Here is a 115343-nt window from a genome sequence, read left to right on the forward strand (position 1 = left end):
CTAAAACAGAATGTTTTTCAGAATCCGTAGGTGAAAGTGGCTTTTCTGACAGTAAAACTAAATACTCGGTAATTTTTTTATCTAAATTGTTAATAGCTCCTTCTAATTGAGTAGCCATGTTTGCGTGTTTTTTGTCTTGTGTATTTAAAAATTGATTTGCTTCTTTTAATCCATGTAATGAGAACTCAGCCATACGGATAATCTCTTTTTGAGCTTCAGTTAAAGCGATGGCTGGAGATTGTTCAATAAAGATTGGATTTAAATGTTGCGGTTTGAAATTAATAGCAGAATCTTCGCCGCGGATAATTTTTGTTACAATCCATGCTAATACTGCAATGAATGGGAACTGAATGATTGTATTTGTTACGTTAAATGTTCCGTGTGCAAATGCAATAGTCATTTCTGGATTCAAGTTTAATGATGTTTGGAAATATTGAATTAAACTTGTAAATGGTACTAATAAAATTGTAAAGATAATTGTACCGATAATATTAAAGATAACGTGAACTAATGCTGCACGTCTTGCTGCAATTGAAGTACCGATAGCTGCTAATACTGCTGTAATTGTCGTACCGATGTTATCACCGAATAATACAGGAAGAGATGCTTGTAAATCGATTGCACCTTGACCGAATAGTTCTTGTAAAATACCGATTGTTGCACTTGAGCTCTGTACAATTAAAGTGAAGACTGTACCGACAACAATTCCTAAAATTGGATTATCACTCATGCTAATCATTAAATCTTGGAATGACTCTAAAGAACGAAGAGGTTTCATACCTGCGCTCATTAATTCTAAACCGAAGAATAGCATACCAAAACCGAATACAACTTGACCTACAGAATGTACTTTTTTATTTTTAAAGAAGAATAGTAAGATTGCTCCAACTGCCATAACTGGGAGAGCATATTCTCCGATTTTAATTCCGATAATAAATGCAGTAACTGTCGTACCGATGTTTGCACCCATAATAACACCGATTGCTTGTCTTAATGTCATAAATCCAGCACTTACAAGTCCGACTGTTAAAGCGGTTGTTCCTGAACTTGATTGGATTAATACAGTAACTAACATACCTGCTAGTACACCCATAAGTGGGTTTGTTGTAAAACGATCTAGAATATCTCGAAGACGATCTCCAGCTGCTTGTTGCAGTCCATCGCCCATGTATTTAATCCCGAATAAGAAAATACCTAATCCACCAATGAACTGGAAGATCATATCTTGAACATTATATTCCACGCATTCCACTCCTTAAATTTCATGTACGATGTAATTATTAACTGAACCTTGAGGCACTGTAAACGGTTTGCTAGTAAAATTTACACTAATTTTACAAAGAGAAGAAAAGTTTACAATCCCTTAAAGAAACAGCTGTATTTTATTGGTTTTCATCTTGTGAAAATCTTAATTTTGTAAAGAAATCACACTTTTTAGAATAATAATGTTCAGTTGAATATCAAGGAAAGCGTCTGCGAGTTCATCGTATATTTTTTGATGAAAGTTAAAAAAATATGTAGGAAAATGCATGTAGTTTTATAACAGCAAAATGAGGGAAAATAATTTTTTAACACGATAAAAAAGCTACTGATTTATCCAGCAGCTTTTTCCGTGTTTTTATCGCTATGCTTTTGTTTTCTTATGCTTGTAATGTAAATGAAGAGAAAAGCAATAAGTAACAGAGAGGAGTAACGATATACAGTTGCATAGTTTGTAAAATGAGCAATAAATCCAAATATAATAGCTCCAGCGCCGATACCAAGGTCAAATGCGGAGAAGAATGTAGCCGTTGCTACGCCACGTCGATGCGGCGCTACGCGGTCAATCATCCATGCTTGTAGTGCAGGTTGGATCGCCCCAAAACCACTTCCGTAACATGCTGCAGCAATAATTAAGCTCGGAATTGTCGTCGTATACGACAATAAAATAATACCTGTAAACGTTATAATAACTCCCGGAATGATGACGAAAGTATGGCCTTTCGCATCATATAGCTTTCCAGAGAATGGACGAGTCACAGCAATTGCTAGTGCATTACATAAAAAGAAAAGGCTAATATCAGCTATGCCGACTTCTGTAGCAAATAGTGTTATAAAACTTCCGATTCCTCCGTACATTAATGTAATACATAATATTAATAATGAAGGAAGTAAAGCTTTACGCTCAATAAATCCATCGAGAAAAGAACTAGATGATTGTTGTGGAGGCTGTTTCGTTTTTTGGATTTGAAGTAGTTTCGTTAATATTAATGAAACAATTGTGCACGATAATGCACATAAAAAAAGAATTGTGAAGTTATATGTTTGCATAAGCCATAGTCCGATAAGTGGACCGAGGGCCATTGCGATTGTTCCAGAAAGACCAAAATATCCCATGCCTTCTCCGCGGCGAGCTGAGGGAATTAAATCAGAAACGACAGTTCCATATGTAGTCGTTGTAATACCGAAACCAGCTCCGTGTAAAATACGAACAGCAAGCAAGAGAAAGATTGTTGAGGCGAAAAGGTAACTGCCCATAGCGAGTAAACAAATAGCAGTACCGATCATTAAGATGATTTTTTTATTAAATTTTTGCAAGGCGTTCCCAGTTAGCGGTCTAACAAAAAGTGCCGCAACGGTAAACATGCCGACAACCAATCCGATATTGGAACTTGTGCCACCAATTTCTTTCACATAAACAGGTAAGGTTGGAATTAACATTTGAAACCCTAAAAACATACATAAGTTTGCAAAAATTAAAGCAACAAACTCTTTTGTCCATAACGGTTCTCGTTTTACGAGTATTGCTTCTCCCATATATTCATCCCCTATATAAAATTTTCTCTTTTCTTTCGAGTATATGTATTGGCCAATGAAACAGTCAAGGAAGGTGTCTTGAAAACGGATAACAATTTTTAAGATGAAAAACTGACAAATTTGTGTAAAAGCTACACAACTATGAAAAAAAGATGTAAAGTATAGATGTATAGACTTGTAGGTGTTAAGAATGATAGAAATTGTTTTTTCTTTAAAGAAAGCGGATTCAAAAGGGTAGTGAACAAGAAGGGGATATATACTTTTTCACTACATATATTTGAAAAGGTTTACAATATGATGAAGAAAGAGGCGTGTACATATGAGACGATTAGGTATTTCTATTTATCCAGAACATTCAACAGTAGAGAAAGATAAGGAGTATTTAACATTAGCAAGTAAATATGGATTTACACGTGTGTTCACATGTTTATTATCTGTGGATGGAGAAAAAGAGAAAATTATAGAAGAATTTAAAGAAACGATCTCTCATGCGAATGCATTAGGGTTCCAAGTATTAGTTGATATTAGTCCATCTGTTTTTGAACAATTAGGTATTTCGTATAATGATTTATCATTCTTCCATGAATTAGGTGCGTACGGTATTCGTTTAGATGTTGGTTTCTCAGGATTAGAAGAATCAATTATGACTTATAATCCGTATGGTTTGAAAATTGAGATTAATATGAGTAATGGTACGAAGTATGTAGATAACATTATGAGTCATAGACCAAATCGTGAAAATTTAATTGGTTGTCATAATTTTTATCCGCATCGTTATTCAGGGTTATCATACGATCATTTCATTAAATGCTCGAAACAATTTAAAGATTACGGTATGAGAACGGCTGCTTTTATTTCATCATTTGATGCAACATACGGACCTTGGCCAGTAACAGAAGGGTTATGTACATTAGAGCAGCATCGTGAATTACCGATGACAACACAGGCGAAGCATTTATTTGCGACGGAATTAATTGATGATGTTATTATTGCAAACGCATATGCGTCAGAAGAAGAATTACAAGCACTAGGTGCATTAAATAAAGAGAAACAAACATTTGATATAGAACTATATAATACAACGACAGAATTAGAAAGAATTATCGTATTAGACGAACCACATTTTTATCGCGGAGATGTATCTGAATATATGATTCGTTCTACACAAAGTCGTGTGAAATATAAAAAAGAAGAGTTTAAACCTCATAATACGCGTGAAATTAAGCGTGGAGATTTATTAATTGATAATGAACAATATGGCCAGTATAAAGGCGAATTACAAATTGCATTAAAAGATATGGTGAATACAGGAAAAACAAATGTAGTTGGTCGAATTATAGAAGAAGAAATTTTCTTATTAGATTATTTACAAGCTTGGGATAAATTCGGGTTCACATTAAAGAAATAGAGAGAATATAAAGGGGAAAAACTACTGATTTCAGCAGCTTTTCCCCATTTATATATAAAGAGCGAGAGGAAGAGCTATGACAAAGGTGCATCAGCGATTAATTTCTATTTTAGAGGAGTTTTTAGAAGAGAAATCGATGTTAAATCGAGCTTTTTTAGCGGGCCGTTTACATGTATCGACGAAGACGATTCAAAAGGATATAAAATTATTAAATGATATATTGGAAGAAAACGGAGCGAAAATCGAATCGCAAAGAGGGACTGGGTACGAATTAGAAATTATACAAATGAAGAAATTTGAAGAATTTTGTGTGAGTCTATTTCAAAAACAGACGGAAAAGATTCCAACTTCTTATGAAGAAAGAATAGCGTACATTCTGCAGCGTGTTTTAACGACAGAGGGATATGTGAAGCTTTCAGAATTAGCGGAAGAGATTTATGTGAGCAAATCAACGGTCAATTTAATTATGAAAGATGTTACAGATATATGTAGTCGCTATAAATTACAAATTGAGAAGAGACCGTATTATGGTATACGTATTGTTGGAAAGGAATTTAATATTCGTTCTTGTTTATCACAATATGGTTTACCGCGTTATGACCATACTCCGTTTCATGAGCAATTTGAGCAGACGGAGACGTATTTATCGCTACCTCATATATCACTCATTCGTTCAATTATATTAAAGTATATTGAAGGCGGAACAATATATTTATCTGATATAGAAATTGATAATTTAGTCATTCATATTGCAATCGCATTAAAGCGTTGTCAAAGTCAACATTATATGAAAGGACTGCATGCGGAGCAATCAGAACTTATAATAAAGAAAGAATATACAATTGCGAAGCAGATTTTAGGAGATTTAGAGAAAGAGTTAAAATTTTCATTTCCAGAAGAAGAAGTATTATATGTGACGATGCATTTATTAAGTACTGCTGTTACAACGAGAGATCGCTATGAAAATGTAGAAGAGCTATTAGGGAAAGATATATATGCATTTATGCAACATATTCTTTTTAAAGTAGCGGAAGAACGGAATCTTATTTTTTATTATGACGAAGAATTATTATTTGGATTTGGTATTCATTTAAAAACGTTATTAAATCGTTTGAAGTATAAGTTAAATACGAGAAATCCTCTTTTGGCAGAAGTGAAAAAGAATTATCCGTATGCTTTTGAAATTGCGGTTCTTGTTGGAGATATCATTGGTGAATATACGGGTGAATCGATCCCTGAAAGTGAAATTGGCTATATTGCAATTCACTTCGGCGGAGCGATGAGCCGTTTGCAGGAGCAAAATCAAAAGAAAAGATGCTTATTAGTTTGTGCGACTGGTCAAGGAAGTGCACAACTATTAAAATATAAAATTTTATCACAGTTCCGAGATAAATTAGAGATTGTAGGTATTACAGGCTATTATCAATTGAAAGTAGAAGATCTTTATAAAGAAAAAATAGATTGTATTATTAGTACGATTCATATACCGAGTGGCTTGCCTGTTCCAGTTATAAAAGTGAATTCAATATTTGATGATAAAGAGATTAAATCGATTGGTCAGCGGTTGTTTACGCATGTGAATACTAGTGTGCAGCCTTATATTAAGGAAGATTTAATCTTTTTAAATCATAGTGCTTCTACGAAAGAGGATGTTATTCAGTTTTTATGTGAGAAAGCTGCTGAGAAACATTATGTACAAGAAAACTTTTATGCTTCTGTTATGGAAAGAGAAAATACGTCTCCGACAGCGGTTGGGAATTCAGTTGCAATCCCGCATCCGATGCAGTTATTAAGTGAGGAAACTTTTTTGATGTTTTGCACACTTGAAAAGGCTGTTGATTGGGGAGATAAAAAAGTACAAGTAATTATTTTATTTAGTGTAAAGCGCAATAATAATGAAGATTTGCAAAGGCTTTATGATTTTTTATATGATATTATGTCTAGTCAAACTACGATAGAGAAACTTACTCAGACCGAGGTAATTGAAGATTTTCAAGAGATTTTATTATCATTTTGAAAAAGTATATAAAAACTTCCGTTACATAACGGAAGTTTTTTATGTTTAATTGTATGCGTTTTCATAATAAGATAAAAATATAGAAAACATATAGCTTGGGGGAATTTAAAATGGCTGATATGCAAACTCCATTTGCGTTAATTTTACATGGTGGCAATGCGAGAAGTGCAGCGCTTGAAGCAATCGCTTTTGCAAGACAAGGAGATTTTGAGAATGCCGGTGAAAAGATGAAACTTGCTAGTGAGGAAATTTCAGCAGCGCATCGTATTCAAACGGATTTAATTCAAGAAGAGGCAAGAGGAAATCATGCAGAAATCAGTTTACTGTTAGTGCACGCACAAGACCATTTAATGAATGCAATTACAGTGAAAGAACTAGCTGAAGAATTTATTACTCTTCATAAACGAGTGGAAGAGAAAGTGACAGTATAAGATGTATATTTTATTATGTTGTGCAGCAGGTATGTCAACGAGTATGGTCGTAAGAAAAATGCAAGAAGAGGCAAAGAAACAGGGGAAGAATTATAAAATTAAGGCGGTTGATTCAGAACTTGTGAAACTTGAAATTAAGGAAGCTGATGTCGTTTTAATTGGTCCACAAGTGAAATATTTATTTCCAGCTGTAGAGTTTCTTGCAAACTCATACAACATACCAGTTGCAATTATAGACCAACGAGATTATGGCATGTGTGATGGTTTGAAGGTGCTTAAGCAAGCAGAACAATTAGTTTTAACATAATTATATCTTTTTAAATATAAACATTATAATGTTATAAAGTTTATTTCATTCTTTTATAGTAGAGAGAAAGAGGAGGGCTATTGATGAATGGGTTTATGAGTTTTATGGAACAAAAGATTATGCCAACAACGCAAAAGATTGCAGGACAACGACATTTATTGGCAATTCGAAATGGGGTTATTTCTACATTACCGTTAACGATCGTCGGGTCATTTTTCGTTATCTTTTTAAATTTACCAATTGATGCATATATGGAATGGATTGCACCGTTTCGCCATATTTTAGATATTCCATTCCGATTTACAGTAGGACTAATGGCCTTATACGCAGCGTTTGGTGTAGGGGCTTCGCTCGCGAACTTTTATCAGCTCAATCAATTAAGTGCAGGGCTACTATCTGTACTCGCCTTTTTACTAGCATCAGTTGAACCAATTCAAATTACGAAAGCTGTACCAGGTGTTATTGATGCAGGTCGATATATTTCAGTAGGAACATTAAGTGCAACGTCTTTATTCGGCGCAATTGTTACAGCATTAATTGCAGTAGAAATTTATCATTTTATGATTAAGCATAATATTTCAATAAAATTACCAGACAGTGTACCACCAGCAGTTTCAAATTCGTTTGCAGCATTAATTCCAACTTTAGTCGTTATTCTTTTATTCTGGGGTATTCGTTACGGTTTAAAATTTGATGTAAATACAACAATCACATATTTAATCGCACCACTAAAATCAGTATTAGTAGGAAATAATTTATTCGGCGGTTTATTAACGGTATTCTTAATCGTGTTTTTCTGGTCATTCGGTATACATGGACCGGCAATTTTAGGACCAATTATTCGTCCGATGTGGGATTCAGCAATTCTTGAAAATATGGAAGTGTTCACGGCTACAGGAAATGCACATCAGTTACCAAACTTATTTACAGAGCAGTTCATTCAATGGTTCGTATGGATTGGCGGATCTGGCTCAACGTTAGCTTTAGTAATTATGTTTATGTTCTCTAAATCTAAGTTCCTAAAAGAGTTAGGTAGATTATCATTTGTGCCAGGCTTATTCAATATTAACGAACCAATTATTTTCGGGGCACCAATTGTAATGAACCCAATCTTAATTATTCCGTTCGTTATTACACCGTTAGTGACAACGACAGTATCATATTTCGCTGTTGTTTCAGGGATGATTCCGCTGATGATGGCGAAATTGCCATTTACGATGTTAGCACCAATTGCAGCGGTTATTAGTACGGACTGGACAATTATGGCTGGTGTACTTGTACTTATTAACTTTGTTATCTCATTCGTTATTTACTATCCGTTCTTCAAAATGTATGAGAAACAACAAGTAGCAGGAGAGGAGAAAGAAAAATGCTCGGAGCAATTATCATCTTAATTACATTCGTAGCGGGGCAGTGTATTGCGCATTATTCAAAATGGGTACAAAGTAAATCTTTATTAGTTTTACTATTCGTATCAATTTTATTTATCGGTTGTTCAATGGGTGCTTATGTAATGTTAGGATTACAATCACCATACGTAATTATTGTACCAACGATTTTATGTGCAACATGTTTATCTGCAAAATATAGATTTACGAGCATGGCATTAATACAACGTGTGAAGGAGATGCAAAAGCATGGAGCGTAAATTAGGAATTTCACTTTATCCAGAGCATTCAACGAAAGAACAAGATATGGCATACATTTCGGCAGCGGCACGCCACGGTTTTTCAAGAATATTCACATGTCTTTTATCTGTAAATCGTCCGAAAGAAGAAATTGTAGCTGAATTTAAAGAAATTATTAATCATGCAAAAGATCATAATATGGAAGTTATTTTAGATGTAGCTCCAGCGGTATTTGATCAACTTGGTATTAGCTATAGCGATCTATCATTCTTTGCAGAGTTAGGTGCAGATGGTATTCGTTTAGATTTAGGTTTTGACGGATTAACAGAAGCGAAAATGACAAATAACCCGTACGGCTTAAAAATTGAGCTGAACGTAAGTAACGATATTGCGTACTTAGAAAATATTCTTTCGCATCAGGCGAATAAACCAGCTTTAATTGGTTGCCATAACTTTTATCCGCAAAAATTCACTGGTCTTCCGTATGATTATTTCATTCGCTGTAGTGAACGCTTTAAAAAGCATGGTATTCGTAGTGCAGCCTTTATTACATCACATGCCGCAAACATCGGTCCATGGGATATTAACGACGGATTATGTACGTTAGAAGAGCATCGTAATTTACCAATTGAAGTACAAGCGAAGCATTTATGGGCAACAGGGCTAATCGATGATGTCATTATCGGAAATGCTTATGCGAGTGAGGAAGAGTTAGAGAAACTAGGAAACTTAAATCGCTACATGTTACAGCTAAAAGTGCACTTTGTAGACGAAGTGACTGAAGTAGAGAAGAGAGCTACGCTGCAAGAATTACACGTAAGACGCGGCGACATAACAGAGTATATGGTACGTTCTACAGAAGTACGTAAAAAGTACAAAGACTATGACTTCCCAGTGCGTGAAAGTGTGCTACAGGAAAGAGGGCAAGTTGTAATTGGTAATAACTCATTCGGAAAGTATAAAGGTGAACTGCAAATCATTCTAAAAGAAATGCCGATAGATGAACGGAAAAATATTGTCGGTACAATGGCGGAAGAGGAGTTGTTCTTACTAGATTATGTAGGGGCTTGGACGCAGTTTACTTGTGTGGAATAGGGAAGATAGGGGGCGTTCCAAATTTTGGACCGCCTTTTTAATATTAAAGTACTTTTAACGTCAAAATTTGTCGGTAAATCGATATCTCTTGTCGAATCGTTGATATATTATAAGTTACGATAGATATATTCGAAAAATCGTTGATATATTGTAGGTTACGATAGATATATTTGAAAAATCGTTGATATAATTTCATTTACTATGTCATTTTTCAGTAGTTTAATAGAGTAAAAAAAGAGCCAGCCTCAACGATGAGACTGACTCTTTTTTATAACTAGTTTAATACTTTAACTGTAACTGTTTTACGTCCCCAGCTACTTGATGTGCCTTTATCTGGCATTAAAACGTCGATTTTATTACCTTTAATAGCTCCACCAGTATCACCAGCGATTGCTACTCCGTAACCTTCAACCCATACTTTTGAACCTAATGGAATGACACTTGGATCAACTGCAATTAGTTTCATGTTTGGATTAGCTGTTAAGTTGTGGCCTAAAGCTGATTTTACTTGGTCGCCTGCTTTATAACCATTTTCAAGTGGATCTGCTGTATAAGCTGTTGCTACAACACGTAACTCACGAGAAGATGATGGTGCACTTGTTTCAGTTTCTTTTGCAGCAGGTTGTTGTGTAGCTGGTTTTTGAGCTTTAGCTGCTTCTTTAGCTTTAGCCGCTTCTTGAGCCTTAGCCGCTTGAGCTTCAGCATCTGCTTGAGCTTTAGCCGCTTCACGAGCTTTAGCTGCTTCTTGAGCCTTAGCCGCTGCTTGAGCTTCAGCATCTGCTTGAGCTTTAGCTGCTTCACGAGCTTTAGCCGCCTCTTGAGCTTTAGCTTCTGCTTGAGCTTCAGCATCTGCCTGAGCTTTAGCTGCTTCTTGAGCCTTAGCTGCTTCACGAGCTTTAGCCGCTTCTTGAGCTTTAACTTCTGCTTGAGCTTCAGCTGCTTCGCGAGCTTTAGTTGCTTCCACTGCTTTAGCTTTTGCTTGAGTTTCAGCTACTTCCTGAGCTTTAACAGCTTCACGAACTTTAGCTGTATCTTGAACTGTAGTTGTTTTTTCAGCTTTAACTACTGGTTGAACTTTAATTGGTGCTTTACCTGTTAAGTAAGGAACATGAACATAAGCTGTTTTTCCGTTATATTCAAATTGAATCCAATCATTTTGTACTTGGTGTGTTGTTTCGATTATATCATCTTTTTTCAACTTACCAAGAATCTCTGAGTCTGTGTTTGCACCAGCACGTACGTTTAATACGTTTGCTGTTACGTAGTAAGTGTCTTTTGTATAGTCAGCGCTTATGAAAGCTTCTTTACCGCTATTCAATTGAACTTTTGACCAACCATTTTCTGTATGTAAAACATTTACTTTATATCCATCTAATAATTTTCCTACAACTTTTGATTCAGTAGTTGGGTTTTCTCGTACGTTTAGTACGTCAGTCGTTACGATCGTTTCTGCTTTAGCAGATGTTGTGAAAATCCCAAGACCAAAAACCGCTGCTGTTGCTATACCCATAAATTTTTTCATAATAGCCTCCATTGCATTTGTTTTCGTTGACCTCATTATAGCAACCATTATTTTCTTATTTGCGAAAAACATATAATTACAAAGCTTTCGTAACGGGTCATTAATATTCTGTAACAATTCCATAAATATCCTGATAGCGCTTCCTTGTTGTTTTTTGGCGTATTAGGGCATGTAAAACACAAAATGAGTAGTATTTCAATTACTGTAACATTAATAATGTTACAGTAATGTTTCTTGCGGATATCTATAGTGTTACGAAAACAGCTTATTTTACTGTTTAAATGAAAAAATAGTTATGGGATAATAACCTTTTTAGATGTGAAAAGATATAAATGAGGTGAAATTTAATGAAATATCGATATAATTGTTACAAAATCAGTCGAAGCATGGAAAAAATTACGCCTTGATTTTCGTCTGTTACATAGTATTTTTGCAATAATAGGATTAGATAATAGCCTTAGTACCTATAAATAATGAAGAGTATTAGAATGATAGTTGTAACGTGAAACATATATAATAGAAGAAACTCGATTTAATAGGTAAATAAAAAACGTAGGAGTGTAAACTCCTACGTTTTTGTTTATTCATATCGTAAACATTCAATTGGATCAAGTTTTGCAGCTTTGTTAGCTGGTAATAGTCCGAATGCAATACCGATTAGCATTGAAATACCTACTGCAAGAAGTCCAAGTTCTTTTGAGACAACGAGTGGCCATCCAGCAAAGATTGAGACGATCCAAGCGAAGAAAATACCGAGCATGAATCCGATGAAACCACCAAGTCCTGTTAAAATACAAGATTCGATTAAGAATTGTGTTAATACTTTACCACGTGTTGCACCAAGTGCTTTACGAATACCAATCTCGCGCGTACGTTCTGTTACAGATACAAGCATAATGTTCATTACACCGATACCACCAACAAGTAAGGAGATAGCAGCAATACCACCGAATACCATTTTCATCATACCGATTGATTCGTCTAGTTGTTTCGTAAATTCACCTAAATCTTGTGCTTCGAATTTGTGCTCAAATTTAGGAGCTTTCATTTCGTTTAAGACAGAAACAGCTTGTTTTTCTACACTTTTACGTTCTGTCGGAGAGGTCATTGTTAATCTTACAGAGTCATACTCATTTACTCCTGAAATGACAGGCGCGTTTTCAAGTGACGTATAACCTTCAGGCATAGGCATTCCGAAGTCGTTTTTCGTTTCGTATACACCGACTATTTTATAAGGCTTTCCTTTTATATCTGTGTATTGGTTTGATTCCCAACCACTAAATAATTTGTTGAAAGCTTCTTCATTTAATATAACAGCAGGGATTGCTTGGTTTAGTTCACTGTCATTTAATTCACGACCGTGAACTAATTTTATTTTCGAATCTTTCATAAAGGCGCCTGTTCCACCTTTTAAATCAAGATTTACATCTTTTGAACCAGCAGCTGCTTTTACTTTCATACTTACGTCTGGATATACATCTTTAACGCCTGGTACAGTTTGCAGACGGTTTAGCATATCAGGTGTGATTTTGGCACTATCTGTTCCGTAATCAGGGTTGTTGTAGTAAATCGTTACTTCATTATCTTTTCCTTGGCCTAATTCTTTTTTAAACTTTGCGTTTGTACCATCACCCATTGAGATGATAGTAATAATGGCACTAATACCGATAATAATACCTAACATTGTTAAGATAGAACGCATCTTATGAGCAAAGATAGAGGAAAGGGCCATGCGTATATTTTCACTCGTATTCAAAATTAACCCCTCCAATCTTGGACGATATTTCCGTCACGAATTACAATTTGACGTGCTGCAGCTTCCCCGATTTCACGATCATGGGTAATCATAATAATTGTTGAGCCTTGTTTATTTAATTCGTAAAAGAGGTCCATAATTTGTGTGCTTGTTTTCGTATCAAGTGCTCCCGTCGGTTCATCGGCTAAAATGAATTTTGGGTTATTTACGATTGCACGTGCAACAGCGACACGCTGCTTTTGCCCACCGGACAATTCGTTCGGTAAGTGAGTAGCGCGATCAGCTAAGCCTACTTTTGTTAAAGCAGCTAACGAGCGCTCACGTCTTTCTTTTTTATCGACTCCAGCGTAAATAAGAGGTAGCTCTACATTTTGAAGTGCTGTAAGTCTAGGTAATAACATGAAGTTTTGGAATACGAATCCGATTTCTTTATTACGTACGTGTGCAAGTTCTGTTTCAGACATGTTTGAAATGTTTTGACCAGCTAGTTCGTACGTACCTGTCGTCGGTTTATCTAAGCAACCGATAATGTTCATTAATGTTGATTTACCAGAACCAGAAGGTCCCATAATCGAAGTGAATTCTCCTTGGTTCAGTGTTACATCAATCCCGTGTAATATTTGAACGGACTCTGCACCATTTTGGAAGGATTTCGTGATGCCTTTTAAGTTAATCACTGGGCGACAACCTCCATACCATCTTTTAAGTCTTTTTCAGGCTTAGAGATAATTTCCTCTCCTTTTTTCACTCCAGAAACTTTTGCTTCGCTATCAGTCTCGAATTCAACAGTAACTGCTTGTTCTTTCGCTTTACCGTCTTTTACAACGAAGACAACATTTTTGTCACCTTTTTTCACGATACTGCTTTTCGGAATAATTGTACCAGTTGCTTCGCCAGATTTACTTGTTACGTAAACGTGGAAGCCGTTTTGTAGTTCGTCACTATTATCTAATGTGACAGTGAATTGGTAATTAGAAACAGTTTTATTTTCATCCATGCTCTTTAAAGGTGTAGAACCGATTTCTGTTACTTTTCCTGTCCAAGTCTTACCAGCGACAGTTTTTGAGGAAACAGTTACTTCTTGCCCAACTTTCATACTAGCAAGCTCATATTCAGAAAGTTGACCTTTTACTTTAAATTGACCAGCGTGACGAAGAGTAATTCCGCTCATACCTGTTTTTTCGTCAGCAGTTTTTACGATATCATCAATTACGCCATCAGCAGGACTTGTTACAGAAAGATTGTTTGCTTTCTCTTTTGCTACTTTAATCATTTCATCAGCTTTTTCAACTTCAAACTTTTTCATTTCAATTTGTGATTCTAATTGCCCAACTTCGGCTTCTGATGCTTTTAATGCTTCAGCAGGAAGGCCTGCATTTTTATCTTTTTGTAATTTTTGTTTCGCTGCATCAATTTGTTTTTGGAGCAACGTTACTTCTTTTTGTGCGATTTTCTTTTGCATTTCTGCTTCTGTTACACCTTGTTTCGCAGTCGGATCATTGTATTTAAATAGAAGCTGACCCTTTTTCACTTCATCGCCTTTTTTCACAGCTAATTCATATGTTCCTTTTGTTGGATCGAATGAAATAGTTTCAATTCCGTTTGGAATAACTTCGCCACCAAATTTTTGCGCGTTTTGGATTTGTTTTTCAGTTACTTTATATCCGCTATATGCCATCGCTACATCTGAACCGCCCCCAGCAAATGCAAAGTATGATCCAGCTGCAATTCCGATTGCTACTACACTAGTAATTAACACTTTATTTTTCTTCTTCATCTATTTATCACCTTTTCGTTCGTTTTAGTATCTACATTAAGTATAGAAGAGGTGAAGAATCTGACAAATCGTTTTAGCTTACAATAACCTTACAGTTTTGTAAGGTATGAATATGTAAATGTAAGGTAGAGCTTGTCCAAGTGTAAGCAAATGAATTGACTCGTCGTTTCTTTCTTACAATAATATTGTATGAAGGAGAGGAGGAAGGAAGATGGAAGCTTATTTTAGTGCGCATCCATTAAAATCGTTTATTCCATACTCAAGGCAACATGCCATTATATTATTTATTATGTTGGTGGGGATATTTTTTCTGTATCAATACCAAGATGTATTACGTCAAAGTGAGTGGAATATAACGGTTCGATATGCAATTGCATTTTTATTTATAGGTAGTGAAATTGGGCTTCATATGTGGGAGTGGAAAGCGGGGATTTTTGAGCTAGCTACTTCATTACCGTTTGAATTATGTACGATTAGTTTATTATTAGCGTCGATTATGATCGTAACGAAAAGTTACCGCATATATGAGATTGTATTTTTCACGGGAATTATTGGTGCATCACAAGCAATTTTAACGCCAAACTTGCAGTATGCTTTTCCGCATTTTCGTTTCATTGAATATTTTATTGCGCATATATTGCTCATTTGGGCACCACTCTTTATGACTTGGGTGGAAGGATATCGTCCGACAGTACAATCTATTAAACGCACAATGATATTTTTAAACATATTGATTCCAATTGTTTCGTTTGTAAATTACAAAACAGGTGGTAATTATATGTTTTTAGCTCATAAGCCAGAAACAGCTTCATTACTTGATATGTTAGGGCCGCATCCTTACTATATTATTTCATTAGAAATAGCTGCGCTTATTGGATGTTTGGTTTTGTATATGCCGTTTGCGAAAAGAGAAAGGCATGCGCATAAGGAATCACTAGGATCATAGCCTAGTGATTTTTCGCTCTTAAAATATTTACAATTCAGAAAATTAAGAATAAAATTAAGGGGTAAATTATAGAGAGAGAAGGGCGAAAATGGTCAAAAAAGTATTTTTGAATGGAATGGAAGTGACGATTCAATTTCTTATTTCGATTTTGGGGATTATTATGTTAGGGGCTCTGCCGAAATTGTTTTATGGATTTAAGCTGGATGTATCAAAGTACATACAGAGTTTAAAAGAAGTGTTTGTGAACTTAATGGATATTTCCAATTTGCAATATGTGAGAGGTAAATTTTTATTTCCGCAGTTGTTCGTCCATTATAAAGAAACGATTATTATTTTTTTAGCTGCTTTTTTTATTTCATTATTTGTAGCATTTTGTATTGTTTATGTAATTATGAGTAGTTCACCGCGTATACAACATCGAATTAAATCATTTCTTATCTTCCTAGAATCCATTCCAGATATCCTTCTTATTTTAGTATCACAAATTTTAGTTGTATGGTTTTTTAAACAAACAGGTTTTTTACCTTTTCAAATTGCTTCAATTGGAGGCGAGTCGATTAGGGGGTTGCCAATATTGTGTTTGAGCATTCCGACTACGATTATGTTTGTAAAAATGGTCGTGCTTCGTTTTGAAAATGAACTAGAAAAAGATTATGTACTATTTGCTAAGGCGAAAGGGCTGGGGCGCTTTCATATTTTAAATCGCCATATTTTACGAAATGTGTTGCTTAGTACATTATTCTTTGCGAAAACGAATATCTTTTTTATGTTATCTAATTTATATATTATAGAATGGATTTTTAATACGGGTGGCATTTTTATGTTTTTGAAATCGTATTTCGGTATTAGAGTTGAGGTTTTCATAGTGAGTGTACTGCTTATATATATTCCGATTTTTATTTTATTTAAATTGTTTCATTATCTCATTCCGGCTGCGATGAAGGAGAGATTATAATATGTGGACGTATATAAAACGTGATAAAAGATTTTGGATAAGCATTGGTTTTCTTCTCCTATTAGTTCTTTTGAGCATCGGAAATACGTTATGGAATGATGGACATATTAGACAAGTTACATTGCAATATGATGCGGATGAAAATCCACAAGTGCCACCGTTTCCACCTTCATTACAATTTTTACTCGGGACAGACCGGAAAGGGTATGACCTGTTACATTTAGTCATTGAGGGCGCGAAGTGGACGATTGGTATATCTATTTTAATTGCGGCACTTAGAATGGTAATAGGTGTGTTTTTCGGTGTCGTACTCGGAACGTATATAAAAAGAGGATTTTCAAAAATTGAGGCTTTCTTTGATAGTTTTACAGTTATTCCGACAGTTATGATTGCGTATTTTTTTCTTCAATCTGCAAATGCATTTGGAAGCGGAGAGGAGACAACAACCTTTTTTGAAAGGGCTTCGTTTCAAGTGGTATTACTTGTACTGCTTGTAATGCCAGTTATTGCACTGTATGTGGCGAAGGAAGTTCGTAAATTGCGAACGGAAGAATTTGTTGATGCCGCGCGCATATTAGGTGGATCGAGAAGACATATTGTTATAAAACATATTTTTCCGCATCTCTATATGCCGTTTATACTCGTATTTCTTCAGCAGTTTACGCAGACTCTTACTATTTTACTGCACTTAGGATTACTTGAAGTGTTCTTTGGTGGGACTGTAATGTTTGGTGGACAAATAAAAGAGGTGGAATCTTATACGCATGAATGGTCAGGTTTAATTGGAGTATACTTTAGGTCATTAACAGTGAATCCGTGGATCCCTCTCGTTCCGATTACATTTTTTGGACTTACTATTTTTTCAGGAAATATGATTGTAAAAAGTATCGAAGAGGCGATGATGAAAGTAAGGTTAGGAGGAGAGCTAAAGAAGGATGTTGTAGAAGAGGAACAATCTGTTGTGCAGTCGAAAGAAGAGTTATTTACTTTTAAGCATACGATGTGAAAATAAAGAAAAGAAGCAAGCATGTATTTCATGCTTGCTTCTTTTCTTTATTTTGTAGAGACTTCGCCTTCCGCTTCTGCTTGCGGAATAAAGTATCCGATTATACCACCGATTATTGCTGGAATGATCCAGCCAATTCCTAGGTTATAAAAAGGAATTGTGTGTACGATATTAGCGATAAAACTTGGTATCAATTCCACATTATCAAGTGCATGAATACAGCTAATAATGAATGCTGCGAGCATTGCTCCGATGTAGACAGAAGGTTTACGTTTCGTATATTTATCAATAAATGATACGAAAATTAAAATGATTGTAATTGGATACAAAATGATTAATACAGGTAATGTGATTTTAATTAATAAGCTTAATCCTAAGTTTGAAATCACGAAGCTAAAAATACAAACGTATAGTACGAGCTTCTTATATGAAACGTTTGTTAGTACTGTTGCGAAATAGTTGGCGAACGCACTTACAACGCCGATTGCTGTTGTTAAACAAGCGAAGATAATGGCGATACTTAATAAAACATTACCGCTTGTCCCAAAGAATTGATACATAACAGTAGCTAATAGCTGCCCACCGTTTTCGAATTGTCCTAAGTTTCCGTTTGAAGCTCCAATATAACCGAGTAAGAAGTAAACAATTGTTAAGAATAGAGCAGCGATACTTCCGCAAATGATTGTATATTTTGCGATAGATTTCTTCTCTTGTATACCATTTTGACGAATTGCATTTACAACAATTGTTGATAGTACGAGAGCCCCAATTGCATCTAACGTTAAAAATCCTTCAAGAAATCCTTTGAAAAACGGGATGTCTTTATAGTCACCGATAGGTTCTGCAAACGTCCCTGGTGAAAGAATCGCTTTTGTTGCCATAATTGCAATAATTACAAGTAAAATTGGCGTTAATATTTTACCGATATGATCTACTAGCTTGGATGGATTTAATGATAAGAAGTAAACGACTGTGAAGAAAATCGCACTAAAAACTAACATAGAATACCATTGATCTGGGAAAAGTGGTGCAATCCCGATTTCATAAGATACAGATCCAGTTCGTGGAATAACAAATAGTGGGCCGATTGAAAGATAAATAATGATAGCGAATACTGCTGCGAATTTTGGATGAACACGGCTCGCTAAAGTGTTAAAACTACCACCAGCAAGGGCAACAGCAACGATAGCAAGTAAAGATAAACCGACGTCTGTAATAATAAACCCTGTAATGGAAACCCACATATTTTCTCCGGAAGAAAGACCAAGAAGGGGCGGGAAAATCATATTACCAGCACCGAAGAAAACTGCGAATAGTAATAAACTAATCGAAAGTATTTGCGCTGGTTTTAAAGTTGTATGCATATAAAGAAAATCCTCCTAATGAGTGTTTTTGTCGAAAATTCAAATAATTTGTCGAGTAACTGTTATTATTTTAAAGGTCTGATGACTAGAAAGCAATAGGGAATTTTGAAAATATTAAAAAATAATGCATTAAATCGAATAAATATACTATTTATATGTTTAATAGGAAGGATTTAACTTTTAACATAAAAAAACACATATCGCTAGGATACGTGTTTTAAAAAAATATTTTTTTATCGCGTTCTTCTTTTAAAATTTCAACTGCTTCTCGGAAACGTTGTGAATGGACAATTTCTCGTTCACGTAAGAAGCGTAGGCTGTCATTTATATCTGGATCATCTGATAAGTTAATGAGCCATTGATATGTTGCGCGTGCTTTTTCTTCAGCTGCAATATCCTCGTATAGATCGGCAATTGGATCACCTTTAGCCTGTATATAGGTTGCAGTAAATGGAACACCAGCAGCGTTATGGTAATGAAGAGCACTGTCATGATCAGCGTAATGAGGGTCAAGACCAGCAGCTTTCATTTGTTCAGGGGTCGCATCTTTCGTCAGCTTATAAACCATCGTAGCAATCATTTCAAGGTGAGCAAATTCTTCTGTACCAATATCAGTAAGTAGGCCAATGACTTTATCAGGAATTGTATAACGTTGATTTAAGTAACGTAGTGCAGCAGCTAATTCTCCATCTGCACCACCGTATTGCTCGATTAATAATTTTGCAAGTGCGGGATTACAAGTTCCCACTTTAACTGGGTATTGTAATTTCTTTTCATAAATCCACATAGTTTCTCTCCTTTATATTTGCCATGGCCAAGGACCTTTGCTCCATTCCCAAGGGGCATTAGAATAGCTGTTTCCAAACTGTTGGAGTGGTCCGTATTTTTCTTCCATCTTTTGTTTTAATACTCTCCGCTTATAGGAAAAGTCATTAAATTGATTAATCGCGGCGGTGTCATCTGGATGTGTATCTAAATAAAGAGTGAGTTCAACTAGTACAAAGTCTAATTCTTGAAGCTCCAGTAAAAGCTGATAGTATTCTTCTGGTAGCGATTGATTCACGTCAGTAGTCACCGCCCTTTTTTATAAGGATTTTCATAATAGTCATAAAAAACAGGCCATAAAGTCCCTTTTTGTAGTGCTTCTTTTGGTGTGAATTGAGGCAAGTTTGGCGGTTGAAAGCCTAAAAATAAATTAGGAGGAGTAGAATAATATTTTTTTCCGATAGGAGGACAAGGATCGAGAGGACTATGATAGGGCACGAATGATCTCATATATTTATTCATGAATAAACCTCCTTACATGTTCATTACTACGTATTGTATTCAGACATAATGAGCATTTATGACACATATAAAAAAGTAATAAGTACAGGGGGAATGAATGTGGAGAATGTAAAGAATTTAATCGTGTTAGAAGTAAAGAACTTAAAGGAAACTCTGTATTTTTATGAAGGGATTTTAGGAATCAAGCCTAGTTTAGAAAGACCCCAATTAGATGTAACAGGGGTTTGGTATGATACTGATTCAACGAGAATTAGTTTTGTAATGAATCGTAGTTTGGGTGGGCGTGAGAAGAGTGTTACGGATGCGGTTGATGTTCTAATGTTTTCAATTTCTAACATAGAGAATTTAAAGAAGAGGTTAGTGTTTTATAAAATTGCATATACAGAAAACAAAAGTGAGAAGAGTATTGTAGTACAAGACCCAGATGGATATAAACTTCAAGTGATAGAGAAGGATGAATAAACGGAGGCGATTTAGTGGAGAGGAATTTTGAAGAAAGTGCGTTGTTTGAGCATCAATTTTGGCTAAGGGTGCTTACTGATCATTCGCAATTTTTACTTGATGCATTAGCTCCGAAGGAAAAAGAAGATATAAAGAAGGCCACATATTTTCTTGAAACATTTACGAATCTTTTAAATAAAGTTCATAATGTGAATCTCATTGCATTTTCAAAAGAGGCAGAACGAGCCGCAAAGGAAATACGAACGTTTAAATTAAGTATTATACAGAAACAACTCGAGGGAAAAATCACTATTCATTTTACACCAACTTTCATCAATCATATGGTAAACGAAGTAGAAGAATATATAACGGTGTTAGAATTTTTAAAGAAAGGAGAAGTTCCGCCTGTTTTTCATGAATTACATTACCATCTCGTTTGGTTAACGGATGCGGCTGGTCATGCAGGCTCTATTTCTGGTGGATTAGATCTTGTTGAAAAAAGATTGAAAGAGAAAAGTGAAGAATTTACGAAGCACTTTGAACAATTTTACTTAAAGGCAGTTGAGATGACAGGTTATTTACGGACAGAGCTTCATCATTTTCCTGCATTAAAGAAGTTTACAAAAGATGTTTCACTTGAGTTAAAATTATTTTCGCATTTTCTCCATGAGGTTGAAGAGATGGAGTTATCGAATGAAATATTAAGTGCATTATCTGCTAGAATGGCGGATCATATGGCAAGAGAAGAATGTTATTACTTATTAAAATTAGCACAATCTTCTGGACTTGAGATGCCAAAATGTAATCCGCTTTAAAGAAAAAAGAGGTCAATTTTATTTGGCCTCTTTTTCTGTTTTATTGTCTCTTTTTATTTTTGCTTGTTCAATACTTGCCTGTAATGTCTCCATAATATTGATGATGTTTGGAGCAGGAGAGATGGTTTCGGTTTTTTCTTGTTGTTCAATTTTATTTTCGATTAACTCGGTAAGAGCTTCTTTATATTCATCTGTATATAACTCTTGTTCGAAAGGATTTGTAAGATGGTGGATTAAATTGATTGCTGCTGTGAGTTCTTGTTTTTGAATTGGATAATTTTCATTACTTGGTAAGTTAGGTGTATTTGTTATATCGCGAATTTCATTAGGGTAGTGAATAGTTTGTAATATAAGCCCATCTTCAAAGTTACGGATAATAGCTAAATGTTGTTTTTTTCTAATGGAAATATGGATAAGACCAAGTTTATTCGTACGTTCAAGAGCTTCTTTTAATAATAAATATGATTTTTCATGTCCTAGGGTAGGTCCTATAAAATAAGAGCGATCATAGAGAACAGAATCAATTTCGTTATTTTGGACAAAAGATATAATACGAATGGATCGTGGTTCATGAGCTTGTTGTAATTCAGCTAATTCTTTTTCATCCATAATAATATATTTATGAGGTGCGTATTCATAGGCTTTTACAATATCTTTATCATCAATTTCTTCATCCGTACAATCAGGAGCAAATTTTTTATATTTAATAGGTGTTAAGCATTCTTTATGAAGACTTAAAAATTTTATGTCGTTTTCTTCTACGGCACTATATAGTTTGATTCCTATATTTAATAGTCCAAGTGAAAGTGCACCTTTCCATACAGTATGCAAATGAAACATCTCCTTTCGTTCAAAAATGATTATGTATATTATGAGATAGTAAGAAATTTCCTATACGTTTTTTGTTTTTTACGAAAGGGATTGGGATATAAAATATATTGACAAGCCCTCTGAAATATTTTAATGTGAGTGTATAAAATTGTGTATAAAGGGGAGTAACTTATTACAGTAAAGTCGTCATTACAGGGAGAAACCCTCGGCTTTATTGGCAACGTTTCGTTGTTAGTGAGACCTTTACCAGCAATGGTAAAGGCCCCTTTCTGTCTTTTTGAGGACCCTTACCATATTTGGTAGGGTCCTTTTCGTATACAAAGAGAGGAGATATAAAAATGAAAAAACTTATTAGTAGATTAAGAGTTGTATTTCATGTTCGCCGATTTGTTCCATTCCTATTTGACTTTTTCACTTCAAAAGAGGTTTCAATAAAGAAGAAAATTTTATCTATAGCGTTTTTAGTTGGTTATGTTGCGATGCCGCTCGATTTAATTCCAGACTTCCTGCCGTTTATCGGTATTTTAGATGATATTGGAATTGTGTTATTTATTTTGAACCGAATTGTAAAAATGGCGCCAGTTCAATTACAAGAAAAGCATAACGTAAATGTAGGATAGGAGTTAAAAATATGGAGCAAATTATTTTAGATATAATCGAATTTTTAAAGCAGTTTTCTTATTTTGGAGTTGTGTTAGCATTAACGTTTGAATTTATTCCGGCAGAAGTAGTTTTGCCTATGGTTGGGTATTGGGTATACGAGGGTGATATGAATTTTTGGCTTGCTGTACTAGCCGGAACGCTTGGCGGAACGACAGGACCGTTAACGTTATACGCACTCGGTTATTACGGTGGTCGTCCGCTATTAATAAAATACGGAAAATACTTCTTTATTAAAGAAGAACAAATTCAAAAAGCAGATGATTTCTTTGAGAAATATGGACCAGTTGTAGCATTTGTTGGACGCTTTGTACCGGGAGTTAGAACGCTTATTTCTGTTCCATGCGGTATGGCGAAAATGAACATATGGAAATTCAGCATATATACATTTGTAGCAATGTTCCCGTTAACGACTTTGTATGTTTATTTTGGAATGAAATTAGGTCCGCATTGGGAAAAAGCAGCAGATGTTGTTGGGCAATATATGCTACCGATATTAGGGGGCGTTATTCTTATCGTTGCTAGTATCTTTGTCTATAAATATATGAAGAAAAGAAACAAAACGGAATCTATCTAGTCATTTGAATATTTTTTGAAAATAGATGAATAGTACAGGCAAAAGACTCTGAGGGACATACACATATAGGGAATATAAAAGAGAGAGGGGAAACAACTATGTCTTGTGAGTGCTCAGGGTCAGCATTAACTTGTTGTCCAGATAAAAATTATGTGCAAGATAAAGTGTGTAGTCCGTGGTCTGCTACTGTAGTTGCAACAGCAATTGATAATGTTCTCTATACAAATAATATTAACCAAAACGTAGTTGGTACTGGTTTTGTTAAATATGATGTTGGACCAGGCCCAATTACTGTAGAAGCGCTTGATTCTGCTGGGGGTACAATTGATACACAAACATTAAACCCAGGAACGAGTATTGCTTTTACGTATCGTCGCTTTGATAGTATACAAGTTGTGTTACCTGCAACACCTGCTGGAACGTATCAGGGAGAATTTTGTATTACAACACGTTATCCACTTTCATAGCAGAATAGGAGAGGATCGAAATGGGAATGAGAAGTTCCAGTTTGTCTTGTTGTTCTAATAAAACACTTGTGCAAGACCAAGTATGTACAGACTGGTCTATTACAGGTGCTGGTACTCAAATTGTATATACAAATAATATCACGCAAGAAGTATATGGTTCAGGTTACGTGAAATATGATGTAGGTGCGAACCCGATTACAGTTGATTTTTTAGTTGGTGCTACAGTAATTGATACAATTACTGTACAGCCGCAAAGTAGTGGTACTTTCACTGTACGATATTTTACGACTGTTCGAATTACTACGACAGGAACAACTGTTAATCAAGGAGAGTTTTGTATTACTGTACGTTATCCGATTTCATAAAAAAAGCATACCGTAAATGGTATGCTTTTTTATTGAGAAAGTAATGAAATTGGTATTCTATAAGCAACATGTAAATTCGCAACAGTACTTGCCTTCTAAATATAGTGAAGGATTACTTGTTATATTGATAATATTGACCGACTGTAGGTTTTTTCCTGTGTACGATATTGTATTACCAGGAAACACAGTGAAAATATTGGTTACTGTTCCAACGATTTGAATTGTAATTGCTTCGGTGCTGCTAGTACTATTGTAAACCGAGACAGTACCTGATATAAGTAGTATCCCATCACTTTGCCATAGTATCATTGATTGTGATGCATCTTTGGCAGAGGGGATGGTGTTATTAGTTATGAGGAAATTCCCTGCAAATTCATTTGTTACTCGCTCGCAATTTGGATTTGGAGGAGGGGGCGGTGGACAAGGGTCTGGACAAATAATAGATAAAGGAGCGAAACAGCCGATATTTTTTTTATTCTTCAATACAACCCCTCCTTTTAAGTTGTTTTTTACTACTATTAAATGTAAAAGCATGGCCGATGTGTTAAAAAAGAAGGAAATATTAAAAATTAAGATTGTCTAATAGGCTTAAACCTTAACTTATCATTAGCGTTATAGAAAAGATTATATGTGAATAGTCATAGGAAAAGAATGATCAGACTCTTTTAGACAAAAGGTGGTTGTATACAATAGTACGAGGAATGTTGGACTTAATTTCTAATTAACTGTATATTTACAAAAATCTAATAAAGTTCATTTGTTATTTAAACGACATTAACATGTATTAGATAAAATAGCCCTTGTAATGAATCAATTATTATGAGGAGGATTCACGTGGACAGAAATGCTTTAAGAAAAGTAAAAGGCCTTATTGGATTATTAATGGTTTTTGTATTAGCGTTCGTATCATTTCCGTGGAGTACATCAGTCAAGGCAGAAGAGAAAAAGCAAGAAAAGGCATCAAGTGAGAAGAAGATAGTTTTTCCAGTTGTAAGTGATGTGCATATTAAAAATAGTGGAACGGATGATACGTTTCGCTGGAAAAGAGCGATTGAACAGTTTAATACATTAGCACCGAAGCAAGATGCGTTCGTAATTGTGGGAGATTTTACTGATTCAGGATCGGTACAACAGTATGATCGTTTCATGCAAGTATATAATGAAAATGCAAATAAAGATGCGGTACGAATGAACTCCCTAGGGAATCATGATTATTGGAACGGCTTATCAGAAGCTGGAGCACAAAAGAGGTTTTTAGAAAAAACAGGTATGGAATCAATTTATTATCATAAAGTGGTAAAAGGTTATCACTTCCTTGTTATGTCTCCAGAGAATGGAACAACTCATGGATATTATTCAGACAAGCAAATTAATTGGTTAAAAGAAGAAATGGCGAAAGCGCAAAAAGATGATCCAACAAAACCAATTTTCGTATTTTTACATCAACATATTAAAGATACAGTGTACGGTAGTCATGAATGGGGAACACAAGATAGCGCAAAAATTAATACAGTATTAAAGGAATATCCACAAGTTATTACATTTTCGGGTCATTCGCATTATCCGTTAGACGATCCAAGATCGATTCATCAAAAAGACTTTACATCAGTTGGTACTTCTTCAGTAAGTTATATGGAAGTTGAAGGTGGTAAAGTACAAGGGAATATCCCGCCAGGAGCTAGTACGTTAAGCCAAGGTTTATTAGTAGAAGTAGATGATGAAGAAGTAACGATTAATCGTCGTGATTTCCATACGAATTCTTGGACAGGCGAGCCTTGGAAAATTAAATTACCAGCAAAGAAAGAAACATTTACACATGTAGAAGATCGTGATAAAGAAAAGCCTTACTTTGCTAAGGATGCAAAGCTTGCTGTATCAAATGTAACAGAAAATGCGGCAACAGTAACATTCCCGCAAGCATTGGACAACCTTCTTGTTCATTCTTATCGTGTACAAGCTAGAGATAAGCAAACGGGAGAAATAAAGAATAAATTGTTAGCATTCTCAGAGTTTTATCGTGATCCAGTGCCAAAAGACCTTACATTTACACTTGCAGGATTAGATGGCGGGAAAACATATACACTTGAAGTCGTTGCAATTGATTCATTTGGCAATGAAACCGCACAGCCGTTAACTGCGGAAATTACTACGAAAAAAGATAATATTGACCCGAATGTGAAAGTACCAAAAGCTGATGTTTTCGATGTAAACTTTGCAGATGGTACATTTAAAGACAATTCACCATTTGGTACAAAAGGTGATGTGAAAGGCAATGTGACTATTGAATATGATAAAGCATTGAAAAAGAATGTGATGAAGTTAAACGGACAATCTAATACATTTGGATACCTTCCATTTTCAGCAGCACAAAAAGAGAAAGTAGCAAATACATTTACGCTAGAAACGGTATTTTCAATGAATCAAATCCGTGGCCAAGGTATTTTGCAAAATACAGAGAGCGGCGGAATTGGATTTGAGTCTACAGGAAGTGGATATGTTGAATTATGGGCTCACATTGGTGGTAGCTATAAACGTGTTGGCGTTCAATTAGAAGCAAACAAAACATATCACTTAACAGGAACGTATAACGGAAGCGAAGTGGCAATTTACGTAGATGGTAAAAAAGTAAATAGTCAGCCAGCTACTGGGAAAGTGTATCATCCAAACGTACCATTTGCATTTGGAGCGGATCCTGATAGTAACGGAAATGGTGGTATTCCGTTAAATGGACAAATCGCGCTTGCGAAATTATATAGTAAAGCGTTAAGTTCTTCAGAAGTATTAGCAGCGTACAATGAGTTCTCTAACCGTACGAAGTTAGAGCAAGTAACTGCGTTATATGAAGAGCTTGGAAAAGTGAAAGAAGTGTTAGCTGGTACGTATGAGTTTGGTGATAAGCCAGGTCAATATTCAAAGGAAGCATTTCAAGAACTAGAGAAAAGCTATAACATTGCAAAGCAAGCATTTGAAAATGTAGGAAGTACTGGGGAACAAATTATTCAAACATATAACGAATTAAAAACAGCTAATGTAACATTTGTACAATCTAAAGTAGTAGAACAACCGAAAACACCGAAAGAAAAATTACAAATCAATATTGAATCTGCAAAAGTAGTAGTGAAAAAAGCGCAAGATGCAAATGTAACGGACGGTTCAATGAAAGCACTGATTCAAAAAATTACAGTGGCCGAAGCTGTAGTGAAAGATGTAAAAGTAAAAGATGCACAGGTAGAAACGATGAATCGTACATTAGAGTATACAATTTCACTTGTTGAAAAAAGCATAAACAAATAAGAGAGAAGAAAAGAAGCTTATCATGATAGGCTTCTTTTTTGTTATACTAAAAGTAGTATAGAATGAAGGAGCGAATAATTTGGAACAGAAAAAGCTAAAAAGAATTCTTGAATATGTATGGATTGCGGTTGTGCTCCTTGTAGGATATTATTTCTTAAAAGAGAAAAGTATTTGGGTTTTATTTTTAATGACTTTCTTATTAGCAGGACTAGGAACGTTATTTATTAACTTTTTCTTTGATAGTTTGAATGCCTGGAAGAATAAAAAGAAGGGAACGAAGTAAAGGAGGGAATATATGCAAAAGTGGAAGCTCATATATCAGGTGATTATTTTCCTATTACTTGTAGGTATTGGAATTATTAAATACGCAACGCCAATAGGAAATTGGGCATGGTTTACAGCTTGCATCGGCATATTTTTCATTTTACAGTCGTTAACGAAAAAATATAATAGTACAGAAAAATAGCTCGCCGCTAAAACGGCGAGCTATTTTATTATGCTTTTTTCTTTTCATCATTCGTTTTTTCGGTAGCTAAATGACTATGTTTCCTAGAGTAGAAGAAATAGAAGCATAAGCCGACTATAAGCCAAACTGCAAAGCTAATCCATGTTGTTTTAGACAAATTGATCATTAAATATAAGCAGCAAAGAATAGCGACAACTGGTAATACAGGTACGAAAGGTGTACGGAATCCACGTTTTAAATCAGGATGTGTTTTTCGTAAAATAAGTACTGCGCAGCAAACGAATGTAAAGGCTGTTAATGTGCCGATGTTTACTAAATTCGCTAGCAAATGTAAATCTAAAAGTCCTGCTAATAAAGCAGCAACAACGCCAGTAATCCACGTATTTAATAAAGGGATTTTTACTCTTTTATTTACACGTGCTAACGCTTTTGGAAGTAGACCGTCACGGCTCATTGCATACGAAACGCGAACTTGTCCATACATAACGACTAAGAGAACGGTTGTCATTCCAGTCATCGCTCCGACAGCGAGTAGTCCTGCAATTGTATCCTCACCAACGAAATGCAATGCAAATGCAACTGGATCAGAGACGTCTAATTGCGTATAAGGAACCATACCTGTTAAAACGAAAGATACAATCATATATAAAACAGTACAAATAAGAAGAGAACCGATAATACCAATTGGTAAGTCACGCTGCGGTTTTTTCGTTTCTTCTGCAGCGGTTGCGATTGCATCAAAACCTAAAAAGGCGAAGAACACAGTGGCAGCCCCAGTAATAATACCGTCGTATCCGAATGGGATGAACGGTGTCCAATTTTCAGGTTTTACATATTTTGCACCTGCTACGATAAAGGCAATGATAACAGCTAGTTTAATAAGAACCATAATATTATTAATGCGTGCACTTTCACGTATACCAAAACTTAAAAGGCCAGTAATAAGAAGTAAAATGCAGACAGCTGGTAAATCGATGAGACCACCTTTTCCTACGCCGGGGGCCGAGGCGATTATGGCGGGCAGGTGTATATTGAACCCTTGTAGTAATGATTGCAAATAACCAGACCAACCGACAGCTACTGCTGCAACGGCAAGTAAATATTCGAGCATTAAACACCATCCGACGATGAAGGCGACGGCTTCTCCGACTGTCATATATGCGTAAGTATACACACTTCCTGAGACAGGAATAGAAGAAGCAAATTCAGCATAACAAAAGGCTACACAAGCACAAGTAAATGCAGCAATAAGAAATGATAGCATAATACCAGGACCAGAATGTTTTGCTGCAACAATACCTGTTAATACAAAGATCCCTGTCCCAATTACGGCGCCGATCCCTAAAAACGTTAAATCGAGTGCAGTTAATGTTCTATCTAGCTGCTTTGGTGATTCAGTACTAAGCGCTTTTTTTCGTAATAATGACTTCACTGTGGACTCTCCCCCCGTTTTTTCATTTCCATAACTGCGACTATAGTATGAGCCCATTAAAAAAGAGTATGTAAGGAAATGGAGGTACAGTTATGGTATGTAGTTTTTTAAAATTGCTGGATTAATCTTAATATAATTCAGAATATTTTGTCAAATAAAAATATGAAAAATAAAATTCGGATCAATAGGGGAAACTACTTGCAGAAATGGACGGGGGTTAACGACCCACTGATTAAAGTTAAAGTAGGAGCAGATGCTATGTTATTTTATTTTGAACTTGTCGTCATTTTACTTTGTACGAAATTAGCTGGTGACATTAGTGTGAGACTTGGTCAGCCTTCTGTACTTGGTAAGTTAATTGTTGGTATTATTATCGGTCCGGCTGTACTCGGTATTATTAATAGTTCTGAACTGATTGATGAACTGAGTGAGATTGGTGTTTTGCTACTTATGTTTATGGCGGGACTTGAAACAGATTTAGAAGAGTTAAATCGGAATTTGAAATCGTCATTTGCAGTAGCGGCTGGTGGAATTATTTTTCCTTTCATCGGTGGTTATGTAACAGGGTTACTGTTTGGATTAATACAGTCCCATGCCATTTTTTTAGGGTTATTACTTTGCGCAACATCGGTTAGTATTACGGTGCAGACGCTACGTGATCTAGGAAAAATGAATACGAGAGAAAGTACAACAATTTTAGGTGCTGCCGTATTTGATGATGTCATTGTCGTTATTTTATTGGCATTTGTAATGAGTTTTTTAGGAACACAAGATGTGAATATAACACTTGTCATTGCAAAGAAAATTATTTTCTTTGTAAGTATTGTTTTTATTGCTTGGAAAGTCGTTCCTTGGATTATGAAAATGCTTGTCCCGCTTCGTGTAACAGAAGCGTTAATTAGCGCGGCTCTTATTATTTGCTTTTCTTTTTCTTATTACAGTGAAATGATGGGAATTGCAGGTATTATTGGAGCATTTGCAGCAGGAATTGCTATTTCTCAAACAGAGTATAAGCATGAAGTGGAACATAAAATTGAACCGATTGCTTATGCAATATTTGTTCCAGTATTCTTCGTAAGTATCGGAATGGAAATTACATTTCAAGGCATTGGAAGCCAGCTTTGGTTCATTATTATTATGACCCTCATTGCAATTTTCACAAAGTTAATTGGATCAGGTTTAGGAGCGAGATTGACAGGTTTTAATCTCCAATCTTCTATTAGTATTGGCGCGGGGATGGTATCACGTGGTGAAGTAGCGCTTATCATCGCAGCAAATGGACTTACGGCGAATTTATTAGCGAAAGAAAATTTCACAGCGATTGTTATTGTTGTTATATTGACGACGATTATTACACCGCCACTTTTGAAGAAATATTTTGTATAGAGAGGAAGGGCTTATCTGATGTAGGTAAGCTCTTTTTTTATTCCAAAAAGCAATGGTCATATAGCATGAAGGGTTTGTAATTATGGTAAAATCTATGTATGTGATATGACAAGGAGAGGGAAGTGTGAAGATTACGAAGGAGAAGGTTATCGGTGTAATCGTACTTATTGCAGTATGTATACCATTTACTGCATGGAAAGAATCAAAAGTGAAAGATTTTCCGGTTTCTATTTTTTCGGAAGAAGCAGATGGTGAGTACGGTCAGAAGCTGAAATATACTGCTTTTTTACCTGATGTTGCGATTTGGATGAACGGTTGGAAAGAGAAGTGGACAGAAGGAGAAAGAACTGTTTATCAAAAAGGGAATCGCATTGTAAATGTGTTTCATCCTCCTGGCGATGATGGTTTTTACCTTCTTGAAGCAAGAGAAAATAAGTGAACGCAACCGTAAGAAGTGGAGGTTAAATAGTGAAAGCTTCAACATTACTATTTAAAATTGAAAGTAATATGGATCAATTTTCACCAGCTGAAAAGAAGGTTGCCATGTACATAATGGAGAATGCAGAGATTGTTCCGAACTTAACGACGAAAGAAGTGTCAACGAATGCAGGCGCAAGTGAGGCGAGTGTCGTTCGTTTTTGTAAGTCGATTGGGATCGGAAGTTTTAAAGCATTTAAGATAGCACTCGTTCGTGAATTAACGATTGCTGATTATAATATTAACGATTTTTCAGTGATGAATACGGAAGATGGACCGTACGATTTGTTTAATAAAGTCACTTATGTGAATAAAGCTGCAATTGAGGCGAGCGTTACTGCGATAGATAAGAAGGAACTTGAGAAAGCTGCAGATCGTATTGTCAATGCGGGCAAAATTATATTTTACGGCGTAGGTGGATCAGCTACGCCAGCAATGGATGGGGCGTATAAATTTACACGGCTTGGATTTACAGCGATGATGCTATCTGATTTTCATATGATGTTGCCGCTTGTGACGAATTTAAAAGAAGGCGATATATTTGTTGCGATTTCAACATCTGGTCGAACGAGAGATGTGCTTGAAATGGCGCAGTATGCAAAGAGACAAGGTGCAACTGTTATTGGAATTACGAAGCTAGATCAATCATCCCCCTTATATAAAGAAGCGGACATTCGTCTTTGTATGCCAGATGTAGAACAAGATCATCGTATTGCAAGTATTGCGTCGAGAATGACGCAACTGAATATGATTGATGCTTTATATGTGATTACTTTCAACCGAATTGGTAATAAAGTATTGGATCAATTTATGGAGACGCGAGAAGAAGCGTTGCGGTTACGGAAGTTAAAGTAGAAGAAAAGATGAGGAGACTCATCTTTTTTATTATCTTTGACACAAATATGTCATGATGTGAAATTTTATTTCATAAAATAAGAAAGAGTTATTGATTTTTAGTTTCTTAAAGTTATAATAAAAGTGTGAAATATAATTTCAAAGAGGGTGGCAATATGTTAGAAAATTTATCGACAGAACATCGTAATGAGAAAACAATGAATCTGGATGAAATGAGTATAAAAGAAGTGTTGCAAAGTATGAATGAAGAAGATCGAACTGTTGCGTTAGCAGTTGAAAAAGAGATAGAACAAATTGAAAAGGTTGTACAGACTGTTATTAAATCTTTTGAAGAAGAGGGACGTTTAATTTACATTGGTGCTGGTACGAGTGGTCGTTTAGGTATTCTAGATGCAGTGGAATGTCCGCCGACATTTGGCACGGATGATAAAATGGTGCAAGGATTTATAGCAGGTGGGTTGAAAGCGTTTACTAAAGCGGTGGAAGGTGCCGAAGATCGCGAAGAGTTAGCAGAAGAAGATTTAAAAAGTATTGGATTAAATGAGAAAGATACAGTGATTGGAATTGCTGCAAGTGGCAGAACTCCTTACGTAATTGGCGGCTTGAAATACGCACAGAGCGTAGGAGCGAGTACAGCGAGTATTTCTTGTAATAAAAATGCTGAAATAAGTAAATATGCAAAGTTAAATGTAGAAGTAGAGACAGGTGCAGAAATATTAACAGGATCAACGCGTTTAAAAGCTGGTACAGCACAAAAATTAGTGTTGAATATGATTTCAACAGCTTCGATGATTGGTGTAGGAAAAGTATATAAAAACTTGATGGTAGATGTTCAATCCACAAATGAAAAGTTAGTAGAACGGTCAAAACGAATTATTGTGGAAGCAACAGGCGCTAGTTATGAAGTAGCGACAGAGTATTATGAAAAGGCAGAACGTAACGTAAAAGCTGCCATTGTTATGGTGTTGTTGCAGTGCGAATATGGGGAAGCACTGGAGAAACTAAAATGCGCAAAAGGGTTTGTGAAGAAAGCACTATAAAATAATAGGGAGGGGGATTCTATTATGAAGAAAGAAGAGAGAATGGCTAAGGAAATTTCGGAGCAACTTGGAGGAATAAAAAATATTCGTAGTATTGCTCATTGTATGACGAGACTACGTTTAACGCTTCATGATGAAAGTAAAGTAAATATGGACCTTTTGAAAAAAGTTGAAGGCGTTATGGGTGTTATAGAAGATGAGACGCTTCAAGTTGTCGTTGGTCCAGGAACAGTAAATAAAGTAGCAGCTGAAATGGAAGGCTTAACAGGACTACGAATTGGTGAGGTAGCAGATCATCACCTTGAAGATATTGGGCAAGAGATGAAATCAGAGATTAAGAAGAAAAATAATACACCGGTGAAAAACTTTTTACGAAAAATAGGAAGTATTTTCATCCCATTAATTCCGGGGCTTGTTGCGTCAGGAATTATAAACGGGGTTGCTAACTTTGCGAAAAATGCTGGTGCTGATCCAAATGCAACGTGGTTACAAATGTTACTACTCATTGGCGGCGGTATCTTTACATTCTTAGGAATTTTAGTCGGCTGGAATACAGCGAAAGAATTTGGCGGGACACCGGTTCTTGGGGCAATTGCTGGTATTTTAATTTTCAACCCGGCGATGGCAAACGTAAAATTGTTTGGTGAAGCATTAGTGCCCGGACGGGGCGGATTGTTTGCAGTTATTTTTGCAGCATGGCTTATGGTTGTAGTGGAAAGACAAGTTCGAAAAGCAGTGCCAAACGCAGTTGATATTATCGTGACACCACTTATTACTGTATTAGTTGTAAGTATCGTAACGATGTTAGCCATTCAGCCATTAGCAGGTTTCTTATCAGATGGTATTACGAGCGGAATTAATGCTATTTTAAATATTGGCGGAGCATTTGCTGGCGCAGTACTTGCGGGAACATTTTTACCTCTCGTTATGGTCGGATTGCATCATGGTTTAACACCAATTCATATGGAATTTATTAATCAAACACACGTAACACCTTTATTACCAGTGCTCGCAATGGCTGGTGCTGGCCAAGTGGGCGCAGCAATTGCGATTTATGTGAAAACAAAAAACAAACGACTTCGAAATGTAATTAAAGGTGGATTGCCAGTTGGCTTTTTAGGAATTGGTGAGCCGCTATTATACGGGGTTACATTACCACTTGGGAAACCGTTTATTACTGCTTGTTTAGGAGCAGCTGTCGGTGGTGCATTCCAAGCAGTTATGCAAACAGCTTCTCTTGGGATTGGCGTATCAGGGCTATCTTTAATTCCGTTAATTGCTGACAATAAATATTTACTCTATTTCTTAGGTTTAGTAATTGCATATGCTTTCGGATTTATCTTTACGTACTTCTTCGGATTTAAAGAAGAAATGGCAGAAAACATATAGAGAAAGGGATTCCTTTCTCTTTTTCTATTAATAGAAAGGGAGATTTATATGATCGGAGTTTCCATTTATCTTTCAAAAGAACGAGTAGAGAAACAAGAAGAGTGGCTAAAAGTAGCGAAGGAAAATGGGTTTACATCTATTTTTACATCACTGCACATTCCAGAAGATGATCCAAATACGTATAAAGAGTTAATTCAAATATTAGGGAAACAAGCTCTTGCACATGAAATGGAGTTAATGGTTGATGTTTCTCCAAAATCGTTACATCATTTAGGGCTAACATATGAAAATGTGGAAGAACTATTGGACTGGGGCATTACCGGTTTAAGAATGGATTACGGCATTGCGCCAAAAGAAATTGCAAGCGTATCTCATAAGATGAAAGTAGCTTTAAATGCGAGTACGATTACAAAGTCATTTTGGAAAGAGTTACTTACAGAACATATACGAGTAGAGAATGTAGAAGCGTGGCATAATTTTTACCCACGTCCAGAGACAGGACTAGCAAGGTCCTTCTTACAAAAGCAAAATCAATATTTACAGGAGTGTGGAATAAAAACGATGGCATTTATTCCAGGAGATGCGGAAAAGCGTGGTCCGTTATATGAAGGTTTACCGACGTTAGAGAAACACCGCAATATGCGCCCGCTTGAAGCGTATTTAGAACTGGTTCAAGATTGTGGCGTCGATAAAGTGTTGATTGGGGATATAAGCGCAGGTTTGGAAAGCATGCAAGAAGTAGCTAGTGCGAGTAGAGGGATTATTCCATTGCGTTACAAATCATTTATAACTGATAAAGAAGTATTAAAAGTGGTGGAGCAAGTGCATACAAATAGACTAGATCCGGCTCGTGATGTTATTCGATCTGTAGAATCAAGGGAAGGAAATAGAGTGGTGTTACAGCCGATGCATACAATTGTAAGAAAGAAAGGCAGCATTACAATTGATAATGAATTGTACGGTAGATATGCAGGGGAGATGCAAGTTGCTACACATGATTTACCTGTAGATGAGAAAGTGAATGTTGTTGGAATGGTTGTGGAAGAGGACGTTTCTTTACTACCTTATATTGGCGCTGGAAAAATGTTTCAACTTTTTCTATGCGATAGAATAAAAGCTTGAATTAGCGCTATTTTGTAGGAAAACATTATCCGTAAAACGGATAATGTTTTTTGTTTTCTTTAAAAAAGTAATTGACGAATGAAATAAAATACCGTATTGTTTTGACTTGTAAATAAAAGTTCACTATAACAAAACAAAAAGGAGAGTTCAAAATGAATCAATATATTGGGAATTTAATTATTCGTATCGTGTTAGGAGTTACGTTCTTTGCACACGGTTTAGCAAAGTTTCAATCAGGTATCGATAATGTAGCAGGATGGTTTACAAGCATCGGTTTACCAGGTGGCCTTGCATACGGCGTAGCAACTGTAGAATTAGTTGGTGGTATATTATTAATTATCGGTTTAGGTGTACGATATGTAGGATTGTTATTCGCTCTTATTTTAGCTGGAGCTATCGTAAAGGTAAATGGAGCAGCAGGTTTATTAGGAGATGGAAAGAATCCAGGATATGAATTAGATCTTGCATTATTATCAATGGGTGCGTATTTATTCGTAGTAAAAGCAGAAGGATATGTAGATCGTTTCTTAAAAGAGAAAGTAATGAAAACGAAGTAAATTTTATTTATAAATTGTTGACTTGAAGAATTATTGTAACTATAATGATTACAACTGATGAATTACGAATGAAACAATTTAAATATTTTTTTACACAAGATGTAACTGCATTGGTTACGTCTTGTGTAAAAATAAATAAACGGGAGGAAGTAATATGCCTAAATCAAATTTAGAAATTATTCAAAGCACGTATGAAGGATCAGCTTCTTCGAATGCAAAGCATTTAGCAGAAGCCCTCTCTGAAAAAGTGGAATGGACAGAGGCAGAAGGTTTCCCGTATGGCGGAACATATACAGGCGTAGAAGCTATAATGGAAAATGTATTTAGCCGTTTAGGATCAGAATGGGATGATTATAAAGCAAGTGTAAATACATATCATGAAGTAAACGGAAAAGATGTAATTATTGCTGAAGGTATGTATTCTGGAGTTTATAAAGAAACAGGAAAATCATTTGAAGCAGAATTTGTTCATATATGGCAGCTTGAAAATGGAAAAATTGTGAAGTTTAAGCAGTATGTAGATAGTCATATTGTTAGGGAAGCGATGAAGAGCTAATGCTTTTTAAATGGATTGTAGGTATATGTATTACCATTATGGTAATCATCTCTTCTATAGTTGGCGGAAAGAAATTGCTTGCATATGTGGAAAAAGAAAATACAAATATTCAAACCGAGCGAGCGGCAAACGAAAAAGAGAAAAAAGCTGCAGAAGAAGCTCCGCAAATTAGTGAAGGTGAAATTATTTCTACTATGCATAAAATGGTCCACCAAAAGGTAAAATCCTCTGAAAAATGGGGATTTGTAGAGATGACAAAAAAGGAAATTTCTAATGTAAAAAGAGATATTGAAAATAGTACAGGTTTTCAATATAAAATGAAGTTATTTTCTATTATAAATAGATGGGAAAAAGGAGATTTTTCTCAAACCGTTGAGGAACATAACTTTTTATGGAGCCTTCAAGGTGGAGATACTGGTAAGGCGACGGAACGTTTATTGCCAGAAGAGGAAAAGCAGTATATAAAAGAAATGAAGAGTAAATAAAAACATCGCCAACCCAGATGACGATGTTTTTTCATTAAGAATGTTTTCGCATTAAAGGTCTAACAGGCTGAACGGCAACAGTTTTGAAATGAGAAAATAAATAACATCCTGTTACAACGACAATTGTCCCTAAAATTTGTATCCACGTTAATTCTTCTCCGAGGAATATGAATGCTAAAATGGCTGTGAAAATTGGATTGAAGTTTAGAAAAATACCTGATGTAGTTGCACCTAATTTTTGTACACCAATATTCCAAAATACCATACAAAGAACTGTCGAAATAAGCCCGGTATATAAAAGTGATGTGATGAAAGAAGTATTTATATTTGAAACAGTGAAGCTACCTATGTTAAACGGTAGTAATAAAATAACGCCGAAAATACCAGAGTACAACGTTGCCATAAGTGGTGTAGTTGTTTTTGTTGCCCATTTACTACAAACAGAATAGATTCCCCAAATACAGACTGCTGCAATCATCCATAAATCACCGCTATTAAAATGTAGTGAAAATAAAAGCGAGAAATCACCTTTTAATAGGACGAGGATAACCCCGAAGAATGAAAGAATCATGGATAGGATTTGAAGTGTATTTACTTTTTCTTTTAGAAATAATACTGAAAATAATGCGATTGAAATTGCATTCAAAGTAGAGATAAGACCTACATTCGTAGCGGATGTTTTTTCTAATGCTAAAAATTGAAAGATGTTAAAAAGAGCGACCCCTGAAATTCCCATCAATATTAAAGGAAGTATTGCGGTACGTGGTGGAAGGATTTTCTTTTCTTTAAACCATACCATTGGTAATAAACAAACAATCGCAATCATCCATCTTAAATTTGTCAGTGTCATCGGCGATGCATGATCGACGAGTGATTTTCCAACGACAAAATTTCCTCCCCATAATAAGCTCGTTAGTAATAGTAAAAAGACGTAAAAATAAGGCATGCTAAAATCCCCTTTTTTATAATCAATACGAATTGTAAATAATTTTAGCATTTTTCTTTATTGTATAATATATTCTTTTGTATAATGGTAAAAACTCGATAAAATATTTATCTGTGAATGATATTTACGGAATGATATTCAGTTTTGGATAAATTATAAGGTGTTTTTTCGAATAATCATCGGTAAGAAAAAAGGGGGAATTGTAATGGAGTCGTCTGTTATTAAAGTGTTGGATGATTTGGATGTACAAATTTTAGATATATTGCAGAAGGAGTCACAAGTAAGTAATGCAGAGCTGGCACGTCGCGTTAATTTATCACCGGCTGCGATGCATGCAAGAATAAAAAGGTTAGATGGGGAAGGTTTCATCGATAAGCAAGTTGCGATTTTAAATCAAGAAAAGCTTGGGTTTGATTTATTATGTTTTATTTTTATGAGTACGAATATTCATCAATTTGACAAGTTGGAAGTGTTGGAGAAAGAATTAGAATCGATGCCGGAAGTGTTAGAATGTCACTGTTTAACAGGAGAATACGATTATTTATTAAAGGTTGCAAATCGTGATCGTAAAGAACTGGAGCAGTTTATTAGAAAGCTGAATAAGCTTGGTATTACAAGGATACAGACAAGTTTAGCACTTCGTGAAATTAAATATTCGACGGTATTGCCGATACGAGATGAGGAACCGAGCATCAATTAGATTGCTTGGTTTTTTGTTTGCATAAAGTGATTGACGAGGAGAAAAGAGAGCTGTATTATTATATAAAATTATGTATTAAAATTCATTTAAAGTTATAAATATTAATATCGAGGGCAAGGGGATGTAATATGAAAATCTGTAATGCGGTGACGAGTGATGTGAAAGAAATTTATAGTCTTATTGAGGTTTATGCAAAAGAGGGAGTGGTTTTACCACGTTCCCTTTTGTCTCTTTATCAATATTTGCAATGTTTATATGTTATGAAAGAAGACGAGAGAATTGTTGGAGTTGCTGGATTACATGTATTAGGGGAAGATCTTGCAGAAATACGATCGTTAGTAGTTTCGCATACATATGCAGGGAAAGGGATAGGGCGTATGCTCGTAAATCATGTAATGGAGGAAGCTACGAAAATAAATGTAAGAAGAGTAATTTCCTTAACATATGAAACAGTATTTTTTCAAAAGTGTGGATTTGATTTTATAAACAAAGAAGCGTTGCCAGAGAAAGTATGGATTGATTGTAGACATTGTCCAAAGGTGGATTATTGTGATGAAGTGGCGATGGTGCGGTATGTTGGATAAAAAATTTATAGGGAAAAAGTTCCCACTATTATTTACATATATAGTGGGAATATATATTTCCATAAGAACTGGACAGGTTATTAAGAATTTGAATTCTTTTGTCTCACGGCAAAATTATAAAGTGGATCTTTAAGTTCATAGTTATACGTTAAACCGTCGACAATTCCTACAACTTTATCATTATCATAAAGGTCGAGCATAAATTGTGCCATTTGTTTTGCAGTGTGGAATTTTGGTACAACATTATCGTATTGGAATTCATCAATATCAAATGAACGCTTCGCAAATTCTGTTTCAGTTGCAGCAGGAGCTAAAACTTTTGCTTGCAGTTTTGCGCCTTGTTCTTTCAGTTCGTGAGACAGCCCTTCTGTAAATGCACTTACATAGAATTTCGTAGCGCAATACGTAACAGCATCAGCAACAATCGTGTATCCGCCGCCCGATGAAACGTTAATAAGCTGTGTTCCATCAACCATTGAATAATCTCGAACGAAAAGAGAAGAGAGTATTGTTAGTGCTTCTATATTTACATGTAACATCGTTTCGATTTTATTTAAATTTTGTTCAGCAATTGAGGCGAAATTACCAAAACCTGCGTTGTTAATCCACGTTTCAATTTGAAAAGCTTGTAGGCTTTCATAAAGTTTATAAACATCTTCAGTAACAGATAAATCAGTTCTTCGAATGACAACATCCAACTCCGGATGCATTTCGTTAATTTTTAATTTTAATCCGTTTAATTCTTCTTGTCTTCGAGCTACAAGTACTAAATTTTTTCCGCGAGATGCAAATGCTAAAGCTGCTTCATAACCAATTCCGGAACTTGCGCCAGTAATAACAGTGTATTTCATATAAAATCCCCCTAAATTCAAATTCATTTATGGTTAGATTGTATTTGTTAGAGTATACTCTAAGTCAAATGTTTTTTATAAATTTGATACGGTCATAAAATATATGAGGGTAAGCATGTGGAGGGAGCTTTAGTATGTACACAATTAGTGAGGTAGCAAAATTATTAGGCGTGAGCACACATACACTACGTTATTATGAAAAGGAAAATATATTAATTGCAAATCGTGATACAAATGGAAATCGACTTTACGAAGAGTCACATATAAAGTGGTTGCAGTTTGTAATGAAATTAAAACAAACGCAAATGCCAATAGCGAAAATAAGAGAATACGCTAGATTATATACAGAAGGGGTGCATACAACAGAAGCTCGTTTACAGCTCCTAGAAGATCATAGGAAATCTATTCAGATTCAAAGAGAAAACTTAGAGGTTACAGAGAAGATGCTTGAGAATAAAATTCGTACATACAAAAGCTCATTGGAAAATAAATAGATGTTGTTATGTGATGAAAAATGGATTTGATCTATGAGTATTTCATCATAGTGTGCGGATAAATAAAAAAGAGCAGCTAGCAAAAGCTAACTGCTCCATTCAAGGGATCTCTCCAAGGGGGAGTGGAGAAAATATTATGTTACTAGCATTATTGACAGATTATTAGGAAATATACAAATCAGATGAAAGAAATTTTAAATAAACTTTCGGCATTGACAGTTTTTAAAATGTTCATGTACAATATATATATGAATGACATTCAGTCATTTTGTATGACAGGATGCAGTTTACTTGGAAACGGAACAAATATAAATGGTAAATGAGGATGATATTTGTTTTTATATAGTATTGATGAAAGAGTATATTTTTTTAAAATAAAAATGACTGATAGTCAGTCATAAGAGGTGAGAGGTATGAAAAATAGAGCTTGGTTATATGTCATATTAACATGTATCTTTGAAATTTTTTGGGTGTTTGGTTTTAATACGGCTAATACTTGGTGGCATTGGATTATTATTTTAGGAGTTATCGCTGTTGATTTTCACTTCCTTTCTAAAGCGTGTGAACATCTTGCAACAGGAACTGTATATGCTGTTTTCGCTGGAGCTGGTACGGTAGGTACTTTCTTAATGGATGTATTTCTTTTCGGTGGAAGTTTCAGCGCAGGCAAACTATTCTTCATTCTTATGGTAGTAGCCGGCGTTATCGGTTTAAAGTTAGCTGACAATAAAGAAGAAACTGTGGAAGGAGCTGCTTAAAAATGGGTTGGTTTTTCGTATTTTGTGCTGCAATTAGTGAAATAGTCGGTGTGATAGGACTTAAAATGTATAGTAAAGATAAGACATTAGCCAATGGTGCGATTTATATAGGTGGGTTTGCTACATCCTTCGCATTTTTGTATACTTCCTTCTTATTTTTACAAGTAAGTGTCGCGTATGCGGTTTGGATTGGTATCGGAACAGCAGGTGCAGTTTTGTTAAACATGTTCTTGTTTGGTGAGTCGAAAAGTAAAGCGCGTATCATTAGTGTGTTTCTTATTGTATGTGGAGTGACAGGATTAAAGGCACTTTCTTAAAGGTATATTGTATTTTTATCTCCTAATTGTTTATTAGGAGATTTTATTATAAAAAAATGATTTCCTCTTAGAGTTCACTATCATTGACAGTACAATCGATTATCTTATAAAATGAGTGACAGTCATTCAATATGCGTGTGAAAGGGTTTAGATGATGAATAAAAAAGAGAAAATTGTCTATGCAGCTATTGAAGTGTTTCAGGAAAAGGGCGTCGAAAAAACGAAGATTTCTGATATCGTGAAATTAGCTGGCATTGCGCAAGGAACTTTCTATTTATATTTTCCTTCTAAGTTATCTGTTATGCCTGCAATAGCAGAAGTGATGGTTGAAAAGATGATACTTGCAGTGAAAGAAAAAGTGCAAAACGATGCGCCTTTCTCAAGTAAAGTGACGCAAGTAATAGATGCGGTGTTTCACTTTATAGCTGAATATCGTGAAATACAAGCTTTAATGTATGCTGGTCTTGCATCTACAGAACATATAAAAGAATGGGAAGCTGTGTATGAGCCCCTTTATATGTGGCTAAGTGAATTTTTAAATGAGGCAAAAGAAGCTGGTGAAATTCGTGATTCGGTTCACGCAGAGCGAACAGCGAAGTTATTTATCGCTCTAGTTGAATCAGCAGCGGAACAAGTGTATCTATATGATCATAAAGATGATGAGCAAGTCGAGCTACAAAAGGCAGAAGTACTAGATTTTTTAACACATGCACTACATATAAAGAAATAGTGAGATGAACCTGTCTGAAAAGGTAGGTTCATTTTTGAGGAAAACTGAATGATAGTCATTCACCTAATGCGTATGTATGTGTGGAAGGATAGTGTGAAATTCTAACGAGTAGGGGGCATCTCTACTCATGACTAGCCCACAAATAGAAGGATAGAGAAAAAGCTTCTTGGGCATTATTTTTTGAGAGGAACTTACGGGAAGAGGTGTTAAAAAGTGAAGAAACCGATAAAAGAACAAAAGATGGTATTGGTCATTCTTTTGAGTAATATATTTATCGCTTTTTTAGGGATTGGATTAATCATTCCGGTTATGCCGTCCTTTATGAATGATATGGGTTTAACAGGGAAGACGATGGGATATCTCGTTGCAGTGTTTGCAATGGCACAGCTCATTACTTCACCTATTACAGGCCGGTGGGTTGATCTTTACGGTAGAAAGAAAATGATAATCATTGGATTATTTATTTTTGGTGTTTCAGAGCTTCTTTTTGGATTAGGAAAAGATGTATGGATGCTTTATGTAGCAAGGGTATTAGGCGGAATTAGTGCTGCTTTTATTATGCCTGGTGTTACGGCATATGTTGCGGATATTACATCTATTCAGGAACGTCCAAAGGCGATGGGATACTTATCTGCGGCTATTAGTACTGGATTCATTATAGGGCCTGGAATCGGCGGATTTATTGCAGAATACGGTATACGTGTGCCGTTTTTCGTTGCAGCAGTAATTGCTTTTATAGCATGTGTGATTTCGATCTTTATTTTAAAAGAACCGTTAACGAAAGAAGAACTTGCAGAGATTTCTTCTAATACGAAAGAATCAAGTTTTATTGGGGATTTAAAGAAATCATTACATCCAATGTATGCAATTGCATTTATTATCGTATTTGTACTCGCATTCGGATTATCAGCGTATGAAACAGTGTTTAGCTTATTTTCTGATCATAAATTTGGTTTCTCGCCGAAAGATATTGCAGCAATTATTACAATTAGTTCAATCTTTGGGGTAGTTGTGCAAGTATTTATGTTTGGCAAATTGGTAGACATGTTCGGTGAGAAAGTGTTAATTCAAATATGTTTAATTGTAGGTGCAGTATTAGCATTCGTCTCAACTGTAGTCTTTAATTATTGGATTGTACTTCTCGTTACTTGCTTCATTTTCTTAGCATTTGATTTACTTCGTCCAGCTTTAACGACATTTTTATCAAAAGCAGCCGGAAAAGAGCAAGGATTCGTCGCTGGTATGAACTCGACTTATACGAGTTTAGGAAATATCGCAGGACCAGCGATGGGCGGAATATTATTTGATATGAATATTCATTATCCATATGCATTTTCAGGCGTTGTTTTAATAGTTGGTCTCGGCATTACATTTATGTGGAGAGAGAAACAGTTGGCTGAAAGTTTTGCGAAGTAATAAAACCCCTTACGACGTGAGGGGTTTTTGTTTTATAAGCTTAATCCAAACCGTTTTAATTCAATAAAAATCCCCTCTAATTGCTTTCCTTTATCCGTTAATGTGTACTCTACACGAGGCGGAACTTCTGGATATACTTTTCTCGTTATAATGCCTTGAGACTCTAATTCTTTTAGTCGAAGCGATAATGTTTTTGGACTAATCCCATCCATTGATTTTTGTAAATCACTAAAGCGTAATGTTCCTTCGATAAGAAGATCACGAATGATTAAAAATGTCCATTTTGTACTAATTACATCAAGCGTTTTAGCGATGGGACAAGGTATGCCAGGTAAACCTTTCGTTAATTCAACTGGATTTATATCGTTCATGGAACTAGCCTCCATAAAATTTTTTTGGATGAATTTGCTTTATAGTATCACAAAACTATACTTTTGGTAACTATATGAAAAAAATATCACTACTTCCATAAAGGAAGTTAGTGCATATACAATAGCAATACGAAACAAAAAGGATTTATATAAGGAGGTGGTGATTTCCATGGGGATAAAAAAGTTATTTAGATTTCTTAGTTTGTTTGTTATTTGTATTGTGCTTGTAGCATGTGGTGTGGAACAAAAAACTGAAGTTCAGTTATTAAAAGAAATGCCAAAGCCAAAAGCAATGACAATTGATCCCTCACTAAGTAAAAAAGAAGCGACAGAAATGGTTCATGCGGCGCAGCGTTTTTATGCATTTTGGGATACAGGTAAGGAGGAATTTATTCCGCAGACTGTTACTAAAGATTTCTTCGATAATACATTGCCGAAAGGGCGACCACAAGGCATTGAAGGATTAAAGTTTGCAGCGCAAAATTTTCGTAAAGTTGTGCCTGATATACATTGCGAGATTGAAGACTTATTAGTTGTTGGTGATAAAGTAACAGCCCGTCTTTCTTTTACAGGAACACATAATGGTAAGAAAATTAATTTTTTTGCAATTGATATTTTACATGTGAAAGACGGAAAGATCACGGAAGATTGGCATTTAGAAGATAATCTTACACTACAGCAGCAACTCGGCTTAATAGCTGAAGAGTAGATTATATAGGGGAGAGAAAAACGATGAAAAATATATTTATTATAAATGGACATGAAAAATACGGTACAAAGGAAGGACGATTAAATAAAACGTTAGTAGATTATATGGTAACGGTATTAAGTGAGAAGCATCATGTGAAAACAACAACGATTCAAGATGGCTATAGTATTAAAGAAGAACAAGAGAAGTTTTTATGGGCTGATGTTGTGATTTATCAAACACCGATTTACTGGTTTAGTGTACCGGGCTTATTTAAAACGTATATGGATGAAGTGTATGAATACGGTTTGTTCTTTAAAGGTGCAGATGAATATGGAACAGGTGGTTTATTAAAAGAGAAAGAGTATATGTTCTCCACAACTTGGAATGCACCTGAAAAAGCATTTGGAGATAAGACGAAGTTCTTTGAAGGAGAAAGTTTAGAATCAGCGCTTAGTCATTTACACCGAGTGCAAAAGTTTCTCGGTATGAGTCCGTTAAAGAGTTTTGCTTGTTATGATGTGGTGAAGAATCCGGATATAGAGAAGTATTTAGGGAACTTGAAAGATCACTTAGATGGAGTAATTAAATAATAGTATGTGAAGAAGGTACTGCTAAGGATGTAGTACCTTCTCCTTTTATAATGACTCACATTTTAAGACATGGATGGCTGTATCCATAACTTCGCAAAATTTGCCCAACCGAATGAATCAATTGTTACGTTTTTTAAAGAAGAAGGGTATGTTTTTCTTTTTAGAACGTGATAGTTAAATAAAATGATGTGTTCTGCTTGTAAAAACTCTTCAATCTCATACATGAGTTCATAGCGCTTTTCTTTATTTTCTTCTAGTAAAAATGTATCTAGTAAACAGTTAATTTGTTTTTCGTAGTGCGGGTCCATGAACCGATTTACGAAGCAACTTTTATTTTTAAATACATTTAAGAATGCAATTTCATGATTGGCAGCAAATACTTCTCCCATGAAAATAATATCAGCATGTTTATCAATAGAGCGATTCATATAATCTGAAACGGGAAATGGGTGAAGCTCTACTTGTATACCTAAACTTTCACATCGTTCTTTTAAGAAATATGCATCATTTGCACTATCTTTAAATGCGAAGAAGTAAATATGTATCGTTTCTCCATTATATGTACTCTTTTTCAAATACTCTTTTGCCTTTTCTAAAGAGTAGGATCTTCTTGTTGCAAGGCGGCTTCTATCAGGGAAAAAGCTTGATGCAGCAATTGTCCGTCTACCCTCTATGTTACGAAGTATCATTTCAACATCATATAGTTCTCTCCAAGCTTTTCGAAAGTAAATGTCGTGATGAGGACCAGGTTTTTTAAAGTTGAAGCTAGCATAAATACAACCTATTTCTTCTATTTGTATATCATGCCTTTCATTTTCCTCTTCGTTTGGTAGTTCATAATCAGCATCTATTTGCACATGGTCAGGAATACCCCAAAATTCAATACGGTCTAATAACGCGCGCTCTTTAAAATAATGGGTGAACGCTTCGAGTATGATATTATCTTCAGAGTAATGAGCAAGTTTGAAAGGCCCAGTACCTATATAATGATGATTTTGAATACTCGTATCACGCGGTAAAATTGCGAGCTGCATTGAACTTACATAGTGTAAGAAAAATAAATTTGGTTTCGCTAAATGGAATCGAATTTGTAGTGGTGATGGCGTTTCAATTTGAACGATTTCTTCTGTTAACCATTCGAAAGGAGAGTAAACTTCTTTTAGTCTTTCAAATGAAAATTGTACATCTTTAGAAGTTAAAACTGTTTCGTTATGAAAATATACATCCTTTCGTAAATAAAAAGTCCACGTAAGCCCGTCTTCACTTAATTCCCACGTATGCGCAATGTGAGGCTCCATTTTTTCAGTAACATCGTTATAGACGACTAATGTATCAAAAATTTGACTCGTAAGATGGCTCTCTGTAGTTACAGCCACAAAAGCCGGATCTAATGGGAATATCTTTCTCGATATAGGAATCTTTAATACGTCGTACATATCATTTGAAGGTTCGTATCCAAAATGATGATGTAGTTTATTTTCTATCTTTTTTTGAAGTGCGAGGGGGAGGGGTTCTTTTAAAAGAAGAAAGATATCTTTTAATTTTTCTTGCGCTAACAGTTCATCTGTATAGGACTCAATCGCTTCTACGAAATTATGTATAAATAGAATTTCCGTTTTATTTCCGCGGCCTCGCCCTGGAGTCCAGCTAATTAATTGCTCCTCGCTCATTTTCTTTAATAAAATCTTTACGTTTTTCGTACTGCAATATAAAACATCCGCTAATTCTTGTAAGCTATTTCGCATATGTTGTTGATCTTGTGCATGTAGTCTTAGTCTAATGTAATAGTCCATAATTTTCATATATACACTTCCTTCTATCATAAAAGGGGAAACTCTTTAGAATATTCTAACCTTTTTCTTCCTTTTTTTCAAAGTAAAATAAGTAAGCATAAGGAGGGGAAACAATGGGATTTTGGAGTATGCATCGAAATATAAAAATTAGAATTATAACATCGTTTTTAACACGTACTGTGTCCACGATGATTTTTCCATTTATGGCGATTTATTTTTCCGTAAAGTTAGGTAGCGCGATTGCTGGTGCGTTACTACTTATTAATGTCATAGCTTCATTAGTAATTGGTTTATACGGTGGATATGTTGGAGACCGGCTTGGGCGTAAAAAGGTTATGATTATCGGTCAAAGTATACAAGTCATTTCCATTGCTTGTATGGGAGTTGCGAATTCGGATTACGTTGACTCACCGTGGTTAACATTTATCTTTATGCTAGTGAATAGTTTAGGATCGGGACTTATGAATCCTGCGACAGAAGCGATGTTAATTGATGTGAGTACACCTGAAAATCGAAAAGTGATGTACAGCATTAATTACTGGGCTATTAACTTATCCATTGCGATTGGAGCGATATTTGGAGGATTACTATTTGAAAACTATAGACTACAATTGTTTATCGTATTAACGCTTGTTGCCATTATGACTCTATATGTGATGGCTGTGTATATGGAAGAAGTGTATGTAGCACGAAAAACGATGGAGAAGAAAAATGTATTAAAAGATATGGCAGATAGTTATAAAGTCGTGATGAAAGATAAAGCATTTTTAATTTTTTGTGCAGCGAGTATATGTACATTATCGTTAGAGTTTCAAATTAATAATTATTTAGGGGTACGTTTGCAGAAGGAATTTGAAACGGTGCACTTTTTATTCGGGAATGGTTTTACGTTTGATTTAACAGGTATTCGCATGCTGAGCTGGATTTCTGCAGAGAATACAATTTTAGTTGTGTTATGTTCAGCACTTCTTATTAAAATGCTGAAAAGCTTCAACGATTTGAAAATCTTATATGTAGGCTTATTTATTTACACGATTGGATTTACAATACTCGGAACGAGCAATAGCTTATGGATTTTATTAATTGCAGGGCTTTTCCAAACAGTAGGCGAGATGATGTATGTGCCAGTGCGTCAATCTATTATGGCAGATATGGTGCCAAATGAGGCAAGAGGTTCTTATATGGCGATTAACGGAATGGTCTTTCAAGTGGCAAAAATGAACGGGGCATTAGGTGTTATGCTAGGTTCATTTATTGCATCTTGGGGTATGAGTGCTCTGTACTTTATCGTTGGTATGAGCAGTATTTTATTATTTATGAAGGCGATAGGGAAAGAGAAGTATGAGGGGGAGGTTTCTCAGATTGGATAAAACGATATGAAAAGCGATGCTAGAAATCGCTTTTCATATGGCTTTTAAAACGGATCAACTTCAGCTAAATCAGGATTGCTATTTGGGTTTGTTAATAAGACTTTCAGCTCACCTACTTCAGAGAGCGCAACGAGGATATAACCACTAATAAGGACGACGAGTCCGATGACCCTTAATGTTTGCAGTGTAATATCACGGCTATTGTTTTCGGAGTTGTCTTGGGGCGTTGAAGGTGGATTGTTATTCATAAATAAGGCTCCCATCTTTTGTATTTATATATGTGCGAAATCATTATTTAACTTATGGATAGGAATTATATAGTCATTTTCACTATATGAGAACTGCCTATGAAAAGTGATAAGGAATTTTGGGGCGAGAAAAGGGGGGAATCCAAAAGATTATTAAAACTGAACTTTTGGATTCCCCCCTTTTTTATTTATCCTGCTATTTGTGGTGGTCGGATTTCCTGCAAACGACCAGTTGGTGAGGGATAATTAATCAGTGGTGGATGAATAAAACCCCACTGATTAATTATTTTCATGTAAATAAAAGGAGGTTAGTTAACCGAAGTAGTTATCCTAATATACGCAACGATTCTTCAATAAACGCTGGGATGTCCTCTGGCTGTCTACTTGTTACTAGCTGATTTTGACATACGACAACCTCTTTGTCATGAAAGTTCCCGCCGGCATTTTTCAAATCGACTTCAATAGATTTATATCCAGTTACATCGCGTCCTTCAAGTGTTTGTGCAGTGATGAGTAGCTGAGGTCCGTGACAAATAGCGAAAACAGGTTTTTCCGCATCCATAAATGCTTTACTAAAGCGAACAAAACGTTCATCGGCACGAAGTATATCTGGAGAAAATCCACCCGGTATGAAGAGGGCATCAAAGTTCTCTGGAGAAACATCATCAATACTTTTATCAATCACGACTTCACTTTTTCCTTGCTTACCGTGTACCGTTTTACCTTTTTCTGCTTCAATAGTTGTTAATTCATATCCCTTTTGTTTAAAAGCTTCTGCTGGCTCTGTGTATTCTGTGTCCTCGAAATAATCCGTTATTAAAATAGCAATTTTTTTACTCATTCTAATCCGCTCCTTATATTATATTATATTATATTATCGGCTCCAGAATCTTCCTTGGGCAATGCCTTCTATAAATGATTCAATTGAAGTATTTGTTAAGTTGTAAACTCCTGCTCCATCCAGTTTAATCTTACTATGGTCCAAAGCATGAGAATTACTAAGGACATGAGCTATCGGTTTAAAATGTTTAAAAGTAGTTTCTGCAAATTCTAAAACAGGGGGTTGAATGACAGACTCACTACTAAACACTAATACTGCATCAAAAAGGGGGGAGTCTGTTGTTGTATAAGTATCAGTTACTTTAATGGAATCATTGAAATGATAAATTTTATTATCTATGATACTATAGTTAATTCGGTGTTGTACAAAAGCTTGAATCCATTCGGACAGAAGTGAGACGCTTGGGTCACCATTTAATAGAATTGCAACATTTTTGGAATCAGATTTAAAAATAGTATTGGACATACTTAGTGCAGGTGATTTTGCATCTGAATTTACTTCGTGATTTTCCTTAGGTAAAGGAGCTCCAATAATGTTAGCGACTTCTTGTGCTAATTGACGATCGACGTGGTTTAGAAGAGCAATTACATTTGCCTTCACCATGTCTGATTTACACTTCCCAACTTCAAAGCAAAAAGCTTCTTTTATGTGCTGCTTTTCAATAGGGCTCATACTATTGTAGAAAAGTTTAGCCTGAGAATAGAAGTTAAGAAAGCTTTTACTGCGACCTCTAATTTTATGCCCATCAATCTTTTCTTGATAATGTTCATATCCTCCTTGTTCGGCTTGGACGGTTGCAGGTTGATTGTTATTTAATCCATTAGGATGATAGTTTGTTTGACCGCGATGAATCTGCATTTGATGCATACCATCACGTTGATTATTATGAAAAGGACATACGGGTTGATTGATAGGGATTTGATGGAAATTAGGGCCCCCTAAACGAGATAATTGTGTATCTGTATAGGAGAATAATCTTCCTTGCAGAAGAGGGTCATTTGAAAAATCAATACCTGGTACGACATGACCAGGGTGAAAAGCTACCTGCTCTGTTTCAGCAAAGAAGTTATCAACATTTTTGTTCAGTGTCATTTTACCAACTAATTTTACGGGAACTTCTTCTTCTGGCCATAATTTCGTTGGATCTAAAATATCAAAATCAAATTTATGTTCATCTTCTTCTGGAATTAACTGTAATCCAAGCTCCCATTCAGGATAATGCCCTTTTTCAATTGCTTCGTATAAATCTTGACGATGAAAATCAGGATTTTTCCCAGCAATCTTTTGAGTTTCATCCCATACTAATGAATGAACCCCGAGGGTAGGTTTCCAGTGAAACTTTACGAAATGGGCTTTTCCTTCTGCGTTAATGAGTCGAAATGTGTGAACTCCAAAACCTTCCATCATTCGTAAACTACGCGGAATAGCTCGGTCGCTCATTTGCCACATGACCATATGAGTGGACTCAGGATTATGCGCAACAAAGTCCCAAAAGGTATCATGAGCGCTAGCTCCTTGAGGAATATCATTATGTGGTTCTGGTTTAACTGCATGGACAAAATCAGGAAATTTAATAGCATCTTGGATAAAGAATACTGGCATATTATTACCCACTAAATCATAGTTTCCTTCATCTGTATAAAATTTTGTGGCGAATCCGCGTACATCTCTTACTGTGTCGTTGGATCCTTTAGAACCTTGAACGGTTGAGAACCGTACAAATACAGGTGTTTTCTTTGAAGGATTAGTAAGAAAATCTGCTTTCGTATATGTTTCTAAAGATTCATAAAGCTGAAAATAACCATGAGCGCCAACCCCGCGTGCATGAACAATCCTTTCGGGAATTCGTTCGTGATCAAAATGGGTCATTTTCTCACGAAAGTGAAAATCCTCCATTAAGGTTGGGCCTCTTAAGCCCATCTTTAAAGAAAATTCATCTTCAGCTATTTTTACCCCTTGATTTGTTGTTAAAGCATGTTTGCATTGATTGTCAGTAACGTGATGCTTCAGTTGTTCCGTTTTTTTATTCACAATATAGGCCCCTCCTTTACTCTGTTAATTAATAGATACCCTTTTTATTAGGTCGTAAACATGTATTATCGTTTTTGTATGTAAAAATCATAAAATATCGGTTGTTTCAGTGATTCTTGTTTGAGGAAGCAAAATAAAAAAGCCAAGGAGATAATTTATTTGCTCCTTGGCTTTTAAGATATTTCTTTTCGTTAAAACGAAGAAACGCGTTGCTTCGTTTTTGGTACAATAATAAATTTGATCCAGAGTAACCCGACAATCATAATGATAAGGCTATGTAAAAATTGACCTGTAGCAATGAGTATAACAATTGAAAATACAATGAGTTGAATACTTAGCAATATAAAGATTAAGCGAAGAAATTGCTTCATTCTTTCTTCAGTACCAATCGGATATAATGCTACAATAATATTTCCCGAAAAATATTTCCACAGTGAACGGAGCTGCATAGAAATCATATATAGAACGATGTAAGCGATAGCGCCTTTTACGTATATATTTGGTATGAAATATAAGGCGAAAGCACCGATCAATCCTAAGCGAATATATATGCCGAAATAATCATTTCCACGTAAAAATGCTAGTGTATACAAGTAGAAGAAAGTTTCTCGTTTTTTATGTAATAAAGGTTCAATCCAATTTGTAAGCCATTTTCTTTTATTTACTTGTTTATTCAGTTGCGGAACATCTGTAAAAATGCTAGCAAATTGATAAAAACGAACGTTCATTTTTTCTTCTTGCTCGATTATGTAATCCCAAGGTATTCGTTTTGTAGGCTGTTTTTTCGTATATAGAAGTAGGAAAGCAAGTAGTAAAAGTAGTCCGCCTAATATGAGAACATTTGCGGAATAAAACAGCATGTAAATGATTAAGGCATTACAAGTAATACGGATGATCAGCCATATGTTTTTGTCGTGACTATCACGCCACATCCAATGTATGTACATGTTCCAAGCTTTCGTAATCATTAATACGATAAAGATTGTACACAAAAAAGGTACAGTTAATTGCAATGATTGCATAGCAAGTGGAACGAGAATAAGGAACGTAAATAACAATGGGAAAAGCTGAATGATGTAATTGTATAGAAGAGATTTTTTGAAATAAGATGTTAATTTCTCTTCTAGTGCTAGTAAATAGACAGCATCAGGTTTTTGAATAAATGTACGGATAGGGCATCTCGTTATAATGAATGTAAGTACAATCGTGATGAGTAGTAAAGATATTCCTTTAGAAGGAGATGTTTTTAGAAACTGAGCATAGTAGTATGCGCCAACGCATGAAATAAAGATAAAGCTATATAGTAAACCGTTAATCATACGTGCAAAGTATGTAATGATATTTTGAATATGTTGTTGGAAGCGACTGCTCCATAGCGATTCGATTGACATGTTTTTCACCTCTTTGTTCTATTATATATGTTTTACAAAAGAAAAAACGAGCAAATTGCGTTATGCAACTTGCCCGTTTTTCTTTTCGTTATTTTTTTTCTGATCACGATTCATTAATGGATAGAAAGCAAATCCAATTACGAATAAACCAATTCCGAGAAGGAACGTTTTTATATCGGATGCGCCGGTTTTAATAACCCATAGTGCGTAGCAAAGTGCGATAACTGCGACTATGCCATCTGTAATTCTTGCCCGCATTTCATTTTTATATGTTTCACCAGTTGCGACTAGTTTTAACTGGAAGATTGGTGAAACGAGATATGGAATGAGGTAGGCCAGTGTTGATACGGTAATAACGAATGTATAAGCTTCCGCAATGGTTCCTGATAATGTTGAGAATAGGAACACTTGCGACATAATGTTTGTTAATCGTAATGAGTAAATTGGACTTCCTTTTTTATTTGTTTTTGTGAAGAAGGAAGGGAAGAAACCTTCTTTTGCTGCTTGATATGGTACTTCTGAGCTTAATAAAATCCAGCCTAAGATAGAACCGAACAGGGAAGTAAGAGCAAGTAATGCCATCAGTTTCCCGCCGCCATGACCCATTGCAGCGTTTAGTGCATCTGCTAATGGACGTTCAGAAGTTTGTAATTTATCAACGTGAAGTACACCCATTGTTAAAATTGTAATTCCTAAGTAAATCGCAACTGTAATAAGTAATCCCGCAACTGTTGCACGTTTTACCGTTTTTGGAGAAACAGCACGGTTTGATAAAAGAACGGCTGATTCAATTCCGATAAACGCCCAAAGCGTTGTAAGAGCAGCTAAATTTACTTGTGAAAGAAGACCATGTGATACACCTGATTTATCAATCATCGGCGTGTACCATTGTCCAAACTTAGAAGCTTCGAATGCAAATAACGTAACGACGATGAATAAAAGGAATCCAGTTACTTTCGTTGTTGTTGCTAAGAAGTTTAGTTTTCCAGCTCCGCTTACACCATTTGTTAATATAATATGAGTTCCCCAAAGTAAGATGGAACAAATCGTAAATGTAATTAGTTTTCCGACTTCTATGTTAAAAGAACCGATTGAAAATAGTAGTCGCGTATCTTTCATAATTGGGAAGAAGAGTGATAAATATCCCGCAAATGATGTAATGATGGCAACGTTACTTGCCCAGTTTGCAACCCAATATCCCCATACCATACTGAATCCAGCCATTTTTTTCTTTTTTGGTGTTGAGAATAAAGCATATGCATGACTTTGTGGTCCTGTCGTTAAATCAGGACGACGAATTGCTAAATTACCGAAAACAAGAGCTAGCATTAAAACACCAAACCCTGTTGTTAACCAAGCTAAAGTGACACCGAGTGGGCTTGCTGTTTGTGCCAACGTACTTGGCACCATGAAAATACCAGCGCCAACCATGTTACCGACAACGAAAGCTGTTAGTACCCAAAAGCCCCATTTTTTTTGTTGCATAGAAAATACCTCCAAAGTTAGTATAACCAAGTCAAGCGAGGAGATATGTATGTCTTCCTGAGTCAGGAAGAGAAGTCCCAAACAAAACAAAAAAAGCACGTAATCTGCCGCTACATGCTTTCTATCTTATAAGAAACCCACGACATACCTCTCGATAGCTCTCCACAAACGAAACGTTTGTGACAGTTCTGCACTTATTAAATGCAGACCCAGCAAGCGTGCATGGTGGACACGACTTACTTCGGCAACCATTCCTTTCTCATTCCTTCATCAATGCCACTACATCTCCTGAAATGATACTCTTAATGATTGCAACCTCTACCTCACCGAGATACGAATGAGGATTTAAATATTAAATTAACGTCTTTAAGAGTAACAAATGTATTTTTATACGTCAATGGATATAGTAATAATCAGATTATAGAGAAGAGTTTGTGATTAAAAAGGGGGTTAGGAGAAGATGTAACGATTATTAGTTCTGCAGAAGAAACAGCGATAGAGTTAAGTACCATTTTACAGCACAAAGGAATTTTGTCTGACAATCTGAATCCGAAGCATCGTTTTTTTACAACGGGATCTGTTTTATCATTTGAACATATTGCTGAGCGATGGCTAGGATATCACATTTCTGTAGAATGTGTGGATTTACCCGTAAAGAATGCTCGTATCTGTAATTAGACTGTATTAAAGTACTTTTTGTTCAATAAATTAGGTTAGTTGCATAAGAAGGGAAAAATGCACTTTTAATTGAAAGGATTAAGGTCATTTCAATTAAAGGGGAGATTGGATTATGGAATTATCAAGATCTCAATTATTTGCTTTAGAGTATATTTCAAAATATGCAGAGAACGAAAAACGTGAGGCTAAAGCAACGATTAATCATATACTTAAAATGTCTAATATTACAGATGAAATATTTGAAGAAGCTGTCGCTAATTTAAAATCTCATGCAAGGATTGCTTTACACTTTCATCCAGACAGACTTGATTCGAGTATGAAAAGTGTTGCTGAAGCATTGTTTGAGCAAGGAGTATATAAAAGTCAATTTGAAACATTACTATCTAATGGAAGCGTATCTGCTTACCCTGGTGGTGAACGTGACCTTTGGGAAAAGAGAATATTTGGAGGGGCATATCAATTAGAAGGCGTAACGAATGAGCAACGGCCAAAATACGGAGCGCTAAATTTAATGTTACATCCAGATGGGCCGGCTCCGCGTTTTGGTTCATGTTATTTTCTTTTATCTCCAAAAGTTTCTTCACGCTCTACATATACGTATTTAGATTCGCATCAAGATCCGAAAGAAAAGGGGACTTATGAGGAGTTTGATATGATTTTAGCTGCTCTTTTGGAAGAGACATTTGTAAGAGATTTTGCAATTGGTGAAGGAAATTTGACTCCAACAATATTAATTAATCATTTACTGGCTAATCTGAAAAGGCCGTTTATAGATTTAGTAAGCAAAGAGCCAGCCCGTAATCTTAATCATTATATTGAAGCGCAGATTCATGGAGAGATTTCTCTGAAAGAAGACGTAGAGGTGCTTGTTGCAGATCCTTCATTTAAGGGTACGGATGTAGGAAGAGTTTTAGAAGAAATTTGCCTGAAGTATGCTATTGATTTGTATTGGCACATCGGTTTTGTACTTGCGGTAGACGAAGTTCCGATGGATTTTAGAGGTTCAAAAATGCCATCTTTAGCAAGACGCATTGCACGGAATAATTGTATCGATGCAAATATAATTGGCTCTGCTGTAGTGGATTTGAATCGCAATCCATTATCTTGGAGTGATCGTGGAACTTATGAAGAAGTGCTTCAGGAATTAAAATTATTATGGCATGTTTTAGTTCGATTTGGAAAACCAAATCGGAAGTAGAATGAAATACTCCGTTTTTGGAGGTATTTATATAGAAAAGAAGCTGATCTATAAATAGATCAGCTTCTTTTTATAAGATTAGACTAAGTTTAATACAGTTACTTTTTCACGTGTCATAGACTCAAGGCTCTTACGAATACCTTGTGCGCCCATACCTGAACCTTTTACACCGATGAATGGGAAGTGGTCAGGGCCGCGCTCTGTGCGTCCGTTAATTTGAACAGAACCAGTTTCGATTTTGTTAGCAATTGCAAATGCTTTGTTAATGTCTTTAGTGAAGACACTTGCTTGCAGACCGAACTCTGATTTGTTAGCAATTTCAATTGCTTGTTCATCTGAAGAAACGCGGATGATTGGAAGGATTGGGCCGAATGGCTCTTCCCAAGCAACTTTCATTTCTTCTGTTACGTGATCGATTAATGTTGGGTAAATTAAGTTACGCTCACGTTTGTTACCGATAACGATTGTAGCACCTTTTTCAACAGCATCGTCAACTAAACCTTGAACGAAATCAGCAGACTTGTCGTCGATTAATGGAACGATTGTGCTGTCTTGTTCTGGAGATCCAACTGATAGTTCAGCTACTTGCGCTTTTAATAAGCTAACAAGCTCGTCTGCTACGTTTTCGTGTACAAGTACACGTTTAATAGCTGTACAACGTTGACCAGAGTAAGAGAATGCACCGCTTACGATATGGTTTGCAGCATCTTGTAAGTCAGCATCTTCACGAACGATACCAGGATCTTTACCACCAAGTTCTAATACAAGTGGAATCATTGAAGCTTTTTTCGCTAAATGTTTACCTGTGTTTGTACCACCTGTGAACGATACCATATTGATGCCTTCGTGTTCTACTAAGTAGTCACCAATTACAGAACCGCGTCCTGTAGCTACGTTTACAAGCCCTTTTGGAAGACCAGCTTTGTGAAGTGCTTCAACCATTTTAATACCACTAATTGCACCTTGAGTTGCTGGTTTGAAAATAACAGCGTTACCCATAATTAATGCTGGTGCAAGTTTTGCAGCAGATAAGTTTACTGGGTAGTTAAATGGTGCGATTGCTAATACAACACCAAGTGGTGCGCGTTGGATGATCGCAAGTTTCGATTTCGTTCCGCCAGGGAAGCTATCGCCCATCATGCTTTCTCCGTGCATATGTAAAGCTTCTTCGATCGTGTAACGAATGAAGTCAGCTGTACGAACAACTTCTTTCTTCGCATCTTTATAGCCTTTACCGACTTCTTTCATAATGATATCGGCAATTTCATCCTGCATATTTACGAGCTCATCAGCCCATTTATATAAGTATTTTGCGCGATCTTGTAGGGAAGCTTCAGCCCATGATTTTTGAGCTTCTTTTGCAGATGCAATTGCTTCATCTACTTCTCCGCGAGTAATTGCTTGTACTTGTCCAATTACTTCGTGTAAGTATGGAGATGGAATTTCGATTGTTTCTCCTGAAGAGCTTTCTCTCCATTCTCCGTCTAAATAAAATTTGTACGTATTGCTAGTTGTCATGATTAGTCCTCCTAAAATAGCAACTTGTAAGAGTGAGTATAAGGTGATTGTAGGGGGTTTGATAACATTTTTCAAATGAAATGTTTGTGAAAACGATTTCTTATTCTTTTTTTATTTTGTATGCCCTTTCTTACAGAACATTCTTTTATTTCAAACTGATTTATTATGTCATGAACCATTTGCATTTTCGTGCATTTTACTTTATGTGTAAAAAAACAATTGACAGAATACTCAATAAAGTTGTAAGATTATAAATGGAAAATAAATGAAGGGGGTGTGCGTAATGATTGTAATTGTAAATGTAATGAGCTTAGGTCTGTTAAATGGCAGAAAACATTTATATCATTACGCAACCCGTGCGGATATATAGGGCATCTTTGTCTTATAAAAAGCGTACGTTGCGTATATCGTAACGTACGCTTTTTATGCATTCCTGTGCATATCGTCAAGCGGCGGTATGCTTTTTTTTGTTTATTTTCCATATTCCTATATAAAACTTTGGAAGGTGGAAAAATGTGATGAGATTGTATGGGTTACGAAATGTAAATGTAATGGGTTTGGATAGTGGATAAAGAAATGAGAAGTAAACGAGAACGAGAAGGGAGAGGTTACATTGTTATCAGTATTACTAAAGTTAAAGTGGTTTTTTAAAGAGCACTGGAAGAGATATAGTATTGCCATTGGAGCTCTTTTAATTGTGAATATAGTTGAAGTGATTCCCCCGAAAGTGTTAGGGGTTACGATAGATAACATAAAAACAGGAACGTTATCAAACGAAGCTATTATACAGTCTATTCTTATTTTAATAGGGGTTACGATCGTTGGATATGGCCTCACTTTCGTATGGCAACATCAATTGTTTGGCGGTGCATTTGTACTTGAGAAAACGATGCGCTCTAAATTTATGGGTCATTTACTTAAGATGACGCCGACTTTTTATCAAAAAAATCGTACTGGCGACTTAATGGCGAGGGCAACGAATGATTTAAAAGCAATCGCTATGACAGCTGGTTTTGGTATATTAACGCTTGTAGATTCTAGTTTATACATGCTTACGATCGTTTTTATGATGGGATTTACAATTAGTTGGGAGCTTACATTTGCAGCGCTTATCCCGCTTCCAATTATGGCGTATGCGATGAATATATATGGAAAGAAATTGCATGAAAGATTTACCGTTGCGCAAGATGCGTTTGGTGATATGAACGATAAAGTGCTTGAATCAATCGCTGGTGTGCGCGTTATTCGTGCATACGTACAAGAGAATGCAGACGAGGAAAGATTTCATCATTTAGGAGATGACGTCTACGAAAAAAATATGAAGGTAGCGAGAATTGATGCATTATTCCAACCAACTGTGAAAATGCTTGTCGGTCTTAGTTATTTAATCGGTTTAGTGTACGGTGCATACCTTGTGTTCCAGTCAAAGGTGACGCTTGGTGAACTCGTTTCTTTTAACGTGTATTTAGGGATGATGATTTGGCCGATGTTTGCAATTGGTGAATTAATTAATGTTATGCAAAGAGGAAATGCTTCGCTTGACCGTGTGAATGAAACGTTAGCGTATGAGCCAGATGTAAAGAATCCGAAACATCCAAAGCTTGTGCAAGAGCCGGATTATATTCAGTTTGATGATGTGTCTTTCTCATATCCTTCATCAACTGAAGAAAATTTAAAAAAGGTTTCTTTCACATTAAAGCAAGGAGAAACGCTTGGGGTTGTCGGAAAAACAGGAAGTGGGAAAACGACGCTTATACGTCAACTTCTTCGTCAATATCCGCTTGGAGATGGAGATATTGCAGTTTCTGATGTGACATTAGATAAAATAACGAATGAAAATGTACTCGGGTGGATTGGCTATGTACCGCAGGAGCATATTTTGTTCTCAAAAACAGCGCGAGAAAATATTTTATTCGGAAATAGGGAAGCGACTGAAGACGAACTCGAGAAAGCGATTGAAATTGCGGCGTTTAAAAAGGATTTAGAGTTTTTATCAGAAGGGTTAGAAACGCTCGTTGGAGAGAAAGGTGTTTCTTTATCAGGAGGGCAAAAACAAAGGATCTCGATTGCACGAGCTGTTATTCAAAATCCAGAAATTTTAATTTTGGATGATTCTTTATCAGCTGTAGATGCTCGTACGGAAGCAGCGATCATTGAAAATATAAGAACAGAAAGAAGCGGAAAGACGACGATTATTACGACGCATCGTTTATCTGCAGTGCAACATGCGGATTGGATTCTCGTTATGGACGAAGGTGAAGTAATGGAAGAAGGTACACATGCTCAGCTTATCCAAAAGGGAGGCTGGTATGCTGAACAGTTTGAAAGACAACAAGGTGAAAGTGAAAGTGCGGATAGTGGGGTGAAAATATGAGCGTTTCAAAACGATTGTTTCAATACGCGATGAAAGTGAAAGGGACGATTTTTGCAGCGATGCTGATGTTATTAATTTTCGTCATTGCAGAGCTTGCTGGTCCTTTCGTCGCTAAAACGATGATTGATGATCATATCGTCGGGATAGAGAAACCTTGGTATGAAACAGAAAAGAGTGAAGAAGCTGTTTCATATAATGGCGCGTTTTATAAGCGAAGTGATCGCTTTGAACAAGGCGAGACAAAAGGTAAAGAAGTACGCGTAATGCAAGTCGGTTTTCAATATTACTTTGTACCGAATAAAGTGAATATTGAAGGATCACGTACTGTAAAAGGAGATATGATTACCGTTCAAAATGGTAAGGCGGTGCAAGTGTATAAAGCGAAGGCATTAACGAAAGAAGAAGTGTTTGCGTTTTATAAACCAGAAATAAACCGTCTATTATTACTTGGTGGTGGCTATTTCGCTTTATTAGTAGTCGTATCATTATTTGCATACGGAAAGCAGTTCTTTTTGCAGAAGGCAGCGAACAAAATTATTCAAATTATGAGGGAGGATGTTTTCTCTCATATTCAAACGTTGCCAATTCGGTACTTTGATCATTTACCGGCAGGGAAAATTGTTTCGCGTGTGACGAATGATACAGAGGCCATTCGTGATTTATATGTAACGGTGCTGGCAACATTCGTTTCTAGTATCATCTATATTATTGGGATATTCGCTGCGCTATTTTTATTAGATGTGAAGCTCGCTTCATTATGTTTATTAATTATCCCAATTTTAATTGTTTGGGCGATTCTTTATAGAAAATATGCGTCTGTATATAATCATAAAATGCGCTCTCGTTTATCTGATATTAATGGAACGGTGAATGAATCCATTCAAGGGATGCCGATTATTCAAGCGTTCCGTCAAGAGCGTGAAACGAAAAAAGAGTTTGAAGAATTAAATGGCGATTATTTTAAGTATCAAAATAAAATTTTAAATTTAAATGCAGCAACTTCACACAATTTGGTATCCGTATTAAAAAATATCGCTTTCACAGGAGTGATTTGGTATTTCGGCGGTGCGTCATTAAGTGCTACAGGTATTATTTCACTTGGGGTACTGTATGCGTTCGTCGATTATTTAACACGATTATTCTCGCCAATTACGAATATGGTGAACCAGCTTGCCAACTTAGAGCAAGCGCGCGTTGCATCAGAACGTGTCTTTGAATTGTTAGAGGAAAAAGGGGAAGCGGTAGAAGAAGAACGTATGCCTCGTTTAAAAGGAAATGTGAAATTTGATAATGTATCATTTTCTTATAATGGAAAAGATGAAGTGTTAAAAAATATTTCTTTTGAAGCGAAACAAGGCGAGACAGTGGCACTTGTCGGTCATACTGGATCAGGAAAAAGTTCTATCATGAATGTACTCTTTCAATTTTATGAGTTTGAAAAAGGAAAGCTTACGATTGATGGTCACGATGTAAGAGAAATGCCGAAACAAGCAACTCGTGAGCATATGGGAATCGTATTGCAAGACCCGTTTCTTTTTAGCGGGACGGTCGCTTCCAATGTAAGCTTAGAGAACGAAAAAATTTCAAAAGAGCGTATTGTAAAGGCGTTACGTGATGTTGGTGCTGAAAGATTTGCAAACAATATAAATGAAGAAATTACAGAAAAGGGAAGTACGCTTTCCACTGGAGAACGTCAGCTTATTTCATTTGCTAGGGCACTTGCTTTTGATCCAGCTATCTTAATTTTAGATGAAGCAACGTCTAGTATTGATACAGAAACAGAGGCGATGATTCAACAAGCACTAGAAGTTGTGAAAAAAGGAAGAACGACATTTATTATTGCTCACCGTCTTTCAACAATTAAAAGTGCGGATCAAATTATTGTACTCGATAGAGGAACAATCTTAGAAAAAGGCTCTCATGATGAATTGATGAAAAAGCGTGGGCGTTATTACGATATGTACAAAACGCAAATGGAAGGAAACCAGAGCGCTTAATGCGGGGAAGAACTTGCGATTGTCGCAAGTTCTTTTTTGTTGGCAAAATGTCGGCGATAAAGGTACATAATTAAGAAGTATTATTTTACCTTTCCTACAATTGATGCTATATTAAAAAATGTTACTTATTTTTTGTATGTATCGTTATTTTTCCCTTTTGTTTGATTATGAAGAAAAAGGATAAACTAAATAAGAACATTTTCATTGAAAAATTGTTCAAGATTGCATACAATCAATATAGTTTTTAAATTCCTATCAGAATACTTGGAGGATTACAATCATGAAGAAATTATTTTCAGTGCTTGCAGTAACTACATTAGCGATCGGGATTGTAGCCGGCTGCGGTAAAGAAGAGAAAAAAGATACAGCTAGTCAAGACGCGTTACAAAAGATTAAACAAAGCGGTGAACTTGTAATTGGTACAGAAGGTACATACCCACCATTTACGTTCCACGATTCAAGCAATAAATTAACTGGATTTGATGTTGAACTATCAGAAGAAGTTGCAAAACGTTTAGGTGTAAAACCTGTATTTAAAGAAACACAATGGGATAGCTTACTTGCTGGTCTTGATGCAAAACGTTTCGATATGGTTGCAAACGAAGTTGGTATTCGTGAAGATCGTCAAAAGAAATACGATTTCTCTAAGCCATACGTTTCATCTTCAGCGGCATTAGTTATTGCAAAAGATAAAGATAAGCCTGCTACATTTGCTGATGTAAAAGGACTAAAAGGAGCACAATCTTTAACGAGTAACTATGCAGATATCGCTAAGAAAAATGGTGCGGAAATTATTGGTGTAGAAGGATTTAGCCAAGCAGCAGAATTATTAGCTTCAGGACGCGTTGATTTTACAATTAATGATAAGTTATCAGTATTAAATTATTTAGAAACGAAAAAAGATGCGAAAATTAAAATTGTAGATACTGAAAAAGAAGCTTCAGAAAGTGGATTCTTATTCCGTAAAGGTAGCGATAAGCTTGTACAAGAAGTAGATAAAGCGTTAGAAGATATGAAAAAAGACGGTACGTATGACAAAATAACGAAAAAATGGTTCGGTGAAAATGTATCTAAGTAGTGCATTGGTTTCAGATCGATTGTCTACTTGGATAGATATTATGCAGACTTCCTTCATGCCTATGCTGAAGGAAGCTGTTTTTACAACAATTCCATTAACGCTTATTACATTTATTATCGGGATTATACTGGCAACGTTAACAGCGCTCGCACGTATTTCTGGTAGTCGTATTTTACAATGGATTGCTCGTATCTATGTATCTATCATTCGCGGAACGCCACTTCTTGTACAATTATTTATTATTTTCTATGGACTTCCAACTCTTAATATTGAAGTTGAGCCATATACAGCAGCAGTTGTTGGATTTTCATTAAATGTCGGTGCATATGCATCGGAAATTATTCGTGCTTCTATCCTTTCCATTCCGAAAGGGCAGTGGGAAGCAGCTTACACAATTGGGATGACATACCCGCAAGCGTTAAAACGTGTTATTTTACCACAAGCAACGCGTGTATCAATCCCGCCGCTTTCGAATACATTTATTAGCTTAGTGAAGGATACTTCATTAGCATCGTTAATTTTAGTAACAGAAATGTTCCGAAAAGCGCAGGAAATTGCGGCAATGAACTATGAGTTTTTAATTGTTTATTTCGAAGCAGGTCTTATTTATTGGGTTATTTGTTTCTTATTATCAATCGTACAACAGATGTTAGAAAAGCGTTCAGAACGCTATACGTTAAAATAATCCTTTTACAAAAGGAGTTTTTGTTTTTATGATTTCAATTCAGCACTTACAAAAAAGTTTCGGAGATAATACCGTACTAAAGCATATAGATTTATCAGTTGAGAAGGGCGAGGTTGTTGTTATTATTGGGCCGTCTGGATCTGGTAAAACGACATTCTTGCGTTGTCTCAACGTACTAGAAACACCGGATGCTGGTAATATTAGCATCGGTAATAAAGAGCTTAATTTCGCTCAAAAAGTATCGAAGAAAGATATTGTAAATCTTCGTACACAAACAGGTATGGTCTTCCAGCACCATAACTTATTCCCTCATTTAACAGCACTTCAGAATGTAATGGAAGGGCTCATTACAGTGAAAAAAGTAGGGAAAGAAGAAGCAAAGAAAAAAGCAAACTATTTCCTTGAAAAAGTTGGTTTAGCAGATAAAGTGGATTTATATCCATTCCAATTATCAGGTGGACAACAACAGCGCGTTGGAATTGCGCGTGCGCTTGCGATGGAGCCAGAAGTGTTACTATTTGATGAGCCGACTTCAGCGCTTGATCCTGAACTCGTTCAAGAAGTTTTGAAAGTAATGAAAGAACTTGCTAAAGAAGGCATGACGATGGTTATTGTAACGCACGAAATGCGTTTTGCACATCAAATTGCCAACCGTGTTATTTTCATGGATGGTGGTGTCGTTGTCGAACAAGGTACACCAGAAGAAGTATTTACAAATCCAAAAGAAGAACGTACGAAGAAGTTTTTACAAATGTTGCAATAAATTAAGGAAGGTCTCAAGGCATATGCCTTGAGACCTTTTTGCCATATATATTTATTTGTGGAATCCGCCAAGGCTTTGCTCAGCCATTGCAACTAGACGTTTTGTAATTTCTCCACCAACTGAACCGTTAGCGCGAGCCGTAGAATCTGCTCCTAATTGTACACCAAATTCTTGAGCGATTTCGTACTTCATTTGATCGATTGCAGCTGTTGCACCTGGTACTACTAATTGATTTGAAGAATTTTGGTTTGCCATAGGAATATATCCTCCTTAGAGTTATAAAAATTTTTTTTGGTTGGACTAGCTGGAGTTGAACCAGATTATCGCCCCGGTTGGCGCTAATCCATCGGTAATTAAGTTTGTACTCATAGTATGGATGTTACCTAGAAAGATATACAAAATAATAATTTGTAAATTTTGTCAAAAAAACGTATTGATTTCGTAAATTATGAAATAAGAGTAATCGTTGTATTTTTAAGAAAACAGGCCAAACTAAGGAGGATATTAAATATAATTTTCTCATTGTAGCCTGCTACTTGTAGGCTAATTATTAGCTTCTTATTTATGATTTATTGAAATGAAATCGGTAGCGACTTCATAGTTCTATTTTTAAGTAGGGATGGAGTGACCGCTCCTATGCATGGGTAGGTGCTCTCTTCAATCTAAAAAAGAGAGGCTTTAAACGATAACGTATGGAGGAATCATGATGGGGATTTGCCCGCTTTGCAACGCATTAGAATCACAAACATATTCTTGTCAAAATTGCCAAAGTATACTCCAAGATTATGGGAAGTCTGTAGATTACATAGACGATTATAGTGCCTATATGGATCAAGAATTATTAAGTGCAGTAGATGGTTTAACGCATAATAATTCAAATGAATATTGCAATCATATTTTTTATTGCGGAGTATGTAACGTGGAAACTGAGGTTGTAGTGAAACTTGTGTAAATAGAAAACTTCCACCTTATTATCTAGGTGGAAGTTTTTGTTTTTGTATTTGTGAGTGAATCATAGGAGAAGGGATATGTTCGGTGTTTGATGAAGTCCCTGATTTTATTTGAGACATTTTTTCTTTTGTATCACGTAAAGAATGTTCAGTTAAGTAGACGGCATATTCGTAAAATAATTGGCGCGTCATTTCACTTTGTTCTTTTAATTTTTCATCTTGGAATACAGTTCGCCCAGGTTTAGAGTTAGCTTCAAAGAGCCACGGATTTTCCTTTGTGTCTAAACCGATATCAAAACCGATTTCTCCAATATTTCCGGTTACTTGTTCATCGAGCGCGTAACTTATTTGTAAGGCAGTATGTTTTAATTTATTTTCAATTTGAACTTGTTTCGTTGAATCTGGAAAAAGCTCTTGTAGCAATTTTGTATCACCGCCGCTATTTACGTGCGTTGTTAAACTGCCTTTGCCGGCGATTTTGGCGACGATTGCACTAACTATCCAATTACCGAAATGGTTTTTATTTGTATGAATGCGGAAATCAACAGGTTGCCCATCGAAGCGAAGTAATGAAATACCTTGCTGTACGATAAACTTTTTTAAATCATGTCCTTTTAATACGTGGTTTAGAAGAGTTTCTAATGATTGATACTTTCTCAGTTTATTTTTTTCATTTTCGCGATAACGACAGTAGTAGCAATTCTCTGTTTGAGAATAAAATATTTGATGAATATTTCTACCAAAGCTCCCGTGTATTGGTTTCATGTACACAGATTTATACGTGCCAAGAAACCGTTCTACTTGTTCAAAATGCTGAAATGCTTCTGTGTTTGGTAATAAGTGTCTAATTGATTCGTCTTTTATAAGAAGTTGATGAACGTCCCATTTATTGAAAAATCCTGGGTTAAACCATGGAATGGAGTAGTCATGTTCTAACTTTCTTTTTGCTCTGACGATCGGTTTGTAATTTTCTGCTTGTCGATTCGGTAATCGATCGTAAATAACATTTGGTAAAGGGACCTTTTTCTTTATCCATTGTTTCTCTTGAAAGAAATATCCTTCAATCGTTTCTTCTTCCCAGTTTATATGCTGAACGCCAAAGACGAATACGAACGGTCGTAATGAGAATGGTGGTGTTAACAACTCACTGAGAGCAATTGAACGATTTCCTAAAGGGTTAGAAGAATCATCGTTAAAGCCAGTTGTAAAAATGCCGATTAATGGTCCGAAAATAATTGTTTGGTTTTGTGTGAATGCATGAATAGTAGTGGATTGAGGTAGTAAAAGTTTTTCGGCAATATGTTTTCCGATAATAATTTCGCGAGTAAAGGAATAATGAATTTTCACCTCTTCACTTGCAATGTGACGTATACCGAAGGAGAGGGATGTAATAGGTGGCGTAATAGAAAAAACGTAAGGTAAAGTAATACTATTTGGATGTTCATCTGAAATGTTTAATGTATATATATGTTCTTTCAAAATAGGTTTACCTCCTTTCATTATGGTGTAAAGCGACTGAATTTAAGTGGTCCGTGAAATATCTTTTCAGCTAATGAATCACTATGACGAATGTATTGTTCGTAAGGGGGAATTGTGTTGACATACATAAGCCAAATTGCGCCTTTTTGATCCATAATTGTGGAAAGTTCTAGTTCAAATAACGAAGAATAAGACTGATCTAGTGTTTGGAATACTTCATTTACAATGTCGTGTAAAGCATCTTGCAATAGTTGCACACCCGTACTAGATAGTACGTATTTAATTTTTGAAAATGAATGTAATGAATCATCGTCCGTTGTTGAGGGTAAAAGTTGATTAGGAAATGAGCTTTTTTGTATAAATTGACCTATAACATTCCAGGTTTGTTCTTTGTTTTTTTGCAAAATGGTTCGAATGTGGAGTGGATATGTTAATTGGTTTGGTGGTTGTAGCATAGTGTGTGCTATGTAACGGGATGAACGTATGTTAGATTTACACCAAGATATAAATTCGTCTGTCCGTTTGTTTGTAATAGAAGTATGGTATTTTTCATTTACTGTATCGATATGAAACGTTTTATTTTTGTAAGCAATTCGATATAAGTTATCCTTAGAATGTATATTAGTGGGGCGTATAATAATATCTTTAGTTTTTAACAACAGTTTGAAAATGTTTTGTATCGTTGCAATTTCAAATTTTGGTATATAAGGAGACAGTTTTTTATTAGTGAGAAATAAATCATGTAGTTCACTTAAATTAATAAGTGTGTTATTTAAAAAGGTAGTGGAAGGACGATTGTGCAAAGAGTGAATAATTGATTTTGCTTTTTCAAAGTCTGTTTCCTCGTGAAAAGAATAACGATCATATATATAAGAAGGAATAGGGAATGTTTGCTCTTTCCATTTTCCTGTATCTGTATCGTAAATAAGACCAGAAATAAGGTCTGTTTTAGAATCAATACAAAATGGCGTAAACTGGGCAACGACATTATGATAAAGCCGAGCGCGTTTAGCGATTTCGGTGTAATACGTTTGTTCGTAATGAAGTTTAGAAGCTAAAAGACCGAGAACCAACGAAATCACTCCTTTACTACTATTTGCATAATAGGCGAAGCTATATATTGCAAATACGTTTTTATACCATTATACTTTTGTCCGTATGATGATATGCTATAGTTTTGGAGAAGTGAAAGGTTGATTGTAATGAATATATGGTTAAATATGTTAACGACGACAGGACTCGGAGCAATTATTGGGGGATATACGAATCATTTAGCGATAAAAATGTTATTTCGTCCTCATCGTCCTATTTATATCGGAAAGTTTCAAGTTCCATTTACACCAGGGTTAATTCCGAAGCGTCGTGATGAACTTGCTGTTCAATTAGGAAATATGGTTGTAGAACATTTGTTAACACCAGAAGGAATTGGAAAAAAGCTAACAAATGAAGAGTTTCAAAAAGGTTTAATTCACTGGGCGCAAGTGGAAGTGGATAAAGTAATTACGAATGAACAATCACTGCGACATATGTTAGAAAAATGGAATGTAGCGCATGTAGAAGAAGAAGCGACTCGAAAAATCGAACATGTTATTACAGAAAAAATTCATGCATTTTTAGCAGAGTATTATACATATACATGGGAACAGGCTTTACCTCATTCTGTAAATGAAAAAGTAGAGAATGCGATTCCGAATGTCTCGGCGTTTATTTTAGAGCGAGGAATTAGCTTTTTTGAAAGTGAAGAAGGGAAAGCACGTCTTTCAAAAATGATTGATGATTTCTTTGCTTCTCGCGGAACGCTACTTAACTTAGTCGGAATGTTTTTAGGAAATGTAAGTGTAGTGGATCGTGTGCAGCCAGAAGTTATTAAGTTTTTAGGTCAAGATGGTACAAAGCAGCTTTTAACTGACGTACTGCAAAAAGAGTGGGAAAAGTTAAAAGGAAGAGATGTAAAAGAATTAGAAGCATTTGTAGAGAAAGAAATGATTGTAAGCTCCGTGCTGTCAGCAGTTAAAGTAGAGGAAACAGTGAGTAAGTTTTTAAATCAATCTGTTCAGCAAGTATGTGAGCCGGTTCGAGAAACAATTATTGAAAAAGTGGTTCCGAGTGCAGTAAAGAAAGGCTTGAAGTGGGGAACAGAAAACGTAGAGAGTATACTAAATAATCTACACCTTGCGGAAATTGTTCAGCAAGAAGTGTCTACATTCTCAACAGAAAGATTAGAAGACTTAGTTCTGTCTATTACGAAAAACGAATTGAAAATGATTACGTATTTAGGAGCATTATTAGGTGGAATGATCGGTCTCATGCAAGGATTGTTACTATTGTTTCTTAGATAATAAGGTGAGTACATAGAAATAAAAGTGAAATTTCTTCACATCTCTTGCATAGTTTGATATGGTAAGAAGAGGTGCGTATGTAAATGCACTGAAAAGGCAGTGCGTATGAAAAGCGCTAGCCTTCTAAAGGAGGAAAAATAAAATGACAAAGAACATTCATGATGTTGCATATGAATTACAAAAAGCAATCGCTGAAAACGAAGACTTCAAAACTTTAAAAGAGAGCTACGCAGCAGTTCAAGCTGACACAGCTTCAAAGAATTTATTCGATGAGTTCCGTACAATGCAACTTAGCCTACAACAAAAAATGATGCAAGGCCAAGAAATCACTGAAGAAGACAACCAACAAGCACAAGAAGTTGTAGCTCGCATTCAACAAGATGCTAAAATTACAAAATTAATGGAAACTGAGCAACGCCTAAACGTTGTAATCGGTGACGTTAACAAAATTATCATGAAGCCACTTGAAGAATTATATAGCGCGCAACAACAAGCTTAATAGTGGAAGACGCTCCTAGTTTAGGAGTGTCTTTTTTGTTTAGGGAATTTAATAGTTATACCACAAAAACTCCCTTTCAAAATAGCCATTTCTTATTGGTTATTTTGAAAGGGGTATGTAATACATCTGTTAATTTTTTTTATTGCTGTTAATTGAAGTTTTAATATTTTTTTCGTTCAAAAACTTTTCAATTTCTTTTTGCTTCCTACCATTAACTTTCTCAAAGCGCTTTGTAAAAGAAAAATCGGTTTTGAATAAGTTACCATCTTGGGCGAGTTTGTCTAATTCTTGATCTAGTTCTACGAAAATAGCCGTAGATGATGACATAAATTCATAGATTTCTTTTGAAGGTTTTTTATAATCATTAGGTAAATTATTATTACTAATAAACTCATGGAAATTCATATCGTTTTGTTTCGCTAAATCAATTAGTTTTTGTAAATTTTCTTGGTCAGATTCTGTGAAATTCTTATCAGAATTTGTTGAAGCGAGAGGGATAATATTTTCAGATAACTCCCAACTATAATCTATATAATTTTTTATATTTTGTTTCATTTCGTCTTCATTAATAGTTTCATTTTTCTTTGAGGAACTAAATATATTTTCTGGAACTTTAATAGCAACATCTTTAATAGATTGTACATCGTTTTCTTCCTTAGGTTGTACACTGTTTGAACAAGCTGATAGAAATAAAATTGTAAGTAACGTGAGTAGGTATAAAATATACTTTTTCATATTAATCTCCTTTTACATTCATTAGTATCTTTGTAAAATAGCTAAATTCCATTTTAAATACTTAACTAAAAGTGAGTATATATGTTTTATCATTTGATAAGATATGACGGATATTAGTAAGCCGATGCAAAAGGCTATGAATACATTGTAAACATCGGAATAACTGATTTGATGAAACCCTTTAAAGAATCCTAATCCTATTAATAAGATAGGTGAAATAATTAATAACGGAGTGGCAATTATAAGTGCTAGAAGAAGCGGTAATAGAAAGAGTAATAGGAAAAAGGCGATAATGATACATATAAAGTTTAAAACACTTAAGCTCATAACAGAAAACAGTGCTGTCATAATATTTTTTAGGCTGCGCCTATTGTCAGCGTTACTTATTACATATGAAATATTAAGTTCTTTAGCGATAGTTTTAGGGTTTCCTAGCTTTTTAGAAATTTCCTCTTCAGATATTCCATCTTGTTTACCACTAATAAAATGAGTTTCGTACTCCGAGATAATATCCTCTTTTTCTAAATTAGGCATATTCCGTAGGGAAGAACTAAGTTGCTCTAAAAATTCATTTTTGTTCATAACAATCACTTTCCTTTATAAAATGATGAATTATGGCTGAAAATCCTATCTTTTTTCTAAACAGCACACTCAATCTATATCTACTTTTTGAAAGGAGATATACTAATCGTGAATAAAATTCCAAATAATGGGTATCCCATTATTTACAAATATATCACTTGCTATTATTCTTTGCAAGGTACTATAAATTTGTTAATAATGTGAATAGGTGGAAGTATTTTTGTACATTTTTAGAAGAGATATAAAAATGTTATTTTAAGATAAACAAAAGGTTGTAAGCGTATTCTTTAAATCTTGTCAAAATAATGTCGAATTCATATTGTTGGAAAAATAATGCATTTGTAATATAATGATAAATGATACTTCACCACATTAATTAACTAGGTGAAATTAAAAATCTTTATTACACAAATTATGAAACAAAGGGTAACTAACTGTTACGATTTATTTAACCAATTATAACGAAAGTTAATTAAATATATCAGTAAGCCCTGCTAGTCAAGTAATTGGCTAGTAGTGAGGGTTAACTGCGGGCAATCCCTAAAGCTGATTGAACTACAACGTGGCTAGAAATAGCGAGCGTGAATGTCGCGAAAGCAGAAAAAATCAATCAGATGATGCAAGGTTAAATCCTAAACATTAGAACAATGGGTCTTCCGCCTCGAATCATCTAAGTCAAAATGGATAGGATGAACGTTCAACGACTATCTCGTATAACTGACGAGAGTACATCACAAGCCTATGGTGGTGGAAAAATCCTCTATCTCTAAAGAGATAAACATATAGTCTGCGCTCATGTGAAAACATGAGAAGTTCATAAGAGAACTGGCTAAGGAATTGCGCCCTTAGTTGAACGAGATACATTTAATTAAATCTATCAAACCTCATTGAATCCATCGAACGTATGTGCTATGGTAGATTCAATGAGGTAAGAATAATAATGAAATTTTTACGAGTTAGTCAAGTATCAGAATTAACAGGTTTGCATCCGAGTAGTCTTACGAGAATGCTGGTGGAACACGCTACTATTCAGAAGAACAAATCTTTCATTAAAGGAGTTACATTCTGATGATATTGGCGAAGAAAGTCAGACTAATTCCAACGCCTGAACAAGAAAAATTGCTTAGAAACCATGCTGGTGCTGCAAGATTCGCTTATAACTATTGTAAAAGAATGAGTGATAGATACTATAAGCTATTTGGAAAATCTGTTTCACAGTTAGCTTTACAGAAACGATTTACAAAGATTAAGAAGCGAAAGAGATATGAGTGGTTAAAAGACATTAATGCACAAGTTCCCAAACAGGCTTCAAAAGATTTTGATACGGCGAGAAAAAATTCGTTCAAAAAGTACAAAAATGGTTCTCACACTTCTTATAAATCCAAAAAAGATTTAATTCAAGGATTTTATGCCAATTATGAAAGACTGGTTATAGGAAAGAAAGTCGTTCATATTCAGTCTATTGGAGAAGTGAAAACAAGCCAACAACTACCAAGAAATAAAAAACCATCCAACCCAAGAGTTACCTTTGACGGTCGTCACTGGTGGATTAGTGTAGGGTTCCAAGAAGACTTTGAATCACAAGAACTAACCGATGAGTCGATTGGTGTGGATGTTGGTTTAAAAGAGCTGTTTGTAGCTTCTAATGGTATGAAAGAACGAAATATAAACAAAGATGCCAAGGTTAAAAAACTTTTGAAAAGGAAAAAGTCAGCACAAAGAGATATGTCTAGGAGATTTAAAAAAGGTGTAAAAATTCAATCTACCGGATATGAAAAAGCGAAAGCTGAGCACCTGCGGTTATCTAGGAAAATTACGAATATCCGAAATAACCATATCCATCAAGCAACAGCTAAATTGGTGAAAACCAAACCAATGAGGATTGTTGTGGAAGACTTACCTATCTCAAACCTGTTAAAAAACAAAAAACTATCGAAAGCATTTTCATTTCAAAAATTAAACTTCTTCTTTCAATGTTTATCATACAAGTGTGAGAAGTACGGCATTGAGTATGTAAAAGCTGATAAATGGTTCGCTTCAAGCAAGATTTGTTCATGTTGCGGCGTTAAATACGACCATTCAGTTCAACCAGAAGGACAGTGGAGTTTAAAGATTCGTGAGTGGCGTTGTGCTTCATGCAATAGCTATCACGATAGGGATGTAAATGCGTCGATAAATTTATCAAGATGGGTAAAATAAATGCTTGATAATAGGAGGTAACGATACTGCCTCGTGTGGAGTGTTATACCCCTCGTCCCTTTGGGGTTGCGAGAACACGATGAAGCACTAACTCGTGTAAATTTGATTGAATTGTATAGATTTAGTTAAGTTTATCGTATCGGATGATTAGTTTGAGTACAGGTGTAAAAGTAAACGACGTGAAGACAAAAACAAAAGGAGCAGATCTTGTTGTTGATTGTTTAATTAAACAAGGTGTTACACATGTTTTCGGTATTCCAGGAGCAAAGATTGACTCTGTATTTGATGTATTGCAAGAAAGAGGACCAGAGTTAATAGTTTGTCGTCATGAACAAAATGCAGCATTTATGGCAGCTGCTATTGGTAGATTAACAGGAAAACCGGGCGTATGTCTTGTAACTTCAGGACCAGGGACATCAAATTTAGCGACAGGTCTTGTTACTGCGAATGCTGAGAGTGATCCCGTTGTTGCTTTAGCTGGTGCAGTACCGCGTACGGATCGATTAAAACGTACGCATCAATCTATGGATAATGCTGCACTATTCGAACCAATCACAAAATATAGCGTAGAAGTAGAGCATCCTGATAATGTGCCAGAAGCACTTAGTAATGCATTTCGAAGTGCGACTTCCACAAATCCGGGAGCTACTTTAGTAAGTCTTCCGCAAGACGTTATGACTGCGGAAACAACTGTAGAGTCTATCGGTGCGCTGTCTAAGCCACAGCTTGGAATCGCTCCCACACAGGATATTACATATGTAGTAGAAAAAATAAAATCAGCGACATTACCAGTTATTCTACTTGGTATGAGAGCGAGCACAAATGAAGTGACGAAAGCTGTTCGTAAATTAATTGCGGATACAGAACTTCCTGTCGTTGAAACATATCAAGCAGCTGGTGCGATTTCACGTGAGTTAGAAGATCATTTCTTCGGCCGCGTTGGATTATTCCGTAATCAACCAGGTGATATTTTACTAGAAGAAGCAGACCTTGTGATTTCTATCGGTTATGATCCAATCGAGTATGATCCAAAGTTTTGGAATAAACTTGGCGACAGAACGATTATTCATCTTGACGACCATCAAGCAGATATCGACCATGATTACCAACCAGAGCGTGAACTAATTGGTGATATTGCCTTAACGGTAAATAGCATCGCGGAGAAATTACCGAAACTTGTATTAAGTACGAAATCAGAAGCGGTGTTAGAACGATTACGCGCAAAATTATCAGAACAAGCAGAAGTTCCGAACCGTGCTTCGGAGGGTGTTACGCACCCACTTCAAGTGATTCGTACACTTCGTTCTTTAATTAGTGACGATACAACTGTTACATGTGACATCGGTTCCCATTCTATTTGGATGGCGAGATGTTTCCGTTCTTATGAACCACGTAGATTATTATTTAGTAACGGTATGCAAACGTTAGGTGTTGCACTTCCTTGGGCAATCGCAGCTACTTTAGTAGAACCAGGTAAAAAAGTAGTTTCCGTATCAGGTGACGGTGGTTTCTTATTCTCAGCGATGGAGTTAGAAACGGCGGTACGTTTAAATTCTCCAATCGTCCATCTTGTTTGGAGAGACGGCACATATGATATGGTTGCATTCCAACAAATGATGAAATACGGCAGAACATCAGCTACAGAGTTTGGCGATGTGGATCTTGTGAAATATGCGGAAAGTTTCGGGGCGTTAGGTCTTCGTGTTAACACGCCTGATGAATTAGAAGGGGTATTAAAAGAAGCATTAGCAGCAGATGGTCCTGTCATTATTGATATTCCAATTGACTATCGTGACAATATTAAATTAAGCGAAAAATTATTACCAAACCAATTAAACTAATGGAGGCAGATTTGAGATGACTGTTGCGCAATTAATTGATATTGATGCAAAAAAAACGAAAACGAGTAATGAAGTATATCAAACATCTACAATGCTTGCGCTATTAGATGGTATATATGATGGTGTGATTAGCTTTGAAGATTTGAAAAAACATGGTGATTTTGGCATCGGCACATTTGATCAATTAGATGGTGAAATGATTGCATTTGATAATGAATTTTATCATTTACGTTCAGACGGTTCAGCAGAAAAAGTAGAACCAGAAGAAACAACACCATTTGCGACTGTAACGTTTTTTGAAAAAGAAATGAGTTATACGGTAGAGCGTCCAATGAATCGTGAAGAAGTTGAAGCATTATTACATGAATTAATGCCAAGTAAAAACTTATTTTACGGTATTCGAATGGACGGTACGTTCCGTGAAGTAAGAACGAGAACTGTTCCAAGACAAGAAAAACCGTATACACCGCTTGTTGAAGTGACGAAATCACAACCAATCTTTTCATTTGAAAATACAGAAGGTACGCTTGCTGGATTTTGGACACCAGATTATGCGCAAGGTATTGGTGTAGCTGGATTCCACTTACATTATATTGATGATGAAAGAAGCGGAGGTGGACATGTTTTCGACTATGTTATAGAAAACTGTACGATCCAAATTTGTCAAAAAGCTCATATGTATTTAGCACTTCCAGAAACAGCTGATTTTATGGCGGCTGAATTATCAAGAGAAAACTTAGAGGATAATATTGCAACTGCGGAAGGTGCAGAGTAAGAGGGAAAGACTGTTCCATTTTGGAACAGTCTTCTTTTATTCGTAATGTTATTATTTGTCGATAAATCGATATTTCTTGTCGAACCGTTGATATATTGTAAGTTATGATAGATATATTTGAAAAATCGTTGATATTGCTTACTTCTTTGAAACAAACGGATGCCCCTCATAATAAAAACGCCACGGATAATGTACAGCTTCTTCTGCATAGTCGATATTAATACGAGGTCCTGCTGCTATTTTATATTGTGATGATATATGTTCATCTTTTGGGACCAGTTCAATATGCAATGTGTCACTTTGTAATGATAAGCCTCGTTCTTTTAAAGTAATTCCGAGTGCACGGCATAGTTTGCCAGGACCGCTTGTTAAGTTTTTATATTGCGCTTTTGTAATGTCTGTTTTGTTGTAGCGCGCTAGTTTTATTTCTTCAATACCGTCTACTGGCTCAAGGGCTCGAATGAGAACACCTTGCGGGGTGCCAACTGGTGCTGTAATAACGTTAAAACAATGGTACATACCGTAAATTAAATATACGTAAGCATGCCCTGGTGCGCCAAACATGACTTCTGTGCGGTCTGTCCGTCTGCCGCCGTAACTATGTGCGGCCTTATCATCTGGGCCTTTATATGCTTCTACTTCTACAATGATTCCGCTTCGCTTTATTCCGTCTACAATATGAACGAGTTTTTGCCCGAGTAATTTTTTTGCTACTTCTAACGTATCGCCTTCATAAAAGGAAGGAGGTGCCTGCATTGTACTATCTCCTTTACTAAGTGTATATGTATATAGTAAACCAAATTTTCAGTAGTAATTCTAACTCGTTCTATTTGCTACATTTATTTCATAAATTATGGATAGAGTACAACAGCGAAGAGGGGGAGTGCGACATGATTTATCGCTTACTAGCTCTTAATATAGATGGGACACTACTATACAACAATGGAAAAATTGCAAAAGGATTAAGAGAAACAATTGAATTTGTGAAAAGAAAAGATGTATACGTTACGTTATTTACGAGCCGTAATTTTCAATCCGCTCATAAAGTAGCAAAGGCGTTAAAATTAGATTCTATATTAGTGACACATGGTGGTGCTTTCGTTTCAGCAACGTTAGATAAGCCGTACGTTCAAAGAAGATTATCTGAAGAGAAGACTTTTAACATTGTGCAAGTGTTAGAGCACTTTGATTGTAACGTACGTATTTCTCATGAACGGTTTTCGATAGGAAATCGTGAGAGAAATACACCAAACTTAATTGCGCGCACTGTATTATCAAGCGCAGATCCGTTATTTTATCCAGTTCAATTTGTAGATTCGTTAGGTGACGCGCTTCGTGACCATCCGGTAGCGGCGCCAAAAATTGATGTTCTTTTCCAAAGTAAAGGTGAAAAAGAACGCGGGCTAAATACATTAAGAAAAGCATTCCAAGATGTAGAGTATGTTGAATGTGATTCAAAACGAATAGAAATCTTGCCGCAAAATGTATCAAAGTTACGCGGATTACAATTGCTTGGAGAGCATTTAAATATTTCGCTAAATGAAATGGTTGCGATTGGAGATAGTATGGAAGATTTAGAGGTTATTGAAAACGTGGGACTTGGTGTAGCGATGGGGAACGCGCCTGTAGAGTTAAAGCAAGCAGCAGATTGGATTACACGTTCAAATAGTGAGAACGGTGTAGAATACATGATTAAAGAGCATTTCCGTAAGCAATTCCCGCTTCCGTTTTTGAAGAATCATAAAAATACACCGAAACGATGACAGAAAAACGTAGCTTTTTGGCTACGTTTTTTTGTTTATCTTATTAAAAATAGTGAAAGCGTTTTAAAATATGAATTGTGTATGAAATCTATACAATTCACTTGAATCCTTTAGAAAACTAATGTAAAGTGGATGATGTTGCCAAAACAGTTACACCACATGAAATATTCTTCAGATTAATTTTATTGGGCTCCCATACGTAAAAGTATTTCCGCATGACAGTTTAGTTCACGTATTATTTCAAAAATGAATTGTAGCAATCTTATTAAGTAGTTGTAGTGTTTCTTTGTTTTATTTAAATGGATTATTTTAAGTTAATGTGAGTAAGGTTTGGTACATATGATATGTACTTCTTTTTGTGGTTTTAGGAAGTTTAAAAGGGGGAATGAATTTCTTGAGGAAATCATTTAATCAAAAAATTAAAAAGTTAAGTAGTAGTTTAATAGTTATATTACTAATATGTATGAATTTTTTAATCCATTTACCATTAAAAGCAGAGGCAGCTACAACAGAATTAAAAGGTTTAGGTGATGTATCTTATTACAACGCCATCATTTTTGGAGATCATAGTGCAACGAGTGCGGATATTGAAGGTGCGATGGCTGTTCAGAAAAATATGAACGCATCAAGTTATACAGTCGTAGCGGCTGCAACTGGAGCAAATAACTTAGCTGGAGCAACTTGGGTAGATGAAGGATATCCATCATTATTACTAGGCGGTCAATTTACGAAAGCGGGAGCAGGACAGGTAATTATTCAAGATGGAACAGTGGCGATGACAAAAGACGGTGACCCAGATGGAGCAATGAAAACGTCATATGACCGTATCTCTTATAAAGAGCAAGCGGAGATTGATGCTAAGTTTAAAGAATTTAGAAAAGACGTTGATGGTGTAATTGGGGATGCAAGTAAACTATACACTGATAAGCCAAAACCTAATATGAGCTTTGGAATCGGTGAAGATGTAAACAACCCTAATATTTATGTCTCTTCAGGCCAGACGGGAAAGAAAGCATTTGATGTAAAAGACGTTTTTCTTCCGAATGTAGAGAATAAAGACTTTATTGTTATTTATTCAGATGCAGAAGAAGTGAGTTTTGGTGGCGGTGCAATTTTGTATGATACAAGAAATACTGGGATGGCGACGGATTTAATTAATACATCTCAAGCATACGATCCTAATTCATCTTTTACTGAGTTAGCTAGTAAGGTAATTTGGGTATTTCCTAATGCTACAAAGATAACAACTAAAGGTTATGGTGTAGTAGGTAGTGTGTTTGCACCTAATGCAGTTGTAGAAACAAAAGGTGGTTCTATTAATGGACAAGCCTATGTTGGAGGATTACACCAAAGAGATGGTTTTGAGGTTCATAACTTTAAATTTAACTGGCCAAAGTGGAATAAACCAGCAGTTGAAAAAGGACATTTACAAATTAAAAAAGTTGATGAAAACGATGAAAACATTGTTTTAAAAGACGCAAAATTTGATGTTATAGACAAAGATAATAACGTTGTGGCTACTGTTACAACAAACGAAAAGGGTATTGCGGAAGTTAAAGATTTACCACTCGGTGACTATTTTGTAAAAGAAATAAATGCACCAGAAGGATATATAAAAGTTGATACACCAGTCAAAGTAACAATTGATAATACAAACGTAATTGAACTTGTTATGAAGAATACGAAAAAAGTAGAGAATGGCCAATTTAAATTATTGAAAAAAGATAGTGAATCTGGTCAACTTCTACCAGGTGCAAAATTTGATGTTATCGATAAAGATGGGAAAGTTGTGGAAACAATTGTTACAGATGATAAAGGTGAAGCCTTATCGAAACAACTTCCAGTTGGAAGCTATACATTAAAAGAAGTAGAAGCACCGAAAGGATATGAATTATCATCTAGTTCAGTTTCTGTTGATGTAGAGGCTAATAAAGTAGTGACTGTAGATGTGGTGAATAAAAAGATCCCCGAAAAAGTAACAGGTCAATTTGAAATTGTGAAAGTAGATGCGGAAGATAAAACGAAAGTATTATCAGATGCAGAATTCGAAGTGTATAAAGATGGTAAAAAAGTAGATACGTTACGAACAGATAAAACTGGTAAAGTAGTTTCTCAGAAATTAGAACCAGGAACATACACATTAAAAGAAACAAAAGCACCACAAGGATATAAATTGCTAAAAGAAGAAATTGAAGTCGTTGTGGAAGCAGACAAAGTAGTAGAAGTACAAATAGAAAACGCAAAAGAACTAGGAAGCTTACAAGTAATCAAAAAGGATGCAGAGAGTGGAAAAGTTCTAGCGGGTGCGGAATTTAAATTAAAGAACGAAGCTGGTCAAGTAGTTGGAGAAGCGAAAACAACGAATAAAGACGGTGTTGTGAAATTCGAAAGCTTAGTGCCAGGAAAGTATACGTTAGAAGAAACGAAAGCACCAGAAGGTTATAAAGCGTTAGAAGTAACAGTAGAAGTAAATGTTGTAGCAAATGAAGTAGTAAAACAAGAAGTTACGAATGAAAAAGTAACGGGTCAATTCGAAATCGTGAAAGTAGATGCGGAAGATAAAACGAAAGTATTATCAGACGCAGAATTCGAAGTGTATAAAGACAGCAAGAAAGTAGATACGTTACGAACAGATAAAACTGGTAAAGTAATTTCTCAGAAATTAGAACCAGGAACATACACATTAAAAGAAACGAAAGCACCACAAGGATATAAATTGCTAAAAGAAGAAATTGAAGTCGTTGTGGAAGCAGACAAAGTAGTAGAAGTACAAATAGAAAACGCAAAAGAACTAGGAAGCTTACAAGTAATCAAAAAGGATGCAGAGAGTGGAAAAGTTCTAGCGGGTGCGGAATTTAAATTAAAGAACGAAGCTGATCAAGTAGTTGGAGAAGCGAAAACAACGAATAAAGACGGTGTTGTGAAATTCGAAAGCTTAGTGCCAGGAAAGTATACGTTAGAAGAAACGAAAGCACCAGAAGGTTATAAAGCGTTAGAAGTAACAGTAGAAGTAAATGTTGTAGCAAATGAAGTAGTAAAACAAGAAGTTATGAATGAAAAAGTGAAAGAAGAAATTACAGGTCAATTAGAAATTACAAAGGTAGACGCTAATAATACAAATAAAATATTAGCAGGCGCAGTGTTTGAAATTTGGAAAGACGGAACAAAAATCGACACATTAACAACAAATAAGAGCGGTAAAGCGACTTCTAAGAAGTTAGAACCAGGAGATTACACTTTAAAAGAAATCCAAGCGCCAGAAGGATATACTTTATCCGATAAGGAAATGAAATTTACGATTTCTAATGAAAAAATTGAATTTGTAAAACTTCAAATTACAAATAAAAAAGATACAGAAAAAGGTCCGGAAAAACCAGGTGAAGGAACAGAAAAACCAGGTGAAGGAACAGAAAAACCAGGTGAAGGAACAGAAAAACCAGGTGAAGGAACAGAGAAGCCAGGTGAAGGAACAGAGAAGCCAGGTGAAGGAACAGAGAAGCCAGGTGAAGGAACAGAGAAGCCGGGTGAAGGAACAGAGAAGCCGGGTGAAGGAACAGAGAAGCCAGGTGAAGGAACAGAAAAACCAGGTGAAGGAACAGAAAAACCAGGTGAAGGAACAGAGAAGCCTGATGAAGGAACAGGAAAACCAGGTGAAGGAACAGAGAAGCCTGATGAAGGAACAGGAAAACCAGGTGAAGGAACAGGAAAACCAGGTGAAGGAACAGAAAAACCAGGTGAAGGAACAGAAAAACCAGGTGAAGGAACAGAAAAGCCGGGTGAAGGAACAGAGAAGCCAGGTGAAGGAACAGAAAAGCCAGGTGAGGGAGTAGAAAAACCTAATTTACCAGAAAAAGGACAAGGTTCTTCTAATAATCAACAACTTCCAGCTACAGGACACAATACGAATTACGTTCCATTCATCGGTTTTATGCTCCTCTTACTAGGAATACGTTTAAGATTCATGGCTAAAAATAGTTAACAGATGTATAAAAGGCATCAGAGATATACAATCTCTGATGCCTTTTAAATTAATACAGATAAATATTTTAAGCTTCAATCACGCTAAGCATTCTGTTTATAAATGCAGCTGCGTGTGCACGTTGTGATGGTCCTTTTGGTACGAATTGATTAAATTCATTACCTTTTACAATTCCATATCCATATACTCTTTGTACTTCTTCTTTAGCGTAAATTAAGTTTTGGTCTACGAATGGTAGTTCAACTTGTTTTGCAAAAATACCAGCGTGTTTTAGAGAACGATCAATCATAATAACAGCTTCTTCGCGTGTAATTGTAGTATTTGGATCAAATGTATTATCACCACGTCCGCGGATTATGCCTGCGCTTGCTGCACGATTAATACCGTCTCTTAAAGATGGGTGTACTTGTTCTAAGTCTGTGAACTTAGCGTTTCCACTTGGTAATTGTAAAGCACGAGTAATTAGTGTAGCAAATTCAGCACGCGTTACAAGACGTTCTGGGAAGTACTTGCCGTTCCCTTCTCCTTGCATAATGCCTCTAGCTGCTAATTGACGAATGTCTTGTTCATACCATCCACCTGTAATGTCATCAGTTACGGGATTTTTTTGGTTTTCCTTATAGTATGTTTCAGTTCCTTTTAAGAAAGCATTCCATTGTCCGCGTTGAATCATAAACGCAGGGCAGTTTTTTCCTGACCAAAATTGGTGTTTTTGGACCTTATCTAGAGAAACATTTAAGTCGTTCATTAAATAAGCTGCCAATTTACGGGCATTTTCTACCGCTTTTTCATAGTTTCCATCTTGATTAACGGCAATTTCAATTCCGATAGATTCATAGTTTCCAGTTTTATTTCCAGCATGCCATCCAACTTCATTTACTGGAAGATGTTGATAAATTTCTTTATCATCTACTGTGAAATGCCAAGATGCGGCGCGATCAGCTGTTCCGCGTGCTTGATTATCTAAGAATTTTGCATGATTTAGAGCATTGGCACCTTTCGCTGTATTAGCCGTTTCGTGAATCGTAATATATTTAGGTACCATCGGGTAGCCAGGGCGAATATCGTCATTTCCTTTTGGGACAATCATTTCTTTAAATGTAACGCCATAAATATTGTTTGTTTGTAGAGCTTCCGGAGCTCTCAATAAACTATTTTTAGCAGTACGACTGTTTTTTAATAATGAAGCTTTTGTACCTTCAAATGTAGCAGAAGGTGCATAAATCCATTTTGCTGTTTCGTTTATTTGGACTTTAAACCAATTTCCAGCTTGTTCAGTAGGAGTAATGACTTGTGGTTGTAGTTTCCCTTCTTCTTTAAACGATTGGAACGGAAGGGCATGTATGGAAGCTTCTTCTTTTACGATTAATTTTTGGTTAGATAGTTTATGAATCTCTTGAACTTCTAAGCTATTATCATTGTTATCTATCCATCCAGCGCCAGTTGGCGTCGTTATGTAGTAAGCATTTCCTTTTTTCTTTGTCGCCGTTACGACTTGTTCTGTAATCTCGATATTCGATTTGTTTTTTAAATCATTCGCGGTATATAATGAATGTTTTTTTGAAGTGTATAGTAGGAATTGGCCAGTAACCTCGATATCTTCTTCATGAGTACTATGCTCATTAACATGCTCTTTAATACTTTTAAAAACTTGATCCTCCGTATATACTTCGGCGGATTTTTCAGCACTCTCTGCAAATGAATAAGTAGGTGCAAGAACAGTTTGTAATGCAAGAGAGAGAGTTAAAACACTATAAAATTTCTTTTTCATATTTTTTTAACACATTAGATTATAGAATCTAGTGTTAACATTCCTCCTTTTTATATTGTATTTTCACTATGTATCGATTTTAACACTAATAAATTTTAACAAGAGAAAATCAGGATGTCTATATACATGAGCGATATTCATAAAAAGAATTATTTGAAAAAATGTAAGAGAAACAGGTAAAACCTTCTGTATTGACCTGTAAACGCCCTTCAAGTAAACTAAAGAGAGTTTGCAAATGAAAAGGTGATAATGTGTTAATTTCAATTAAAACGTTACAAGATGATCGTTTTTTACGTCCGCTACAAAATATTGGCGGCTTATTTTTTGAAGATAGTACGATTGGATTTGAACAAGAGGAAGCGAATCTGATCGTTGATATACACATTGAGGATAATGTGAAAGCATCCGCTCGATTAACGGATGTTAGCACAGGAAATGTGTATGAAGAAACATTCTCGAAAGATTTATCTGCTTTCACAGATGAAAAAGAGCGTATGAAGCAAGTGAAGCATGTTGTTTCTTATGTATATCTTTCTGTTCTTCAGCAGTTAACTGGACTTGAACAAAGCTGGGGTATTTTAACGGGAGTACGTCCGACGAAACTTCTTCATAAAATGCTTCAAAATGGTATGTCAAAAGAAGAAGCGCATCAAGAACTTCGTGAAAGTTATTTAATTCATGAAGAGAAAATTGAACTTCTTCAGCGTATTGTTGATTGCCAATTAGCAGTTGTTCCGGATTTATACCGTTTGAAAGAAGAAGTAAGTATTTATATAGGTATTCCGTTCTGCCCAACGAAATGTGCATACTGTACATTCCCGGCTTATGCGATTAATGGACGCCAAGGGTCTGTTGATTCGTTCTTAGGTGGTTTACATTATGAAGTTCGTGAAATTGGTAAGTTTTTAAAAGAAAAAGGTGTGAAAGTTACGACGATTTATTATGGCGGCGGTACACCTACAAGTATTACAGCAGAAGAGATGGATATGCTGTATGAAGAAATGTACGAAGCGTTCCCAGACGTGAAAAATGTACGTGAAGTTACAGTTGAGGCAGGTCGTCCAGATACGATCACGCCAGCAAAGCTAGAAGTGTTAAATAAATGGAACATTGACCGTATTAGTATTAATCCGCAGTCATACCATCAAGAGACACTAAAAGCAATTGGACGTCATCATACTGTAGAAGAAACAATTGAGAAATACCATTTAGCTCGTGAAATGGGAATGAACAATATTAATATGGACTTAATTATTGGTCTTCCTGGTGAAGGGTTAGATATCTTCAAGCATACGTTAGATGAAACAGAAAAGTTAATGCCAGAATCATTAACAGTTCATACGTTATCATTTAAACGTGCTTCTGAAATGACGCAAAACAAACGTAAATATAAAGTAGCAGGTCGCGAAGAAATTACAGCGATGATGCACGAAGCAGAAGAATGGACGCAAAAGCATAATTACGTACCATATTACCTATATCGTCAAAAGAATATTTTAGGTAACTTAGAGAACGTTGGTTATGCAATGCCGACGCAAGAAAGTATTTACAACATTGTCATTATGGAAGAAGTACAATCAATTATCGGGCTTGGTTGCGGTGCATCAAGTAAATTTGTTCATCCGAAGACGGGGGCAATTACGCACTTCGCGAATCCGAAAGATCCAAAATCATATAACGATGGCTTCGTAAAATATACAGAAGATAAATTGAAAATTTTAGAAGAGCTATTCGCATAAGAAGAAAGAGGTTGTTCCGAGTCGGAACAACCTCTTTTTATCCTGCAGTAACGGGGGCCGATTATATCTTGTCAGTTTTTGTCGGTAAGTCGATATATTCGAAAAATCGCCGATATAATTTCATTTACCGTCTAGTGGTACCGTATGTAAAACTATGTCGATAATAATCAGAAAAATTAGTCAAAACATTGAAGGACAATGTCTACTTATAGACGAAATGATAGATTTATGAAAGAGAAAAGGGGGAAATTGTTGGCATGTACATGACGATAGGGAGAATTTTTGATTTATCTGTTGGTAAGTATACGAATAAAGAGGCGTTAGTGGAACCTGAAAAAAATATTCGCTGGACATATAAACAGTGGGATGAACAAATAAATAAAACGGCACACGCTTTATTAGAAGACGGAGTAAGAAAGGGAGATACAGTATCTGTTTACTTATATAACTGCCATGAATTTGTAAACGTTTACTTAGCCTGTGCGAAAATTGGTGCGATTTTTAACCCGATTAACTTCCGCTTAAAGGCGAAAGAAGTATCTTATATTCTTCAGGACGCATCCTCGAAAGTCGTTGTCTTTGAAAAAGCAGTTGAGTCAACTGTTGCTATCATTGAACGAGATTTTCCAAATACATCTTTTTGGTCTATAGAAAACGATAAACCTTCCTATGCAAGTTCCTACCATGAAAAAGTGAATGCAGCATCTTCTGAGAAAGTAAATATCGAAATTGATGAAATGGATTATTGTTCAATGCTTTATACGAGCGGTACGACAGGTCATCCGAAAGGCGTATTACATCGTCATCGTGAAATGGCTGAGCATAGTATGATTTGTACATATTTCCTAAAATATAATAGAGATAGCGTTGGGCTTGTTGTTGCACCTTTATATCACTGTGGTGAATTAAATGCCGGAATCATACCACGCATTCAAGTTGGCGGAAAGAATGTCATTTTGCATCATTTTGATACAGAAACAGTATTACATACGATTCAAGAAGAAAAGATTACGACGTTCTTTGCAGCACCGACGATGTGGAATATGTTGTTGCAAAAAGATTTAACTCAGTATGATTTAACTTCAATGAAAATCGGTATATATGGCGGAGCGGCAATGGCACCGGCGTTAGTGAAGGAATGTAAAGAACGTCTTTATATTGACCTTGTTCAAATATACGGAATGACAGAAATGGGACCAGTTGTGGCGTTTCTCGTAGAGGAGGATCAAATTACGAAAGCTGGTTCAGCAGGCACGCCATGCTTTAGTCATGAAGTTCGTATTGTGAAACCGAACGAGGATGCACCGGCAGAACCAGATGATGTATTACCTCCTTATGAAGTAGGAGAAATTATTTTACGCGGCCCAACTATGATGGCTGGCTATCATAATCGCGAAGAGGCAAATAAAAAATCGATGTATAAAGGATGGTATCATTCTGGTGATTTAGGATACTTTGATAAGGATGGTTATTTATTCGTTGCAGATCGTGTTGATGATATGGTAATTAGCGGTGGCGTAAATATTTACCCTCGTGAAATTGAAGATTTCCTTCATAGTCATCCCGGTATATTAGATGTGGCGGTACTTGGTGAGCCAGATGAATTATGGGGAGAGCGTGTTGTAGCAGTTATTGTGAAGAAAGATGAAACAATAACAGAAGCTGATTTAGAAACGTATTGCAAAGAAAGTGACGAATTAGCAGATTATAAGCGTCCGCGTCATTATTTATTTGTAGATGAACTTCCGCGTAATGCGAGCGGGAAGTTGCAGAAGTTTGTGCTGAGGGAGTCACTGAAAGGTGCGAAAAAATAGAAAATGAAGGATGCCCCATATCTATGGGGTATCCTTCATTTTTCTGTATTAAACAGAAGAAACAATATCTTTTTTAATTCTCATTTCTTCTTGGTGAAGGTTAATTAGCGCATTTGAAATAAGGTGGAAAAACAAAATGGATGTAATGTCCAAAAAGAAAAGACACCTTAAGGTGCCTCTCTCCGACTTGAACCATTTCATTTCATACGAATCGGAATCTATCCGTATTACCATTACCCCTTTGTTATGAGTGTAAACACACACTATAAAGCAGAATCGTCTATATACACTAGATTGTTAGTTCACAAAAGACAAGAGATTTGAGATCAATATCCAAGTGACGCCACATCCCCTATAATAATTGATATGTTACGCCTTTTAAAAGAATCTGCTTTATAGAACGTGCCCACAAGTTATATTTTACTACATGTAATATTCATTTAGTGTATTTTTTAATGAATATGTATAATTACATAAACTGTATGAAAAAAAAGAGAGTATACTCTAACATTTTGTAATAAAGATAAAGCCCGCTTACGGAATAGGGGGCTTTTCTTACTTTTTATGGATATTTATTCCAATTATATTATCAGATGAATCTAAACGAATATAAACGTCAGCTGATAAAAGGTGTGCATTATATATTCGTTGTTTATATGTTGATATCTCGAAGCGTTTTCCATTTAATTCACATTCTAGAATAATCATATCGCCATGTTCTTTCCAATTTATTAATTTAGCAGTTGTATTCATATAAACCTCCTCTGAATCATTTTATGAAAATTAATAGAGATAGTGTGAGAAAGGAGTTTATATAACAAAAAAAGACACCTTAAGTGTCTTTTTTGATTACTATAAAAGTCGTTGGATGAAATAGGTTTCTATTTTTATTTACGTGAAAACCCTTCTTCATCAAGGTATTCCGCAGCTTCTGGATAAGAGTTGAATGTACCGTCTAAGTTTACACCAGCGTACACGTTCCACATGTCATCCTCTGAAATAAGAGTAAGAATATGACCATCTTCGTTCTGCCATTCTTCTTCTTTTGCAGGTTCTACAGGTGCTACTACTTCTTCTTGTGATAGAAGGTCAATTGATTTCTCAATTACTGAACGTAACTCTTCTGCTGAAAACTCACGGATGTTAACCATACCCTTATCATCCGTTTTGTAACCTTTAATACCGCTTGCATACACAAATCCATTTCCATTTGGGTGTAAATGAAATACAACGTTCTTTTTATCTAAACGACTTTCTTCAAAGTGGAAGTTTACACGTTTTAATGATACGTTCTTTCTTTCTAGTTCTGGGAAAGATTCAATAATCGATAATTTTTCTTCAAAAGTTAGCATAGTGCCTCCAAGTATATAGTAAAAGATTTAATTTGTTCATTATAGCATAGTTGCAATTGTTTCCAAAGATAAGGGGGAAACTTTTCATTGAATACGTTTACGTCACGAGAATGTAAAAAGTGAGCTAACGAATGTATCTTTTTAGGTGTACAATGGAACATGGACTTTATACAAAGGTGGTTTTTTTATGTTTCAAAAAATAGCAAAGGAATGTTTAGCAGGATTTACTGTTGCGATTGTTGCGTTACCACTTGCGATTGCATTTGGTATTGCTGCGACAGGAACGTCTGAGGGAGCGCTTGTTGGATTGTATGGTGCGATTTTTGCAGGTTTATTCGCAGCGTTATTTGGCGGGACACCTGGGCAAGTAACGGGGCCAACTGGACCAATTACCGTTATCGCAACAGGAGTTATTGCGACGCACGGGTTAGAGGCAAGTTTTATTGCCTTTATGATGGCAGGGTTATTTCAAATTTTATTCGGTGTATGTAAGCTCGGTTCTTACGTTCGATATATTCCGTATCCTGTCGTTTCGGGATTTATGAATGGTATTGCATTAATCATTATTTTAGGTGAAATAAAGCACGTACAAAATAGTTTTCTACTTGTTGTGTTAACGATTATTGTAATGATTGTTTCTGGTAAGTGGATTAAGGCGATTCCGTCTAGTTTAGTAGCACTAGTCGGTGTGACAGCTTTGCTACCTTTATTTTCTTCCCTACTCGAAGGACTTACAGTAAATTTACCGATTATCGGAAATCTTTCATTAAATAAAGTAATTGAAAAGATTGGAACCATTCCAGAAGCGATGCCTACGCTTCATATTCCATCTTTAAGTGGAACAGGAATAGCAGCACTTATTTTACCAGCGCTTAGTATTGCTTTATTAGGATCGATTGACTCGTTGTTAACATCGGTCGTAATGGATAATGTGACAGGTACACGTCATAAAAGTAATAAAGAGCTCGTTGGACAAGGTATCGGTAATATGATGAGCGGATTGTTTGGCGGATTAGCAGGTGCAGGTGCGACTGTAAGGTCTATCGTGAATATAAGAAGTGGCGGTAAAACGGCACTTTCGGCATGTATGCATAGTGTTATCTTATTCATTTTTATTATGGGTCTTGGTTCGGTCGTACAATATATTCCACTTGCTGTACTATCAGGTATTTTAATTTTAACTGGTATTGGAATGTTCGACTGGGAAAGCATGAAAAAGATGCATGTCGCTCCTAAAGGTGATGTCGTTGTTATGCTCGTAACGATGATTGTGACGGTGAAGTTCGATTTAATGATTGCTGTTGCATTCGGTATTATTCTTTCGTTCATCATATATATGGTGAAATGTAAAGAACGTAAAACTTCTATCGTAAAAGAAAGAGAAGAAACGTATACGATTCAAGGACCGCTCTCTTTCTTATCAGTAGATCGTATTTTCTCTACTTTACAAGATGTGAAGTCACCGGTTGTTTTACGTATGAAAGATGTGCGTTATATGGATGTATCAGGAGCTATGGCATTATTAAATTTTGTTGAGCAATCAAATAAAGTAGGAGCAAGTGTAAAGCTTGAGCAAGTACATCCGAGTATTGAAAAAACAATCATAGTAATGGCAAGCGATGAACAGAAAGAACAATTGAAAATCTTAAGTGTTTAGATGGTAATTAGAATATCTCACAATTTTACATACATTATAATGTAGAGTTGTGGGATATTCTTATAATGTTTTTAGTAATATGTACTGCATTGATAGAGAAGAGCTCTTTTTGAGTTACGAAAACAGCTATAATGTGTACATATAATGGAAGGAATTAGAAATTATAGTGTGAAGAGATAGGCGTGAATTGGTTCTCTTTTCTATTTTGTAAAAAAAACCAAGTATTCAACCTATAATAAATTTGTTATGATAACCAATGGGATAAAGTGAATCCCTATCGTTTAAAACAATATGTTTGAGAGTATATGTATAAAAGAAAAGAGAAAAAATATGAATAAAACATTTGTAAAAGGAGCAGCGATTTTAACAATTACAACCTTTTTGTCAAAATTGCTTGGTAGTTTTTTTCAAATTCCATTACAAAATATTGCAGGAGATGAAGTGCTCGGTATTTTCCGACTTGTTTTTCCTGTATATATGATTGCTCTTACATTATCGGTAGCCGGAGTTCCATTTGCAATTTCGAAACTAATTGCAGAGTTGAACGAAAAAAATAAGCAAAAGGAAATTGCGAAATTATTTACATCAGCGTCAATTATTGGGATAGCATTTGGCGTTTTCGGCTGTTTAGTCATTGTATTATTTTCTATTGAAATTGCAAATATGCTTGGTGGACAAGAAACTAGAATGCCGTTGCTTATTACTTCATTAGCATTACTCATTGCGCCATACATGGCAGTTTATAGAGGGTATTTTCAAGGTTTCGGTGATATGAAACCAACAGGGGTATCACAGGTCATTGAGCAATTTGTACGTGTGTTTTTTATGTTAATAATTGCTTACATACTAGTATCATGGGATAAGAGTAATACTGTTATTACTAGTGGTGCGATGGTTGGCTCTTTTCTTGGAGTCATTAGTTCGCTTATATATTTGCGTATAAAATATAATAGAAGTCCATACTACAATAAAAGCAATTCCTATTCACTCCGAGATTTAAGAGAAAACGGCAAAAAGATATTGAGGGTATCGATCCCAATCGCTATCGGAGCTTTATCAATGCCACTTTTAAATTTAGTAGACTCGCTTACAATACCGCATGTATTACAAGGATCATCAACAGAAATTCAAGAACAATTTGGAATATACAGTCGCGGTTTTGCATTCACGCAAATAATTGTTATTTTTGCAAGTGCAATTGTATTTCCGTTAATACCACTCTTAACTTCCGCATTGGCCAAAAGAGATATAAATTTGGCGACAATAACAATTCAAAATACAAATCGACTAGCGCATGTTTTGACAGCACCGTTAACAATATGGTTGATGGCATTAACAGTACCGTTAAATGTCGGATTGTTCACAGACGTAAAAGGCAGTAGTATGTTAACAGTTATGATTGGCAGTTCGTATTTTACTGCGGTTATGGTATTATCAATAGGTGTTTTACAGGGCATTAATCGTTCTGCACAAGCTGCATGGATTGTTATTGGTGCGAGTTGTGTGAAAGTCGTGTTAAACATAATGTTCGTGCAGAAGTTTGGCATAGATGGAGCGGCGTATAGTACATTCATTACTTACGTATTGATTTGTATTGTAAATCATTTGTATATTCGAAGCTATATTGCCTATTCTATTCATTTAAAAAGCTTTTTTGGTGTGCTAGCAATAGCATCTATTTTAGGACTAGGATTGTATGAACTATTTAATGTGATAGATGTTACATCTTCAAGAATTATGACGTTATTATTCAGTGGTATAGCATTAAGTATTACAACCATTTTGTATGGTGTATGTGCTTTGAAATTAAAATGGATATCAATAAAAAAAATACCATTTTTGAAAAGATAAATATAGAAAATTAATTTTTTATTAAAATTCATATGAGCTGATAAAGAGGAAACTATGTAGGGTATTAAGTGTTTAGGTAAGGAATGGGTACCAGTTTATGTTAGATGAAATAAACGGTTACCTAGTTTTGGAGGAGATTTAGGGTGCGTTTAGTCTTATCAGGATATTATGGTTTTTATAATGTTGGAGACGAGGCGATTCTACAATCAATTATTGAATCGTTAAGTAAAGAGAACCCGGATATAGAACTAGTAGTACTATCAAATGATTCTAAATATACAAAGGAAATGTATGGTGTAGAATCGGTAGATCGCTGGGATATAAAAGCTGTTTATCATGCGATCAAAAACAGTGATGGAGTTATTAGTGGTGGCGGGAGCCTTCTTCAAGATCAGACAAGTACGAAGAGTATTCTATATTATACGGGTATTATGGGACTCGCTCGATTATTAAAAAAGCCGTATTATATTTATTCACAAGGAATAGGTCCAATTACAAAAGGATATAATCGTCTATTAGTAAAATGGAACTTGTCAAAAGCTTCCTATGTATCAGTTCGAGATGAGGATTCGTTTTTATATTTAAAAGGACTTGGCATAAAAAACGATATTGAAATTGTTCCAGACCCTGTTTTAACATGGAAACGGACAAAACAATCGGATTGGTTGCAAAAGCATTCGATACATGGAAAAGTAATCGCGGTTAGTGTGCGTTATTGGAATGCAAAAGAAGATTATATAAAAAAATTAGCTGCGGCATTAAAAAAATTAAAGCAAGAAGGATACCAAATTCTATTTGTTCCAATGCATGAGCCATTTGATCAAAAAGCTTCGCGTGAAGTAGTAGACTTAATGGGAGAAGAGACGTATATGCTTCCATATAAAATGGATATCGACGAGAAAATATTCATTTTATCACAATGTTCATTACTAATTGGTATGCGTCTTCATGCACTAGTTTTTTCTGCTGTAGCCAAAACTCCAATGGTCGGGATTTCATACGATCCGAAAATTGATTCGTTTTTAAGTCAAGTGAATCAGCCAGTTATAGGAAGTGTGGATGGCGAATGGAGTGCTGAATATTTATATGAAATTGCGAAAAAGCAATTAATGCAACAAGGAACTGTGCAGCAAGAGTTACAATTGACAATAGATGAGCTTCGGTTGCAAGGCAAACAGGCAACAAAGAAACTCATTGATCATATGGAAAAAGGCACTTTATTAAAAAAGTAAAGTGTCTTTTATTTTGTTTTGAATGTAATGAAAATTCTAATTAAAAAACGTTTTATTTTAATTCCTATTTATTATGCTAAAATGATTGCGATTATTATATAATCAAATTTGTGATAATAAATTCGTAGATTACGAGGAGGATAACCTTGAAGACTTTTTCAAAAGGTATAACAGCAGTGGCATTAACGGGATCATTACTTTTAACTCCTATTTCAAGTTATGCGGCAAATGATGATATTACAGGACATATGTTTGAGACGCATATGCGCTCACTTATTACTAAAGGAGTTTTAATGGGGTATGGAGACAATGTATATGCGCCTGATAAATTAGTAACAAGAGCAGAGTTTGCTACATTCATAGCAAGGGCTTTAAATTTACCGAAAGCTGATTCGAATTTCGAGGATGTGCCGAAGACTTACGGTTTATATGATGGTGTAAGTAGAGCATATGGAGCGAAAATTATTAATGGTCGTACGAACGAGACATTCTCACCAAATGATGTGATTACACGTGAAGAAATGTCGATAATGGTAAAGCGAGCGTTAGACTATAAAAATATTAAAGTAGCTGTAAGTCCGCTTACCTTTACTGATAAAGATAGTATTAACTATAAAGAGCATGTGCAAGTTATGGTGGCTACTCAAATTATTAAAGGGTATCCAGAAGATAATACATTTAGACCACATCTATCAGCTACAAGAGGCATGGCTTCAGCTATGTTGGATCGTATGCTTCAGACGATTGAAAAAAACGGAAATAGCAATCCTGTAGAAACTAAGAAATATGTTGTGACAAATGTAAGAGAAAACGGAACAGAGCAAGAAGTAGAGCGCTATAATACGTATAAAGAAGCGGTTACGGCTGCTCAAAATAAAGGTATGAATGCGGTAAAATACGAGAACGAATTTTTATGGATTAAAGATGGTTTTGCAAGTGCGAAAAGAATAACTGGGCAAAACATCATTAATATTTATGATGAGAATTTGTCAACAGTATATACGTATATTCAGTATGGAACAGAATTGAAAGTGTTAGAAGTTGGCGAAGATCGTGTGAAAGTTCAACTTTCTGGTTTGACAGGTTATGTGAAGAAGAATGAAATCACTTTAATTCCTACAAATGAAATGAAACAGTCGTCTTATTATGTGAAATCAGATGGATATTTATACCATAAATATTATACATATAATACAAGTTCACCTGGATATACAGAATTTAGATATGGTGTGGCACCTTCTTTCATGAAGCAAGGACAGCAAATGTATAGTGTAGATGGAAAGACATTCGGAGACGAAACTTTCTATCAATATTTCAATTATTTATCATTACGTTCGAAAACAGATTATACAGCTGAACAACTAGATAGTTATGTGAAATCGATTAAGCCAGACTCTCCATTAATTGGTTTAGGAAAGAAATTTAAAGAAGTAGAAAGCAAGTATAATGTAAATGCATTATTCTTATATTCATTAGCAATTCATGAAAGTTATTATGGAACAAGCGCTCTTGCAAAAGACAAAAATAATTTATTTGGTTTAAAAGCAACAGACGATAGTCCATATGGTAACGGAGAAGCATTCAATTCAAAAGAAGATTGTATTGAACATGCAGCAAAATTATACATGAATGAAGGATATTTAAATCCAGGACATTGGCGTTATACAGCAACATATACAGGTGATAAAGCTGCTGGTTTAAATGCGAAATATGCATCTGATGCGAACTGGGGTAAAAAAGTAGCGGGGCATATGAACCGTTTTGATTCTTATTTAGGTAAAAAAGAATACAACAAGTACAAACTTGCACGTGTGATGAATAACGTGGAAGTGAAAAAGAATCCTAGTATATCAAATGAGCGACTGTATCGTTTAAATACAAATGTAGTTGTTACAGTTACTGGTGAAGAAATAATAAATGGAAAAGCGTGGGTTAAAGTTATTTCAGATAATCCTACTGTAACAGAAGCGTATATTGCAAAAGAAAGCTTAGAATACGTAAAACATTAATTAAATAAAAAAGAAGGTGCTACTGACATTTCGTAGCACCTTCTTTCTATTCAATTTCAAAATCAACAATGATATAAGCGAGAATAACAATGAAGAAAATACTAACGGCTGGCGCTGTTAATACGTGGCCAGACATAAAGCCAATGCCAAGTGATAGAATGAGTGTGCTCGCTAATAGCATATACTTTACGCTCATGATTTTCTTAAAGTTTGTGATCATGCGGATGAATAATTTAATACCAAAGTATAGAAGTGGTATTAAGTAAATAAGGAAACCGACAATTCCAAATGCGAAAAATAGGTCATGGAAGTCCATTTCAATTAATTTAATTTTATCTGTGTAGTTACCAGCGTAACCCATTCCGAATAGTTTTTGTGAAAGCGGTGCGTCTTTATAGTACTGTTTGTATGTTTTTAAGAATTTGTCGCGATCGCTGTAAATTAAACTTTTTACTTCAGAATCTGTAAGTTCACCTTTTGCATGTTTTTTTGCATCTTCTGGATCTTCTTTAATTACTTTTCCTTCTTTTCGATCTTTTTCTTCTTGTACTGATTTTTTGTATTCGTATATTTGCATGTGAATGCCCATATTTTTTGCGATAGGAGTATGCGGTGTAAGAGCAATTAAACCTCCTAGTATAACAGCTGCAACAACGGTATTTATAATATGTGTGAATCCTTTTCCTTCTTTTTTACGATTTATCATGTACTCAATGAATGAGAAGAAAAGTGCTACGCCTAATGTAATAACAATTGCGCCATATCCGACTTTCGTTCCGACCATAATACTTGCATACATCGCAAGTATTGTTGGAATCCAGTAATATATTTTCGAGAAAGAAGTTGTTTTATGAATCGAATATAAGACAATGATTGGGAACATAATGGCGAAAAGAGAACTTAAATCATTTCCAGCGAAGAACCAACCTCTTGAACCGATTTTTGAGTGAGGATAGCTTGGGAAATCCGTTCCAGTTTGCATTGCGACAATCATTGTGATGCTTAAAATTAAAGTTGCATATAAGAAATATGTAATGATTTTATGAAATACATACTCTTTATTTTTTAGCTCTTTAAAGGCGATAATATATCCAAACAGTAGCACAATTGGATATACGCTCTTTAAAATGAATTTAACTTCTTCTCCAAATGAAACTGGAGATTTAACCATCATATTATTTACAAGACCGATTGCGAGTGCGATTCCGAGTAAACATAAATAGAGGATGTACTTTTTCGCATCTTGTTGTTTGTGATGAAGAAGTAGGTATCCTAATGCAAGAAGCATAAAGGCGAAACGGACTACAACTCCAACTGTTGCGCTCATGTGTAATATATAGATTGAAAAAGATGTTAATAAATCTAAAATTGGTTGAAACACAATGAATAGCAATAGGAAATGTGGGAAGTAGTTATCCGTTTGTTTCAACTTATTAACCATATGTTCCTCCAGTTCTTCATTCCTTTATTACAACACCCAAAAGATGGGTATAAAGCCTTTTTTACATAGTAAGGCGAATGAATTTCAATATTTGTTTTTTTATCAAACTTAAGAATACACCATTTCATTGTAATGGTAAATAGATGAAAAGCATGGATAAACCGACTTTAATTTCTATATTTTTCAACGGAATTGTATGTTTTATACGGTATATGTACAAATTGCGAGATTATTAGACAGAAAATTGAGAAAAAAGAAGGATTTTTCAATGGTTCTCTATAATTATATAAGTATAATCTTTATGGAGAAAAGAGGGGTATATATAATGGAAATAACAAGTAAAACAGAATCTGTCGTTGTGAAATATGAAGGCCACGTTGCAACGGTTATGGTCAATCGCCCAGAGGTGTTAAATGCGTTAGATGAGCCGACATTAAAAGAGTTATTACAAAAGTTGAAAGAAGTAGCGGAAAGTTCTGCGCATATCGTTGTGTTATGTGGGAACGGCCGTGGTTTTTCTGCGGGTGGGGATATTAAATCGATGCTTTCAAGTAATGATGAAAGTAAGTTTGATGGCATTATGAATACTATTTCTGAAGTTGTCGTGACGTTATATACGATGCCAAAGCTTGTTATTAGTGCAATTCATGGACCAACTGCAGGTCTTGGGTTAAGTATTGCGTTAACAGCTGATTATGTAATGGCGGATATATCATCTGTTATTGCGATGAACTTTATTGGAATCGCTTTAATTCCAGATGGAGGCGGTCATTTCTTCCTTCAAAAGCGCGTCGGTGAAAATATGACGAAGCAAATTATTTGGGAAGGCAAGAAATTATCAGCGACAGAAGCGCTTGATATCGGCTTAATTGATGAAGTAATCGGCGAAGATTTCCAAACGGCTGTGAAGCAAAAAATTAATGAATGGTCACAAAAACCGATTAAAGCAATGATTCAAACGAAGCAAATTTTATGTGAAGTAAATCGCTCTAATTTAGAGCAAACATTGCAATTAGAGAAGCGTGGTCAATATGCAATGAGACAAACAGCGGATCATAAAGAAGGAATTGCTGCGTTTTTAGAGAAACGTTTACCAGCATTTAAAGGGGAATAAAGTGAAGTGAGGATTTTGTCCATTCCTCACTGATTATTAGCTCGTTAATTCGGGATAAAGGGGAGAAAGTGCTAACACATTTTAGTATAATTGTGTTAGCACTTTTTTTAAGGAGTAATACATGAAGAAAATGATCGGTGTTATTACTATTATTTTGCTTACATATTCTGCTTTGCATAGTACACCATCTTTGGCAGTTCGGACTGCGTTGTTTTTTGAGGGACATCCAAGTGTTGCATTTTCTGATGGGGTGACGAAAGAAAAAGATGTGAAAAAAGAAGCGATTCTAGATGAGTATCAAACTCTATATGGTAAGGACGAAGACTTAGAGCACTATTTCTTTCCACATGTAAGAGCACATGGATCAGGAATTGATATGTTAAGTGCGTGCGTGAAGAAAAAATGGTTTTTCTATAAAGCAGAGCTCGGATGTTATTAAATATAGGAGGATGAATGATGTCAGCATATAACAAGTTAGTAAGAGATCGTGTTCCAGAGAAGATTTTAATGTCTGGAAAAACGTATACAGCACAAAAATTAACAGGGCAAGCATACATACAGGCTTTAGCGAAAATTGGAACGGAAGAAATTCGTGAATTTGCTTCTATGAAAGAACGCGAACATGCGCTAGATTCTCTTGCGGATGCGCTAGAAGTTATCATTTCATTAGCACGTGCAGAAGGTGCATCGATTGAAGATGTAGAACGCCTTCGTAAGAAAAAAGAAGTAGAGCGCGGTGGATTTGAAAGAGGTATTTATTTATTAGACGTTTCAGAAGAATAGTTTTATAGGAAAAGCATAGCGTTAATGAGTAACGCTATGTTTTTTTGTTGCAATGAAGCTAATAATGAAGAAGATAGCTGTTAATATCCAGCCGATTGTAATAGAAGTAGTAGTATGAATGGCATAAGAGATTTGTAAACAAAATAATGATGCTAAAAACCAAATGAGTGCAATGTGTATATATTTTTTTGATATATTCATATTTCAGGACTCCTTTTTGTATACTAAAAAGAATTTTACTACAATTTAGAAAATTAAGCTATATAAGTAGAGGTTTTCTGGCGAATTTTGTATACTGAATAGTAGAGAAAATGAGGAGGAAACGACAATGGCACATCATACGAAAGAAACGATGGAATTGATCAAGGAGCTTGTCTCTATTCCGAGTCCATCTGGAAATACAGCAAAAATTATTAATTTCATTGAAAACTATGTAAGTGAGTGGAACGTAGAAACGAAACGTAATAATAAGGGTGCTCTTATTTTAACGGTAAAAGGGAAGAATGATGCGCAGCACCGCTTATTAACGGCACACGTTGATACGTTAGGTGCGATGGTGAAAGAAATTAAGCCTGATGGTCGCCTGAGTCTTTCTATGATTGGTGGATTTCGTTGGAACTCTGTAGAAGGAGAATATTGCGAAATTGAAACATCAAGTGGCAAGACGTATACAGGAACGATTTTAATGCATCAAACATCTGTACATGTATATAAAGATGCAGGTGAAGCAAAACGCGATGAGAAAAATATTGAAGTTCGTATTGATGAGCGCGTATTTTCAGCTGATGAAGTACGCGAATTAGGAATTGAAGTAGGAGACTTCGTGTCATTTGATCCACGCGTTCAAATTACAGAGAGTGGATACATAAAATCACGTCATTTAGATGACAAAGTAAGTGTTGCGATTTTATTAAAATTAATTAAAAGATTACAAGATGAAAACGTAACATTACCATATACGACGCATTTCTTAATTTCTAATAATGAAGAGATTGGATACGGTGGTAATTCTAATATTCCAGAAGAAACTGTTGAATACTTAGCAGTTGATATGGGAGCGTTAGGTGATGGACAAACATCTGATGAATATACAGTATCTATTTGTGCAAAAGACTCTAGCGGCCCGTATCATTACGCTTTACGTAAACATTTAGTAGAGCTTGCGAAAACGAATCATATTGAATATAAAGTAGATATTTATCCATACTACGGATCTGATGCATCAGCTGCGATTCGCGCGGGATTTGATGTGAAACATGCTTTAATTGGAGCGGGTATTGATTCTTCTCACGCATTTGAACGTACACATGAAAGTTCTATTGCGCATACAGAAGCATTAGTGTATGCATATGTAATGTCTAATTTAATTGAAGAATAATTTCATAGATAATAAAAAGCGATTAGGAGACATGTCCTAATCGTTTTTTTTATCCTGCTATTTGTGGGTTGATTAAAATTTTATTTTATATACATTCATTATAAGTTATATATATACGATTTTTGTTATACGGCCGGAAACGTATTTACTATAGATATATAATGTTATACACTATGAAAGGAATTAATTAATAGTTAATATTTTTTAGTTAGCTTGAATAAAAAAATTGTATGAATATGAAGTTTTGAGAGGAGATTTATTTTTCATGAAGTACAAAGCAATAGCCGCAGGTTTATTAGCAGCAAATTTACTAGCACATCCAATTAGTAGTTTAGCAGAAACGAAGAAATTTCCTGATGTTTCAGATAGTGCGTGGTCGAAAGACGCAATTTATTATTTAGTAGAGAGAAATGTAATTAACGGTATGCCAGATGGTAACTTTATGCCATACGGAAATTTAACACGTGCCCAGGCAGCAAAGATTATCGCAACAGCAATTGGTGCTAAAGTAGATCCGAATGCAAAGCCGTCTTATAATGATGCAAAAAATAATTGGGCAGCTTCATTTATTGCAGCCATGGAAAAAGAGAATATTATTAAAGGGCGAGAACCAGGAGTATTTGATCCTGAAGGAAAAGTAACTCGTGCTGAAATGGCAGCTATGCTTGTAAGAGCATATAATCTGAAAAGCAAAGTAACAGGACCAGTTCCTACAAAATTCGCTGATTTAGAGAATCATTGGGGTAAAGAAGAAGTTAATATTTTAGTAGAATTAAAACTTTCTTTAGGTACAGAGAATGGCTGGAAACCGAATGATTCTATTACGCGTGAACAAGCAGCTCAGCTTACTGCGCAAACAGATAAATTTAGCAAGAATAGTGATCGTCCAGTAGAAACAAAGAAAATGTACATAGATAGAAAATTCATTACATATCACGCACCATCATTAAGTTCTGGGATTAGTGCGAATCAGCATAATCCACAAACGGTAGAAATTAAAGAAGAACGAGATGGATGGATCAAAATTGCAACAAGTAACGGTGATAAATGGACACCTTTAGTAGAGAAAACGGAAGTTATTAATGAAGGATTCACTACTTATGCAGAAGCTTCTTCTTCGTCAAAAGTAATGGGAACACATAACGCACAGCACGTAACTGTTATTGAAGAGAACGGCAGCTGGATTCGTATCCGCATGGGCGCTGGTTTCCAATGGGTTAATAAAAATCAATTAAATCCAGTGAAGCAAGGGAATTTCTTAGAAGGAAAAGCGATTATTATTGATCCAGGTCATGGTGGAGTTGATCCAGGGCATTCTGGTGTGAAAATGGATGAAAGTGCTATTGTATTAGATACATCTTTACGTGTACAAAAACTATTTGAACAAAAGACACCATTTACTGTTTTATTAACACGTAATGATGATACGCGTCCGGGAAATACTCCTGGTGAATCTTTGAAAAAACGTGTAGAATTTGCACAAGAAAATAAAGGTGATATTTTCGTAAGTATTCATGCAAACGGGTTTAATGAACAAGTAGAAGGAACAGAAACGTTCTACTACAGATCGGCAACAAATCCAAATTCAGAAGAAAGCCGTGTACTAGCAGAAAAAGTACAAAAACGTTTAGTACAAGCACTTCAATCAAATGATAGAGGTGTAAAGACAGAAAACTTCTATGTAGTGAAATACAATACAATGCCTGCTATTTTAGCTGAACTAGGTTTCATCGATGCTAAAGGTGAAGGTGAAAAACTAGCTACTGAAGAATGGAGACAACGTGCAGCGGAAGCTATTTATCAAGGTATTTTAGATTACTATGAAGAAATGGGTAACAACGTGTCTTCTTTCCGTTAATAAATAATAAGAGATTGCCATTGGCAGTCTCTTTTATTTATTAACGTTTCTCTTTATTTCCGGCATATGATATCATTTAATTTTATATACAAAAAAGTATTTGAGTAATTGTAATCATAACAATTTTAAACGATAGAGGATGATAATAGATTGAATAATCATAGTAAAACACCTGCCTGTATATATACGTATGCATTTCGTGAGGAGGAGCGTGCTTTATGTTACTTGGAAATGCGCTCGTTCTTTGGAATGGAGTCGCACGTTAATATTTTAAAAAGTGATGTAAAAATTGACCCGAGTAGAAGTGCGTTTATGAAAGAGCGCGTTGAGGTTATGTATGAAGGGGACGACTTAGAAAGCATTTTAAAACAAGTGGAACAAATTGATTTAGCGGGGGCGTCGTTTAAAGTTATCTTCGTTAAAATCAATGACCTCGTTGGAGAAAATAAAATTGAATATGGAGAAAGACGTCTTATTGAACGAGACCTTGGCATGCATATTGAAGGAGAAGCGGATGTTCGTAATCCAGAGCGTGTATTCGGGATTGTTCCTCTTGGAGGACGCTGGTACTTCGGGCACTATGTAGAAAGCGAACCAGTTTGGTATCATCACATAAAAAAACCGCATAGTTATTCGACATCACTTAGCACACGTGTTGCGAGATCAGTTGCAAATATCGCTGTACCAAATCCAGAGGGAGTACGAGCAATTGACCCGTGCTGCGGTATTGGAACAGTAGTAGTAGAAGCACTTTCTATGGGGATTAACATCGTTGGTAGAGATATAAATCCACTTGTAGTTCTTGGAACAAGAAAAAATATCGCACATTTCGGATTTGAAGGAACAGTAACAAAAGGACCAATCGAGGAAATTACTGAGAACTACGACGTTGCCATTATCGATATGCCGTACGATCTATTTACGCACGCCACACCAGAAGACCAGCTCTCCATTCTTTCAAGTGCGCGCCGCATCGCTAAAAAGGTAGTCGTTGTAACGATGGAGACAATGGACGACATGATCCATGAAGCAGGATTTGAAATTACAGATCGCTGTATTACAAGAAAAGGATCATTTACTAGACAAATTCTTGTTTGTGAATAAGAAAGGAAGGTCACCCGTTTGGGTGACCTTTTTCTATTGTAGTTTGATGTGTGATTGATTGGTGGTGTAGATAGATGAATTAGCGGAATTTGTCGGTAAGTCGATATTCCATGGCGAATCGCCGATATCGTTACATTAGAATATTACTGTTCTTTTAATTTTTCTTGTTGTGCGATTAATAAATTGCGTAATACGTGTCCGCGGTAACTTTCTAGTTTTCGTCCTTCATGATAGCGTACGCCTAATTTTTTTAGTTCAGCTACGTACCAGCCCTTTGTTCCGTAATACATGGGATCACTTCCTTTTTGCTTTTGAACAGTATATGTATGGGAGCGAAGTAACTTTACATTGAAAATAATAATGATAAAGGGAATTTTGCATGTGTGTACGAGAGGAATTGCAAAGTTATCGAGGTGTTTTATAACGTAACGTCCAAGCCGTGTATAAAAAAGTAGACAGTTGTATATGAATTTGTTGAAAAAAGAATACACATTACTGAGGGGATTTGAAAAAAGTAATGCTATACGATTTGGCATGATACTTGCGTTGGAAATAGTATCAACGTATAGGGGAGAGATAGAAATGAAGGTTAGTAAAATATATACAACGATTGATGCACACGTAGCTGGGGAACCGCTTCGAATTATTACGGGCGGCGTGCCAGAAATAAAAGGGGAAACGCAGCTGGAAAGACGCGCATACTGTATGGAACATTTGGATTACCTTCGTGAAATTCTGATGTATGAACCGAGAGGGCATCACGGAATGTACGGTTGTATCATTACACCGCCAGCAAGTGCCCACGCTGATTTTGGTGTTTTATTTATGCACAATGAAGGATGGAGTACGATGTGTGGTCATGGCATTATTGCTGTCATTACAGTTGGAATTGAAACAGGCATGTTTGAAGTAAAGGGTGAAAAACAAAAGTTCATTATTGATAGCCCAGCCGGAGAAGTTATTGCGTATGCAAAATATAACGGGAGTGAAGTAGAATCTGTATCATTTGAAAATGTTCCTTCATTTGTATACAAAAAAGACGTTCCTATTAAAATAGATAACTATGAATTTCAAGTAGATATCGCGTTTGGAGGAGCATTTTACGCTGTTGTAGACTGTAAAGAATTTGGTTTGAAAGTTGATTTTAAAGACTTGCCCGCTATTCAAACGTGGGGCGGTAAAATTAAACATTATATAGAGAGCAAAATGGAAGTGAAACATCCACTTGAAGAAGGATTGAAAGGAATATACGGCGTTATCTTTTCAGATGAACCGAAAGGGGAAGACGCAACTTTACGAAATGTAACAATCTTTGCTGATGGGCAAGTAGATCGTTCTCCTTGCGGTACAGGAACTTCCGCAAGAATCGCAACTCTTTTTGAAAAAGATGCTTTACAAAAGGGAGAAATTTTCGTCCATAAATGCATTACTGACGGGAAATTCGAGGGGGAAGTATTGTCGGTAACCGCAGTAGATACATATGAAGCTGTCGTTCCAAAAGTAACCGGGCATGCCTTTATTACAGGATTTCATCAGTTCGTTGTAGACCCGAGAGATGATTTGAAACGGGGATTTTTGTTAGGATAGAAGGAGGAGGTGGAAAGATATGCTAGTTATAAGCGCGAACGAACAAAGAAACTTAGTAAATATGAATGAAGTTATTGAATACGCGGCGCTTGCTTTAAAAGAATTTTCCGCAGAAAGAACGATTACACCAATAAGAGGCTCATTACCATTTGCGAACGAGCAAAATACGGCATTAATTATGCCTTCAGTAGCGGAAGGACTTGAGGCACTTGGAGTAAAAATAGTAACGGTAGTCCCGCAAAATAAACAGATAGGAAAGAAAACGATCAATGGGATTGTGATGCTATCAGACTTTCAAACGGGAGAACCGCTCGCACTTCTAGAAGGATCGTACTTAACGATGATCCGAACGGGCGCCTTATCAGGAGTAGCGACAAAATATTTAGCTCGTCATAACGCAAAAACTTTATGCATTATCGGCACGGGCGAACAAGCGAAAGGAATTGCCGAAGCAATATTTGCAGTTAGAGATATCGAAAAAGTCATCTTATACAATCGAACAGAAGAAAAAGCGTATGCATTTGCGCAACATATACAAGAGAAATTTGGTAAACCTGCTTACGTTTACAGGGATCCAAATGAAGCAATACGTGAAGCAGACATTATCGTCACAACTACGAACGCAACCACACCAGTCTTCTCAGAAACACTACAAAAAGGCGTCCACGTAAACGCCGTCGGCTCATTCAGACCGAGCATGCAAGAACTACCCTCACATGCCATAGCTGAAGCAAACAAAGTAGTAGTCGAATCAAAAGAAGCAGCACTAGACGAAACAGGAGACCTTCAAGTTCCGATAAAAGAAGGTCTATTCAAAGCAAACGCCATTCACGCTGAACTTGGTCAAATTATAAGCAAAGAAAAAGCTGGCCGCGAAAATGATGAAGAGATTACTATTTTCAAATCAGTTGGTTTGGCGGTAGTAGATATTATCGTTGCGAAGTATTTGTATGAGAAAGCGGTGGAGCAAGGAGTAGGGAATAAGATTGAGTTTTGAGACTGCCTTTTGGTGGTCTTTTTGTCAGGATGGGTGTGCTAGTATTTATAATTGAAGCCTTTTAATATTATGTTGAAATATATGAATTCTGCGCGGACATCAAATCATTCATTCAATTGGTATATGAAAAAGTTGCACCTCTAATTATTAGAGATGCAACTTTTTACCATTCACGCCATTCTTCTGTTATATCTTCCTCGGATTCTAAGCCAGCTATTCGTGCTGCTGTATCGATAAATTCATAGAGATCTTCTCTTTCCATTGTTTCGATAAAATGGTCATGTTCGATATTTAATTCATTTAATTTAATAACTACCTCTTTAACAACTTGCATTACTTCGACTTCGGTTGGATTCTCTCCTAATCGCTGTAAATTGTTAATGTAAGTGTCAAGAACTGTATTTGTTGCACTTATATTTTCTTCAGTAAAAAATTCCCCATCTTCATCATACTCAACCCATGAGGTTGTTGGTTTATTTTTTTTCAATTCATCAAATGTCATGATAACCTCCTAAATGTGTTTTTTGTCTTTAATCCCATTCTACATTTTCGATCATATAAAACAATCATTTTAGAGGGATTTTCTGTAAGTTGATAGTTTTTTAACTCATTTTATGAGGCTACTTATTCGTGGTCTTTTTATTTTCTTCTCCGCATAAATATAGTTTATCGCAAGAATGCATTAATAGATTACAAACTTTCTACCTTTGCGAAAAAGTTTGACAATACATACGGGTAGTGGTAATTTAAAACCTATAAGAAAACTCGGTATTAATTCCGAGTTTTCTTATAGGTGTAAATAGTCGAGAGGGGTCGAAATATGAAGAAGAAGTTGTTTATATTACCATTTGTCCTACTATTATTTATTGCATTAGCTGCTTGTTCAGGGGAAAAAGATTCGAAGCAAGCGAGCACTAGTAAATCAGGGACTCCGAAAGACGGAGGGGCGTTAACGATTGGTGTTAGCGATAATCCAGATACGATGAATCCGCTTTATGCGAATGATCGTGTGTCATTAACTGTGCAGCAGGCTTTATATGCGCCGCTATATCATATGGAAGACGGTAAGAAAAAGTTTGTTCTTGCTGAGAGCTTTACGCCTTCAGAAGATCAATTAACGTGGACACTGAAGTTAAAAGATAATTTGAAATGGCATGATGGTAAGAAAATTACATCAGACGATATAGCATTTACATTCCAATCTATTTTAGATGAGAAGCAAAATAGCTCAAGTCGTGAAAACTTTATTTTTAAAGGAAAGCCGCTTGAGGTGAAAAAGGTAGATGAGTTAACAACTCAATTCGTTTTACCACAAGTAAGCGCATCTTTCGAAGGTGTGATGAATGATTTCTTCCCGATTCCGAAACATGTATTTGAAGGGGAAGCAGATTTAGCGAAGAGTAAGAAAAACTTACAACCTGTAGGGTCAGGTCCGTTTAAGTTTAAAGAATATAAATCAGATGAGTACGTTGCATTAGATCGATTCGATGATTATGTAGGTGGGAAAGCTAAATTAGACTCTATCGTATACCGAGTTGTAAAAGACCGTAATACAGCAAATGTTTCACTGCAAAATGGTCAAATCAACATGAAGATGATTGAGCCGCAAGACTTTAAGAAATTAGATAGCACTGGGAACTTCTCAATGGTGACATTCCCTGAAGGTAGATTATTCTACTTATCTTATAACATGAATACTGATCTTATGAAGAAAAAAGAAGTGCGTCAAGCAATTGCGCATGCGTTAGATAAAAAAGAAATGATTAACTCAGCATTCGTTTCAGGTGAATTTGCAGAACCAGCAAATTCAATCTTAACGCCAGACGCTATGTATTATGCGAAAGATATTAAAGACTATAAGTATGATAAAAAAGAAGCGAAAGATTTATTAGCAAAAGCTGGCGTGAAAGATAAGGAAAAAGTACGTGTGATGTATGTAACGAATAATAAAATTATGGAAAGCTTAGCGTTATATACACAACAAAAATTAAAAGAAGTTGGCTTAGAAGTTGAACTAAATGCATTAGATGCTAGTGCGGCAAGTGAAAAAGGCTTAGATAAAGAGAATAAAGAATATGACATTACATTTGGTGGTTACATAATGGGACCTGAGCCAGATTCATATAAGAGCTTATTCTTAAGCAATGCTGAATACAATTATGCACGATATAAAAACGCTGATTTCGATAAGTTATGGGAAGAAGCTGCAGTTGAGACAGATAAAACAAAACGCGCAGAGCTATACCATAAAATTCAAGAGACAGCTAGAGAAGACGTACCTTATCTACCAATCGCGTATCCGAAAGCAGTTATTGCAGTAGATAAAAAGTTTGATGGATTAAAAGAAGCGAAAGCAATTCCTGTCACAATGTTTGAAGATCTATCTAAGATTTATGAAGTGAAATAAGAAACAATAAAGAAGCTGGTGGAAATCAGCTTCTTTAGCTTGAGGGGGGAAGTTTGTGTATAAAGTAATTGCGAAGAGGCTTTTAAATGCAATTCCGCTTTTATTTGTTATTTCTATTATTTCTTTTCTATTAATAAAACTAGCACCGGGGGATCCGGTTCGAAACTTTGTAACGCCAAACATGAGTCCAATTGATGTGGAGCGTATTCGCAAAAGTTTAGGACTAGATCAACCAATTTACGTGCAGTATTTTTTATGGTTAAAAAACATTTTAACAGGAAACTTTGGTTACTCACTTCAAAATCATCGTCCTGTTTTGGAACTTATCACAGAAAGATTACCTGCAACAATTGGGTTAATGGGATCATCTTTACTCGTCTCATTCGTAATCGCAATACCGCTTGGACTATTTACAGGTGTGAAAAAGAATTCATTCTTTGACCGCATTGTAAACTTTATTTCATACGTTGGTATTTCTATGCCGGTTTTCTGGTTTGCACTACTATTAGTCTACTTATTCTCTTTAAAATTGAACCTACTTCCGAGTATGGGTATGCGCACCGTTGGTAAAGATTCTGTCTGGGATATTGTGCAACACGGCATTTTACCTTGTATGGTGCTAGCGTTCCAAAACGTATCTGTTTATATGAGATATATTCGTTCAAGTACGATTCAGCAATTAGAAGAAGAATATGTACAAATTCAATATGCGTACGGCGCTTCAAAGAAAACAGTGTTATTTAATCACGTACTTCGAAATGTACTAATACCGATCATTACAATTTTCGGATTATCGATTCCAAGTTTAGTAGGCGGAGCGTTTATTACAGAAACAGTATTTTCATGGCCGGGTCTTGGTTCACTGGGGGTAAATGCTATTTTTAGATTTGATTATCCGATTATCATGGCAATTACATTACTATCATCATTCATGTTAATTCTCGGTAACTTAATTGCTGATATTTTATATGGCGTAGTAGATCCGCGCATTCGAATGAGGGGGTGATTTGGAATGAATAATAGGAGATTTCAAACGATAAAACATAGCTTTACGAAAAATAAGTTTGTTGCAATGGGAGTTATTATACTTGCGATTTTAACGGTCGCATCAATTTTCGCATTCGTATCGCCGTACGATCCTAGCAAAATGTCGATTCCAGATCGCTTACAAGAACCAAGTATGAGTCATCCTTTCGGAACGGATGATTACGGAAGAGATTACTTAACGAGAGCGTTATATGGCGGACGAGTTTCACTTGCGGTCGGTTTTCTTGCGATGGTTGTTTCTATTACAATCGGTACCGCAGTTGGAACAATTAGCGGATATTTTGGTGGAAAGTTAGACAACTTCTTAATGAGGGTTGTTGAAGTACTTATGTCAATTCCATCATTCTTTTTAATGCTACTATTAAATGCGTATTTAAAACCAGGAATTACGACGTTAGTTCTTATTATCGGATTACTAACATGGATGGACACCGCCCGTATTGTAAGGGCAGAAACGTTATCTGTAAAAGAGCGTGAGTACGTTTTATACGCAAAAGTATCAGGACAAAAATCACTTATGATTATTGTAAGACATATCATTCCTAACATTTTATCAACCATTATTATCGCTGCGACATTAACAATTGCGACATCGATTTTAATGGAATCATCACTTAGTTTTTTAGGTTTAGGTATTAGAGAACCAGATTCTTCTTGGGGCAGCATGCTAAACAATGCGCAAGGATATATTGGTGAAGCTTGGTATTTAACACTCTTCCCAGGATTCCTTATCCTTTTAACGGTACTTAGTTTTAACGTAATTGGTGAAGCATTGAAGAAAGCTTTCGCACCAAAAGGAGCCGGACATGAAAACTAAAGTGTTAAGTGAAAGGAGTGAGAAGCGTGTCTGAAAAACTACTAGAAGTGAAAAATTTAAAGACTTCTTTTTTCATAGAAAGTGGCGAAGTTGAAGCGGTTCGCGGCGTTACATTTCGCTTAAATAAAGGAGAAGTAGTCGGTATCGTTGGGGAATCTGGAAGCGGAAAGAGTGTAATGGCGAAGTCTGTTATGTCTCTCGTTACGTCACCAGGAAAAGTGAAAGAAGGGGAAATCCTTTTTCATAATGAAAACATACTTTCTAAATCTGAAAAAGAATTACGTTCTATTAGAGGAAATCAAATTTCACTTATCTCTCAAGACCCAATGTCAGCGCTAAATCCAGTCGTGAAAATTGGGAAACAAATGACGGAAGTAATTATACGTCATCAAAAAGTGAAAAAGAAAGAAGCAGAGCAGATTGCGATCAACTTGTTAAAACAAGTCGGCCTTTCGTCACCAGAAGAAAGGGTAAAACAATATCCGCATGAACTAAGCGGTGGTATGAAGCAGCGGGTTATGATCGCAATGGCGATGTCTTGTAATCCGGACCTTCTTATTGCTGACGAACCGACGACTGCACTTGATGTAACGATACAGGCGCAAATACTAGATTTAATGAAAAACTTAAAAAACGAAACGAACATGGCGTTACTTCTTATTACGCATGACTTAGGAATAGTCGCACAAAACTGTACGCGCGTTATCGTTATGTACGGCGGGCTTATTATGGAAGAAGGACCTGTACTTGATATTTTCCAATCGCCGAATCATCCATATACGAAAGGGCTATTAAACTCTTTGCCAAAAATAGCGAACGGCGTAAAAGAAAGACTCGCTCCTATTCAAGGTGTAACGCCAAACTTATTAAACCCGCCACAAGGTTGCCCATTCGCAGAGCGTTGCCCGTATGCGATGGATATTTGTGAAAAAGAACGTCCACCATATTTTGAAATCGGAAACGAAAGACGTTCTATGTGTTGGTTAAATGATAGGGCGGTAGGTGATTTCCATGCATGAAGAAAACTTAATTGAAGTTCGGAACTTAAAAAAGTATTTTCCTATTAAAAAAGGACTATTTGGCAGGAAAACAGAGCAATTAAAAGCAGTCGATGACTTAAGCTTCACTATTAAAAAGGGTGAAACATTCGGGTTAGTAGGAGAATCTGGCTGCGGAAAATCAACGACAGGAAGAAGTATCATTCGCTTACACGATGTCACTTCAGGTAACGTTTTGTTTGACGGAAAAGATATCGCAAGTTTAAAGGAAAGTGAACTAAAAGAATATCGAAAAAGAATGCAAATCATTTTCCAAGATCCATACGCATCATTAAACCCGGCAATGAACGTATTCCAAATTATTAGCGAACCGATGAACATTCACGGTTCCTACGAAAAAGAAGAACAAAAAGAAATCATTTTAGACCTTCTGAAAAAGGTAGGATTAAAAGAAGAACACTTATATCGCTACCCGCACGAATTTAGCGGAGGCCAGCGCCAGCGCATTAGCATCGCGCGTGCACTATCTGTAAAACCAGACTTTATCCTATGTGACGAACCAATCTCAGCACTCGATGTCTCAGTCCAAGCACAAGTCGTAAACATGCTGCAAGACATCCAAGAAGAAACAGGCGTCACATACTTATTCATCGCACATGACCTATCTATGGTAAGACACATATCAGACCGAATCGGAGTCATGTACCTAGGAAACATAGTAGAAATTGCCGACAGCGAAGACCTATACACAAAACCGGCACATCCATACACACAAGCACTACTCTCATCTATGCCAGAACCAGATCCAACAAACACAGGCAAAGAACGGATCATCCTAGAGGGAGAAGTACCAAGCCCACTAAACTCACCATCCGGCTGCAAATTCAGAACGCGCTGCAAATTCGCCACTGAAAAATGCGCGCAGGAAGTACCGAAAATGGTGGAGATTGCGAAGGGGCATGAGGTGGCTTGTCATTTGTTTTAGATTTGAGGAAAAGCATTGGGGGGACCTGGTGCTTTTTGTTTTACATGGGCATTAAGCTAACAAAGGGAATTATTAGATACGAAATGCTTCTTGTTCAAAAATAAAAATTTTTGATTAGCAGTGCTCCAAAATTAGGTGGAGAACACACTATGGAATTATGCGGTAATCAAAGGGGACAGGTTCTACAAAATTAAATGTTTTAGAATTTAAGTCATTTTTTATAGTAAATAAACTCAATATGTAGTACGTATTATTTTGTAAGATGAAACAAACATTAGTTATACATGCATAATTTATAATAACCTTCATATTGGTAAGGTTAAATTTAGACTTAAGTATGACAAATAAGCAAAGCGCGCAGAGCTAAGATTATATATATTTATCGAAGTCAGAAATGGATACATTAGGGTGTTTTTATACTAATATTTAGGCCCCATCATCATGAATTGATTCGCGAAGCTATCCATTGCTCTTCTATATCTATCTAAATCATCTCCTATCTTTCTAAATTCATCAATTCTATAGACAAGTTCTTTCTCTACTTCACTTAACCTTCTTTCAATTTCTTTAGCGGTATTTCCTTTCCAGCTATGTCCCAATAGTGTTTTTATGGCATTGACATTTTTTCTGTGATTTTCTAATTCTAAAATACACGATTCTAAATCATTTTTGGCACCTACTACATCGGCAGCATGTGCTATAACATCATAATTTTTCATGAAGATCACCCGTTTTTCAGTTTTGTTTATCAACAGTTTCAAATTCAACCGCTCTTTGTTCTATGAAATCAGCCTCAGAACGAATACGTTCCATATACCCTCTTTGAAATCCATAAATGCCGTATGTAAGTGTATTAATTAAATTACCATCAACACTAGCTGGTGATTGTTGTAATACATTAATAATTTTATTGCTTGCTTGTACGATCTTTTGGTTAATATCATCAATTTCTCTTCTTAAATCTGAAGTGATTTGTTTAACTTCTTCGACTGTTAAATGAATTGTAACCCCATCAGCGCGCGGGGATCCCTGAATTTTCTCTCCTGTCTCCCCATCGTACATATTCGGCATATTTAAATAACCGTATTTATCGTGACTAAGGTTATCCATGGAATGAAAGCTTGGTCCCATAAAACCCATGAAAAAACGAACAGTATTATAACCATTTGTTAAAAAAGGTAAAAATGGAATATAACTACTTGCATCATGAATCCTATTATCATTTTTTATATCTGGTTTATCTGTATAAAATAAATGACCTATACGACCTCTATTTTTATTATCATTTCCTCTAAAACCAGTAAATACAGTATCATTGGGGTTTCCGATAGTTGTAATTTGATCTTTATAATCCCCCCTTAAGGCTTTTTCCTTTTTATCTTTAGGTAATGAATCAATAACATTTGGAGCTTCGTAACTAACAACTGCTACATCATTCATAACCCCAGCGTATTCACCTAAACCACCACCTAGAGAATGGCCGGTTAATGTAAGCTGGTATCCGTCTAACCCATTTTTAGGGTCTTTCATATATTTCTTTACTTCTTTTGTTAAATCATCAGCATTAGTAAATTGACTTTCTGCAACTATTTTTTGCTTTCTTTCTTTCGCCATAGTGAAATTAAATTGTTCAGTTAAAGGAAGTGATGAAGTGTCAAAGCTATTCATTTTTTCCAAACTATCTTGATTTTTTCTAAAACGATTACCCATAACATCAAATACATCTGCATCATAAAAATCAGGTGCTTCCCAAGAGCCGCGAAAAGCAATCACAACTTGTTTTGTTTCTTCATTCTTGTAAACAGTGGCATCAAAGCTATTATTTGAGTTATGAAGAACAGCACCATTTATTTCTACAGGTTTCCAAATCTCTTTTTGTTTACCAAATTCTACAACTTCTGTAAGAGCATCACCATAACTACTAGTAGCCAAATGGGAAAGGCTTTTATCTGAAACTGAACTTTCCATATTTCCATCTCCTCAAAAAAGATTTATAGTTATATTATAAATCTTCTTAAGGAGGAAATATATTGAATAAGAGAAAAAAGGTGAATATTGCTATTTTTACAATTTTATTATTAATAATAGGCTACATATCTTATACAATGTACAACAAAAATATTACTCAAGATAAAGCTTCAAAAGTAGCAATAAACTATATGAAGGATAAAGAAAATATAGATCTTGTAGTTACTAAAGTTGAGATTTTACATGGAGTACGTGATGGTTTTATTGATGTAGAAGGTTATTCTAAAAATGATAAGAAAAAGGCAATTCGCGTTACGATAAATAAAACGCAAAACTATTTAGTCTCCGGTTGGGGATTTAAGGATCAAAGGTAAACGATTAGATTACTCAAATAGTAAATTCAAATGAGAAAAAGGCACCTTAAGGTGCCTTTTTTAACTAGATTTATTATTAACTAATGTATCCCCACCACCAAGCTCCGCCTCGATCTTCGAAGTCTTCGATGACTCATCCATACGCCAATACGTAATAAAGCTTATCGCGATACAGCCAGCTACGTAGAAGTAGAATAGTGATTCCATTCCGATACTCTTTAGCAATAATGCGATGAACTCAGCTGTTCCGCTTTTACAATTGCGTTAATGGATGTGTAGCCAATAAAAATGATGAGGACGAATATCATGAGTGAAAATGCTACCATGGGTTCTATATCCATCATTTTTGAAACTTGGTGGATATGGAGAGATCTGGTACTTTTTTGGTTTTGTGATGTCTGTGGGATTTCTTGCTAGTTTCTACGGGATTTGTCGGTAAGTCGATATATTCGGAGTTACGATCGATATAATCGAATAATCGTTGATATATTTTTTTAAAGAGTGGGATTGG

General features: G+C 35.7%; 112 protein-coding genes, 2 pseudogenes and 1 riboswitch (1 of these 115 only partly in view). Of the genes and pseudogenes, 75 read left to right on the forward strand and 39 right to left on the reverse strand.

Going from position 1 to position 115343, the window contains the following annotated elements; all coding sequences use genetic code 11:
- Both OXT04_RS18680 and OXT04_RS18685 read right to left on the reverse strand, forming a co-directional pair.
- Positions 1 to 1243, reverse strand: partial view of a Na/Pi cotransporter family protein gene (locus OXT04_RS18680; RefSeq protein WP_000456276.1) — the 5' portion only. It extends 413 nt beyond the left edge of the window; the window shows 1243 of its 1656 coding nt (coding positions 1–1243); it begins with the start codon at positions 1241 to 1243; its stop codon lies off the left edge, out of view.
- Between the two features lie 350 nt (positions 1244 to 1593).
- Positions 1594 to 2796 (reverse strand): MFS transporter, encoded by a 1203-nt coding sequence (locus OXT04_RS18685; protein WP_000503253.1) that lies wholly within the window; start codon positions 2794 to 2796, stop codon positions 1594 to 1596.
- Positions 2797 to 3115: 319 nt separating this feature from the next.
- Between OXT04_RS18685 and OXT04_RS18690 the strand changes: the two genes are divergently transcribed.
- From OXT04_RS18690 to OXT04_RS18720, 7 genes are all read left to right on the forward strand, one after another.
- Complete coding sequence (locus tag OXT04_RS18690; RefSeq protein WP_267416600.1) at positions 3116 to 4204, forward strand: DUF871 domain-containing protein; 1089 nt, start codon at positions 3116 to 3118, stop codon at positions 4202 to 4204.
- A gap of 76 nt (positions 4205 to 4280) precedes the next feature.
- Complete coding sequence (locus OXT04_RS18695) at positions 4281 to 6221, forward strand: BglG family transcription antiterminator (protein WP_086422271.1); 1941 nt, start codon at positions 4281 to 4283, stop codon at positions 6219 to 6221.
- Between the two features lie 110 nt (positions 6222 to 6331).
- Positions 6332 to 6652: a PTS lactose/cellobiose transporter subunit IIA gene (locus OXT04_RS18700; protein ID WP_000774623.1), complete on the forward strand. Its 321-nt coding sequence runs from the start codon at positions 6332 to 6334 to the stop codon at positions 6650 to 6652.
- 1 nt (position 6653) lies between these two features.
- A complete protein-coding gene (locus OXT04_RS18705; RefSeq protein WP_000275643.1) occupies positions 6654 to 6959 on the forward strand; it encodes a PTS sugar transporter subunit IIB in 306 nt (101 codons plus the stop codon).
- An 83-nt stretch (positions 6960 to 7042) separates the two neighbouring features.
- Positions 7043 to 8353 (forward strand): PTS sugar transporter subunit IIC, encoded by a 1311-nt coding sequence (locus OXT04_RS18710; RefSeq protein ID WP_097997706.1) that lies wholly within the window; start codon positions 7043 to 7045, stop codon positions 8351 to 8353.
- Complete coding sequence (locus OXT04_RS18715; RefSeq protein ID WP_097997705.1) at positions 8329 to 8607, forward strand: hypothetical protein; 279 nt, start codon at positions 8329 to 8331, stop codon at positions 8605 to 8607. The genes OXT04_RS18710 and OXT04_RS18715 overlap by 25 nt, the downstream gene beginning before the upstream one ends.
- Positions 8597 to 9682, forward strand: a complete 1086-nt coding sequence (locus tag OXT04_RS18720; protein ID WP_267416614.1) for a DUF871 domain-containing protein — start codon at positions 8597 to 8599, stop codon at positions 9680 to 9682. Before OXT04_RS18715 ends, OXT04_RS18720 begins: the two co-directional genes overlap by 11 nt.
- Positions 9683 to 9956: 274 nt before the next feature.
- On the opposite strand, the gene entC is transcribed toward OXT04_RS18720, so the two are convergent.
- The 4 genes from entC to OXT04_RS18740 form a co-directional block, all read right to left on the reverse strand.
- Complete coding sequence (gene entC / locus OXT04_RS18725; protein ID WP_267416616.1) at positions 9957 to 11327, reverse strand: cell wall-binding protein EntC; 1371 nt, start codon at positions 11325 to 11327, stop codon at positions 9957 to 9959.
- A 457-nt stretch (positions 11328 to 11784) separates the two neighbouring features.
- On the reverse strand, positions 11785 to 12936 hold the full coding sequence (locus OXT04_RS18730; protein WP_404978291.1) for an ABC transporter permease: 1152 nt from the start codon (positions 12934 to 12936) through the stop codon (positions 11785 to 11787).
- Between the two features lie 26 nt (positions 12937 to 12962).
- On the reverse strand, positions 12963 to 13637 hold the full coding sequence (locus tag OXT04_RS18735) for an ABC transporter ATP-binding protein (protein WP_000609100.1): 675 nt from the start codon (positions 13635 to 13637) through the stop codon (positions 12963 to 12965).
- A complete protein-coding gene (locus OXT04_RS18740; protein WP_000728805.1) occupies positions 13634 to 14737 on the reverse strand; it encodes an efflux RND transporter periplasmic adaptor subunit in 1104 nt (367 codons plus the stop codon). Before OXT04_RS18740 ends, OXT04_RS18735 begins: the two co-directional genes overlap by 4 nt.
- Positions 14738 to 14948: 211 nt before the next feature.
- Between OXT04_RS18740 and OXT04_RS18745 the strand changes: the two genes are divergently transcribed.
- The 3 genes from OXT04_RS18745 to OXT04_RS18755 all read left to right on the forward strand — a co-directional run bounded on the left by OXT04_RS18745 (position 14949) and on the right by OXT04_RS18755 (position 17644).
- Complete coding sequence (locus OXT04_RS18745) at positions 14949 to 15683, forward strand: YwaF family protein (RefSeq protein WP_000388713.1); 735 nt, start codon at positions 14949 to 14951, stop codon at positions 15681 to 15683.
- An 88-nt stretch (positions 15684 to 15771) separates the two neighbouring features.
- A complete protein-coding gene (locus OXT04_RS18750; RefSeq protein ID WP_000239699.1) occupies positions 15772 to 16638 on the forward strand; it encodes an ABC transporter permease subunit in 867 nt (288 codons plus the stop codon).
- A 1-nt stretch (position 16639) separates the two neighbouring features.
- On the forward strand, positions 16640 to 17644 hold the full coding sequence (locus tag OXT04_RS18755; RefSeq protein WP_000269952.1) for an ABC transporter permease: 1005 nt from the start codon (positions 16640 to 16642) through the stop codon (positions 17642 to 17644).
- A gap of 47 nt (positions 17645 to 17691) precedes the next feature.
- On the opposite strand, the gene brnQ2 is transcribed toward OXT04_RS18755, so the two are convergent.
- From brnQ2 to OXT04_RS18775, 4 genes are all read right to left on the reverse strand, one after another.
- Positions 17692 to 19008, reverse strand: a complete 1317-nt coding sequence (brnQ2, locus tag OXT04_RS18760; RefSeq protein ID WP_000557554.1) for a branched-chain amino acid transport system II carrier protein BrnQ2 — start codon at positions 19006 to 19008, stop codon at positions 17692 to 17694.
- A 217-nt stretch (positions 19009 to 19225) separates the two neighbouring features.
- Positions 19226 to 19795: a spore coat protein CotJC gene (gene cotJC / locus OXT04_RS18765; RefSeq protein WP_000265273.1), complete on the reverse strand. Its 570-nt coding sequence runs from the start codon at positions 19793 to 19795 to the stop codon at positions 19226 to 19228.
- Positions 19796 to 19807: 12 nt separating this feature from the next.
- Positions 19808 to 20071, reverse strand: a complete 264-nt coding sequence (locus OXT04_RS18770) for a spore coat protein CotJB (RefSeq protein WP_001076510.1) — start codon at positions 20069 to 20071, stop codon at positions 19808 to 19810.
- Positions 20072 to 20079: 8 nt separating this feature from the next.
- Complete coding sequence (locus OXT04_RS18775; protein ID WP_001046257.1) at positions 20080 to 20295, reverse strand: spore coat associated protein CotJA; 216 nt, start codon at positions 20293 to 20295, stop codon at positions 20080 to 20082.
- A 48-nt stretch (positions 20296 to 20343) separates the two neighbouring features.
- Here OXT04_RS18775 and OXT04_RS18780 point away from each other — a divergent pair, with 48 nt between their 5' ends.
- Positions 20344 to 20757: a VOC family protein gene (locus tag OXT04_RS18780; protein ID WP_072939912.1), complete on the forward strand. Its 414-nt coding sequence runs from the start codon at positions 20344 to 20346 to the stop codon at positions 20755 to 20757.
- Between the two features lie 14 nt (positions 20758 to 20771).
- Entirely contained in the window at positions 20772 to 21551 is a 780-nt protein-coding gene (locus OXT04_RS18785; protein ID WP_267416620.1) for a DUF2935 domain-containing protein, read from the forward strand.
- An 18-nt stretch (positions 21552 to 21569) separates the two neighbouring features.
- Here OXT04_RS18785 and ku read toward each other — a convergent pair whose 3' ends face one another.
- Positions 21570 to 22382, reverse strand: a complete 813-nt coding sequence (gene ku / locus OXT04_RS18790; protein WP_065228343.1) for a non-homologous end joining protein Ku — start codon at positions 22380 to 22382, stop codon at positions 21570 to 21572.
- A gap of 338 nt (positions 22383 to 22720) precedes the next feature.
- Here ku and OXT04_RS18795 point away from each other — a divergent pair, with 338 nt between their 5' ends.
- The 4 genes from OXT04_RS18795 to OXT04_RS18810 all read left to right on the forward strand — a co-directional run bounded on the left by OXT04_RS18795 (position 22721) and on the right by OXT04_RS18810 (position 24451).
- Positions 22721 to 23002 (forward strand): YkvA family protein, encoded by a 282-nt coding sequence (locus tag OXT04_RS18795; protein WP_000733844.1) that lies wholly within the window; start codon positions 22721 to 22723, stop codon positions 23000 to 23002.
- 11 nt (positions 23003 to 23013) lie between these two features.
- The gene (locus OXT04_RS18800; protein WP_000435017.1) at positions 23014 to 23619 is read left to right on the forward strand and encodes a DedA family protein; all 606 of its coding nucleotides are present in this window, start codon (positions 23014 to 23016) and stop codon (positions 23617 to 23619) included.
- 98 nt (positions 23620 to 23717) lie between these two features.
- Positions 23718 to 24086 (forward strand): DUF3992 domain-containing protein, encoded by a 369-nt coding sequence (locus tag OXT04_RS18805; RefSeq protein ID WP_001277540.1) that lies wholly within the window; start codon positions 23718 to 23720, stop codon positions 24084 to 24086.
- A gap of 20 nt (positions 24087 to 24106) precedes the next feature.
- Positions 24107 to 24451 carry a DUF3992 domain-containing protein gene (locus tag OXT04_RS18810; protein ID WP_000525814.1) on the forward strand — a complete coding sequence of 115 codons (345 nt, stop codon included), beginning with the start codon at positions 24107 to 24109 and terminating at the stop codon, positions 24449 to 24451.
- A gap of 57 nt (positions 24452 to 24508) precedes the next feature.
- Here the strand turns inward: OXT04_RS18810 and OXT04_RS18815 are convergent, their stop codons facing one another.
- Entirely contained in the window at positions 24509 to 24916 is a 408-nt protein-coding gene (locus OXT04_RS18815) for an S-Ena type endospore appendage (RefSeq protein ID WP_240520397.1), read from the reverse strand.
- On the opposite strand from OXT04_RS18815, the gene OXT04_RS29865 reads away from it, so the two are divergent.
- The 4 genes from OXT04_RS29865 to OXT04_RS18835 all read left to right on the forward strand — a co-directional run bounded on the left by OXT04_RS29865 (position 24804) and on the right by OXT04_RS18835 (position 28211).
- Positions 24804 to 25034: a hypothetical protein gene (locus OXT04_RS29865; RefSeq protein WP_240520395.1), complete on the forward strand. Its 231-nt coding sequence runs from the start codon at positions 24804 to 24806 to the stop codon at positions 25032 to 25034. The two genes, OXT04_RS18815 and OXT04_RS29865, sit on opposite strands and share 113 nt — an antisense overlap.
- 251 nt (positions 25035 to 25285) lie before the next feature.
- On the forward strand, positions 25286 to 27745 hold the full coding sequence (locus tag OXT04_RS18825; RefSeq protein WP_267416621.1) for a LamG-like jellyroll fold domain-containing protein: 2460 nt from the start codon (positions 25286 to 25288) through the stop codon (positions 27743 to 27745).
- Between the two features lie 79 nt (positions 27746 to 27824).
- Positions 27825 to 28028 (forward strand): hypothetical protein, encoded by a 204-nt coding sequence (locus tag OXT04_RS18830; RefSeq protein WP_000435797.1) that lies wholly within the window; start codon positions 27825 to 27827, stop codon positions 28026 to 28028.
- Between the two features lie 12 nt (positions 28029 to 28040).
- Entirely contained in the window at positions 28041 to 28211 is a 171-nt protein-coding gene (locus tag OXT04_RS18835; RefSeq protein ID WP_001174835.1) for a hypothetical protein, read from the forward strand.
- Positions 28212 to 28239: 28 nt separating this feature from the next.
- Here OXT04_RS18835 and bcaP read toward each other — a convergent pair whose 3' ends face one another.
- Positions 28240 to 29643, reverse strand: coding sequence for a branched-chain amino acid transporter BcaP (gene bcaP, locus OXT04_RS18840; protein WP_267416622.1), 1404 nt, complete (start codon positions 29641 to 29643; stop codon positions 28240 to 28242).
- Between the two features lie 162 nt (positions 29644 to 29805).
- On the opposite strand from bcaP, the gene OXT04_RS18845 reads away from it, so the two are divergent.
- From OXT04_RS18845 to OXT04_RS18885, 9 genes are all read left to right on the forward strand, one after another.
- A complete protein-coding gene (locus tag OXT04_RS18845; RefSeq protein ID WP_050457855.1) occupies positions 29806 to 31029 on the forward strand; it encodes a cation:proton antiporter in 1224 nt (407 codons plus the stop codon).
- 124 nt (positions 31030 to 31153) lie between these two features.
- Positions 31154 to 31468 (forward strand): hypothetical protein, encoded by a 315-nt coding sequence (locus OXT04_RS18850; protein ID WP_000704960.1) that lies wholly within the window; start codon positions 31154 to 31156, stop codon positions 31466 to 31468.
- Between the two features lie 29 nt (positions 31469 to 31497).
- Entirely contained in the window at positions 31498 to 32361 is an 864-nt protein-coding gene (locus OXT04_RS18855; RefSeq protein ID WP_000648168.1) for a MurR/RpiR family transcriptional regulator, read from the forward strand.
- Between the two features lie 155 nt (positions 32362 to 32516).
- Positions 32517 to 33401: an N-acetylmuramic acid 6-phosphate etherase gene (gene murQ, locus OXT04_RS18860; protein ID WP_000892347.1), complete on the forward strand. Its 885-nt coding sequence runs from the start codon at positions 32517 to 32519 to the stop codon at positions 33399 to 33401.
- Positions 33402 to 33425: 24 nt separating this feature from the next.
- Positions 33426 to 34790, forward strand: coding sequence for a PTS transporter subunit EIIC (locus OXT04_RS18865; RefSeq protein ID WP_000711293.1), 1365 nt, complete (start codon positions 33426 to 33428; stop codon positions 34788 to 34790).
- A 48-nt stretch (positions 34791 to 34838) separates the two neighbouring features.
- The gene (locus tag OXT04_RS18870; protein WP_000580632.1) at positions 34839 to 35912 is read left to right on the forward strand and encodes a DUF871 domain-containing protein; all 1074 of its coding nucleotides are present in this window, start codon (positions 34839 to 34841) and stop codon (positions 35910 to 35912) included.
- Positions 35913 to 36064: 152 nt separating this feature from the next.
- Entirely contained in the window at positions 36065 to 36469 is a 405-nt protein-coding gene (locus OXT04_RS18875) for a DoxX family protein (RefSeq protein ID WP_001077751.1), read from the forward strand.
- 154 nt (positions 36470 to 36623) lie between these two features.
- Positions 36624 to 37025 (forward strand): nuclear transport factor 2 family protein, encoded by a 402-nt coding sequence (locus tag OXT04_RS18880; RefSeq protein ID WP_001126708.1) that lies wholly within the window; start codon positions 36624 to 36626, stop codon positions 37023 to 37025.
- A complete protein-coding gene (locus OXT04_RS18885; RefSeq protein WP_000897994.1) occupies positions 37025 to 37510 on the forward strand; it encodes a PRK06770 family protein in 486 nt (161 codons plus the stop codon). The genes OXT04_RS18880 and OXT04_RS18885 overlap by 1 nt, the downstream gene beginning before the upstream one ends.
- A 34-nt stretch (positions 37511 to 37544) precedes the next feature.
- Here OXT04_RS18885 and OXT04_RS18890 read toward each other — a convergent pair whose 3' ends face one another.
- Entirely contained in the window at positions 37545 to 38456 is a 912-nt protein-coding gene (locus tag OXT04_RS18890) for a DMT family transporter (RefSeq protein ID WP_001146242.1), read from the reverse strand.
- Between the two features lie 205 nt (positions 38457 to 38661).
- On the opposite strand from OXT04_RS18890, the gene OXT04_RS18895 reads away from it, so the two are divergent.
- Positions 38662 to 39156, forward strand: a complete 495-nt coding sequence (locus OXT04_RS18895) for an Lrp/AsnC family transcriptional regulator (RefSeq protein WP_000446096.1) — start codon at positions 38662 to 38664, stop codon at positions 39154 to 39156.
- A gap of 128 nt (positions 39157 to 39284) precedes the next feature.
- Entirely contained in the window at positions 39285 to 39740 is a 456-nt protein-coding gene (locus tag OXT04_RS18900) for an N-acetyltransferase (protein WP_000686663.1), read from the forward strand.
- Positions 39741 to 39820: 80 nt separating this feature from the next.
- Here OXT04_RS18900 and OXT04_RS18905 read toward each other — a convergent pair whose 3' ends face one another.
- Positions 39821 to 40591: an SDR family NAD(P)-dependent oxidoreductase gene (locus OXT04_RS18905; protein WP_000878082.1), complete on the reverse strand. Its 771-nt coding sequence runs from the start codon at positions 40589 to 40591 to the stop codon at positions 39821 to 39823.
- A 134-nt stretch (positions 40592 to 40725) separates the two neighbouring features.
- Between OXT04_RS18905 and OXT04_RS18910 the strand changes: the two genes are divergently transcribed.
- The 5 genes from OXT04_RS18910 to OXT04_RS18930 all read left to right on the forward strand — a co-directional run bounded on the left by OXT04_RS18910 (position 40726) and on the right by OXT04_RS18930 (position 44306).
- Positions 40726 to 41085, forward strand: a complete 360-nt coding sequence (locus tag OXT04_RS18910) for a MerR family transcriptional regulator (protein ID WP_000288074.1) — start codon at positions 40726 to 40728, stop codon at positions 41083 to 41085.
- Between the two features lie 413 nt (positions 41086 to 41498).
- Positions 41499 to 41843 carry a DMT family transporter gene (locus tag OXT04_RS18915; protein ID WP_000796020.1) on the forward strand — a complete coding sequence of 115 codons (345 nt, stop codon included), beginning with the start codon at positions 41499 to 41501 and terminating at the stop codon, positions 41841 to 41843.
- Between the two features lie 2 nt (positions 41844 to 41845).
- On the forward strand, positions 41846 to 42160 hold the full coding sequence (locus OXT04_RS18920; RefSeq protein WP_000539671.1) for a DMT family transporter: 315 nt from the start codon (positions 41846 to 41848) through the stop codon (positions 42158 to 42160).
- A 151-nt stretch (positions 42161 to 42311) separates the two neighbouring features.
- Positions 42312 to 42890 carry a TetR/AcrR family transcriptional regulator gene (locus OXT04_RS18925; RefSeq protein WP_001996782.1) on the forward strand — a complete coding sequence of 193 codons (579 nt, stop codon included), beginning with the start codon at positions 42312 to 42314 and terminating at the stop codon, positions 42888 to 42890.
- A gap of 213 nt (positions 42891 to 43103) precedes the next feature.
- Positions 43104 to 44306: an MFS transporter gene (locus tag OXT04_RS18930; protein WP_000742945.1), complete on the forward strand. Its 1203-nt coding sequence runs from the start codon at positions 43104 to 43106 to the stop codon at positions 44304 to 44306.
- A 32-nt stretch (positions 44307 to 44338) separates the two neighbouring features.
- Here OXT04_RS18930 and OXT04_RS18935 read toward each other — a convergent pair whose 3' ends face one another.
- On the reverse strand, positions 44339 to 44677 hold the full coding sequence (locus OXT04_RS18935; protein ID WP_000997917.1) for a winged helix-turn-helix transcriptional regulator: 339 nt from the start codon (positions 44675 to 44677) through the stop codon (positions 44339 to 44341).
- 169 nt (positions 44678 to 44846) lie between these two features.
- Between OXT04_RS18935 and OXT04_RS18940 the strand changes: the two genes are divergently transcribed.
- Entirely contained in the window at positions 44847 to 45386 is a 540-nt protein-coding gene (locus tag OXT04_RS18940) for an ester cyclase (protein WP_267416645.1), read from the forward strand.
- A gap of 23 nt (positions 45387 to 45409) precedes the next feature.
- Positions 45410 to 45958, forward strand: coding sequence for an NAD(P)H-dependent oxidoreductase (locus OXT04_RS18945; protein WP_061660055.1), 549 nt, complete (start codon positions 45410 to 45412; stop codon positions 45956 to 45958).
- Between the two features lie 62 nt (positions 45959 to 46020).
- Here OXT04_RS18945 and OXT04_RS18950 read toward each other — a convergent pair whose 3' ends face one another.
- Positions 46021 to 47781, reverse strand: coding sequence for an SgrR family transcriptional regulator (locus OXT04_RS18950; RefSeq protein WP_000569522.1), 1761 nt, complete (start codon positions 47779 to 47781; stop codon positions 46021 to 46023).
- 83 nt (positions 47782 to 47864) lie between these two features.
- On the opposite strand from OXT04_RS18950, the gene OXT04_RS18955 reads away from it, so the two are divergent.
- On the forward strand, positions 47865 to 49121 hold the full coding sequence (locus tag OXT04_RS18955) for an MDR family MFS transporter (RefSeq protein WP_000508235.1): 1257 nt from the start codon (positions 47865 to 47867) through the stop codon (positions 49119 to 49121).
- Between the two features lie 44 nt (positions 49122 to 49165).
- On the opposite strand, the gene OXT04_RS18960 is transcribed toward OXT04_RS18955, so the two are convergent.
- The 5 genes from OXT04_RS18960 to OXT04_RS18980 all read right to left on the reverse strand — a co-directional run bounded on the left by OXT04_RS18960 (position 49166) and on the right by OXT04_RS18980 (position 55117).
- Positions 49166 to 49369 carry a hypothetical protein gene (locus OXT04_RS18960; RefSeq protein ID WP_001063872.1) on the reverse strand — a complete coding sequence of 68 codons (204 nt, stop codon included), beginning with the start codon at positions 49367 to 49369 and terminating at the stop codon, positions 49166 to 49168.
- A 325-nt stretch (positions 49370 to 49694) separates the two neighbouring features.
- The gene (locus tag OXT04_RS18965) at positions 49695 to 50210 is read right to left on the reverse strand and encodes a type 1 glutamine amidotransferase domain-containing protein (protein WP_000037522.1); all 516 of its coding nucleotides are present in this window, start codon (positions 50208 to 50210) and stop codon (positions 49695 to 49697) included.
- 33 nt (positions 50211 to 50243) lie between these two features.
- Positions 50244 to 52241, reverse strand: a complete 1998-nt coding sequence (locus OXT04_RS18970; RefSeq protein ID WP_267416655.1) for a catalase — start codon at positions 52239 to 52241, stop codon at positions 50244 to 50246.
- Positions 52242 to 52432: 191 nt separating this feature from the next.
- The gene (locus OXT04_RS18975; protein ID WP_000021390.1) at positions 52433 to 53632 is read right to left on the reverse strand and encodes an ABC transporter permease; all 1200 of its coding nucleotides are present in this window, start codon (positions 53630 to 53632) and stop codon (positions 52433 to 52435) included.
- Between the two features lie 60 nt (positions 53633 to 53692).
- Positions 53693 to 55117, reverse strand: a complete 1425-nt coding sequence (locus OXT04_RS18980; protein WP_001186293.1) for an amino acid permease — start codon at positions 55115 to 55117, stop codon at positions 53693 to 53695.
- A 147-nt stretch (positions 55118 to 55264) separates the two neighbouring features.
- A riboswitch (Lysine riboswitch) is annotated at positions 55265 to 55446 on the reverse strand.
- Between the two features lie 109 nt (positions 55447 to 55555).
- Here OXT04_RS18980 and OXT04_RS18985 point away from each other — a divergent pair.
- Both OXT04_RS18985 and OXT04_RS18990 read left to right on the forward strand, forming a co-directional pair.
- A pseudogene (locus OXT04_RS18985) lies at positions 55556 to 55795 on the forward strand (glutamate racemase); the annotation flags it as partial.
- Between the two features lie 112 nt (positions 55796 to 55907).
- On the forward strand, positions 55908 to 56993 hold the full coding sequence (locus tag OXT04_RS18990) for a DUF3626 domain-containing protein (protein WP_000423687.1): 1086 nt from the start codon (positions 55908 to 55910) through the stop codon (positions 56991 to 56993).
- Between the two features lie 78 nt (positions 56994 to 57071).
- Here the strand turns inward: OXT04_RS18990 and gapN are convergent, their stop codons facing one another.
- The gene (gene gapN, locus OXT04_RS18995) at positions 57072 to 58511 is read right to left on the reverse strand and encodes an NADP-dependent glyceraldehyde-3-phosphate dehydrogenase (protein ID WP_000213615.1); all 1440 of its coding nucleotides are present in this window, start codon (positions 58509 to 58511) and stop codon (positions 57072 to 57074) included.
- 613 nt (positions 58512 to 59124) lie between these two features.
- Here gapN and OXT04_RS19000 point away from each other — a divergent pair.
- The 5 genes from OXT04_RS19000 (at position 59125) to OXT04_RS19020 (ending at position 65408) form a co-directional block, all read left to right on the forward strand.
- Entirely contained in the window at positions 59125 to 60885 is a 1761-nt protein-coding gene (locus OXT04_RS19000; RefSeq protein ID WP_098256994.1) for an ABC transporter ATP-binding protein, read from the forward strand.
- Entirely contained in the window at positions 60882 to 62882 is a 2001-nt protein-coding gene (locus tag OXT04_RS19005) for an ABC transporter ATP-binding protein (protein ID WP_267416666.1), read from the forward strand. The genes OXT04_RS19000 and OXT04_RS19005 overlap by 4 nt, the downstream gene beginning before the upstream one ends.
- Positions 62883 to 63162: 280 nt before the next feature.
- Positions 63163 to 63960, forward strand: a complete 798-nt coding sequence (locus OXT04_RS19010) for an amino acid ABC transporter substrate-binding protein (RefSeq protein WP_000732856.1) — start codon at positions 63163 to 63165, stop codon at positions 63958 to 63960.
- Positions 63947 to 64645 carry an amino acid ABC transporter permease gene (locus tag OXT04_RS19015; RefSeq protein WP_000281499.1) on the forward strand — a complete coding sequence of 233 codons (699 nt, stop codon included), beginning with the start codon at positions 63947 to 63949 and terminating at the stop codon, positions 64643 to 64645. The genes OXT04_RS19010 and OXT04_RS19015 overlap by 14 nt, the downstream gene beginning before the upstream one ends.
- Positions 64646 to 64673: 28 nt before the next feature.
- Positions 64674 to 65408, forward strand: coding sequence for an amino acid ABC transporter ATP-binding protein (locus OXT04_RS19020; protein ID WP_000623591.1), 735 nt, complete (start codon positions 64674 to 64676; stop codon positions 65406 to 65408).
- 51 nt (positions 65409 to 65459) lie between these two features.
- Here the strand turns inward: OXT04_RS19020 and sasP are convergent, their stop codons facing one another.
- Entirely contained in the window at positions 65460 to 65663 is a 204-nt protein-coding gene (sasP, locus tag OXT04_RS19025; protein ID WP_000013338.1) for a small acid-soluble spore protein, SasP family, read from the reverse strand.
- Between the two features lie 451 nt (positions 65664 to 66114).
- On the opposite strand from sasP, the gene OXT04_RS19030 reads away from it, so the two are divergent.
- A complete protein-coding gene (locus OXT04_RS19030) occupies positions 66115 to 66360 on the forward strand; it encodes a hypothetical protein (protein ID WP_000510474.1) in 246 nt (81 codons plus the stop codon).
- A 19-nt stretch (positions 66361 to 66379) separates the two neighbouring features.
- On the opposite strand, the gene OXT04_RS19035 is transcribed toward OXT04_RS19030, so the two are convergent.
- Positions 66380 to 67837, reverse strand: a complete 1458-nt coding sequence (locus OXT04_RS19035) for a YheC/YheD family endospore coat-associated protein (RefSeq protein WP_000658097.1) — start codon at positions 67835 to 67837, stop codon at positions 66380 to 66382.
- 20 nt (positions 67838 to 67857) lie between these two features.
- A complete protein-coding gene (locus OXT04_RS19040; protein ID WP_016513646.1) occupies positions 67858 to 68910 on the reverse strand; it encodes a YheC/YheD family endospore coat-associated protein in 1053 nt (350 codons plus the stop codon).
- Positions 68911 to 69039: 129 nt separating this feature from the next.
- On the opposite strand from OXT04_RS19040, the gene OXT04_RS19045 reads away from it, so the two are divergent.
- Positions 69040 to 70176, forward strand: a complete 1137-nt coding sequence (locus OXT04_RS19045) for a DUF445 domain-containing protein (RefSeq protein WP_029948477.1) — start codon at positions 69040 to 69042, stop codon at positions 70174 to 70176.
- A 142-nt stretch (positions 70177 to 70318) separates the two neighbouring features.
- Positions 70319 to 70675 carry a YlbF/YmcA family competence regulator gene (locus OXT04_RS19050; protein WP_000164614.1) on the forward strand — a complete coding sequence of 119 codons (357 nt, stop codon included), beginning with the start codon at positions 70319 to 70321 and terminating at the stop codon, positions 70673 to 70675.
- Positions 70676 to 70804: 129 nt separating this feature from the next.
- Here the strand turns inward: OXT04_RS19050 and OXT04_RS19055 are convergent, their stop codons facing one another.
- Together OXT04_RS19055 and OXT04_RS19060 are read right to left on the reverse strand one after the other, a co-directional pair.
- Entirely contained in the window at positions 70805 to 71410 is a 606-nt protein-coding gene (locus OXT04_RS19055) for an NDxxF motif lipoprotein (RefSeq protein ID WP_065228364.1), read from the reverse strand.
- Positions 71411 to 71431: 21 nt separating this feature from the next.
- A complete protein-coding gene (locus OXT04_RS19060; protein WP_001038638.1) occupies positions 71432 to 71992 on the reverse strand; it encodes an HAAS signaling domain-containing protein in 561 nt (186 codons plus the stop codon).
- Positions 71993 to 72932: 940 nt separating this feature from the next.
- Here OXT04_RS19060 and OXT04_RS19065 point away from each other — a divergent pair.
- The 4 genes from OXT04_RS19065 to alsD all read left to right on the forward strand — a co-directional run bounded on the left by OXT04_RS19065 (position 72933) and on the right by alsD (position 76807).
- Positions 72933 to 73061, forward strand: coding sequence for a hypothetical protein (locus tag OXT04_RS19065; protein WP_000670740.1), 129 nt, complete (start codon positions 72933 to 72935; stop codon positions 73059 to 73061).
- A complete protein-coding gene (locus OXT04_RS19070; RefSeq protein ID WP_097920884.1) occupies positions 73061 to 74191 on the forward strand; it encodes an RNA-guided endonuclease InsQ/TnpB family protein in 1131 nt (376 codons plus the stop codon). The genes OXT04_RS19065 and OXT04_RS19070 overlap by 1 nt, the downstream gene beginning before the upstream one ends.
- A gap of 152 nt (positions 74192 to 74343) precedes the next feature.
- On the forward strand, positions 74344 to 76032 hold the full coding sequence (alsS, locus tag OXT04_RS19075) for an acetolactate synthase AlsS (protein WP_097913946.1): 1689 nt from the start codon (positions 74344 to 74346) through the stop codon (positions 76030 to 76032).
- 16 nt (positions 76033 to 76048) lie between these two features.
- On the forward strand, positions 76049 to 76807 hold the full coding sequence (gene alsD, locus OXT04_RS19080; protein WP_267416690.1) for an alpha-acetolactate decarboxylase: 759 nt from the start codon (positions 76049 to 76051) through the stop codon (positions 76805 to 76807).
- 138 nt (positions 76808 to 76945) lie between these two features.
- Here alsD and OXT04_RS19085 read toward each other — a convergent pair whose 3' ends face one another.
- A complete protein-coding gene (locus OXT04_RS19085; protein WP_097913942.1) occupies positions 76946 to 77563 on the reverse strand; it encodes a DNA-3-methyladenine glycosylase in 618 nt (205 codons plus the stop codon).
- Between the two features lie 134 nt (positions 77564 to 77697).
- Between OXT04_RS19085 and OXT04_RS19090 the strand changes: the two genes are divergently transcribed.
- Together OXT04_RS19090 and OXT04_RS19095 are read left to right on the forward strand one after the other, a co-directional pair.
- Positions 77698 to 78570, forward strand: a complete 873-nt coding sequence (locus OXT04_RS19090) for a Cof-type HAD-IIB family hydrolase (protein ID WP_000640419.1) — start codon at positions 77698 to 77700, stop codon at positions 78568 to 78570.
- Between the two features lie 385 nt (positions 78571 to 78955).
- Positions 78956 to 82549, forward strand: a complete 3594-nt coding sequence (locus tag OXT04_RS19095) for an MSCRAMM family protein (RefSeq protein WP_267416697.1) — start codon at positions 78956 to 78958, stop codon at positions 82547 to 82549.
- A gap of 67 nt (positions 82550 to 82616) precedes the next feature.
- Here the strand turns inward: OXT04_RS19095 and OXT04_RS19100 are convergent, their stop codons facing one another.
- A complete protein-coding gene (locus tag OXT04_RS19100) occupies positions 82617 to 84320 on the reverse strand; it encodes an S-layer homology domain-containing protein (RefSeq protein ID WP_267416699.1) in 1704 nt (567 codons plus the stop codon).
- 251 nt (positions 84321 to 84571) lie between these two features.
- Here OXT04_RS19100 and OXT04_RS19105 point away from each other — a divergent pair, with 251 nt between their 5' ends.
- Positions 84572 to 86059: a coproporphyrinogen III oxidase gene (locus OXT04_RS19105; protein WP_000908776.1), complete on the forward strand. Its 1488-nt coding sequence runs from the start codon at positions 84572 to 84574 to the stop codon at positions 86057 to 86059.
- 257 nt (positions 86060 to 86316) lie between these two features.
- Positions 86317 to 87873, forward strand: coding sequence for a fatty acid--CoA ligase (locus tag OXT04_RS19110; protein WP_075716845.1), 1557 nt, complete (start codon positions 86317 to 86319; stop codon positions 87871 to 87873).
- Between the two features lie 555 nt (positions 87874 to 88428).
- On the opposite strand, the gene OXT04_RS19115 is transcribed toward OXT04_RS19110, so the two are convergent.
- On the reverse strand, positions 88429 to 88626 hold the full coding sequence (locus tag OXT04_RS19115) for a hypothetical protein (RefSeq protein ID WP_267416704.1): 198 nt from the start codon (positions 88624 to 88626) through the stop codon (positions 88429 to 88431).
- A 134-nt stretch (positions 88627 to 88760) separates the two neighbouring features.
- Positions 88761 to 89225 carry a hypothetical protein gene (locus OXT04_RS19120; RefSeq protein WP_000954998.1) on the reverse strand — a complete coding sequence of 155 codons (465 nt, stop codon included), beginning with the start codon at positions 89223 to 89225 and terminating at the stop codon, positions 88761 to 88763.
- A 187-nt stretch (positions 89226 to 89412) separates the two neighbouring features.
- Here OXT04_RS19120 and OXT04_RS19125 point away from each other — a divergent pair, with 187 nt between their 5' ends.
- From OXT04_RS19125 to OXT04_RS19140, 4 genes are all read left to right on the forward strand, one after another.
- The gene (locus OXT04_RS19125; protein WP_097846248.1) at positions 89413 to 90882 is read left to right on the forward strand and encodes a SulP family inorganic anion transporter; all 1470 of its coding nucleotides are present in this window, start codon (positions 89413 to 89415) and stop codon (positions 90880 to 90882) included.
- A 330-nt stretch (positions 90883 to 91212) separates the two neighbouring features.
- Positions 91213 to 92733 carry a putative polysaccharide biosynthesis protein gene (locus OXT04_RS19130; RefSeq protein ID WP_267416708.1) on the forward strand — a complete coding sequence of 507 codons (1521 nt, stop codon included), beginning with the start codon at positions 91213 to 91215 and terminating at the stop codon, positions 92731 to 92733.
- 143 nt (positions 92734 to 92876) lie between these two features.
- The gene (gene csaB, locus OXT04_RS19135) at positions 92877 to 93965 is read left to right on the forward strand and encodes a polysaccharide pyruvyl transferase CsaB (RefSeq protein WP_001241596.1); all 1089 of its coding nucleotides are present in this window, start codon (positions 92877 to 92879) and stop codon (positions 93963 to 93965) included.
- 146 nt (positions 93966 to 94111) lie between these two features.
- Entirely contained in the window at positions 94112 to 95974 is a 1863-nt protein-coding gene (locus OXT04_RS19140; RefSeq protein ID WP_000847496.1) for an S-layer homology domain-containing protein, read from the forward strand.
- Between the two features lie 46 nt (positions 95975 to 96020).
- Here the strand turns inward: OXT04_RS19140 and OXT04_RS19145 are convergent, their stop codons facing one another.
- A complete protein-coding gene (locus OXT04_RS19145) occupies positions 96021 to 97415 on the reverse strand; it encodes an O-antigen ligase family protein (protein ID WP_098284644.1) in 1395 nt (464 codons plus the stop codon).
- A 301-nt stretch (positions 97416 to 97716) separates the two neighbouring features.
- Here OXT04_RS19145 and OXT04_RS19150 point away from each other — a divergent pair, with 301 nt between their 5' ends.
- The 3 genes from OXT04_RS19150 (at position 97717) to OXT04_RS19160 (ending at position 99312) form a co-directional block, all read left to right on the forward strand.
- Positions 97717 to 98529 (forward strand): enoyl-CoA hydratase, encoded by an 813-nt coding sequence (locus tag OXT04_RS19150; RefSeq protein ID WP_001999174.1) that lies wholly within the window; start codon positions 97717 to 97719, stop codon positions 98527 to 98529.
- Positions 98530 to 98650: 121 nt separating this feature from the next.
- Complete coding sequence (locus OXT04_RS19155; RefSeq protein ID WP_061660965.1) at positions 98651 to 98968, forward strand: hypothetical protein; 318 nt, start codon at positions 98651 to 98653, stop codon at positions 98966 to 98968.
- A gap of 17 nt (positions 98969 to 98985) precedes the next feature.
- Positions 98986 to 99312: a nucleoside triphosphate pyrophosphohydrolase gene (locus tag OXT04_RS19160; protein ID WP_001277348.1), complete on the forward strand. Its 327-nt coding sequence runs from the start codon at positions 98986 to 98988 to the stop codon at positions 99310 to 99312.
- Between the two features lie 21 nt (positions 99313 to 99333).
- On the opposite strand, the gene OXT04_RS19165 is transcribed toward OXT04_RS19160, so the two are convergent.
- Positions 99334 to 99513 carry a hypothetical protein gene (locus OXT04_RS19165; protein WP_001027083.1) on the reverse strand — a complete coding sequence of 60 codons (180 nt, stop codon included), beginning with the start codon at positions 99511 to 99513 and terminating at the stop codon, positions 99334 to 99336.
- A gap of 127 nt (positions 99514 to 99640) precedes the next feature.
- On the opposite strand from OXT04_RS19165, the gene OXT04_RS19170 reads away from it, so the two are divergent.
- The 3 genes from OXT04_RS19170 (at position 99641) to OXT04_RS19180 (ending at position 103652) form a co-directional block, all read left to right on the forward strand.
- The gene (locus OXT04_RS19170; RefSeq protein ID WP_000930086.1) at positions 99641 to 100690 is read left to right on the forward strand and encodes a M42 family metallopeptidase; all 1050 of its coding nucleotides are present in this window, start codon (positions 99641 to 99643) and stop codon (positions 100688 to 100690) included.
- Positions 100691 to 100955: 265 nt separating this feature from the next.
- Entirely contained in the window at positions 100956 to 102548 is a 1593-nt protein-coding gene (locus tag OXT04_RS19175) for an N-acetylmuramoyl-L-alanine amidase (protein ID WP_267416719.1), read from the forward strand.
- A gap of 150 nt (positions 102549 to 102698) precedes the next feature.
- Complete coding sequence (locus OXT04_RS19180) at positions 102699 to 103652, forward strand: TRM11 family SAM-dependent methyltransferase (RefSeq protein WP_001059320.1); 954 nt, start codon at positions 102699 to 102701, stop codon at positions 103650 to 103652.
- Positions 103653 to 103795: 143 nt separating this feature from the next.
- Here OXT04_RS19180 and OXT04_RS19185 read toward each other — a convergent pair whose 3' ends face one another.
- Positions 103796 to 104026, reverse strand: a complete 231-nt coding sequence (locus OXT04_RS19185; protein WP_072939984.1) for a YflJ family protein — start codon at positions 104024 to 104026, stop codon at positions 103796 to 103798.
- A gap of 160 nt (positions 104027 to 104186) precedes the next feature.
- Between OXT04_RS19185 and OXT04_RS19190 the strand changes: the two genes are divergently transcribed.
- Together OXT04_RS19190 and OXT04_RS19195 are read left to right on the forward strand one after the other, a co-directional pair.
- On the forward strand, positions 104187 to 105239 hold the full coding sequence (locus OXT04_RS19190; protein WP_142338316.1) for a proline racemase family protein: 1053 nt from the start codon (positions 104187 to 104189) through the stop codon (positions 105237 to 105239).
- A gap of 19 nt (positions 105240 to 105258) precedes the next feature.
- A complete protein-coding gene (locus OXT04_RS19195) occupies positions 105259 to 106236 on the forward strand; it encodes an ornithine cyclodeaminase family protein (protein WP_000960318.1) in 978 nt (325 codons plus the stop codon).
- Positions 106237 to 106399: 163 nt separating this feature from the next.
- Here the strand turns inward: OXT04_RS19195 and OXT04_RS19200 are convergent, their stop codons facing one another.
- Positions 106400 to 106738, reverse strand: coding sequence for a hypothetical protein (locus OXT04_RS19200; protein ID WP_000141782.1), 339 nt, complete (start codon positions 106736 to 106738; stop codon positions 106400 to 106402).
- A gap of 318 nt (positions 106739 to 107056) precedes the next feature.
- Between OXT04_RS19200 and OXT04_RS19205 the strand changes: the two genes are divergently transcribed.
- Genes OXT04_RS19205 through OXT04_RS19225 form a run of 5 tightly spaced genes read left to right on the forward strand, consistent with a single transcriptional unit; the run spans position 107057 to position 112490 of the window.
- Positions 107057 to 108643: an ABC transporter substrate-binding protein gene (locus OXT04_RS19205; protein WP_025117822.1), complete on the forward strand. Its 1587-nt coding sequence runs from the start codon at positions 107057 to 107059 to the stop codon at positions 108641 to 108643.
- A 55-nt stretch (positions 108644 to 108698) separates the two neighbouring features.
- Positions 108699 to 109649 (forward strand): ABC transporter permease, encoded by a 951-nt coding sequence (locus OXT04_RS19210; RefSeq protein ID WP_000278778.1) that lies wholly within the window; start codon positions 108699 to 108701, stop codon positions 109647 to 109649.
- 6 nt (positions 109650 to 109655) lie between these two features.
- The gene (locus OXT04_RS19215; RefSeq protein WP_001065278.1) at positions 109656 to 110507 is read left to right on the forward strand and encodes an ABC transporter permease; all 852 of its coding nucleotides are present in this window, start codon (positions 109656 to 109658) and stop codon (positions 110505 to 110507) included.
- Positions 110508 to 110533: 26 nt separating this feature from the next.
- Positions 110534 to 111526: an ABC transporter ATP-binding protein gene (locus OXT04_RS19220; RefSeq protein WP_061660961.1), complete on the forward strand. Its 993-nt coding sequence runs from the start codon at positions 110534 to 110536 to the stop codon at positions 111524 to 111526.
- The gene (locus OXT04_RS19225) at positions 111519 to 112490 is read left to right on the forward strand and encodes an ABC transporter ATP-binding protein (protein WP_000544135.1); all 972 of its coding nucleotides are present in this window, start codon (positions 111519 to 111521) and stop codon (positions 112488 to 112490) included. Before OXT04_RS19220 ends, OXT04_RS19225 begins: the two co-directional genes overlap by 8 nt.
- 419 nt (positions 112491 to 112909) lie before the next feature.
- On the opposite strand, the gene OXT04_RS19230 is transcribed toward OXT04_RS19225, so the two are convergent.
- Positions 112910 to 113209, reverse strand: coding sequence for a hypothetical protein (locus tag OXT04_RS19230; protein ID WP_002093893.1), 300 nt, complete (start codon positions 113207 to 113209; stop codon positions 112910 to 112912).
- A gap of 16 nt (positions 113210 to 113225) precedes the next feature.
- Positions 113226 to 114263: a lipase family protein gene (locus tag OXT04_RS19235; RefSeq protein ID WP_025117821.1), complete on the reverse strand. Its 1038-nt coding sequence runs from the start codon at positions 114261 to 114263 to the stop codon at positions 113226 to 113228.
- Between the two features lie 257 nt (positions 114264 to 114520).
- Here OXT04_RS19235 and OXT04_RS19240 point away from each other — a divergent pair, with 257 nt between their 5' ends.
- Complete coding sequence (locus OXT04_RS19240; protein ID WP_001042355.1) at positions 114521 to 114832, forward strand: hypothetical protein; 312 nt, start codon at positions 114521 to 114523, stop codon at positions 114830 to 114832.
- 60 nt (positions 114833 to 114892) lie between these two features.
- On the opposite strand, the pseudogene OXT04_RS19245 reads toward OXT04_RS19240, so the two are convergent.
- A pseudogene (locus OXT04_RS19245) lies at positions 114893 to 115164 on the reverse strand (alpha-ketoglutarate transporter); the annotation flags it as partial.
- Positions 115165 to 115343: the final 179 nt, after the last annotated feature.

The sequence above is a fragment of the Bacillus sp. GC_Bacil_1 genome, assembly GCF_026540675.1.
In the GTDB taxonomy this organism is placed as follows: domain Bacteria; phylum Bacillota; class Bacilli; order Bacillales; family Bacillaceae_G; genus Bacillus_A; species Bacillus_A cereus.

What these genes read in the sequence shown, in the direction of transcription:
- alsD (WP_267416690.1), top strand. Translation starts at nt 76,049, where the DNA reads ATGACTGTTGCGCAATTAATTGATATTGATGCAAAAAAAACGAAAACG.
- OXT04_RS18845 (WP_050457855.1), top strand. Translation starts at nt 29,806, where the DNA reads ATGAAAAATAAAATTCGGATCAATAGGGGAAACTACTTGCAGAAATGG.
- OXT04_RS18705 (WP_000275643.1), top strand. Translation starts at nt 6,654, where the DNA reads ATGTATATTTTATTATGTTGTGCAGCAGGTATGTCAACGAGTATGGTC.
- OXT04_RS19100 (WP_267416699.1), bottom strand. Translation starts at nt 84,320, where the DNA reads ATGAAAAAGAAATTTTATAGTGTTTTAACTCTCTCTCTTGCATTACAA.
- OXT04_RS18740 (WP_000728805.1), bottom strand. Translation starts at nt 14,737, where the DNA reads ATGAAGAAGAAAAATAAAGTGTTAATTACTAGTGTAGTAGCAATCGGA.
- OXT04_RS19110 (WP_075716845.1), top strand. Translation starts at nt 86,317, where the DNA reads ATGTACATGACGATAGGGAGAATTTTTGATTTATCTGTTGGTAAGTAT.
- OXT04_RS18870 (WP_000580632.1), top strand. Translation starts at nt 34,839, where the DNA reads ATGATCGGAGTTTCCATTTATCTTTCAAAAGAACGAGTAGAGAAACAA.
- OXT04_RS29865 (WP_240520395.1), top strand. Translation starts at nt 24,804, where the DNA reads ATGAGGAAATTCCCTGCAAATTCATTTGTTACTCGCTCGCAATTTGGA.
- OXT04_RS18800 (WP_000435017.1), top strand. Translation starts at nt 23,014, where the DNA reads ATGGAGCAAATTATTTTAGATATAATCGAATTTTTAAAGCAGTTTTCT.
- OXT04_RS18950 (WP_000569522.1), bottom strand. Translation starts at nt 47,781, where the DNA reads ATGATAGAAGGAAGTGTATATATGAAAATTATGGACTATTACATTAGA.
- OXT04_RS19145 (WP_098284644.1), bottom strand. Translation starts at nt 97,415, where the DNA reads ATGGTTAATAAGTTGAAACAAACGGATAACTACTTCCCACATTTCCTA.
- OXT04_RS18975 (WP_000021390.1), bottom strand. Translation starts at nt 53,632, where the DNA reads ATGTCAATCGAATCGCTATGGAGCAGTCGCTTCCAACAACATATTCAA.
- OXT04_RS18750 (WP_000239699.1), top strand. Translation starts at nt 15,772, where the DNA reads ATGGTCAAAAAAGTATTTTTGAATGGAATGGAAGTGACGATTCAATTT.
- OXT04_RS19200 (WP_000141782.1), bottom strand. Translation starts at nt 106,738, where the DNA reads ATGACATTTGATGAATTGAAAAAAAATAAACCAACAACCTCATGGGTT.
- OXT04_RS19005 (WP_267416666.1), top strand. Translation starts at nt 60,882, where the DNA reads ATGAGCGTTTCAAAACGATTGTTTCAATACGCGATGAAAGTGAAAGGG.
- OXT04_RS18925 (WP_001996782.1), top strand. Translation starts at nt 42,312, where the DNA reads ATGATGAATAAAAAAGAGAAAATTGTCTATGCAGCTATTGAAGTGTTT.
- murQ (WP_000892347.1), top strand. Translation starts at nt 32,517, where the DNA reads ATGTTAGAAAATTTATCGACAGAACATCGTAATGAGAAAACAATGAAT.
- OXT04_RS18835 (WP_001174835.1), top strand. Translation starts at nt 28,041, where the DNA reads ATGCAAAAGTGGAAGCTCATATATCAGGTGATTATTTTCCTATTACTT.
- OXT04_RS19160 (WP_001277348.1), top strand. Translation starts at nt 98,986, where the DNA reads ATGTCAGCATATAACAAGTTAGTAAGAGATCGTGTTCCAGAGAAGATT.
- OXT04_RS19020 (WP_000623591.1), top strand. Translation starts at nt 64,674, where the DNA reads ATGATTTCAATTCAGCACTTACAAAAAAGTTTCGGAGATAATACCGTA.
- OXT04_RS18940 (WP_267416645.1), top strand. Translation starts at nt 44,847, where the DNA reads ATGGGGATAAAAAAGTTATTTAGATTTCTTAGTTTGTTTGTTATTTGT.
- OXT04_RS19205 (WP_025117822.1), top strand. Translation starts at nt 107,057, where the DNA reads ATGAAGAAGAAGTTGTTTATATTACCATTTGTCCTACTATTATTTATT.
- OXT04_RS19170 (WP_000930086.1), top strand. Translation starts at nt 99,641, where the DNA reads ATGGCACATCATACGAAAGAAACGATGGAATTGATCAAGGAGCTTGTC.
- OXT04_RS19095 (WP_267416697.1), top strand. Translation starts at nt 78,956, where the DNA reads ATGAATTTCTTGAGGAAATCATTTAATCAAAAAATTAAAAAGTTAAGT.
- OXT04_RS19050 (WP_000164614.1), top strand. Translation starts at nt 70,319, where the DNA reads ATGACAAAGAACATTCATGATGTTGCATATGAATTACAAAAAGCAATC.
- OXT04_RS18885 (WP_000897994.1), top strand. Translation starts at nt 37,025, where the DNA reads ATGCTTTTTAAATGGATTGTAGGTATATGTATTACCATTATGGTAATC.
- OXT04_RS18890 (WP_001146242.1), bottom strand. Translation starts at nt 38,456, where the DNA reads ATGCCTTATTTTTACGTCTTTTTACTATTACTAACGAGCTTATTATGG.
- OXT04_RS18775 (WP_001046257.1), bottom strand. Translation starts at nt 20,295, where the DNA reads ATGAATAAATATATGAGATCATTCGTGCCCTATCATAGTCCTCTCGAT.
- OXT04_RS19010 (WP_000732856.1), top strand. Translation starts at nt 63,163, where the DNA reads ATGAAGAAATTATTTTCAGTGCTTGCAGTAACTACATTAGCGATCGGG.
- OXT04_RS18980 (WP_001186293.1), bottom strand. Translation starts at nt 55,117, where the DNA reads ATGCAACAAAAAAAATGGGGCTTTTGGGTACTAACAGCTTTCGTTGTC.
- OXT04_RS19150 (WP_001999174.1), top strand. Translation starts at nt 97,717, where the DNA reads ATGGAGAAAAGAGGGGTATATATAATGGAAATAACAAGTAAAACAGAA.
- OXT04_RS18715 (WP_097997705.1), top strand. Translation starts at nt 8,329, where the DNA reads ATGCTCGGAGCAATTATCATCTTAATTACATTCGTAGCGGGGCAGTGT.
- OXT04_RS19065 (WP_000670740.1), top strand. Translation starts at nt 72,933, where the DNA reads ATGAAATTTTTACGAGTTAGTCAAGTATCAGAATTAACAGGTTTGCAT.
- OXT04_RS19225 (WP_000544135.1), top strand. Translation starts at nt 111,519, where the DNA reads ATGCATGAAGAAAACTTAATTGAAGTTCGGAACTTAAAAAAGTATTTT.
- OXT04_RS18695 (WP_086422271.1), top strand. Translation starts at nt 4,281, where the DNA reads ATGACAAAGGTGCATCAGCGATTAATTTCTATTTTAGAGGAGTTTTTA.
- OXT04_RS18960 (WP_001063872.1), bottom strand. Translation starts at nt 49,369, where the DNA reads ATGAATAACAATCCACCTTCAACGCCCCAAGACAACTCCGAAAACAAT.
- OXT04_RS19120 (WP_000954998.1), bottom strand. Translation starts at nt 89,225, where the DNA reads ATGCTAACTTTTGAAGAAAAATTATCGATTATTGAATCTTTCCCAGAA.
- OXT04_RS18780 (WP_072939912.1), top strand. Translation starts at nt 20,344, where the DNA reads ATGAGCATTTATGACACATATAAAAAAGTAATAAGTACAGGGGGAATG.
- OXT04_RS18990 (WP_000423687.1), top strand. Translation starts at nt 55,908, where the DNA reads ATGGAATTATCAAGATCTCAATTATTTGCTTTAGAGTATATTTCAAAA.
- OXT04_RS19085 (WP_097913942.1), bottom strand. Translation starts at nt 77,563, where the DNA reads ATGCAGGCACCTCCTTCCTTTTATGAAGGCGATACGTTAGAAGTAGCA.
- OXT04_RS18910 (WP_000288074.1), top strand. Translation starts at nt 40,726, where the DNA reads ATGTACACAATTAGTGAGGTAGCAAAATTATTAGGCGTGAGCACACAT.
- OXT04_RS18875 (WP_001077751.1), top strand. Translation starts at nt 36,065, where the DNA reads ATGAATCAATATATTGGGAATTTAATTATTCGTATCGTGTTAGGAGTT.
- OXT04_RS19190 (WP_142338316.1), top strand. Translation starts at nt 104,187, where the DNA reads ATGATACTTGCGTTGGAAATAGTATCAACGTATAGGGGAGAGATAGAA.
- OXT04_RS19115 (WP_267416704.1), bottom strand. Translation starts at nt 88,626, where the DNA reads ATGAATACAACTGCTAAATTAATAAATTGGAAAGAACATGGCGATATG.
- OXT04_RS19015 (WP_000281499.1), top strand. Translation starts at nt 63,947, where the DNA reads ATGTATCTAAGTAGTGCATTGGTTTCAGATCGATTGTCTACTTGGATA.
- OXT04_RS18730 (WP_404978291.1), bottom strand. Translation starts at nt 12,936, where the DNA reads ATGGCCCTTTCCTCTATCTTTGCTCATAAGATGCGTTCTATCTTAACA.
- sasP (WP_000013338.1), bottom strand. Translation starts at nt 65,663, where the DNA reads ATGGCAAACCAAAATTCTTCAAATCAATTAGTAGTACCAGGTGCAACA.
- OXT04_RS19195 (WP_000960318.1), top strand. Translation starts at nt 105,259, where the DNA reads ATGCTAGTTATAAGCGCGAACGAACAAAGAAACTTAGTAAATATGAAT.
- OXT04_RS18685 (WP_000503253.1), bottom strand. Translation starts at nt 2,796, where the DNA reads ATGGGAGAAGCAATACTCGTAAAACGAGAACCGTTATGGACAAAAGAG.
- OXT04_RS19175 (WP_267416719.1), top strand. Translation starts at nt 100,956, where the DNA reads ATGAAGTACAAAGCAATAGCCGCAGGTTTATTAGCAGCAAATTTACTA.
- OXT04_RS18745 (WP_000388713.1), top strand. Translation starts at nt 14,949, where the DNA reads ATGGAAGCTTATTTTAGTGCGCATCCATTAAAATCGTTTATTCCATAC.
- OXT04_RS19055 (WP_065228364.1), bottom strand. Translation starts at nt 71,410, where the DNA reads ATGAAAAAGTATATTTTATACCTACTCACGTTACTTACAATTTTATTT.
- OXT04_RS18755 (WP_000269952.1), top strand. Translation starts at nt 16,640, where the DNA reads ATGTGGACGTATATAAAACGTGATAAAAGATTTTGGATAAGCATTGGT.
- OXT04_RS18810 (WP_000525814.1), top strand. Translation starts at nt 24,107, where the DNA reads ATGGGAATGAGAAGTTCCAGTTTGTCTTGTTGTTCTAATAAAACACTT.
- entC (WP_267416616.1), bottom strand. Translation starts at nt 11,327, where the DNA reads ATGGAATTGTTACAGAATATTAATGACCCGTTACGAAAGCTTTGTAAT.
- OXT04_RS18965 (WP_000037522.1), bottom strand. Translation starts at nt 50,210, where the DNA reads ATGAGTAAAAAAATTGCTATTTTAATAACGGATTATTTCGAGGACACA.
- OXT04_RS19045 (WP_029948477.1), top strand. Translation starts at nt 69,040, where the DNA reads ATGAATATATGGTTAAATATGTTAACGACGACAGGACTCGGAGCAATT.
- OXT04_RS18915 (WP_000796020.1), top strand. Translation starts at nt 41,499, where the DNA reads ATGAAAAATAGAGCTTGGTTATATGTCATATTAACATGTATCTTTGAA.
- OXT04_RS19130 (WP_267416708.1), top strand. Translation starts at nt 91,213, where the DNA reads ATGAATAAAACATTTGTAAAAGGAGCAGCGATTTTAACAATTACAACC.
- OXT04_RS18865 (WP_000711293.1), top strand. Translation starts at nt 33,426, where the DNA reads ATGAAGAAAGAAGAGAGAATGGCTAAGGAAATTTCGGAGCAACTTGGA.
- OXT04_RS19125 (WP_097846248.1), top strand. Translation starts at nt 89,413, where the DNA reads ATGTTTCAAAAAATAGCAAAGGAATGTTTAGCAGGATTTACTGTTGCG.
- OXT04_RS18900 (WP_000686663.1), top strand. Translation starts at nt 39,285, where the DNA reads ATGAAAATCTGTAATGCGGTGACGAGTGATGTGAAAGAAATTTATAGT.
- OXT04_RS18880 (WP_001126708.1), top strand. Translation starts at nt 36,624, where the DNA reads ATGCCTAAATCAAATTTAGAAATTATTCAAAGCACGTATGAAGGATCA.
- OXT04_RS18690 (WP_267416600.1), top strand. Translation starts at nt 3,116, where the DNA reads ATGAGACGATTAGGTATTTCTATTTATCCAGAACATTCAACAGTAGAG.
- OXT04_RS19070 (WP_097920884.1), top strand. Translation starts at nt 73,061, where the DNA reads ATGATATTGGCGAAGAAAGTCAGACTAATTCCAACGCCTGAACAAGAA.
- OXT04_RS18955 (WP_000508235.1), top strand. Translation starts at nt 47,865, where the DNA reads ATGGGATTTTGGAGTATGCATCGAAATATAAAAATTAGAATTATAACA.
- OXT04_RS18905 (WP_000878082.1), bottom strand. Translation starts at nt 40,591, where the DNA reads ATGAAATACACTGTTATTACTGGCGCAAGTTCCGGAATTGGTTATGAA.
- OXT04_RS18700 (WP_000774623.1), top strand. Translation starts at nt 6,332, where the DNA reads ATGGCTGATATGCAAACTCCATTTGCGTTAATTTTACATGGTGGCAAT.
- cotJC (WP_000265273.1), bottom strand. Translation starts at nt 19,795, where the DNA reads ATGTGGATTTATGAAAAGAAATTACAATACCCAGTTAAAGTGGGAACT.
- OXT04_RS18920 (WP_000539671.1), top strand. Translation starts at nt 41,846, where the DNA reads ATGGGTTGGTTTTTCGTATTTTGTGCTGCAATTAGTGAAATAGTCGGT.
- OXT04_RS18710 (WP_097997706.1), top strand. Translation starts at nt 7,043, where the DNA reads ATGAATGGGTTTATGAGTTTTATGGAACAAAAGATTATGCCAACAACG.
- OXT04_RS18945 (WP_061660055.1), top strand. Translation starts at nt 45,410, where the DNA reads ATGAAAAATATATTTATTATAAATGGACATGAAAAATACGGTACAAAG.
- gapN (WP_000213615.1), bottom strand. Translation starts at nt 58,511, where the DNA reads ATGACAACTAGCAATACGTACAAATTTTATTTAGACGGAGAATGGAGA.
- OXT04_RS19155 (WP_061660965.1), top strand. Translation starts at nt 98,651, where the DNA reads ATGAAGAAAATGATCGGTGTTATTACTATTATTTTGCTTACATATTCT.
- OXT04_RS18805 (WP_001277540.1), top strand. Translation starts at nt 23,718, where the DNA reads ATGTCTTGTGAGTGCTCAGGGTCAGCATTAACTTGTTGTCCAGATAAA.
- OXT04_RS18720 (WP_267416614.1), top strand. Translation starts at nt 8,597, where the DNA reads ATGGAGCGTAAATTAGGAATTTCACTTTATCCAGAGCATTCAACGAAA.
- OXT04_RS19165 (WP_001027083.1), bottom strand. Translation starts at nt 99,513, where the DNA reads ATGAATATATCAAAAAAATATATACACATTGCACTCATTTGGTTTTTA.
- OXT04_RS18795 (WP_000733844.1), top strand. Translation starts at nt 22,721, where the DNA reads ATGAAAAAACTTATTAGTAGATTAAGAGTTGTATTTCATGTTCGCCGA.
- OXT04_RS19060 (WP_001038638.1), bottom strand. Translation starts at nt 71,992, where the DNA reads ATGAACAAAAATGAATTTTTAGAGCAACTTAGTTCTTCCCTACGGAAT.
- OXT04_RS19090 (WP_000640419.1), top strand. Translation starts at nt 77,698, where the DNA reads ATGATTTATCGCTTACTAGCTCTTAATATAGATGGGACACTACTATAC.
- brnQ2 (WP_000557554.1), bottom strand. Translation starts at nt 19,008, where the DNA reads ATGCATACAACTTTAAAACCAGCGCAAATACTTTCGATTAGTTTATTA.
- OXT04_RS19215 (WP_001065278.1), top strand. Translation starts at nt 109,656, where the DNA reads ATGAATAATAGGAGATTTCAAACGATAAAACATAGCTTTACGAAAAAT.
- OXT04_RS18895 (WP_000446096.1), top strand. Translation starts at nt 38,662, where the DNA reads ATGGAGTCGTCTGTTATTAAAGTGTTGGATGATTTGGATGTACAAATT.
- OXT04_RS19230 (WP_002093893.1), bottom strand. Translation starts at nt 113,209, where the DNA reads ATGAAAAATTATGATGTTATAGCACATGCTGCCGATGTAGTAGGTGCC.
- OXT04_RS18935 (WP_000997917.1), bottom strand. Translation starts at nt 44,677, where the DNA reads ATGAACGATATAAATCCAGTTGAATTAACGAAAGGTTTACCTGGCATA.
- OXT04_RS19030 (WP_000510474.1), top strand. Translation starts at nt 66,115, where the DNA reads ATGGGGATTTGCCCGCTTTGCAACGCATTAGAATCACAAACATATTCT.